Here is a 113,881-nt window from a genome sequence, read left to right on the forward strand (position 1 = left end):
GGCACGCCGCCGCCACGCTGGTATTCGCTGCGCACGGTGTGGCCTGGGCCTTTTGGCGCGATCATAATGACGTCGATGTCTTCTTGCGCCTCGATCAGGCCAAAGTGAACATTAAGACCGTGGGCAAAGGCAAGCGCGCTGCCCGGCTTCATGCGCCCGTGAATGTCGTCGGCGTAGATCGCGGCCTGATGCTCGTCAGGTGCGAGGATCATCAGGATATCCGCCCACTCGGCCGCTTCCTTGTTGGAAAGCACCTTGAAGCCTGCATCTTCCGCCTTCTTTGCGGTCGCGGAACCTTCGCGAAGGGCAATCGCCACCTCGGCAACACCGCTGTCGCGCAGGTTCTGCGCGTGGGCATGGCCTTGCGAGCCATAGCCAAGCACGGCGACTTTCTTCGATTTGACGAGGCCAAGATCCGCGTCGGCGTCGTAATAGACTTTCATGGGTGTTCCCTTTGATTGTTCGCTTGAATGGTGAATTTCTGTGTTGGGTTAGCTGTCGTCAGCGCCGCGCATCATGCCGACCACGCCAGAGCGCCCGACTGATACAAGGCCGAGCCCGCGCATCAGCGCGATGAAGCTGTCGATTTTATCGGGCGCGCCGGTTAGCTCGAAAGCGAAGCTTTCGGTGGTCGTGTCCACCACATTGGCGCGGAAAATTTCGGCAACGCGAAGGGCCTCGACCCGTTTTTCGCCAGTGCCCGCCACTTTAATAAGAGCAAGTTCGCGCTCCACATGCGGGCCTGCCTGCGTGAGGTCGGTGACCTTGTGGACCGGAACCAAACGCTCCAACTGCGCCTCGATCTGGTCAATCACCTCCGGCGGGCCATTGGTGACAACGGTGATGCGGCTGATCGCGTGATCATCCGAAATATCAGCCACCGTGAGGCTATCGATGTTGTAGCCGCGCGCGGTGAAGAGGCCGGTGATCTTGGCAAGAATACCCGGCTCATTGTCGACCGTGATGGTCAGAACATGGCGTTCGCTCTGTGCGTTCTTGATTTTCATGAGAGCGTTTTCCTACACCAGAGCCTTGGCTTCGTCGTCCATCGTGCCTTCGACCTGATCGCCGTAAAGCAGCATATCGGTGTGTGCCGCGCCCGACGGGATCATCGGGAAGCAGTTGGCGTCTTTGGCAACGCAGCAATCGACGATCACCGGACCATCGTGGTCGATCATCGCCTGGATGCCGGCATCAAGGTCCGCGCCGTCAGTGATGCGGATACCCTTCCAGCCATAGGCTTCGGCGAGCGCGACAAAGTCGGGCAGGCTGTCGGAATAGCTGTTTGAATAACGGCTCTCATAGGTCAGTTCCTGCCACTGGCGGACCATGCCCATATATTCATTGTTCAGGATGAAAATCTTGACCGGGAGACGGTATTGGGATGCCGTTCCAAGCTCCTGAATATTCATCTGAATGGACGCTTCACCAGCGATGTCGATGACGAGGTCGTCAGGGTTGCCCAATTGCGCTCCGATGGCAGCGGGAAGGCCGTAACCCATTGTCCCAAGCCCGCCCGAGGTGAGCCATTTGTTGGGCTTGTCAAAACCGAAATATTGCGCCGCCCACATCTGGTGCTGTCCCACTTCGGTGGTGATGATCGGCGATTTTTCGTGGGTGAGGGCATAAAGCCGCTCGACCGCCTTTTGCGGCATGATCGCTTCGGGGTTCTTGCGCGATGTTTCCGGATAGGCGAGACATTCACGCGCGCGCCATCCGGCAATGCGCGCCTTCCATTCGCCAAGATCACGCGCAGATCGGTCACCCCAGGCGGTGATGAGTTGTTCCAGCACAGTCGCGCAGTCGCCGACAATGCCAAGATCAACGGGAACCGTCTTGTTGATTGAAGAGCGATCGATATCGATGTGAATCTTCGTCGATCCCGGACTGAACGCATCGAGGCGACCCGTAACACGGTCATCAAAGCGCGCGCCGATGCAAATCATCACATCGCATTTGTTCATTGCCATATTGGCTTCATAAGTGCCGTGCATCCCCAGCATCCCCAACCAATCGGGATGGGTGTTGGGAAAGCAGCCGAGGCCCATAAGCGTCGAAGTCGTTGGCGCGCCGGTCATATCCTGAAACTGGCGCAAAAGTTCGCTTGCGCGCGGACCTGAATTGATGACGCCGCCACCGGTGTAGAAAATCGGCGCATCGGCGTTTGCTATCAACTCGATCGCTTCGGCGATCTGTTCGGCCGGGGCGACCATTTGCGGGGCGTAGCGGTGCGAGCCGTGATGCGCGACATAGGCGCGGCTTTCAGAAGGCACAGCGATCTGCACGTCTTTGGGGATATCGACGACAACGGGGCCGGGGCGTCCGGTGGTGGCAATGCGGAAAGCCTCTTCAAGAGTTGCCACCAGCTCGGCCGGGTCCTTCACAAGGTAATTGTGCTTGGTACAGTGGCGGGTAATGCCAACGGTGTCCGCCTCCTGAAAGGCGTCAGTGCCGATCAGGGTGGAGGGGACCTGCCCGGTGATGACCACCATGGGGATCGAATCCATCCACGCATCGGCAATGCCGGTAACGGCGTTGGTCGCACCCGGACCAGAGGTGACCAGAACCACGCCCGGCTTGCCCGTTGCGCGCGCATATCCTTCGGCAGCGTGCGCGGCGCCTGCTTCGTGCCGGACAAGAACGTGGCGAATGCGTTCATCGCCAAAGAGTTCGTCATAGATGGGCAGCACCGCGCCTCCGGGATAGCCGAAGACATATTCGACCCCTTGGTCGACCAGGCATTCCATCAAAAGGGCCGCTCCAGAGCGCTGTCCCACGTGTCTTACTCCCAAGTGTCGGTGACCTTTTATAAAAAGGCCCCCAAAGAAAAACGGCCCAGTGCGTATTCGCAGCGGGCCGGTCAGGTCATCCTCGATTAGATCCCGATCAGCCCGATTGTCCCACGATTAGTACAACTGCCATGATCGATAATCCTGTCTCAAACTTTCCGGTCAAACCATCTCGACGCTGCCCGTGTTCTAACGGGAATTGCCATGAGAACCAACCCTTGCGTGGCCTCATGCTGCGCGTCGCTAAGCGATAGAATGTAATTGGTCAACCCTTATTATTGTAATAAAGAAACAAAAGCCGACGCAATATCGATACTTTTGGACTCATCTCTGGTCCAATCTTCCGGGCTCTGATTACGCAACCAGGTAAACTGGCGTTTGGCATATTGGCGCGTCGCGGTGGAGCCTACGGCAATCGCTTCTTCTTTGGAGATTTCCCCCCGAACCAGCGCCGCAATCTCACGCACACCAATGGCCCGCATGGCCGGAAGGTCGGGGTCCAAATCGCGCGCAAGAAGCGCTTTCACTTCTTCAATCGCCCCGTCTTCGAGCATCTGTCCAAAGCGCGCATCGCAGCGTTCGTAAACCCATTGGCGTGGCGGCATCATAACAAGAGGGTGGAGCGTGATTTCCTCACCGATCCCGCCGGTCTTTGCCTGCTGCCAATCGCCTAGCGTGACGCCGGTAGAACGTTTCACCTCAAGCGCTCGGGCGATGCGTTGGCTGTCGGTAGGCTCCAGTTCGCTGGCACGGACCGGGTCCTCGATCTCAAGTGCTCTGTAGGCATCGCCTGTCTCCATCGCGCGCACGACCTCGCGCACTTCGGGCTCAATCGCCGGGATGGGGGCGATCCCTTCGATCAGGACTTTAAGATACATGCCCGTGCCGCCAACAAGGATCGGCACCCCGCCATCCGCATGCACCGAGGCAATCTCATCGCGCGCCCGTGCAGCCCAGTCGGCGGCAGAACACACCTGGCCCGCGTCCCATGCACCATAGAGCCTGTGGTCGGCTTGTTCGCGTTCTTCTTTACTTGGCGAAGCGGCGAGCACCGGAATGTCGCGATAAACCTGCATGCTGTCGGCGTTGATGATAACGCCCTTGCGGCCTTCCTTTTCCAGAGCCTCGACCAGCTTGAGCGCAACTGCGCTCTTGCCGCTTGCGGTCGGCCCTGCAATGAGCGCCACTGGCGGCGCTTCGCTTGTACTTTCAGGAGATATTTTTGTGCTCATCGCCCGTCTGATAGCAGACCAGCCGGATTGGGAAACACGTCTTCGCACGTTAAGCGAGGCTTTGGTTGCGGCAGGTATGGAACTTCAGTCCATCGGCGCGCTGCCCGAATTGGGGGCAGTGTGGGAATTGCGCCTTATGGGCGGGACAGCGGCGCAGCTTCTTGATGCGATCGATGCGCACATTGGCCCGTGTGACTGTCTGGTCAGCGAGGCCGAGATCGAGGTTCCCCGACTTTTCGTCTCCGACATGGATTCGACCATGATCGGTCAGGAATGTATCGACGAGTTGGCCGATTTTGCAGGACTTAAGGAGCAAATCTCCGAGATCACCGAACGCGCCATGCAAGGTGAGCTCGATTTTGAGAGGGCGCTTTTGGAGCGAGTAGGGCTGCTCGAAGGGCTGGAAGAAGGCGCGATTGACCGCTGTCTTTCTGAACGAATTAGCCCGACGCCAGGAGCCAGAGTGTTGACGCAAACGCTCAAAGCCAAAGGCGCGCGAACGGTCCTTGTTACTGGCGGTTTTCACCATTTCGCCGACGAAGTTGCCGACTGGCTCGGGTTCGACCGTGTGGTGGGCAACCGTCTGGGCGTTGCGCAGGGCAAGCTGACCGGGCGTCTCGATGGGCCGATTTCGGATGCCAGCACCAAGCTGGCCACGTTACGCGAGGAAGCGGCCAAATTGGGAGAGGGCGCTCGCATTCTGGGGAGCGGGGATGGGGCCAATGACATTCCCATGCTTGAAGCGGCGGACTACGGCTTTGCGTATAGGGCCAAGCCCAAGGCGCGCGAAATGGCAAACGGGCGCGTGGATCGGGGTGATCTCACGGTTATTCTTTCGTTGCTGGGTATTCCGAAGGAGGAATGGATCGGTAGCTAACGCTTGTTGCGCAGGAAGGGAAAACCACTATTTACACGTATGTAAGTAAGTGCTATTAGGTTTTGCATAACAACCCATCCTGTAAGGTTTGCCGATCATGACTGACACAGCCAAATACGCCCAGATGTTTGCCAGCGACGGAACCGTGGTGCGTCATCCGGACCGCCCGGCGCCGCGCTATTCTCTCCCGCGTGCGATCAAGAACTTCCGTCTTTTGATGAAGGACAAGGAAGATACGAGCCTGGTCTTCAAGATTTACGAATCGCTTCCTTCGAGCCAGTTTTTGCCGCGCGTCAAACAGCTTGCACTTTCAGAGCATGGCGAGTTTTTGCGCCGGACAGAACCGAGCCTTCCCGAAATCCTCGACGATCACGCCGAACTTCGCAAAACGCCCAAGGGCAGCCTCGCGCATGCTTATTGCGACTTCATGGAAAGCGAAGGGCTAAGCGCAGCGGGCCTGGTGGCTGAAAGCGACCGTCTTGGTCGCCCGAAATACGATGATCTCGTTCAATGGTATGGCGACCGTTCGCGTGATACACACGACCTGTTTCACGTCCTGACCGGCTATGGCCGCGATGCTTTGGGCGAGCAATGCGTGCTTCTTTTCACCCACGGTCAATCGCCAACACAAGGCCACTTGCTGATCGGCTATGCCGGTTCTGCCAATATCAAGAAGATGGTCTGGGGATCGAAGGCACCGGTCATGGGCGCAGTGCGTCAGGCCAAAGCAACAGGTCGCGGAGCGCCAGTGCTGCTTGAACAGCCAATCCGCGAGCTTTTGAAACAACCGGTTGATGAAGTGCGCCGCGCGCTCAATATCCCTGAGCCAACGATGTACAACGAATGTCACCGCATTTGGGCAGAAGAAGGGATCGACCCTTACAATCTGCTCGCATCAGAGAATACAGGCGAGGCGCTCGCCGCCTAAAGCCAGCTCGCAATCTGGCTGAGCGGCTTTTTCGAAACCGCTTTGGCAGGGACGGTCGCGTCATCGCTTGGCCGTCCCACCACCACAATCATAAGCGGTTTTTCCCATTCCGGGCGCTCACACGCCTCCCGCAGGAAACCCATGGGTGAGGGCGTGTGTGTGAGCGTAGCGAGTCCTGCTTCGTGCAGTGTCGCAATCAGCATCCCGCAGGCAATCCCGACGCTTTCATTGACGTAATAGTTCTGCGTTTTCCCGTCTTCTTCGATCCCGCCTTTGCGCTGTGCAAAGACAACGATGAGAAAAGGCGCGGTTTCTAGAAACGGTTTGTCCGCATCGGTGCCCAGGTCTTTGAGCGCGCCAAGCCATTCATTGCTCGCCTTGGGTTCATCCCCGTCATCGCCGTAAAAGCGACGCTCTTCAGCTTCTGCCGCTTCGCGAATGGCGCGCTTCTTCTCTGGCGACGACACAACGGCGAAATGCCACGGTTGATGGTTGGCGCCATTGGGGGCCGTGCCTGCTGCCTCGATTGCTGCCTCGATCACTTCGCGCGGCACGTCGGCGTCGGAAAAGTAGCGGCAGGTCCGGCGTTTTTTCAAACGGTCGCGCATCTCACGCGCGCGGCCAACGCTTTCGTCATCAGGCAGACGCTCCAGCGAATACGGAATTTGATCATGATCTCGCATTGGCCCGTCTATCCGTGGTTTCGCTCATGTTGGCTAGTGGACTTTTAACTGACAAAGATGTAAATAATGTCCTGAGAGGAAAGCTGAATGTCCCTGCTTGATCGCCCGCTGGTAGCGCCCGACCGCATCGTGTCGGGCTTCCGTCCGCTCAAGGTGCTGCATCACTATCGCAAGCTGGTCGCGGATAAGGAAGACACGGAACAGGTCTTTCACATCATCGAGGCGACCAAGGGTAAAACCTCTCACCGACAAGCCTGGGACTTTATCCAATCGGAGGAAGGCCAGCGTTTCCTTCGCGATGGTATCAGCATCCCTGCAATGCTTGACGACCATGCGCGCTGGGCAGACCTGCCAGAAAACAGCGTTGGGAAGCATTACATTCGCTTCATGCAGCGCGAGGGGCTGAGCGCGCAAGGGCTGGTCGATGAAAGCCACAAATGGGCCCCGCCTGAACAATTGCCGCAGGATTTGACGCAGTGGTATTTTGACCGCCTGCGAGATACGCACGACCTGTTTCATGTTCTCACCACCTATGGCCGCGATGCGCTTGGTGAGACGTCGCTGCTTGGCTTCAGCTATTCGCAAAACCACAACAATGGCATCTTGTTTATTGCTTATGCAGGCGCGCATCAGATCAAGAAGGTGACCGGCACCAAGGCACCGCTTTTTGCCTCGGTGCGCGAGGGTCAACGCAACGGCAAGGCCGCGGCGAAGCTGGCCCATCTCGATGTCGAGGCGCTGATGCGTGAGGATATTGACGAAGCGCGTTCGCGATTGGGGATCAAGCCCCCGGTGATTTACCGCGAATGCCTCGATATCCTACATTCCGAAGGCTATTCGACCGAAGAGCTTGGCCTTTCAGCCGAAGACAATCCAAAGGCTCAGGCCGCCTGACCGGTGAGGGCTCAAAGCCCGCCCATCGCCGCGCAATCGCCGGTATCGACCATAAGGTGCCACAGCGCGCCTGCACCAAGTGCGCGCGCCCACCAGCGCGGGACAAACAGCAGCGCGAGATAGACGATCGCCGCTTCCCACCCGTGAAATGTATGAAAGCCGATCGAGCAGCGGTCCGGATCGAACATCGGAACGGCCCAAAGGTGGTCGATGTCGATGGCATTGCTTGCGACCATCACACTGCCAAAGCGTTTCCACTGCGTTCGCTGGATCATCCACGCGATCAGGAACGGCGCAATGAAATGGCCGCTATAGTGGAGGAGGGGCTGGAGCAGTTCCACTTAGATGTGTCCCCGCCTTAGCAGAGGCCCCCATTCCTCAACCGCCCATCCAATCGGCGAAAAAGCTCTTGTGCGCGGCGCGCATTTCTTCGAGCGAAACGCCAAGCAGCGTGTCCCCGCCGACGGTGCCAATGCGCGTAAAGCCGACCATTTCCGCCTCGGAAATTTCCGGACCTGCGGCAAGTTCCTTGTTGAAATCATCGAGCTTGTCGGCGCTGACCGTCACGACATAGCGCGCCTGATCTTCCCCGAACCACCATTGTGCAGCGGTGTAAGCGTCATTTACTGTGACCTCAGCGCCAAGCCCGCCGCTCATCGCCATCTCGGCAAGGGCCACGGCGAGGCCACCGTCGGAGATATCGTGGACCGCTGAAAGCAGACCCATTTCGATAAGACGCCGCACGATATGTCCCGCGCCGCGCTCTGCCAGCAGGTCCACCGGTGGCGCGCGGCCTTCGTCGCGGCCATGCACGACATCAAGCCATAGCGATTTGCCAAGGTGCGAGCGGGTCGGATCGGGCTTGGCCCAGAACTCGGGCGCGATGAGGTAAATGGCGTCTCCGTCAGCCTTGAAAGCGGGAGTCATCATTTTCGAGGCGTCTTCAAGGATACCCACGCCGCCAATCGCAGGGGTGGGCAGGATCGCCGAGCCGCCGCCTGTTGCCTTGCTTTCATTATAGAGCGAGACGTTGCCCGACACGATCGGGAAATCCAGTGTACGACACGCATCGCCCATCCCTTCGAGGGCATGGACGAACTGGCTCATGATCTCGGGGCGCTGTGGATTTGCAAAGTTGAGGCAATTTGTGACCGCCAAAGGCCGCGCACCAACTGCGCAAATGTTGCGATAAGCCTCTGCGATTGCCTGTTTGCCGCCTTCAAAAGGGTCGGCATAGACATAGCGCGGCGTGCAATCGGTGCTCATCGCGAGGGCCTTGTCCGTGCCATGCACGCGTACAACGCTTGCATCGCCTCCGGTTTGAAGCGTGTCGGCCATGACCTGGCTGTCATATTGCTCGGTAATCCAGCCGCGCGAGGCGAGGTTGGGGGAGGCGAGCATTTTCAGAAGGTCAGCACCCGGATCGCTGGTATCGGGCGCGTCTTTCATCGGCGTGATGCCCGCCCACTGTGCGTATTCTTCTTTAGAAATATAGGGGCGCTCGTATTCTGGCGCGTCGGCAGCGAGAGGCCCGAGCGGAATGTCGCACACGACCTCGCCGTCAAATTCGAGCACCATGTGCTGCGTATCGGTCACTTCGCCGATCACGGCAAAGTCCAGTTCCCACTTTTCAAAGATTGCCGCAGCCATCTCTTCCTTGCCGGGCTTGAGAACCATGAGCATGCGCTCCTGGCTCTCTGACAGCATCATTTCATACGGCGTCATGCCTTCTTCGCGGCAAGGAACCTTGTTCATGTCGAGACGGATGCCCGCCTTGCCATTGGTCGCCATCTCGACGCTGGAGGAAGTAAGGCCGGCCGCGCCCATATCCTGAATTGCGACAATCGCATCGGTCGCCATCAGTTCAAGGCAAGCCTCGATCAGTAGCTTTTCAGTGAAGGGGTCGCCCACCTGGACGGTTGGGCGCTTGGCTTCTGCATCTTCCTCAAAGTCCGCCGACGCCATTGTCGCGCCGTGGATGCCGTCGCGTCCGGTTTTGGAGCCGACATAGACGATGGGGTTTCCAACGCCCGTGGCCGCTGAATAAAAGATCTTGTCCGCATCCGCGATACCGACCGTCATTGCGTTGACCAGTATATTGCCATCGTAGGCCGGGTGGAAATTGGTTTCGCCGCCCACAGTAGGCACGCCGACGCAATTGCCATAGCCGCCGATGCCGGCGACCACGCCTTGCACAAGATGCTTCATCTTGGGGTGGTCTGGGCGGCCAAAGCGCAGCGCGTTCATATTCGCCACAGGCCGCGCGCCCATGGTGAAGACATCGCGAAGGATACCGCCAACGCCCGTCGCCGCGCCTTGGTAAGGTTCGATATAAGAGGGGTGGTTGTGGCTCTCCATCTTGAAGATCGCCGCCTGACCATCGCCAATGTCGATGACGCCCGCATTCTCACCCGGTCCGCAAATAACCCAAGGCGCCTCGGTTGGCAGCTTCTTCAGATGGAAACGCGATGATTTGTAAGAGCAATGCTCGGACCACATGACCGAGAAGATGCCCAGTTCGACCAAATTAGGCTCACGCCCAAGGCCTGAAAGCACGCGCTCGTATTCTTCAGGAGACAGCCCGTGCTGTTCGACGATTTCCGGTGTGATTTCGCTCATGCGCGCTCCCTTAAGCCAGTGGTTCGCCGTCGCCAACCCGCCAGTGCACCTTAAAGCGCAGTTTCTCCCCAAACAGGCGTATTAGCGCGTGAATTTAAGTGCAATCCAGCTGGCAAGGGCGCTTGTGGTGCCCGTCGCAAAAGCACCCCACATAATGTCCAGTACGCTCACCTTGGTCGCCCAGACCTTGAACACGGCCTGGCTGGTGAGGTCGAATGTCGCGTAGCACAGACCTCCAAGAAGAACGCCGTTCAAAAGCGCGATTCTGGCATCGCCCGCAATCAGCCCTGGCCTGATTGCAAACCATGTCATCCCGCAAAGATAGATAACATAGAAGGCCGCCGCAGCGCCTACATTGAACTCATCAGCCATGATCTCGCCGATCGTGGGTTCGTATAAATTGGTCGAGGCCCAGCCAAGCCACATGGCATCGAGCCCGCCGAAAATCACAGCCGCGCTAACAAAAGCGATCAAATATCGGGTCATAGTCAAATCCTTGCCGTTACCAGCCTTGAACGGGGCCTTGACCGGGAGGTTCCTGAACGTCATTGCATGGCCGCATGGATGAGGCAAACGTATCCGGGTCAAATCCGGCAATCGAAGAAATGAGCTTTGAACAGGCGCTTACCGCGCTTGAGGAGATCGTCACGCAATTGGAGCGCGGCGATGTGCCCCTTGATCAATCAATCAACCTCTATGAGCGCGGCGAGCGACTGCGCGCGGCGTGCCAGAAACGCCTCGATAGCGCGCAAGCACGGATCGAAAAAATCGTGGCAGGCAGCGACGGTTCGCCAAATGGCTCCACCCCCTTGGACGGTGGAGCGTAAAGAGCGCATGGGAGCGGACATTCTGAAAGAGGGGTTGGCCCGCGTTCAAGGCGAGATCGATTCGGTCTTTGACGCTTTCTTGCCTGTGCCTTCGGACACCCGCGCAAGGCTGGTCGAAGCGATGCGCTATGCCGCGATTGGCGGTGGCAAGCGTGTGCGCCCGCTTTTGCTTGTGAGCACGGCGGAACTGTTCGGCGTCGACCGGACCTCGGCGCTGCGTGCTGGCGCGGCGGTCGAGGCGATCCATTGCTATTCGCTCATTCATGATGATCTGCCATGTATGGACGATGATGACTTGCGACATGGCAAACCCACCTTGCACCACGTCTATGACGAGGCGACCGCAGTTCTTGCAGGCGACGCGCTTCACGCTTTAGCTTTTGAAATCCTTGCCGATACCGGGACGAGCAGCGACCCGTTCGTGCGCAGCGAACTAATCGCAACGCTTGGCATGGCGAGCGGAATGAACGGCATGGCGGGTGGACAGATGATGGACATGGTCGCCGATGAGGAGGGCGTTACATACGACCTTCAGGCGGTGACCCGCCTCCAGCAATTGAAAACCGGTGCGCTTCTTTCCTGTTCGGTTGAAATGGGCGCGATCCTTGGCCGTATTCCGGTCGAAGGCCGCGTGCATCTTCGCGCCTATTCGCGCGATATCGGCCTTGCGTTCCAGATAGCAGACGACCTCCTCGACGTAGAAGGTGACGCCGAATTGGCGGGCAAGGCGCTGCGCAAGGACGAGGAACAGGGTAAACAGACGTTTGTGACCTTGATGGGCGTGGAAAAGGCGCGTGAACAGGCGCGGATGCTGGTCGATCAGGCGGTGGGGCACCTTAGCTCGCATGGCAGCGAAGCCGATTTGCTGCGTGCGCTTGCCCGCTTCATCGTCGAGCGGGACCGCTAAGTCGGCAATAAACGGGCGCTCAGACCCGGACAGTGTGAAGGAACACCCAAATGAGCAAAAGCATAGGAATCTATCCTGGGACCTTTGACCCGATAACATTGGGTCACGCCGATATTATTCGGCGCGGGGCCAAGCTTGTGGATGAGCTCATCATTGGCGTTACCACCAACCCGTCAAAAAACCCCATGTTTTCAAACGAAGAACGATTTTCCATGGTCGAGCGCGAGGTTGAGAACCTAGGGCTGGACAACGTGACGGTGGTCGGGTTCAACGCGCTGCTCGTCAAGTTTGCGCAAAGGCAAGGCGCATCGGTCATCATCCGCGGCCTGCGCGCGGTTGCCGATTTCGAGTATGAATATCAAATGGCTGGCATGAACCAGCAGTTGGATAAAGATATCGAAACCGTCTTCTTGATGGCGGACGTCTCGCTTCAACCGATTGCCTCCAAACTCGTGAAAGAAATCGCACTTTACGGCGGTGACATCACGCCGTTTGTCAGTAAGGAAGTTTGCGAAGAAGTCGTTGCGCGGGTCGATGAGATCGGGCGCAAGGGCGATTATTGAACGCCAAAGCCGGGCCGGGCACAAGCCTGTGCGCGAAGTGTCACTCATTCATTGAAGTGTCAGGCACCCGCAGCTAGACGGGTGCAAACGATATTTGACGGATCTGAAGAAACCCCATGCTCAAGACTGTAACCTCATCTTTTGCGGCCCTTGCCCTTGCTGCGACCCCTTTTGCGGCTTTTGCACAGGATGAAGAGACCTCGCAAACCGAGGCTGAAGCCGAAACAGCGGTCGACAATCGCACCTATCCTACTGTTGAGTTTGACCAGAGCGTTGAGCCTGAAGATATCTGGGTTCTCGACCTGTCGAACGGCGAGCGGGTAAAAATTCGCCTTATGGAAGAGTGGGCGCCGAACCATGTGGAGCGTATCAAGACGCTGACCGCTGATGGATTTTATAACGGCGTTGTCTTTCACCGCGTGATCGAAGGCTTCATGGCACAATCGGGCGATCCAACCGGCACGGGCCAAGGGTCATCGCAACTTCCCGATCTCAATGAAGAATTTAATCCGATGCCCCATGTGCGTGGCACGGTTTCGATGGCGCGTGCGAACGAGGAAAACAGCGCCAACAGCCAGTTCTTCATCGTTTTCTATCCGCGCTTTGCCCTTGATAAGCGCTACACCAACTTTGGCCGCGTGATTGAAAACATGGGCGCAGTGGATGCGATTGTGCGCGGGGAACCGCCCGCAAACCCGACCCGCATTTTGCAAGCCTCGATGCTGAGCGACAACCTCCCGGTTCCAAGCGTGGCTCCGCCGCAGATGGAAGCAGAGGTGACCGCCGATATGTTGAGCGCGCCGCTCGACACGCAGTAAGTGCGAAAGCCAGTAAAGCGCTGTCCTTTTCGATAAAACCGGTTTTCGTAGCGTGCACAAAGTCCTAAGCGTGCGCGCATCATGCGTGTTGACCTGTTTGACTTCGAGCTTCCCCAGGACCGTATAGCCCTGCGCCCCGTGCGCCCGCGCGATGCTGCGCGGATGCTCGTTGTGCGCGGGCAAGATGCCCCGTTTGAGGATGCCTGCGTGCTCGATCTACCCGACTTGCTTGAACCGGGCGACGTGCTGGTATTCAACGACACCCGCGTGCTCCCGGCTCAGCTTGAAGGCAGACGCGCTGGCGGCGAGGCCAAGGTCGGCGCAACTCTTCACAAACGCCTCGACCTTCGACGATGGGACGCGTTCGTGCGCAATGCCAAGCGAGTGAAGGAAGGTGATCAGATCATCTTCGGCGGCGGCATCACCGCAATTGCCGAAAGCCGAAATGCGGACGGCTCAATCACGCTGTTTTTCGAGGGCGAGGAACCCGTCGAAGTTCTTCTCGACCGGGCGGGCACCATGCCTCTCCCTCCCTATATTGCCGCGCGCCGGGGCGTGGATGAGCAAGACCTTGCCGACTATCAAACCATGTTTGCAAGTGAGGACGGCGCGGTGGCGGCTCCGACGGCTAGCTTGCATTTTACCGACCGCCTGATCGAGGCGTTGGAAGCGCGCGGGATCGGGCGTGAAATGCTAACCTTGCACGTGGGGGCAGGGACTTTCCTGCCGGTCAAGGCAGATGACACCGACGACCACCAGATGCACTCCGAATTTGGCCGGATCAGCGCCGAGGCCGCCAAGCGATTGAACGCAGCCAAAAAAGCAGGCGGGCGCATTATCGCGGTTGGCACTACGAGCCTTCGCACGCTTGAAAGCGCGGCGTCACAGGACGGTCAAATCCACGAGTTCGCCGCAGATACCGATATTTTCATCACGCCCGGCTATCGTTTCAAAGCGGTGGATGGACTGATGACCAATTTTCACCTGCCGAAAAGCACCTTGATGATGCTGGTGAGCGCGCTGATGGGACGCGAACGGATGATGGCGGCCTATGCTCACGCAATCGAAAATGAGTACCGTTTCTATTCCTATGGTGACTCCTCGTTGCTCCTGCCTTAGTCCGCTTGGTGATGTCTGATCCCATCCTCTCCATCGAAGGCCTGTCGAAGGTTTACGCCGGCGGAACCAAGGCTCTCGACAATGTCGATCTCGACATTCGCAAGGGCGAGATTTTCGCGCTGCTCGGTCCCAACGGGGCTGGCAAGACCACGCTGATCGGGGCGGTGTGTGGCCTTGTCCGGCCAACTTCTGGTACAATCACAGCCTTTGGTCATAACCTTGCAAGCGATTGGCGAGCGGCGAGGGCGCGCATCGGGCTCGTCCCGCAAGAGCTTTCGACCGATATGTTCGAAACAGTGTGGCGCGCGGTATCCTATTCGCGCGGGTTGTTCGGCCTTTCTCCCGACAAGGCGCGCATCGAGGAAATCCTGCGCAGTTTGAGCCTGTGGGAAAAGAAGGACGCCCAGATTCGCGAGCTTTCGGGCGGCATGAAACGCCGTGTGCTGATCGCGAAGGCGCTGGCACACGAACCGGACCTTCTCTTTCTGGATGAACCCACCGCTGGCGTCGATGTCGAACTTCGCAAGGGTATGTGGGAGCAGATCGGTGCGCTTCGCGAACGTGGCACGACGGTCATTCTTACCACGCACTATATCGAGGAGGCCGAATTGATGGCCGACCGGGTCGGGATCATCCGCAAGGGTCAAATCCTGATGGTCGATGACAAGGCCTCAATGATGCAGCACATGGGCTCGACCGAAGCGGTCTTTACTCTGGCACAGCCGCTGGGTGCAGTGCCTGATGCGCTTGATCGGTTTTGCCTGACGATAGGCGAGGGCGGGACTTCGCTGATCTATCGAGGCGGCACGGGCGCTCAGGATGTTGAAGGCGATGGCAATGCCGAAGTCGCCGCGCTGACCAAGGCGCTGATTGCGTCAGGTGTCGATTTTATCGGCATCGACATTCACGACAGCTCGCTTGAGGACATTTTCGTTGGCCTTGTCGCCGAAACTCAGGGTGATGACGCATGATGCAGGGCTTTAATGCGCGCGGTGCCTGGTCGATCTATGTGCGCGAGTTGATGCGGGCGCTGCGCACGGCGTTTCAGTCGATCCTCTCGCCTGTGCTCACGACCTCGCTCTATTTCGTCGTGTTCGGAACCGTGATCGGCGGGCGGATGGAGCCGGTGGACGGGGTTGCATACGGCGCCTTTATCATCCCCGGCCTGCTCATGCTCACGCTGTTGGGCGAAACGACGAGCAATTCCTCTTTCGGCATCTATATGCCGCGCTTCACCGGTACCATTTACGAGCTTTTGTCCGCGCCCGTCGGCGTTGCCGAGACACTGATCGGTTTTGTCGGTGCAGCAGCCACGAAGGGCCTGATCCTCGCTGCCATCATCCTTGGAACGGCGACATTCTTTGTCGATTACGAGATTGCGCATCCGCTCGCAGCCGCAGGCTACATCATGCTGGTCGCTGCAAGCTTTTCGCTGTTCGGCTTCATCCTCGGAATATGGGCGGACAGCTTTGAAAAGCTTGGAATTATACCGCTCCTGTTTCTGACCCCGCTGACCTTTCTCGGGGGGACGTTCTATTCAATCGAAGAGCTTCCCGGCGTGTGGTCGACAATTGCCTATGCCAACCCGATCGCCTTTTTGGTGAGCGGGCTGCGCTGGACGTTTTACGGCACATCGGATGTCTCGATCTGGGTTTCGCTGGGGATGACGTTGGGCTTTCTTGCCCTGTGCGTTGGCATCATCACCTTCATTTTTAAGACCGGGTGGAGATTACGAGAGTGACCCGCTTCTCATTTGAACTTCACGCCACTGATGGTCGCGCGCGCACCGGTAAAATCACCATGCAGCGCGGCGAAATTCGCACACCTGCATTCATGCCTGTTGGAACCGCCGCGACGGTCAAGGCGATGAAACCCGAAAGCGTGCGAGCCATCGGCGCGGACATTATCCTTGGCAACACCTACCACCTGATGCTGCGCCCGGGCGCTGAACGCATGGCGCGTCTGGGTGGCTTGCACAATTTCATGAAGTGGGACCGCCCGATCCTGACCGATAGCGGCGGTTATCAGGTGATGAGCCTTTCGGACTTGCGCAAACTCACCGAAAAGGGCGTCGAATTCCGCAGTCATATCGACGGCTCCAAGCATATGCTCACCCCGGAACGCTCAATGGAAATTCAGCGGCTTTTGGGCTCAGATATCGTGATGTGCTTCGACGAATGCCCCCGCGCCGACCGTCCGCGTGAGGAAATCGCCGCCTCGATGGAGCTCTCAATGCGGTGGGCAAAGCGCAGTCGCGACGGTTTTGACAGCGGCGAGGAACACGCCGCGCGCTCGGCACTTTTTGGTATCCAGCAGGGCGCATTGGACGAAGGTTTGCGCAAGGTCAGCGCGGAAAAACTGATCGACATTGGCTTTGATGGTTATGCGGTTGGCGGCCTTGCCGTGGGCGAGGGGCAGGAGGCGATGTTCGGCGTGCTCGACTATGCGCCTGAACAGCTGCCCAAGGACAAGCCGCGCTATCTTATGGGGGTTGGCAAGCCGGATGACCTGGTCGGCGCGGTCGAGCGGGGGATCGACATGTTCGATTGCGTCCTTCCGACAAGATCAGGCCGCAATGGCCAGGCCTTCACCTGGAACGGGCCGATCAACATTCGCAACGCCAAGTTTGCCGAGGACTTGTCACCATTGGACGAAACCTCTGATTGCTCCGCCTCTCGGGATTATTCTAAGGCCTATCTCCACCATCTGCACAAGAGCCACGAGATCCTTGGCGCGATGCTTGTGACCGAGCATAACCTCGCTTTCTATCAGGCCTTGATGCAGAAGATGCGCGATGCCATTGGAGCGGGGCAATTTGCCGAGTTCGCGGCTGACTTTCGCCGCAACTACCTTCGAAAGTAGGACTGAATGCCCAAACTGCCTGAAGCCAAAATGCCAGATGATTGCCGGTCAATGATCGAGGTGCGCGAAGGTGTCGATGCGACCGATCGCGAGCTGGTCGCCCTGCTTGAGCGGCGGTTTGGTTACATGCGGGCAGCGGCGCGTATTAAGCCGAACCGCGAGGCCGTTCGCGATGAAGAACGCAAGGCGAGCGTTATTGCGGCGGCCAGAGCAGAGGCGGAGGCGCGCGGTATCCCGGGCGCTCTTATCGCACAGCTTTGGGATGATCTGGTCGAAGGCTCGATCGCCTACGAAATGCAAGAATGGGATAACACTCGCAGCTGACGAAATACTTGTCCCGCATTTCACAATTTCAACCCACAAAAACAAAGGGCGGCCCAATCGGACCGCCCTTAATTCGTTTCGCAAAGCGTTCAGGCTTTAGCGCGAGTAGAACTCGACAACGAGGTTCGGTTCCATCGTCACCGGATAAGGCACTTCGTCGAGCTTTGGCACGCGGGTGAATTGAACCTTGTCGTTGCCTTCTGGAGCAACATAGTCAGGGATTTCACGCTCTGGCAGGCTTTGCGCTTCGATCACGAGAGCCATTTCCTTGGCCTTGGTGCCGAGGCTGATGACGTCGCCAACATCGCAGCGACGCGATGGGATGTTGCACTTCACGCCGTTCACATAAATGTGGCCGTGGTTCACGATTTGACGCGCGGCAAAGATCGTTGGCGCGAATTTCGCACGGTAAACGATCATGTCGAGGCGGCGCTCAAGCAGGCCGATAAGGTTTTGGCCGGTGTCACCCTTCATGCGGGTTGCAGCTTTGTAGGTCGAGCGGAACTGCTTCTCGGTCACGTCGCCGTAGTAGCCTTTGAGCTTCTGCTTCGCGCGAAGCTGAAGACCGAAGTCGCTCATTTTGCTCTTGCGACGCTGACCATGCTGGCCAGGACCGTAAGAACGCTTGTTCACCGGAGAATTTGGACGGCCCCAGATGTTTTCACCCATCCGGCGGTCGAGTTTGTACTTGGCGCTCTTGCGCTTAGACATATGTCTTTCCTTCAAATTTGCTGACCTGCCCCAGTGGCAGGCATCTAACCCGGCATCGCACCATTGAGCCGACTTGCTCAATGCGGTCGCCGCTTCACCGGGGTGCGGGACCAATCTTGCGTGGGCGCGCGTATAACGGGCTGCGCGCTGAAATCAAGCTTATTCGCTTGGGTCCTTCTCGACAGGATCCTTGTCGGGACGGCCAAGGGTGGAGAGGACCCCCCTCAAGGTGCGCACCTCAAGATGGTTCCACCCCGGCTTGGTAAGAACCGTGCGGAGCGTACGGCGCGTCGCCTCGGCCCGCGATTCGGGGAAGAAATACCCTTTGGGCGCGAGCATTTTTTCCAAGTGGGAAATCAGCCCTTCAAGCTCTTCTTGCGGAGCAGGGGGCAGGATGTCCTCTTCTGCCGTGGGCTGCACGAGGCCGCTCACTTCAACCTCGCGCCCGATGCGCGACCACTCGTAAGCGGTGAGGATCACGGCTTGCGCAAGGTTGAGCGAACCGAATTCAGGATTGATTGGCACGGTAAGGATATGACGGGCAAGCGCGACATCCTCTGTCTCGAGCCCTGACGCCTCGCGGCCGAACAGCACTGCGTGGCGCCCCTCGGCCGAGTGCATCAGTCGCGCCGCTTCATCCGGACCCACAACCGGTTTCGTCACCCCGCGTTTGCGCACAGTGGTCGCGTAAACGTGCTCGCAATCAGCGACTGCCTCGGCGGTCGTCTCGTATATCTTTGCTTCGTCAAGCACGATGTCTGCCCCCGCCGCCGCAGGGCCAGCACTTGGGTTTGGCCAACCATCGCGGGGATTGACGATACGCATTTCGGTGAGGCCAAAGTTGAGCATCGCGCGTGCCGCTTTGCCGATATTTTCGCCCAGTTGCGGGCGAACCAGAACGATGACGGGCTTATTGGACACAATCAGTCCTTGGCCGCGTCAACAACGGTGCTGGCGAATTCTTCGAAGTCCTTGGCCTCCGAGAAATCGCGATACACGCTGGCAAAGCGAATATAGGCAACCGAATCCAGTTGCTTGAGCCCGTCCATCACCATCTCGCCAATGCGTGACGAGGGCACTTCGGCATCGCCTGCGGTTTCGACCTGACGCTGAATGCCGGAGACGAGTTGATCGATCCGTTCCTGGTTCACATCACGTTTGCGACAGGCAAGGGCGACCGATTTTTCCAACTTGGAGCGGTCGAAGGGTTCGCGGCGCGGTTCGGACCCGTCCGAGCGCGTCTTGACGATCACCACCTCGCGCAATTGTACGCGCTCAAAGGTGGTAAAGCGCGCGCCGCAGGAATTGCACTGGCGCCGACGCCTGATCGAGGTGTTGTCCTCGGTCGGGCGACTGTCTTTGACCTGCGTGTCTTCGTGGGCGCAAAACGGGCAGCGCATGGGTTGGGTTTAGCTTTCTGGATAGACCGGGAAGTCAGCGCAAAGCTTGGCAACGCGATTGCGAACGCTCTCTTCGACTTGCGCGTCTCCTTCTGGGCCGTTCTTGGACAAGCCATCGACGACTTCCGCGATGAGCTTACCCACTTCGCGGAATTCCACCGGACCAAAGCCGCGCGTGGTGCCAGCGGGAGTGCCAAGGCGGACACCCGAGGTCACGAAGGGAGAGCGGGTGTCGAACGGAATGCCGTTCTTGTTGCAGGTGAGCCATGCACGGTCGAGGCCCGCCTCAGCCGCTTTGCCGGTCACGTCTTTCGCGGTAAGGTCAACCAGCATCGAGTGATTGTCCGTGCCGCCCGAAACAATACGAAGCCCGTTTTCCTCAAGGCTCGCCGCGAGCGCGCGGGCGTTCTCGACGATGCGGTGAGCGTAGGTTTTGAATTCGGGCGCAAGGGCCTCTTTGAACGCCACCGCTTTCGCAGCCACCACGTGCATCAGCGGACCGCCCTGAAGGCCGGGGAAGACCGCCATATTCAATGGTTTGGTGTATTTCTCGTCGTTCCACAGGATGATCCCTGAACGTGGGCCGCGAAGCGACTTGTGCGTCGTAGAGGTCACGATGTCGCAGTGAGGGAAGGGCGAGGGGTGTGCGCCGCCAGCAACGAGGCCGGAGATATGGCTCATATCGCAAAGCAGGATCGCTTCCACTTCATCGGCGATTTTGCGGAAAGCTTCGAAATCCCAGACCCGCGAGTAGGCCGTCCCACCGCAGATGATGAGCTTCGGCTTGTGCTCACGCGCGAGCGCCGCCACCGCTTCCATGTCGATCCGCTCTTCGCCCTCGGTCACACCATAGCTGACGGGGTTGAACCACTTGCCGCTCATGTTGACCGGCGAGCCGTGGGTGAGGTGACCGCCAGAATTAAGGTCGAGCCCCATGAAGGTGTCGCCCGGCTGCAAAAGTGCCAGGAACACCGCCTGGTTCATCTGGCTGCCCGAATTGGGCTGCACATTGGCAAAGTTGCATCCGAACAGCTGCTTGGCGCGCTCAATCGCTAAAGTTTCCACGACGTCGGCGTAATCGCAGCCGCCATAATAACGTTTGCCCGGATAGCCTTCTGCATATTTGTTGGTGAAGACACTGCCCGTCGCTTCAAGCACCGCTTTCGATGCGATATTCTCGGAAGCGATCAGTTCGATCTTGTCTTGCTGACGCGCCAGTTCCTTACCGATCGCTGCGGCGATTTCGGGGTCCGCACTGGCCAGATCGTCGTGCCAAAAGCCGTGCCCAGAAGCGTTTTGGGCGTCGGTCACTGAAGATGGATTGGTGCTCATTGGTGCGTCTCGATGTGGTCAGGGTCGATGGGTGGATTGCCAAGCTTGGCAACGCGGCGATGATGGCGTCCGTTGGGGTCACCTTCATCGGCAAATACGGTGCTCAAGAAAGTTGCGATGCAGCTTTTCGCCATTTCGATACCGATAAGGCGCGCACCCAAGGCAATGCAGTTGGCATTGTTGTGCTCACGCGCGAGCGCGGCTGACAAGGGCTCCGATACCAAAGCACAGCGAACGCCCGGGTGGCGATTGACGCTGATCGAGATCCCGATACCCGAACCGCACAATGCGATACCAAATTCAGCGGTGCCATCGGCAACCACATCGGCAAGCTTGTATCCGTAATCGGGATAATCGACGCTTTCCCCGGGCTCTGGTCCAAGGTCGGCAACTTCGTGGCCTTCTTCCATCAACCATTCGGCCAATTCGGCTTTGAGGTCGGTGGCGGCGTGATCTGATGCGATGGCTAGTCTCATGGCCACGCTCCTTAATGCGCTAGGCCTCGTGAAACCACCCCGATTAACCGGCTTTTCGACGTTTCTGCCTCTCCGATAAGGCGCACCCTTGCGAGGCGCGGCTACATAAGCCATTCCTAACCCCTCCAAATCCTCAAAAGTTCGAGTGCTTATCGATGCGTTTTGTGTTTTTCCTTTGGGCAAGCTTCGCCCTCGCTTTATCGGGCTTGAGTGCCCAAGGGGCGGACCATTTGGGCACCGAGGTGGAGCGCCTCAAACGCGCTTCCTCACTCGAACCGGGCCATGGAGCCCTTGTCATCTCGATTCGCAGCGAGATTTATCTCGATGAGCCGCTGGATGTTTTCTTCCTTCGTGAAGGCGGCGATGTGGCCAACGAGGCAGATGTGATCCGCCTGACCCGCAAGCAAAACCAGCTAGCTTTCACCAACTCGACTACGAAATTCAAGGTGCGCGCCTATCAGCTGGCGGCGGGGACCTATCGCCTGATCGCGCATGGGATGGATTGTCCCAAGATCCCAGCGAAGGATGAACGGTGCCTGTCGGATGTCAGTGCATTGCTTTTCGGAAAGATCGTACTTGGACGACCATCACGCGGTTATGGCGATGAGGCGCCGCGCTTTGAAATCCGTGCAGGAGAGGTGACCAATGCGGGTGACTTTGCGCTTACCTCGCGCAACACGATCGAATGGTCCCAAATCCCGCAGGACGAGCTGGACCGGTCACGCCGCCTCGTAAATGGATTGGCGCGCGGACCAGAGCCAGTGGTGCCGGAAGAGTTCGAACTCAAATATGGTCTGTTTCCGCGCAGTTTTGAAACGGATGCCAATCGGCGATATTGAAGTGGTTGTTTCTAGGCTTTTTTGAGCGTTTTATTCAGCCATTTCCATAGCTGATCGATTTCTTCTGCGGCCTTGCCACCAGGAGCAAGCTCGCTGGCGGTTTCGCCCTTTGCGCTCGAGCGATGGAAGTCTGCGCGTTCGCCCAGTTCGACCGGACATATGACAAGACCCATGTCTGTCGCCGCATCACGCGCGCTTTTTGCAAGCTGCGTTGCGCCCGAGGGCACGCCATTGAGGACGACAAATGCGGGCGTCTTGGCGTATTTTACCAGATCCGCAATGGGTTCCAGCGCGGCCAGATCAAACGCGCGCGGCTTGGTCGGGATAAGGACAAGATCGGCTGCCTTGATCGCTTCGCGCGCGGCAGCATCGGCGTGGGGAGGGGTGTCGATCACCACGAAGTCCACACCGTTTTTCTTCGCGCTTTCGATCGTGCGGCCAAGCCGGGCCGGGGGAGCAGTCACCACAACGGGCAGGAAATCTCCGCGCCAATCGCTCCATGCCGCAGCGGTTGCCTGCGGATCGGTGTCGACCACGCAGCTTTCATGCTTTGCCGCAGCAGCGCGGGTGGCGAGATTGACCGCGAGCGTGGTTTTGCCCGAGCCGCCCTTTTGGCTGACGATTGCGATGGTTCTAAGGTCGGCATTGGGCACGAGAGCGATCCTTGCTGAAAATACGGGTTGTCCTCTCCTCGCGCATGGCCTGCCACACGAGTTAAGCGGAGTCTATCGGGGACGCGCGGGTGAATTGGTAGCAGGGGTGGGTATCCCGCCCGCCTCACACCATTGCCCTGGTTGCAAATCATTGATCGACCACTCACCAATGCTCCAGCGCACAAGGCGCAAAGTCGGATGCCCAACCGCCGCTGTCATGCGTCGAACTTGCCGGTTTTTTCCCTCGCGGATGGTGAGGCGCAGCCAGCTATCAGGCACGGTCTTGCGAAATCGCACCGGCGGGTCGCGCGGCCAAAGCTGCGGATCGGCGATCTTTTCAGCCTTCGCAGGACGGGTCTTGCCGTCCTTCAGCGTAACGCCTTGCGCCAGTTGCCGGATTGCTTCGGCATCAGGCTCGCCTTCCACCTGCACGAGATAAGTTTTGGGCATCTTGAATTTTGGATCGGCAATGCGCGCCTGCAGTTGCCCGTCATCGGTGAGCAGCATTAACCCCTCGCTGTCGCGGTCCAGCCTGCCGGCCGGATAGACACCGGGCACATCGAGAAAATCGGAAAGCGTGGCGCGCTTGGTCGGGCTGCCACGGTCGGTAAACTGCGACAGCACATTCATCGGCTTGTTGAAGAGGATCAGGCGGGACATCTGGAATTCAGCCGCCGGCGATCAATTGCGAGGAGACCAGACACCCTGCATTGATCCAACAAAACCAACAGGTTGGAGGGGAGGACCTATTTGCCAACACCGGCTGCTTCAAGACGTTGAACGACCTCCGGATTGTTCTGCAAATATTCGATCACCTGCGCCTGAAGCGCCTTCACCTCGACCTCCTGCGCCGCGTTGACATCGGCAAAGAACGCTTCATTCGCAGCCGCAACTGCCGGGTCCGAGAGGAGTTTTTGGGTCTGGGAGAAGTAACGCTGACCGCTTGTCGTGGATGCAAAGGCGCGAATATCTTTCAACTCGGCGAGCGTGAATTCGCGTGTGTAGGCAATCGCAGTCGATTTAATCATGTTTGGCAGATGTTTGTTGATCATCGGGCGCATCACTTCCGGGAGCGAGGCGAGAAAACCATCCATAATCGCGCGGATGCCGGGCTCTTCGAAAACCGGCCCTGTCATCGCCGACGCTGCCATTTGATTGCCCATCGTGGTCGCAATCTCGACCATTTCCTGTTCGCGCGTGTTGATCGGAAACATAATGTCCATGATGGCCATAGCCTCAACCATCTCATCGGCGGGCGGGGTATAGCCATCGCTTTGCGCGAGCGCGGGCGATGCGTTGGCGACGCAGAGCAGCGCGCCTCCACCAAGGGCGAGACGTTTGAAATGTTTCGTCATGCTTGTCGGCCTTACTGGTCGAGGAACGAGCGCATTTTGCGGCTGCGGCTCGGGTGCTTCAGCTTGCGCAGCGCCTTTGCCTCGATCTGACGGATACGTTCGCGGGTCACGGAGAACTGCTGGCCGACCTCTTCCAAGGTGTGGTCGGTGTTCATGCCGATACCAAAGCGCATCCGCAGAACACGTTCTTCACGAGGTGTCAGCGATGCCAGAACCCTCGTGACGGTTTCCTTGAGGTTTGCCTGAATAGCGGCATCCACAGGGATGATCGCATTCTTGTCCTCGATGAAATCGCCGAGGTGCGAATCTTCTTCATCACCGATCGGTGTTTCGAGCGAAATCGGCTCTTTGGCGATTTTCATCACCTTGCGAACCTTTTCCAACGGCATGGACAGACGCGCTGCCATTTCTTCAGGTGTCGGCTCGCGGCCTTCTTCGTGAAGGAACTGTCGGCTTGTGCGGACCAGCTTGTTGATCGTCTCGATCATGTGGACCGGAATACGGATGGTGCGCGCCTGATCAGCGATCGAGCGGGTGATCGCCTGACGGATCCACCATGTTGCGTAAGTGCTGAACTTGTAGCCGCGGCGGTATTCGAACTTGTCGACCGCCTTCATCAGACCGATGTTGCCTTCCTGAATAAGATCAAGGAATTGCAGGCCACGATTGGTGTATTTCTTGGCGATAGAAATCACTAGGCGAAGGTTGGCTTCCACCATTTCCTTCTTGGCGATGCGCGCCTCGCGCTCACCTTTTTGCACCATGTTCACAATGCGGCGGAACTCTTCGAGAGCCATACCGGTGTTCGCGGCAATGTCGGTGATCTCAGTGCGAATGCGGTCAACCGCATCACCTTCCTTCTCAAGGAAAGCGGCCCATTTTTTGTCCTTGGCAGCGCGCTCTTTAATCCAAGCATCGTCGAGTTCATTGCCGACGTAGGATTTGAGAAAGTCGATCCGCTTGATCTTGTGACGCTCGGCCAAGCGCAGCATTTGACCGCCAAGGGCAGTCAGGCGGCGGTTGAAAGCGTAGAGATTGTCGACGAGGAATTCGATCTTCGCTGCGTGAAATTGCACGCTTTCGACTTCAGCGGTGAGCTCTTCGGAAAGCTTTTCGTACTTGTTCTCTTTCGCCTTGGGAAAGACGCCGCCGTCGGCCAGCGTGTCGACGCGCTCGATCTGCAACTTCTCGAAGCTTTTGAAAAGCTTGGTGATACGGGCAAAACGCTCGATCGCGTCAGGCTTAAGCGCGGCTTCCATCTGAGCAAGCGAAAGAGTGTTGTCCTCCTCTTCTTCCTCGTCTTTCTTGCCGTCTTCACCGTCCTCGCCGTCTTCGCCGTCTTCCTTGTGATCTTCGACGTCGTCATCGTCGTCGCGGATCGTAGGGCCAGCGGTTTCTTCGGAGATCTCGCCGTTCTCGGCTTCTTCGTTTTCCTCCTCCATCTTGTCAGGTGGAGGCTCTTTGGAAAGCATCGCGTCAAGGTCGAGGATTTCACGAAGCTGCATGTCTTCGGAGTTGAGCGCTTCTGACCACTGGATAATCGCATGGAAAGTGATCGGGCTTTGACAAAGGCCCATGATCATCATGTCGCGGCCCGCTTCGATACGCTTGGCAATCGCGATTTCACCCTCACGGCTGAGCAGTTCCACCGCGCCCATTTCGCGAAGATACATGCGAACAGGGTCATCGGTGCGCCCATCAGCGGCGGCCTTCTTCGCGGCGGGTTTGGCAGGAGTGGCAGCGGCCTTTTTCTTGTCGTCGTCGACTTCCATCGCTTCGACTTCGGCTTCCTGTTCAGCCTCGGCCTCAGCATCTTCGTCGTTCTCGACGATCTGCACGCCCATTTCAGAAAGCGCAGTCTGGATATCTTCGATCTGATCGGGGCTCATCTCTCCCGAAGGCAAAGCAGCGTTGAGCTCATCATAAGTGATGTAGCCCTTCTTCTTTGCCTTGGTCATCAGCTTCTTCACAGAAGCTTCATTGAGGTCGATCAGCGGTGCGTCTTCTTTGTCGCTTTTTGCACTCGAAGCCATAAAACTTGTCAGTCCGTATCAATGTTGGCCGATTGCTTTTGGGTCCCCATCGTGAGCCCCCGCACCTCGGTCACCTAAACTTCATCGCGATCCGGATCAGGAAACCCCGGATCAATTCTGCTCAGCTGATGCGCCGGCTTTCCTGCGCCCAAAGGCTTTCAAGCGTTCATCAACTGTATGGAGCCGTTCTCGCAATCTGACCTGCTCTGCCAATGCCCCTTCAGGATCATCGTCAAACCGCGCAATCGTCGCCGCCATAGCGGTTTCGAGCGCTGGTTTTAAAGCCAGCAGCGATACAGCTTCAGCCAATTCCTCGCGCGCTTCACCGGGGTCTGTGCCTTCTTTGAGAAAGGCGAGTTTGTTGTTTTCCGGTGGGGCAGGAATGCCTTGAAGCTCCGATATGGCGTTTGCCCCGTGCGAATCAAGTGTTTCTGCAAGCTCCATCAACGATTCTATCGCAGGCGCGGCATTCGGGTCATTCTGAGCGAGCCTTGAAAGCGCTTCCGAATGAGAGGAGATTTCTTCCGGATACCGCACAAGTCCTGCAATAACAGAAGACAAAAGCGAAGCGCGTTGCCCGCCGGACATTGCCTTGCCAAGCGTCGCCTTGGCCTCTTGCGAGAGGCCGCGTGGGGCGCTTTTGCGATTTTGCCAGCCTGCGTTGCCAGACTGCGCTCGAAATTCTCGTCTCGGGAATGCGAATGCCGAGAACCGGTCGAGCAACTCACGGCGATAGAGCGCCTGAATATCCTTGTTCTCGATTGTGTCGACATGCGCCATCAACCGCGCCTTGAGACCAGCTTTTGCCTCGGGGCTGCCAAGGGGCTGCGCATCGCGCTCACCCTCCCACAAGGCATCGAGCAGGCTCTTTGGCTCGGCAAGGAGTTTTGTCATCGCCCCTGCGCCTTGTTCCTTGATGAGATCGTCAGGGTCCATCCCGCCGGGCAGGCGCACGATGGATAAAGAGCGCATGGGGGCAAGCAGGGGAAGGGCGCGGCCAATCGCTCGCATGGCAGCGCGTTCGCCTGCCTTATCGCCATCAAAGCACAGCACAGGCACCTCGACCATGCGCCATAACATCTCAAGCTGTGTTTCTGTGAGCGCGGTTCCAAGCGGAGCAACCGCATCGTGAAAGCCCGCCTGAGCGAGCGCGACCACGTCCATGTAGCCCTCGACCACGACCACACGACCAGACTGGCGCGAGGCGGGCGAAGCGCGGTGGAGGTTGTAAAGCGTGCGCCCCTTGTCGAACAGCGGCGTGTCGGGGGAGTTGAGATACTTCGCAACACCATCACGGTTTTCCATGATCCGCCCGCCAAAGGCGATTACCCGGCCGCGCGCATCCTGAATCGGGAGCATGACACGGCTACGAAACCGGTCATAGGTCGTGCCATCGTCGGTCCTGATCCGCATGCCGGTTTCGACCAGCATCTGGTCTTCATAACGGGAGAGCGCCTTGTTCAGCGCTTGCTTGCTTTCGGGCGCGTAGCCAAAGCCGAACTCCTGCAAGGTCTCCGGCTTAAGGCCGCGCGCCGTCAGATATTGCATTGCCTCGCGCCCGTCGGGCTTTCGCAAATTGTCGTAAAACCACGCTTGCGCGTCTGTCGTCACGTCGATCAGCTCGGCGCGCTTCTCCGCCTTTTTCGCGGCTACAGGGTCGGGGGCAGGGACCTCCATCCCGGCTTCCGCCGCCAATTCCTTGCACGCATCAATAAAGGATAGCCCGCGCTGTTCTGTCATCCAGCTGATGACATCGCCATGCGCCCCGCAGCCAAAGCAGTGATAAAAGCTCTTCTGATCATTCACATAGAAGCTGGGCGTCGCCTCATTGTGAAAGGGACAGCACGCCTTGAACTCGCGCCCCGCACGGGTGAGCTTGGTCGTGCGATTGATCACGGTTGAAAGCGTGATCCTCGCGCGCAGCTCGTCCTTCCATTGCGGGGTGATGCTCATATGCGAATAGTGCGCCCGAACGCTGGACGGTTCAAGCGCACTTGTGCCCTCTTGTGGGTATGTCTGTGGCTTAGGAAAGCGCGGCTTTGACCAGTCCGCTCGCCATCTTCCCGTCGAGCACCGCACCGTGCCTGGCTTTAAGAGCGCCCATGACCTGGCCCATGTCCTTCATCGACGATGCGCCGGTTTCCGCCTTGATCGCCTCAATCGCAGCCTTCGTTTCTTCCTCGCTCATCATCTGCGGCAGGAATTCTTCGATCACCGCCAGTTCGGCTTTTTCGGCATCGGCCAGTTCCTGGCGACCGCCATTTTCATACATCTCGATGGATTCGCGGCGCTGCTTGGCCATCTTTTGAAGCACGGATGTCACCAGAGCATCGTCATCGATTTCTTTTCCCGATGTCCGCTCTTCAATATCGCGATCCTTGATCTTGGCGCTCATCTGGCGAAGGGCAGCAGTGCGTTCTTTTTCCTTGGCTTTCATCGCGGTGATGGTGGCAGCTTTGATATCGTCGCGGATCATCGATTTCGGCTCTTTCTGTGGATGGTTTCGTATTCCGGGCGGCTTAACCCATAAAGGACTGCTTAGATAGGTTGACGTAGACCCCAAGCAAGCTTAGCGGGTGGGTCTTAGCGACATTGCTGGAAAACCCTTGCTTGGAGAGCCCCAAATGGCTTCTGCTGCCAATCGTCCTGCGCAACCTGAAGGTGCGACAGGAGTCCTTGTTCTGGCCGATGGAACGGTAATCTGGGGTAGGGGCTTTGGCGCCAAGGGAGAAGCCGTTGGCGAGGTGTGTTTCAACACCAGCATGACGGGGTATCAGGAGGTGATGACCGATCCTTCTTATGCGGCGCAGATCGTCACCTTTACCTTCCCCCACATTGGCAACGTCGGCGCGAATGCCGAAGATGTGGAGAGCGCGGTCGAGGGCGCGGTCGGCTGCGTTGTGCGCGAAGATGTCACAGAGCCATCCAATTTCCGCAGCCTTGAGCGGTTTCAGGAGTGGATGGAGCGGAACGGCAAGATCGGCCTTTCGGGCGTTGATACCCGCGCGCTGACCCGCCGCATCCGCCTGTCTGGCGCCCCCAACGCGGTGATCGCCCATTCGCCGGAAGGGAATTTCGACATTCCCGCTCTGATCCAGCGTGCACAGGAATGGGCAGGGCTGGAAGGCATGGACCTTGCCATCCGCGTCAGCCGTGAACATCAGGAAAGCTGGGAGGGCGGCTATTGGCGCTTGGGCCACGGCTATGGCCGGGCAAGCCGCGATGCGACCCCGCATGTAGTGGCAATCGACTATGGCTCGAAAGACAACATCTTCCGCAACCTCGTGCGCGCCGGTGCCAAGGTGACGGTTGTGCCTGCCAAGACAAGCTTCGACGACGTCATGGCGCTAAAGCCTGACGGCGTGTTCCTCTCCAACGGCCCCGGAGATCCTGCGGCGACGGGCGAATACGCGGTGCCGGTGATCCAGAAGCTGCTCGAGGAGGACATGCCGCTGTTCGGCATTTGCCTCGGCCACCAAATGCTGGCTCTCGCAGCGGGCGCGAAAACGATCAAAATGCACCAGGGCCACCGCGGCGCAAACCACCCGGTTCAGCGGGTTGGTGAGGGCTGGGGCGAGACCACCGGCCTCGTTGAGATCACCAGCATGAACCACGGCTTTGCGGTGGATGCAGACACTCTGCCCGATAGCCTCGAGCAGACCCATGTGAGCCTCTTCGACGGCTCCAACTGCGGGATTGCGGTGAAGGGCAAGAATGCGTTCGGGGTGCAGTATCACCCAGAGGCAAGCCCGGGGCCGCAGGATAGCTTCTACCTCTTCGAGAAGTTCGTGGGGGGGCTGGGGTGATCCGTATCGGCATTGCCATCCTCGCGACTGCCAGCCTCTCCGGCTGCCACATTCTCTTTCCCGAGGACCCGCGCGATGGCACCGAACTCAGCGCGGAATGCCCGACCCGTGTCGCCAGCCTTCTCGGCCCGACGACGCAATTCGCCAACTACACCGAAGAAATGGGTGTCCCCACCTTCACCTTCGACATCACCAAGATGGCGTTTGAGGACATGCAGCGCCTGATGGTGGAGGGGAGCGATGACACCGCTGGCAGGCGCGCGATGGACGCGACCAATGTGGACTCCACCGCCGTTGATCTCTTTATGGAAACACCCGTCGATGAAAAGGGCGCCTTCTTCACCGGCCGTGACCCTGCGCTTTACCGCGTTCGCGGCGGGCTCCAGCCCAAGTCGACCATGATCGCGACCGGATGTGCCCGGCAACAAGAGGGTATGCGTCTGATCATGATCGACGTTGACCCCGTGCGCGCCGAACCAGAACCCGAAACCGACCCCGAAAACACCGAAACAACTCCCGAAAACGCCCCTACTCAAAACGAGAGCCAATAATGCCCAAGCGTAATGACATTTCCTCGATCCTTGTGATTGGTGCTGGACCCATCATCATCGGGCAGGCGTGCGAGTTCGATTATTCGGGCACGCAGGCGATCAAGGCTCTGAAAGAAGAGGGATACCGGGTCATTCTGGTGAACTCGAACCCGGCAACGATCATGACCGATCCCGAGTTCGCCGATGCGACCTATGTCGAGCCCATTACGCCCGAAATCGTCGCCAAGATTATCGCCAAGGAAAAACCCGACGCGCTGCTTCCCACAATGGGCGGGCAGACCGCGCTTAACTGTGCATTGGCGCTTGAGGATATGGGCGTGCTGGCGGAGCACGGTGTCGAGATGATCGGCGCAAAAGCCGACGCCATCGACAAGGCCGAGAACCGCCAGCGGTTCCGCGAGGCGATGGACAAGATCGGTCTTGAAAGCGCGCGCTCGGGCGTTGCGAATACCCTAGAAGAAGCGCGCGAGGTGCTCAAACGCACTGGCCTTCCTTCGATTATCCGCCCAAGCTTCACCCTTGGCGGCACGGGCGGCGGTATCGCCTATAACACGCAGGAATTTGACCGGATCGTGCGCGAAGGGCTCGACGCCTCGCCCACCACCGAGGTGTTGATCGAAGAATCGCTGCTCGGGTGGAAAGAGTATGAGATGGAGGTCGTGCGCGATCGTGCCGACAACGCCATCATCATCTGCTCGATCGAGAACGTTGACCCGATGGGTGTGCACACGGGCGATTCCATCACGGTCGCCCCCGCGCTGACGCTCACCGACAAAGAATACCAGATCATGCGTACAGCCAGCATTGAAGTGCTGCGCGAGATCGGCGTGGAAACGGGCGGATCGAACGTCCAGTTCGCGGTCAACCCCGAGGATGGCCGCCTCATCGTGATCGAGATGAACCCGCGCGTGTCGCGCTCCTCGGCGCTTGCGTCAAAGGCCACCGGCTTCCCCATCGCGCGCGTCGCGGCGAAATTGGCAGTGGGCTACACTCTCGACGAGATTACCAACGAAATCACCGGCGCAACTCCTGCGAGCTTTGAGCCGACCATCGACTATGTCGTGACCAAAATCCCGCGCTTCGCCTTTGAGAAATTCAAGGGCGCCGAGCCGCTTCTGGCTACCGCGATGAAATCGGTGGGCGAGGTTATGGCCATCGGCCGCAACTTCCAGGAGAGCGTGCAGAAGGCATTGCGCGGGCTCGAAACCGGGCTCGACGGGTTCAACCGCGTGACCGAACTCGAAGGGGTTCACAAGGACGTTGTGACCGCATCGCTTTCCAAGCGCACGCCGGATCGCCTGCTCAAGGTGGGCCAAGCCTTCCGCGAAGGGCTGAGCCTTGCGGATATTCAGAACGTCACCGGCTACGACCCGTGGTTCCTGCGCCAGATCGAGGACATCATCGCGGCAGAGAAGCAGGTGCAGGCCGACGGACTTCCCCGCGATGCAGCGACCTTGCGCAAGCTCAAATCCATGGGCTTTTCCGACAGGCGCCTCGCGACGCTCGCCGTGCGCTCTGTTGGAGTGAAGGGCGGCCTTGCCGAAACGCAAGCAAAGCGTTCGGGCCTTCTGCACGATGCGCTGCAAGCTATGGCAGGCGCAACCAGCGAAGAGGAAGTGCGCGCCCTTCGCCAGAAACTTGGCGTTACCCCCGTGTTCAAACGCATCGATTCCTGCGCCGCCGAGTTTGAGGCAATCACGCCTTATATGTACTCGACCTATGAGGCGCCGACCTTCGGTGAGCCCGAGTGCGAGGCAGATGTTTCAGACCGCAAGAAAATCGTCATCCTGGGCGGCGGGCCGAACCGCATCGGGCAGGGGATCGAGTTCGACTATTGCTGCGTCCATGCCTGTTTTGCTCTGGCAGAGCAGGGCTTTGAGACGATCATGGTCAACTGCAATCCGGAGACGGTTTCGACCGATTACGACACATCCGACCGTCTTTATTTCGAGCCCTTGACCGCCGAAGACGTGCTCGAAATCCTTCGGGTAGAACAGCAATCCGGCGAGCTGGTCGGGGTGATCGTGCAATTTGGCGGGCAAACTCCGCTGAAACTTGCGCAGGCCTTGGAGGATGCCGGGATCCCCATCCTTGGCACATCGCCCGACGCCATCGATCATGCCGAAGACCGCGAGCGGTTTGCCAAGCTCGTCAACAAGCTGAAGCTGAAACAGCCCGACAACGGCATCGCCTTCACCCGCGACGAAGCGGCGGCGGCTGCTGCGCGCATCGGTTATCCTGTCCTGCTGCGGCCTAGCTTCGTGCTGGGTGGGCGCGCCATGGAGATTGTCGATTCCGAGGCGCAGCTTGATGATTACATCAAGACCGCAGTCACCGTGTCAGGCGAAAGCCCTGTCCTGGTGGACCAATATTTGCGCGATGCAATCGAGTGTGATGTCGATGCGCTTTGCGATGGGGACGAAGTGCGCATTGCAGGGGTGATGCAGCATATCGAGGAGGCCGGCGTCCATTCAGGCGACAGCGCCTGCACCTTGCCGCCATACTCGCTTTCTCCCGACATCATCGCCGAGATGGAGCGTCAGGCCGAACTGCTCGCTTTTGCACTCAAGGTGCGGGGCCTTATGAATGTCCAGTTCGCTGTGAAAGACGGCGAGGTTTATCTTATCGAGGTGAACCCGCGCGCAAGCCGCACCGTGCCATTCGTTGCTAAAGCTCTCGGCCAACCCGTGGCCAAGATCGCCGCCCGCGTTATGGCAGGTGAAAAGCTCGCGGATTTCGAGCCATTCCGCCGTGACCTGCCTTATATGGCGATCAAAGAGGCGGTGTTCCCCTTTGCCCGATTCCCGGGCGCTGACCCTGTGTTGTCGCCGGAAATGAAATCGACAGGCGAGGTGATGGGCATCGACTGCGCATTCGAGCCCGCCTTCTTCAAATCGCAATTGGGTGCAGGCATGGCCCTGCCGCAAGAAGGGACCGCCTTTGTCTCGGTCAAAAACTCCGACAAGGCGACCATCGTGCCGGCCGTCAGGGACCTGCTCGATGCCGGTTTTACCGTCATCGCCACAGCAGGCACGCAAAATTACCTTTCTGAACAAGGGCTTTTGGTGGAGCGCGTCAACAAGGTGGCCGAAGGTCAACCGCACATCGTCGACAAGATCATCGATGGCGAGGTGGCGTTGATTTTCAACACCACCGAAGGTTGGCAATCGCTGCTCGATTCCAAATCGATCCGCGCCAGCGCCCTTGAAAAGAAGGTTCCATATTACACGACCGCCGCCGCTTCTTGCGCAGTAGCAGCCTCAATTAAGGCGCTTGAACCGTCACAGCTTGAAGTTCGGTCGTTGCAAGACTATTATAGTTGAGAATTTTACACGTCCTCCCCTTCATTTCGTGAGACTGAGGCCGCCTCGATTGAGGCGGTCATGGGCGAAATTTCCCGGATGAAAAGCGGGGCGGGCGTCGAAACAGAAAGAAACAGGAATGGCTACGATGGATAAGGTCCCGATGCTGGCTGAAGGCTATGAGCGTCTGACAGCAGACCTTAAGGCACTTCGCGAAGAACGCCCCCGGGTTGTGGATGCAATCGAAGAGGCGCGCGCACACGGCGACCTTTCAGAGAACGCCGAATACCACGCCGCGAAAGAGCGTCAGGGTCAGATTGAGGCGCAAATCGGCGACCTTGAAGGCAAGATTGGCCGCGCCCAGATCATCGATCCAAGCACTCTTTCAGGCGACAAGGTGGTTTTCGGGGCAACGGTCACGCTTCTCGATGAAGACGACAAGCCTGTAAAATATCAGATCGTCGGCGAGACAGAGGCGGACGCGGGCAAAGGTCGCATTTCCTATTCCTCGCCAATCGCCCGGGCGCTCATTGGCAAGCAGGTTGACGACGAGATCGAGGTGACGGTCCCATCCGGCGACAAGTTCTACCTGATCCAAAAGATCGAATTCATTTAAGGATTGCTGCGTTAGCCCCTAAATCGGCGGCTTTCAGGTTAAATCCTTGTCCATCGCGTAATTGTGAATGGCGACGCCGTGAAGTTTGAAGTCGCGGCGCCCCTTTAGCGTGTATCCTGCGCGCTCGAACGCAGTTCGGGCGAACTCGCTTGCCTCGGTGTAAACCCGGGGCAAGCCCAATTTGCGCGCTTCCTCCTCCGCATGAGCAAGTAGCCTTGCCGCGAGCCCGTGCCCGGAATGGGCAGGTGAGCAGTAAAGCATATCCAGATGGCCATCAGGTTCGAGCAGAGCGTAGGCCACTGGTGAGCCTTCCTCATCTGCCATCACATAAATGCAATGCCCGACCTTCGCGCGCGCCACAAATCGCGCAGGATCGCTATGGCCCGAGGACCAAACACTCACCTGCTGCGCGGAATAGGCCTTTGCGCCAGTTTTTATAATGGCGTCGCGAGTAAGCCCACATAGGGCCGGGGCATCGTCAGAAGTGAAATTGCGAAGCGTATAGGCCACGCGTGCGCAGCTTACGTTTCCGGCGTCAACAGCTTGTGAATATGCACGACGACATATTTCATCTCGGCATCATCAACCGTGCGCTGCGCCTGAGCGCGCCAGGCATCGACTGCTGCTTCGTAAGTGCTGAAAACACCAACAACATGTAGGCTTTCGGGGTCTGCAAATTCATGACCGCGCGGATCGGTAACGCGCCCACCCATGACGAGGTGAAGGCGCTGGTTCGTGGTTGCTTCTTCCATTGTGTGCTTCCTTGGGGAGGATGGGGTGGGACAGGACGTCCCAATCAATTCCCGCAACTAGTAGAAGCGCCAATCAAGCACAAGATGCGCGCTTGGCCACACATCAAAATTTGCGCCTTTGCCCCGCTCAGCGACGCGTGCGCTGGGTCAAATCGCGCACAGCACGGGTGGCCCGGCGCTTTGTGCGCTGTGTGGCGGCACGTCCCTTGTCGGCTGCCGCGCCAGCAACATAGCCTGCTTCGCGCCTAACGGATCGAGCCGTGGCAGCGGCGCTATCGCCTATATCTTCAAGTGCGTCTTTGCCCGCAGTCGCGCCGCCCAAAATGTCATCGATGATGTCCATAGCGCGATCAGCGATCGTATCAGCGATCAGCACCCACAGGGCGCTCGTGCGTTTGTGCGCAGCCGTGGTCACGCTCCCTTTTGCAGCGTTCGCGGCGCTCTCTGCTGCACCGCCAACTTTGCTGGCGGCAAGCGTTGCAGCGCCTGCCGCACTTGAAGCAGCTTTCCCGGCGACACGCCGTCCGGGTTGGGTCATCAACCCTATGGCGACACCGACTACAACCGCTCCTGCGATCACCTTGAGAGGATTTTTCCGGGTGTAATCCACCGCTGTATCGACTGCTTCTTTCGCCTGCTCGCCTAGGGTGCGCTCGGCAATGCGGCGCTCGCTGGCCTCAATTTTCTGGCGCAGCGCATCGCGTTTGTTCTCGTCGCTGTTCACGGGTTCGTTATCTGTCATTTTCGTCTCCGGGGGAAAGGGCGGTGTCGCTCATCTCGGGAGATGCGTGAGCGAAGTCTGGATCGTCCCTGTCATTGTCAATTTCTTCTGCCATTGCGGCCAACAAAGGCTCGCGGCCAAACCAAAGTGCGAGTGCGCCAAGAACGATGGCGATGATGCCACGATTGTCGATCGTGTGAACCTTGGCCACTTCGTAAACGTCTTTGCCGCCTTCGATCACTCCGCCAAGATAGCGGTTGGTGAGCCCTTTGGCGGAATAGGCGGTTCGCGCGTGCTCGATTTCTTCAAGCAACACCTTTTTGGAGGCATCGCGTAAAGCGCGGTAGTCGGCGAAGCGTTGTTCGAGATCGCTCACGCCGCCTCCCCTTCGTCACCGTCGTTGTCATCCGATGATGAGAACAAACCTGTCATCTTCTGGATCTTTACAAATGCACGCCAGCCAAGGAGCGCCACAATCAGCAAAAGCCCGCCAAAGACGATTGCGATCGCACCCCAAATGCCCACGAGCGGTTCGAACGCAAGCACCAGGCCGACTGCAAGCGCAAGAAATGCGATGTGCAGGAGGATGACCGCAAGAACGCCAAGACCGGCTGCGACACCAAGATAGCGTCCGGCCAACGCGGCCCGCGTTTTCTGAAAGCCAAGCTCGGACTCGGCATATGTCCGCGCATTGTCAATCAACGCGCTTGCCTCGTCCATCAGGGAGGGGTCGACGCGGGGCGAGGGCGCACCTTGATCGATATCCTCTGAGGTGGAGGCGCCAGTGTCCGCTGTATCGCTCACTTGCATGTCGGCAGCGGTGAGATCGGGAGCGGCAGGGTCAGCGCGCGATACGCCGACCCGCCCATGTGTCTCCGTCATTCGGTCCCCCTTTGGGTCTTGGCTCACTGGCGCGGTTTACTTGCCGCTGCGGAAAAGGCGCGCCACAAGGAAGCCGACGACGGCAGCAATGCCCACAGCCGCAGCGGGGCTTTTGCGGATTGCGTCGCGGGTATCTTCGCCAAGTTCCTCAAGGCTCTTTGCCTCAAGCTTGGCCGATGTTTCAGCCAGCGAACGCGAAGCCGAACGCGCATAGTCGCCATACTGCTCGCCGAAACGCTCATCGATCTGGCCGGCGGTGTCGCCAACCGCTTTACCGATGCTGGCAATTGCATCTGATGCTGCCGCTTTACCTTCGACGGCGAGCTCACCGGCGCGCGCTTTTGCCTTATCGCCATATTCCTTGGCATCTGACATTACGTCGTCTCCCCGAGATTTTGCCTGTTCGCGGTAAGCCCCTGCACGGTTGCCGGCCTCGTCACGCAGGGCAGCGGCACCCGCTTTTGCTTCTGCAAGAGCAGCGTTGAAACGGCTCTTCGCCTCGGTCGTTCCGGTTGCGGTGGTTTCAGCCTCAGCCTTTTTCGCGGTGGCACCGGTTTTCTTGGGAGCCGATTTCTTCGCGGTTGTTTTCTTCGCTGCGGGTTTGCGCGTGGTTTTCGTTGTGTTTGCTTCTGCCATGTTGATCTCTTACCCTCGGTTTTGCGCGATGCAACATAATGCAATCGCGACTTTATGTAATGAAAATCTATGTCACTTGCACCGAACTTTTCTTGCCCATATGGGGTCCGGGAAACATTTGGTGCATTTGTCCAACCCGGACAGTCCGAGCCAGTTCCTACCTTATATATATTCTTCTCACGCCGGAGTTCCAATAATGACAGCGATAATCGATATTCATGGCCGCGAAATTCTCGACAGCCGGGGGAATCCGACAGTCGAAGTGGATGTCTTGCTCGACGACGGTAGTTTCGGCCGCGCCGCAGTTCCGTCAGGCGCCTCGACCGGTGCGCATGAGGCGGTGGAACTGCGCGACGGCGACAAGGCACGCTACATGGGGAAGGGCGTTTTGAAGGCGGTAGACGCGGTCAACACCGAGATCCGTGACCTGCTCGTCGATGCTTTTGATGCCGAAGACCAGCGCGATATCGACCTTTCGCTGATCGATCTGGACGGGACGGAGAACAAAGGGCGCCTTGGCGCAAATGCCATTTTGGGAACCAGCCTTGCCGTCGCCAAAGCGGCCGCCAATGCGCGCGGTCTTCCGCTTTATTCTTACCTCGGCGGAGTTTCGGCCCATGTGTTGCCGGTGCCGATGATGAATATCATCAACGGCGGCGAACACGCTGATAATCCAATCGATATCCAGGAATTCATGATCATGCCTGTCGGCGCCGACAGCATTGCGGAAGCTGTGCGTTGGGGCTCCGAAGTGTTCCACACACTGAAGAAGGGGCTGCACGACAAAGGCCTTGCCACCAGCGTCGGCGACGAAGGCGGATTCGCGCCAGATCTGGCAAGCACACGTGCTGCGCTTGATTTCATCATGGCCTCGATCGAGCAGGCTGGTTTCAAACCCGGCGACGACATCGTGCTCGCCCTGGATTGCGCCGCGACCGAATTTTACCGTGATGGCAAATATGAAATCTCGGGCGAAGGGCTCAGCCTCGATGGTCAAGGCATGGCCGATTATCTCGCCAAACTGTGCGATGACTATCCCATCCTCTCGATTGAAGACGGCATGAGCGAAGATGATTTTGAGGGCTGGGCCGCTGTTACCAACGCTATTGGTGACAGGGTGCAACTTGTAGGCGATGATCTTTTCGTGACAAATCCGGCGCGCCTGGGTCAAGGGATTGCTGATGGGCTCGCCAACTCGCTGCTCGTCAAAGTCAACCAGATCGGAACGCTCACCGAAACGCTTGCAGCGGTCGATATGGCAACCCGCGCGCGATACACCTCGGTGATGAGCCACCGTTCGGGCGAAACCGAAGATGCCACTATCGCTGATCTTGCGGTGGCCACCAACTGCGGCCAGATCAAGACAGGCAGCCTCGCGCGTTCAGACAGGCTTGCGAAATATAATCAGCTCATCCGTATCGAGGAAGAGCTTGGCGTCAGCGCCGTATATGCAGGGCGCGGCTGCTTTGGGGCCTTGTCCGCTTGAGGCAAACGCGCCTCTAAATCGGGCGATTGCCCGGAAGCTTCGTGTCAGAGGGTGCAGGAAGAAGCTTCCGGGCGGGGCCAGCCAGGGACGACTAGGGGGTCAGTCCAAGGCTAGCGAAATATTCATCCATCGCGGCAAGCCCTTTGTCGGTCAGATGCACAAGGACGCGGCGCTGATCCTCGGGGTCATGCTCACGGGCGATCAGACCTTGCTCCGACAAGACCCCGAGCCAGCGAAGCCCGGTGGTTGGCGGGGCAGCAGAGCCAATGCACGCGCTCGATACGGACACCGGCTTGTTCTCGACATTGGCGATGTAGAGATCGAGCAGTATGTCCCAAGCGGGCTCACCAAACAGCTCGTCGTTTTCGAATATCGCGGAACGACGACGACGCACGGCGTAAGCTTCACGAGCCATATCGCCAAACACCTTGCGCCGCATACGCGCGTCGGCATGAATGGCACTTAGACCACTCAGACCGCGCGGCAATTTCATTTCCGCAGAGCCGCTCCGTTCTGATGTGGCCGAAGGATCGCTAAAGCTCGCCTTTCCGGTTGATTTGCGCAGCGCATCGGCGATGCCAGCCAAATGCTCGGCCAATGCCCCAAGGTCGGTTTCCAAAGGCGCAGCGTTGTTGGGTTCAGTAGCTTTCGTTTCCGAAGTTTTCAGAGACGGCTGATCCCTGCGCAGCCCATCAGAGGTGCCGGCCTCCTTGCGTGAAAACTCGGACTGTTCTGCCTCTCGTGGTGATTGAACAAATTTCGTGACCATCGGATCATTCTTGAATTGGTTCATGCACGGACCCCTCCGATTCTGAGGAAAATCAGGAGTGACGCGGCACAAGAGCGCACAGAACCACCGTCAAGCGCTATCGCACCGTTCGAAAGGGCACGAGGTGAGGGTGCACCTGCGCCATTGAATTTCTTGAATGAAAAGATGCCGAGCATTGCCTAGCCCCTTCCCGGTAGGGCCCGCGCCAAGCCGGGTTGGCCTGAAACAGTGGATCGCTTGCCCCAACAAAACCGTAGGCAAAGTCCCCCAGTTGTGCATTACGCATGACCCCGTAATTCACCCTTCAAAATGGACTAATACTCCGGAAGAGGAGCAATATTTGATCCATTTTCGAGGTATTACTCGTTCTGCTCTGGGAAGGTGATCTGTGTTTGTTTTAAAATGTCGGTATCCGCGGCGATGACGGCCATGTTTCTCTTAAGCTGTTCGATTGCAGCATTAACGTGAATGGCCGCAATGCCGGCCCCGGCAGTGTCGAGGGAAACCAAAACCCGCTCGAGCGCGTGCTGGCATTGCTTGAGGTCAACGACCTCGTTCGTTGTCATATGAATCATCGCAGAGGTTCCTGCTCTTTAAGTGTGCACCAAGGTCCCGCGACGAAGCGGGCCTACACCAGAGCGAGTAAGCGATAATCCTTGAGCCCGATATACGTGTTAACCCCTAGACCTGCCGTAAGTCAGTGCTTTGCAACATCTTTTGTGCGCAGCGGGTCAGGGTTACGCGCAAGTCCTCATGCGTCGAAGCGTTCCGCAAGGCTCAACAGCGAAAGCGCTGCCTGCGCGGCTTCGCCGCCTTTGTTCTTTTGCGCCGGATCTGCACGCACAAGCGCCTGTGCCTCATTCTCGACAGTCAGAATGCCGTTGCCGATCGCGATCCCGTCCATCGTGAGAGCCATGATAGCCCGCGCGCTTTCGCCTGCTACGATTTCGAAGTGATAGGTTTCGCCCCGGATCACCACACCGATTGCGACGAAGGCATCATATTCGCCCGTCTCGGCCGCTAACGCGATTGCTCCCGGAATCTCCAGCGCGCCTGGTACGGTGAGAACTTCGGCCTCATGCCCTGCCGCGGTGATTGCAGCCTTTGCTCCGTCGATGAGCATGTCGTTGAAGTTTTCGTAGAACCGCGCTTCGACGATGAGGATTTTGGCCATGTTTGGGCTCCTGTGGTCTCGATAAATAGGGTCACCACACTGCCTCGGCTTTAAGCCTGGAGCAGGGTGCGTCTGTTAAGAAGGCTATGGTCACAAGGCTCGGTGCAACGCAAGCGCTCTCAGCCATTTGCGCACTGCGCTTATTCAGGGATTTCCTGATGCCCGGTGAGCGTGATGCCATAGCCCTCCAGTGCGACGAAATCTGGGCGTGAGTTCGACAAGAGAACCATCTCGTGCACGCCAAGATCGGCAAGAATCTGCGAGCCGATACCGATGTTGCGGTGTTCCTCGTCAGCGGTCCACTGGCCGCTTGTCCCAACGCGTTGAGTGAGGATAACGATCACGCCTGTGCCCTTCTCGCCAATTGCGCTCATTGCGCGCTGGAGAGTGCGTTTGCGCGGGCCGGGCGCGCCGAGGACGTCATCGAACACCGAAATCGGGTGCACACGGGCGAGGGTAGGCTCATCAGGGCTGATATGCCCCTTTTGCAGCACATAGGCCTCGTTGTCGGAAATGGTGTTGCGATAAGTGATCATGCGCCACTGGCCGCCATAGTCACTCTCGAACGTGCTCTCTCCGATGCGTTCGACCAGATGATCGTTGCGCATGCGATAGGCGATGAGATCGCGGATCGTGCCGATCTTCATGTCGTGCTTGCGGGCAAATTCGATAAGATCGTCAAGACGCGCCATACTGCCGTCTTCGTTCATGATCTCGCAGATGACCCCGGACGGGTTGAGCCCTGCAAGACGCGAAATATCGACGGCCGCTTCGGTATGGCCAGCACGCACCAGAGTGCCCCCTTCGCGCGCGACCAGCGGAAAGACATGGCCCGGCGTCACGATGTCATCGGGACCCTTCGTCGCATCAATGGCCACGGCGATGGTGCGCGCCCTATCGGCTGCCGAAATGCCGGTTGTGACACCCTCTTTCGCCTCGATCGAGACCGTGAAGGCGGTTTGCATGCTTTCGCGATTGTTGCGGCTCATCGGATCAAGGTCGAGCGCGTCTACGCGTGCCTTGTCGAGCGCCAAACAGATAAGCCCGCGCCCGTGCGTCGCCATGAAGTTCACAGCGGCAGGCGTCGCCATCTGCGCAGGGATAATCAGATCACCTTCGTTCTCGCGATCTTCGTCATCGACGAGGATGTACATTCGCCCGTTGCGCGCTTCATCGATGATCTCTTCTGCGCCCACCAGCACGGGCGTATCATCGTTTGCATCCAGAAAACGCTGCAATTTCGCCAGTGTTTCGGTGGTGGGGTTCCAGTCCGCGTCGCTTGCATCGCGCAAAGTATTGGCGTGAAGGCCAGCGGCGCGTGCGATCCCTGCTTTGGTGTATGCCCCAGACTCGATCAGGTCGCGGACCTGTGTGATGGTTGATGTGCTCATAGTATCGCGATAGCACATTGTAATGTGACTGCAAGCATTGCTTGCACCGATTGATTGTATGTCTGGCGTCATGGCACCGCCGGTCCTACCAGTCGAAAAAACGCCCATATTCATGCCGAAAAGAAGCTTTTCCGGCGCAAGGCTGACAGTTGATGGTTCGACTGAGGTTGGTTCTCTAATGGCCTGTTTAAACGAGCTAAACTGGTCTTCAGATGTTTCAATTCCGAGCCGGGATAGCGCCCGGTTTATTTTCTGTTCGAAATGACCCAGCACTTGTTCAAGGCTGCGCGCTTGCCCTTCGCGGGTATAGAATATGCTGCGATTGGCCCGGGCTGCTCGTGGAAACAGGGATGCCGCAGCCGTCTCTGGTGCGGTTTGCCACGTTTGCATAAAGCGGCTCGCCCCGCCGCTGCCGAGAAAATGCGCAAGGTAAAGCTCGGTCCGTGACGCCTCTCTACCCAATATTCGCTCGAGTTTCTCTGCGTTGTCCCGCGCGTAAGCGGCCGCAACAAGGGAGGCAAGATCGGCATCGTGACGCCATCGAAGCTTCTGCTTGCGTGAATTACCTGAATTCTGGAGCGAAAATCCTTCGATCTGCGACTGATACCGCTCAAGGCTGGAAAGCCAGGTGGTCTCTATGAATTGATAAAGCCCCGCCGCGCTTGATGTGCGTGCTTTGGCTTGCGGGTTCAGACCCGATTCTAGGTGGGCCTGCGCCACGAGGTAATTGTAGTCGACGCCGGTGTGGTCAGCGGCTCTCCCAATCGCATCCATGACCGCCTGCCTCGAAGGTGGGACAGCTTGCGCGTGCGCGGTCTGCTTTGCGTAAGCCGCTGGCAATTGGAGCGTTTGCTCATGCGGGCCGAGCCTCTCATAGGACGCCCGGTCAGGGCTAAATCCTTCGGAAACTTGCGCAGCGGCCGGAAGCGCGGCGCCTAGCAGCCACCCGCACAAAACCCCCTTCAAGAACGACCGAGCCCTCACCATCAGATGAGTAGTCGCAGCCGGGGGTTAAGCGGTCGGTGTTTGAAAATAGTGAATTTTGAGCAAACGCGGCGCTTTGCCGGGCAGATTGCTGCAAATGGTGGACGCACTTGGGTTCGAACCAAGGACCCGCTGATTAAGAGTCAGCTGCTCTACCAACTGAGCTATGCGTCCATACCGAAATGCTTTCGGAGCGGTCTAAATGGTGAGGCCTTTTCGGATTAAAAGGGCGTGCCCGCGATTTTTATCCGGAAAGACCGGTGCGAGGTGCCTCACGGTTCCAGCGATTGACCATCATCAGCGCGCCGATGCAGATCATGTTGGTCATCATGGATGACCCACCATGGCTCATAAAGGGCAGGGGGATACCCACCACAGGAGCCATGCCCATCACCATCATCAAATTGACCGCCACGTAGAAGAAAATTGTTGCAACCATGCCGGCGGCGACAAGGCTTGCAAAACGGTCACGCGATTGGCGCGCAACCTTGAGGCCCCAACTCAAGATGATGGTGAAGACGCCAAGGACAAATAGCCCTCCGACAAGGCCCCACTCTTCTGCCATCGTGGCGAAGACAAAATCGGTCTGCGGCTCGGGCAGATATTCAAGGTGGCTTTGCGATCCGTTGTTGAAGCCTTTTCCAAAGATGCCACCTGAACCAATTGCAATCTTTGACTGATTGATGTGATAACCAGCGCCCAGCGCGTCCGCTTCCGGATTGAACATCGTCATCACGCGGCGCTGCTGATAATCCTGAAGGCCAAAGAAAAAGACGAGCGGAGCCGCAGCGAGCGCGGCAACGCCGCCACCGATGAACCACTTGAGCGGCAAGCCTGCAAGAAGCATCACCACTGCGCCGCCAAACGCAATAGCGAGCGATGTACCGAGGTCAGGTTGAAGCAACACAAACGAAACCGGTACGGCGATGAGTGCGCCCGGGACGAGCAGCGCGCGCCAACTGACGAGCATGCTGAGCGGGAGGCTCGCATAAAACTGGGCGAGGGTGACCACAATCACCGGCTTCATCAATTCAGATGGCTGGAGCACCATGAACCCCAGATCGAGCCAGCGCTGGCTTCCTCCGCGCACATTCCCGACGATCTCGACGCCGATAAGTAGCAAAAGAACAACGATATAGGCAGGATAGGTCATAAACCGCACGAAAACGCGCGGAAGCGAAGCAATGACCGCAGCCATCCCCAGAAAGACACCGAAACGGATGAGGTGCGAGGAGGCGAAAGGATCCATCCGCCCACCGGCAGCCGAAAACAGGACAGCCGCGCCGAAAGCGACCAGCAGGAATAGCGGGATGAGCATCCCCCATGGCTGGCGCGCGATTGGTTCAGGGATGATGCCGGAATGGACGCTCATGGCTGATCCTGCGGCGCGACAGCGGGAGTGAGCGCATCGGGAGGCGGGGAACCGGATGCGGTCTGGTTCTCACGCGGGACCACGAATTCCTCACCGATTTCCTGCAGTTGCTCGGCCTCGATGCGAGCCTCGGCCTCGACCCGGTCGAAGATTTCCTCGTCTCGGCGGGGCGGCGGCGTGACTGTTGCGCCGCGTTCTGCGGCATAGGCGGCGTAGCGTTTCTCAAGTCGTTCCTGCGCCGTGCCGCCCCATTGCTTCTCAAGGCTTTTGAGCGCGTCGATACCCTTCGCCGGGTCAAACAGGAAGGTCACCACGTCGCGCGCAATCGGATAGGCGGAGCCCGAACCACCCCCGTGCTCGATCACTACGGCGCCGGCGTAACGCGGATTGTCGAAAGGGGCAAAGAAGGTGAAAAGGCCGTGATCGCGGTATTTCCACGGGCCGCTGCGGCCATCGGAAACGCTGAGCGACACAACCTGCGCGGTGCCGGTTTTTCCTGAGATTGTGACGTCTTCGAGCGGAAGCCTCGCCCGCCGTGCGGTGCCCGCGCCGTTGACCACGTTGCTCATCCCTTGGCGCACATAGGCAAGATGCTCTGGATTATAGCCAAAGCTTTCGGCTTTCACCGGGGTGTCATCAAGCACAAGTCGCGGCTGAACCCGATTGCCGGTGGTAAGCCGCGCGGTCATCACGGCGAGCTGCAGGGGGCTTGCCAGGTAATAGCCTTGGCCAATTGAAGCATTGACGGTGTCAAACGTCTGCCATTCGCGCCCGAACTTGTTGAATTTCCAGTCAGAGGTGGGAACAGTGCCGTAGAATTGACTGGTAACGGGCAGGTCGAATTCCTGCCCCATGCCAAGCTCCTTGGCGAGCGCGGCAACCTTGTCGAAGCCGACTTGCTGGGCGAAATGGTAGAAATAGCTGTCGCAGCTTTGTGCAATCGCCTTGTCCATATCGACCACACCGTGGTTGGAGTGGCAATTGAAGAAGCGGCTTCCGATCCGGCGGCCACCGCCGCATACGATGGTATCCTGCGGCGATACACCAGCTTGCAGAAAAGCCAGACAGTGCATCGGCTTAACCGTTGAACCGGGCGGATAAAGGCCCTTCAAGACCTTGTTGCGTAGCGGCACCCGCTGGTCATCGCGCAGCATCGAATATTCGACCGAGCCGATTCCAGCTGAAAAGCTGTTGGGATCAAAGCTCGGCATGGAAGCCATGCACAAAAGGTCGCCGGTCTGACAGTCCATCACCACGACGGAGCCGCTTTCAAGCCCGATACGACGAGCGGCGTAGTCCTGCAAAGGGCCGTCGATCGTCAGGCGAACCGGGTCGCCTTGAATGTCCTCGCGGGTCTCAAGATCACGCACGATCCGTCCGCCCGCAGTCACTTCGACCCGGCGCGCACCCGGCGTCCCGCGAAGGCCCTTTTCAAATTGTTTTTCAAGACCATCCTTGCCGATCTTGTGACCGGGTGTAATCAGGATAGGGTTGCGGTCCTGCTCATATTCCTCGGCATTTGCCGGCCCCACATAGCCGATCAGATGGCCAACCGAGGAAGCAGTGGGATAATAGCGGGAAAACCCGCGTTGGGGTACTACGCCCTGCATATCGGGAAGCCGCACGCTGAGTGCTGCGAACTCGTCGTAATTCAGACCGCTAGCGATTTCGACAGGCGCAAACCCGCGCGCGTTTGCGATCTTGGTTTTGAGATCGTTGATCCGGTCGGCTTCCAGCTTGAGGATGCCGCCGATCTCCTCAACCATTTCATCGGGGTCAGAGAGGCGTTCGGGAATTACATCCACCCGAAAGTCGGCTCTGTTGGAAGCTAAAGGTGCACCGTTGCGGTCCAGTATCCAGCCCCGACGCGGCGGAATAAGCGTCAGGTTTACCCGGTTACTCTCTGATTCGAGGCGATATTTTTCGTTCTCTGCTATAGACAGATAGCCCATGCGCGCAGCCAGAAGAACCGCGACGGAGCCTTGAATGCCGCCAATTACGGCGACCCGCCGGTTAAAGGTGTTGCGCACCGTCGACGCATTGACGACGGGCGTGGCGCGCCTGCTCGCGTTTCTCAGTTTGAAAAACCGTTTCACCCAATCCTCCGCGCCCGTGACAGACGGAAGGCGTCAGCCCGGGCAATCAGGCGAGCCACTATCGGATAAAGCAGGATCGAGAACAATATCTGAGGCGCGATCATGGCGAACAGCGATAAAGAGATGGTTGCCCCGGAAATGAACATGCAAGCCACGATATAGAGCGCAATTCCAAGACCTGCGGTGAACCAGTCGAGCCAAAACCCGCGCCAGGGGAAGCGGGTCTCGATCACTTCCAATGCGATCATGGTCAGCGACCAAAGAAAGATCGCGCTGCCGAACGGTTGACCACTGAAGAGGTCGTCAAACGCGCCCAGGGGAACTCCGGCCCACAGCGGCATAAGCCCGGGGCGCATCAGTCTCCAGCCAAGGAAGAACATAAAGCCAAGCGGCGGTGCGATTGGCATCACGTCGGCAATTATGAACCACGGAAGGATCGAGCCGAGGACGATAGTGATATAGTGAACCGAATTAGTGCGCCACGGGTCGGGTACCCGGTTGATCTTGTCTCCGCCGTAAGCCCGGCGCCGTACGGGTGGGTCAATGCGATCGATCAATTGGCAAGTTCCTCTTGCGTCAATTCATCGCGATCACGCACGCCCGAAGCTTGCACCGCAAGCGGTTGGTAGATCGGCTCGACACTCACATAATTGGTCCCCGATGGTTCAGCGATCAGTTGCGCGATGCCTCCATCAGGGGTCAGCTCGGAAAGGACTGCCACTGCGACGCCCGGCCGGTAATATCCGCCAGCACCGCTTGTCACGAACACATCCCCAACCTCCAGCGGGTTGAGCCCCAGGTTGATAAGGCGAATGCGCAAAAGCCCATCGCCGCGTCCTTCTGCAAAGGCCACCGTCTGATCGGCGGCGCGGCGCACGGGAAGCACGCTTTCGGTGTCGGTCAGCAGCAACACCCGCGACGAGCCAAGCGATGTTTCCAGCACCCGGCCAATGACCCCGCGCTCGGAATGGACCGGCATGCCGATTTCGACCCCGTCAGTGGTGCCGACACCGATATAGGCGAAACGGCGCACCGAAGAGGGGCTGGAGGCGACCAGACGGGTGGTGGCAATCGGCCTGCTCTCACCGCCGTAAAGACCAAGCAACGCCTTTAGCCGCTTGTTCTCCGCGGCAATTGCCTCTGCCTCGGCCAGGCGAACGCGGCTTTCCTCGATCTCTTCGCGAAGCCTCGCATTTTGCGAACCCGCCCGCCAAAAACCGGTAAGCGTAGCCCACAAGCCTTGTCGCTCGGTACGCACAGCAGCGGTGACTTCTCCCACGGGGCTGACAACGGTGGTGGCACCTCCACGCAATGGCTGCATAAGAGAGGGGTAAGCTAGGGAAACAGCCAGAAGGGCAAGTCCCAGCAAGGCACCAAGCGTCGCCAGCAAATACCCGGTAAATACCGAATATTGCTGCTTTTTCGAAAAGCCCGATCGACGCGATTTGGGCGACGCCATGGCCTAGGTCTACCCCTCGTAAATGTTGCCCTTAGGCGGTCATCAGGACGCCGCGGTAAATCGGATCTTCCATCGCGCGACCGGTTCCAATCGCGACGCAGGTGAGCGGGTCTTCGGCGATAGAGACAGGCAAACCCGTTTCCTCGCGAAGATGCTCGTCCAAACGGCGGATAAGCGCGCCGCCGCCGGTGAGCACGATGCCCTGATCAACGATGTCTGCTGCAAGCTCTGGTGCGGTGTTTTCAAGTGCAATCCGCACGCCTTCAACGATTGCACCGATAGGCTCGGACAGCGCTTCTGCCACGTGGGACTGGTTGATGGTGATCTCTTTGGGAACGCCGTTCACCAGGTCGCGGCCCTTCAAGGTGATGGTTTCGCCTACGCCATCTTCAGGGATGACTGCGATGCCGTAATCCTTCTTGATCCGCTCAGCCGTGCTGTCACCGATGAGAAGATTGTGGTGTCGTCGAACGTAAGAGACGATGGCTTCATCCATCTTGTCGCCCCCGGTGCGCACCGATGTGGTATAGGCTAGGCCGCGAAGCGACAGGACAGCCACCTCGGTTGTGCCGCCGCCGATGTCGACCACCATCGAGCCCACAGGCTCGGTCACTGGCATGTCGGCGCCAATCGCCGCTGCCATCGGCTCAAGGATAAGGTGAACTTCCGATGCGCCAGCGTTGGAGGCTGCATCGCGGATCGCGCGCTTTTCAACCGAAGTCGAACCCGATGGCACACAGATCACAATTTCAGGATAGCGGAACAGATTGCGCTTACCGTGCACCTTGCGGATGAAGTGCTTGATCATTTCCTCAGCGACTTCGATGTCCGCGATCACGCCGTCACGTAGCGGGCGGATTGCCTCAATCGTGTCGGGCGTCTTGCCCATCATCATCTTCGCATCATCGCCCACCGCTTTGACGCGCTTATGCCCGTTGATCGTCTCAATCGCGACGACAGACGGTTCGTTCAGGATGATCCCTTCGTCCTGAACATAGACCAGTGTGTTCGCGGTTCCGAGGTCGATCGCCATGTTCGGCGATCCAAATTTGAAAAGGTTGGCAAAGAAGCTCATTGTGCGTTTATCCGTAGGTCCCAATTGTGCTTACCGGCATTGGATAAGCCCCGCACGTCGTAATGACGTGCCCGTGTTTCACCGGTTAGCGAATGCCACGCAAAAATGGAAAATTTTTGTTGAGAGAACGGGCGATTTTCCCCCGTAACACTCGAATTTTCGGCCTGTCGGCGCTAGGCTGCGATGAATGGCCCAAATTCGACGCCTTCCAGAGACGCTTGTCAACCGAATTGCCGCTGGTGAAGTGGTCGAACGGCCCGCTGCGGCCCTCAAAGAACTGGTTGAAAACGCAATTGATGCAGGTTCGACGCGAATCGTTGTTACTTTGGTCGATGGTGGACTGACCCGATTGGAAGTCACTGACGATGGCTGTGGGATGTCCGCAGATGACATGTCGCTCGCTCTTGAACGGCACGCGACCTCGAAGCTTCCCGATGAAGCAATCGAAATGGTTGCCACTCTGGGCTTCAGGGGCGAGGCCCTCCCTTCGATTGCGAGTGTTGCACGGCTGACCCTTGAAAGCCGGGTGCGTGGCGCGGAAGATGGCTGGCGCCGCGTGGTGGATCACGGCGAGGTGGTGGAAGAGGGGCCAGCAGCGCTTCCCTTTGGCACCAGGGTGCGCGTCGAACAGATCTTTGCCCGTGTACCAGCACGCCGCAAGTTCCTGCGCACCGCACGCAGCGAATATATGGCGAGCCTCGACATCGTGCGCCGCCTCGCCATGGCGCGGCCTGATATCGCTTTTACACTTACGAACACGGTGGATGGCAAGGTGCGCAAGGGCCTCACCACACAAGGGGAAGAGGCGCTTGCAACCCGCGTGTCCCAGATCATCGCGCGCGAGCTTAAGGATAATGCGGTCGAGATTGACCTTGCCCGCGATACTCCAAATGGTGCGATGCGGCTGAGCGGGCTTGCCGGATTGCCTACCTACAATCGGGGTGTGGCGGACCACCAGTATCTGTTTGTGAACGGTCGCCCGGTGAAGGACAAACTGCTCACAGGAGCCGTGCGAGGGGCATATTCGGATATGCTCGCGCGCGACCGTCATGCGGTGCTTGCGCTGTTTCTCGATATTCCGCCGCAAGAGGTTGATGTAAATGTGCATCCGGCCAAGACCGAGGTGCGCTTCCGGGATAGCGCCGGGGTCCGCGGCTTTATCGTCTCAGGGCTGCGTCAGGCTTTGGGAACCGGCGACCGGCGCAGCGCGCAGGGACCGGACCGCGCGGCGATGGGGCGATGGGTTGCAGAACCCGTGCATCCCGATCCGCATGAGCCAGCGCCTGCACTTCGTTCGATGTTCGAGAGCCGCGACTGGTCGGCGCCGGCACAAAGAGTTGCAGAAAGCAGGCCGGAGTTTGCCACGCCTTATGCGCCAGTGCAGGGGGATGGCGCTCTGCCTCAAGGACGCGCCGAAGAAGCACAGCCTCTTCCCGAAAATGTCGAGCACTACCCCCTTGGTATCGCGCGCGGGCAGGTGGCCAACACTTATATCGTTGCCGAGAGCAAGGATGGCCTGATCCTTGTCGATCAACACGCGGCGCACGAACGGCTCGTTCTGGAACGCCTGAAACGCGCAGGCGCAGAAGAAGCGGTGCAGCGCAGCCAGGCATTGCTCGTCCCCGATGTTGTCGAGATGGACGAGGCGGACTGTGACCGGCTGGAAGACGCAGCAGAAGGGCTCGCTCGCTATGGCCTGAGTGTGGAACGCTTTGGTCCGGCCGCCATGTTGGTGCGCGCAGTTCCGTCTGCGATTGCGAAAGCCGACACGGGAAAACTGCTGCGCGATCTTGCCGACGATATTGCCAAGCACGGCAAGCAGGAGGACAGCGGTTCGCTGCTCTTGGCCGAGCGCCTCGAATATGTGCTCGCCACCATGGCGTGCCACGGGTCGGTGAGGGCAGGGCGGGTGCTCAATGTTGCGGAGATGAACGCTCTGCTGCGCGAAATGGAAGCCACCCCGCGATCAGGCCAATGCAATCACGGAAGGCCAACCTGGGTAAAGCTCGATATGGAAGACGTCGAAAAACTGTTTGGCCGCCACTGATGCGGGCTGCTTTACCTTTTTTGCTATTCTGTGCCGTGTCATGCGGACCGCAAGAACCGAATGACGCCGAGAACAACGCGGCAATCGATTACGATGCGATCAACGCAAAGGCGCTTGGACCTCCTGCGCCGATCGATTTGCAATCGTTCGATGTAAAGGAAGTTGAGGCGCCCGAAGCATCGCCCTATTGCTTGCTGGTCGATCCAGAGACACGACGACTGCTGTTCTTTGCTACGACATCAGACGCGATGGTAAAATATGATGGAGCGTTACGCCGTCTGGCCCCTGTGCCTTCGCTTCAGCGGCTTCCCTACGACATCAATACAAATTTTGACGGGTTGGAGCACTCGGTAAAGTTGATACTTCCGGACAACAATTCGACGATTACCGATGCTGGAACGTCAATCCGGGCTACCCTATCAATTCGCGACCCGCATGATCGTATCGTCATGAACAGGGAGTTGGCGATCCAATGCAGTGACAACGGTCGCCCGGTTATCCGGCCCTGAATTCCGGAACGCCTGCATCGCTGTCGAGGTCGGGAATTATGCGATAGTTTGCAAGAATAAGGCTGAACACGCCAAAGATAACAAGGCCTGCTGCGGTCGCGGTGAACAACGCGCCCTCTCCAGCAAGCGAGGCAAGAGCACCACCAAGGGTTTTCACATTCTGCGCGCCTTGGGACATGAACCCGGATTGGACAAGTGACCAACCGATCATGGCATAGACGACACCGCGCGCACTGTAACCGACAGCGCCCATCCAGCGTGAGGCATCTGGTGCGGATGCAGACAGGCGGTTCATAAACTCGCCGGTCAAGCCTTTCTTGATCTGGAAAATAGCGACCACGAAAAAGATGATGCCAAGAATGCCGAGCAAGGTTCCGCCAAACGGCACGCCAAGCACGCCGGATGCGGCTTCCTCAGCGCCGCCGCCGCCTGAACCACCGCCCGAATTCATCGCAAATTGAAAAGCGGTATAGGCGAGCGCCAGGTGGCCGACACCCGATCCAGCGTGACCGATCCGTTTGCCCCATCCCTTTGCATCAGAGCCTTCGTTCTCAATATCGAACAAAGGCGAAGCAAAGCGGAACAAGGCGTAGAAAAACAGACCGATCGCCATGATCCACAAGATCGCCGTTGCAGCAGGAAAGCCCTGAATCGCCTCGAAGATTCCGTCGGTGCCTTTGCTGATCTGTCCCGCTGTTGTCAGGGCGATAAGCCCGAGAACGCCATAGAGGATCGCGCGAGCCAAATATCCAACGCGCACGAGCCAATTGAACTTCTCTGATTTGTCGACCATCTTCTCACCCTGCTTTCTGCGATTTCAATTTTAGAACAGCGCAGCAGGCCTCGAGTTCCATTATTCGCAGATTAGAAGCGGGAACCCTCTCGCGCTGTATCAAAGCGCGCGGGCCAGCATCCAGATTGCCATCCCCACCATTGCCAGGTTTTCGGAAAGGGAGATGAAGCCGAGCGGCACATCGCCGCTTGCGCCGACACACGCGCATTTGATATCGCGCTTCTGGATATACACCGCGTAGATCACACTGGCCGCGCCAATCGTGCCGATCGTGAAGGCGACCGGAATTGAAACCCACGGCAACAAACGACCCGCCATCAGGACTGCCGCGAGCGCCTCAAGAAAAGGGTAGGCATAAGCGTAGGGCACGAACCGTTGCCCCAGCAGATCATAGCCCACGAACATGGTCGAGAATTGCTCGACATCCTGAAGCTTGAGCATGGCAAGCATGGCCATGGAGAAGGCAACAAACCATTCAATCGTGCGCACGCCAACTGTGCCGAACATTGCAAGAGACAGCGAAACCGCAAGCGCTAGACCCACCGCGAACACCGCGACAACCGGACGATAGCTCTTGCCGCCTCTATCCTTCATCGCGCCGAAATGTTCGCGCAATGCCTCGTAGCCGCCGATCCGCTCCCCATCGATGAAGGTCTGCGGGGTCGTCGCGACGCCGTGCTTTTCCTTGAAAGCGTCGGTTTCTTCGCGGGTGGTAAGGTGATGGTCCTCAACCGAAAACCCGCGTCGTTCGAGCAAAAATTTCGATTTCGTGCCGTAAGGACAAACGTGTTTGTCCATCACCATGCGGTAGAGTTTCGCTGTCTTCGCCATACCTTATGAATGGCCCGCAAGGCCGAGAGTTCCGAAAGCGGCGTTACACGTTGAACTTGAACAGCATGATGTCGCCGTCCTGGACCACGTATTCCTTGCCTTCCTGACGCATCTTGCCCGCTTCCTTCGCGCCCGCTTCGCCGCCAAGCGCGATGTAGTCCTCGTAGGCAATCGTTTCTGCGCGGATGAACCCTTTTTCGAAGTCGGTGTGGATCTCGCCAGCCGCTTGAGGAGCCTTTGAACCATCAGGGAAAGTCCATGCACGCGATTCCTTGGGACCAGCGGTAAAGAAGGTCTTGAGGCCGAGCAGGGTGTAACCAGCACGGATAACGCGGGCGAGGCCGCTTTCTTCAAGGCCCAGTTCGGCGAGGTATTCGGCGCGATCTTCCTGCGGCATCGCAACCAGTTCCGCCTCAATCGCCGCTGAAACCACGACCGCCTGCGCGCCTTCGCTCTCTGCCTTGGCAAATACCTTGGCTGAAAGCTCATTGCCCTGTGCCGCCTCGTCTTCTGCGACATTACAGACGTAGAGCACAGGCTTTGCTGTCAGGAGCTGCGCCTGTTTGAGCACTCGCGCTTCTTCTTCGTCATTGGGTTCAACCAGCCGTGCGGGCTTCCCGTCTTTCAGGAGTTCCAGGGCCTGACCCAGAACAGACGCCATGATCTTGGCTTCTTTATCGCCAGCGGTTGCACGCTTGGCCGCGTTGGCAACCCGCTTTTCAAGGCTTTCAAGGTCAGCGAGCATCAACTCGGTTTCGACCACTTCGGCATCGGCGATTGGATCGACCTTGTTGGACACGTGCTGAATATCATCGTCTTCAAAGCACCGCAGAACGTGCACGATTGCATCGACTTCGCGGATATTGCCGAGGAACTGGTTGCCCAGACCCTCACCTTGCGCAGCGCCTTTCACAAGGCCGGCAATGTCAACAAAGGAAAGCTGGGTCGCGATCACCTTCGCAGACGAGGCAATCGCCGCGATCTTGTTGAGGCGCTCATCCGGCACAGCGACTTGGCCGACGTTGGGCTCAATCGTGCAGAACGGATAGTTTGCCGCCTGCGCGGCTTGCGTCTCGGTGAGAGCATTGAACAGGGTGGACTTGCCCACATTGGGAAGCCCCACGATCCCGCATTTGAAACCCATGGGTGATTACTTTCTGTGCCTGAAGATTGCCCGCGGGGCCTTAGCTTGCAGGTCGTTTCAAATCAAACGTTATGAACTGCCTTGATCCACGGACCATAACCGCTTTCACCAAGCCAGCCGACTTGCACCTCGGCGCTGACTTTGTTGATCGCGATCTGCGGCTTGGGCCCGGGGTGCACTTCGCGGCGCAGCGGCCTTGTGCCGGGAACCATGGAAATGACTTCGGCCATGGCGTTTGGCACATCCATCGGATCGGTCGAGCCGCCGCCGGAGCGCTGGCCAAGCCCTTCGATAAGTGCGGTGTAGCCAGAGGTGTGTTTCTCCTCCGCACGCTCAAGAAGTTTCAGGGTGTTGTCGTTCGAGTTTTTCCAGATCTTGGTCGGATAGCCGCCGGGCTCGATGATGGTTACGTCAATGCCGTGGGGCACCAACTCGTAAGCCAGTTGCTCGCTCATTGCCTCAAGCGCGAATTTGGTGGGTGAATATTGGCCGTAAGCAGGCACGATCACGCGGCCCAATTGCGAGGTAACGTTGATGATAAGGCCGCTTTTGGCCTTGCGCATGGCAGGAAGGACCGCGCGCGCCATGCGATGCGGGCCAAAGACGTTGACGTCGAACAGGCCTTGCGTTGCTTCGATATCCTGAATTTCAAGCGGGCCGGCGTATGAGGTGCCTGCATTGTTGATGAGCACATCGAGAGAACCGCCCGTCAATTCCAGCGCTTTTGCCACACCGCTTTCAACCTGCTCGTCGGAGGTTACATCAATTTCCATGACCTGAAGATCGAGATTTTCTTCGGCAGCCAAAGCCGTAAGCTCATCGGCTTCGCTGCGTGGCAAGTTGCGCATGGTGGCAAAAACCTTCGCGCCTTTGCGGGCAAAATCTACCGCAGCAAGGCGCCCGAACCCGCTCGAACAACCGGTGATGAGGACCGATTTGCCCGTCATATCTATGGTCGCGGGGATCATATCCTCGGCGGTCACGGTGGCGGTGGCGGCGAGGGCTCCGGTGGCGGCAGCTCCTGCAAGCAAGGTGCGGCGGTTGATAGTGGTCATGTTGGCTTCCTCGTCAGTCTCAAATGTCACTCGGGTGCGCCGAGCGTTTCTTTACGCTCCAGCCTAGTCAGTTCGCGCAAGAGATACCACAGCGCAAAGATGTCATAGAGAAAATGCGCAAGCATGACGCCGAGCAGGCTACCCGTTTGCCAATAGATGACGCCGAACAGGCATCCGATCAGAAACTGGACAAAACCAATCACAGGCTTGCTGAAATGGACAAGAGCAAAAATGGCCGAGGCGATCAGGATTGCAAGAGGCGCGCCAAGGTGGTCCGTCAACCAGACCTGCGCGCCGCCTCTGAATAACGCTTCTTCCCAGACGCCCGCGAAAAACGAGATGATGATGATGACGCGCCACGAGTTGAATTTGGTGAGCCAGCCGTAAGTCTCGCGCTGCATGGTTATGAGGTATGCAGAGATGCGCGGGAAAAAATAACCGCATAAGCCAAGCAAGATTAGCCCTGCGGTGCTCAGAAGTCCGATCTTGATGTCATAAAGGCCAAAGCTGAGCCAGTCTGGCGCAGCTCGGCCCGTTGCGACCCAAATCCCAAGGCCGAGAGCCGTAAAGACAGTGCCCTGAAACGCGGTGATGCGCAGCAGCGCGCCTTCAGTCATGTCATGCTTGGGAGAGGGAGGAGCGTCGCTCATCCTTGCTGTCGCAGGGCCACATCACTCATGAAACGCGGGCCGTCGCCATCGGCCAACCACTGCGCCTCAGCGGAGAGCGCGCCAAGCATGGTCGCCAGATCGTCCTGTTCTGCCTTGGCGTAATTGCCCAGAACATAGGAGCTTACCCGGTCCTTGTGCCCAGGATGCCCGATGCCAAGGCGCACGCGGCGAAAGTCAGCGCCCAAATGCTTGTCGATAGAACGAAGCCCGTTGTGGCCCGCCGTGCCGCCGCCTTGTTTGACCTTCACCTTGAACGGCGCCAGATCAAGCTCATCGTGAAAGACCGTAAGGGCCTCAAGGTCGAGCTTGTAGAAGCGCATTGCCTCTCCCACTGCGCGGCCGCTTTCGTTCATGAAGGTTGCAGGCTTCAGCAACAGGATTTTCTGCGTCCCGATGCGGCCTTCCTGAGCCCAACCCTGAAACTTTTTCTGCACCGGGCCGAAACCGTGCATGTCGGCTATTACGTCGAGCGCCATAAAGCCGACGTTGTGCCGGTGAAGCGCGTATTTCGGTCCGGGATTTCCAAGGCCTGTCCAGATTTGCATCGTTTGTCTTTAGCAGGCTTCGCCTGCCCCTCAAGCGGCGCCAGAAAACTTAAAGCGCGGCCTATCCGGTGCGCTTGGCTATCCTGGCATTAACTCGGGCGGGCAGTCGCCCTTGCGACGCCTTCAGCGTCGAACAGCTTAGCGTCGAACAGCTTAGCGTCCAACAGGCGCTTCCCGGCGTGTTAGCATAAAACAAAACACCGAGCCCCAAAGGGACCCGGTGTCTTGGTGATTTCGTTCTGGTGAAAGCGATTATTCGCCGTCAGCGTCCGGATCAGCTTTCTGCTCGGTGGCTTCAACCTCATCGGCTGCCGGTGCATCGCCCTCTTCACCTTCTGCGGTGCTGTCGCCTTCAGACTGCTTGAGAGCAGACGGTGCAACAAGAGTTGCGATGGTGAAATCGCGGTCGGTGATCGCGCTTTCGGAACCTTCGGGAAGGCTCACTTCGCTGATATGGATCGAATCGCCAACGTCCTTGCCAGCGACCGATACTTCGATCTCGCCAGGGATCTTGTCGGCTTCACAAACCAGTTCAAGTTCGTGACGAACCACGTTGAGAACGCCGCCTTTAACAAGGCCAGGTGCGTCCGCTTCGTTAACAAAGACGACAGGGATCGACACGTCGACCTTCGCGTCTTTCGACAGACGATAGAAGTCAGCGTGCGTCGGGCGGTCATTGACCGGATGCAGAGCAACGTCTTTTGGAAGGGTGCGTACCGTTTTCCCGTCCACTTCGACCTGCACGATCGAGTTCATGAAGTGACCGGTCATCAGCTGACGGACCAGTTCCTTTTCCTCGACGTGGATCATTAGGGGTTCTTCCTTGCCGCCATAAATGACAGCGGGGACCCGACCTTCGCGGCGAAGTGCTCGGGAGGCTCCCTTGCCAGCCCGTTCGCGGCGTTCGGCGGGCAGATTCAGAGCGTCGCTCATAACATTAGCCTTTCGAATGCATATTTAGATTGCGCTGTCCCGCGTCCCGCCTCCAGGGATGACCAGAACGCATCAGCGAGCGCGCAAATAGCGGGACAGGGGGAAAAGGCAAGCGAATTGTGGGGAGGGGGCCGCCGATCTATTGCACCCGCGTGACGGTGAACCCGCGCTGCTTCAACTGTTCTGCAAGACCATCCGGCCCGACGAGATGCGCAGCACCAACCGCAACCAGCGGCTTTGGCCCATCGTCAAGAATTGGCTCTAACTGCTTGAGCCAGTCACGATTGCGATCGTCGAGCAGGGCTTCGCGTATCTGCGGATCGGCCATGATCCCTTCGCTGGTGGCAGCCTCAAGCGTCTGGACATCGCCCGCGATCCAGGCCCGCACAAGCTTGTCACGATTATCGGTTGAAGATGCCCAGTCTTCGACGGTCCCTTCCAACAGTGCGCGTTGATCCTGTGAAGCCAGTTGGTCGAAAATGCCCAATTGCTCTCTTGCGGTTTCAAACCCTGAAATCTTGCGCCCCTTGAACCCTGTTATCAGGGCGCGATCGACGCCGTACCTTGGGTCACCGGGTGCATCGAGCCGGGCGAGCATGATCGCGGCCGCCCAATCTTCCGAGGAGCGAAGAATTGCGCGTGACGTGCCAAGCTCATCAATCATCGCGTCCAAATCCTCGCGAAATTGCGGCGCCACGCGTTCGATAAGAGGAGGGAGGCCGGGACTTTGCGATAGCTCGAGAAAAACCTCGGCCACCTCATCATTTTGCCCAAGGCTTGCAACTTCAACGATAAGCAGGTCAGCCTCGGCCATGACCTCTTCAACTGCGGGAGTGCGCCAGGCAACATCTGCAGGCAGGGCGTGGATAGTGCCGAACAGCCATCCCTCAACCTCTCCTTGCGCGTTTGCAACTTCGTAAAGCAGCGGATTGGCAGCAGGGTAGGGGGCGGTTTCATTCGTTTGGGTTTCACTATCGCAAGCACCCAGGCCAAGCATCAGCAAAGCCGCAAGCCCAAAAGCAACCGCTCTCACCAGCCAGTCGTATCCGCGGTTAAATGCGGCGTAAGAGAAGCTGGCGGCGTGGGCTGACACTATTGAACCCGTTCGCTTTGTATGCCGCGTTCCACAAGATAGTCCTGCACGCTTTGTTTGCCTGCCAGATGCCCTGCGCCCACCGCCATGAAGACCGTACCGGGCGTGCTCTCCAACCGATCTTCAATCCATTCAGCCCAATTTTCATTGCGCGAATAAAGCAGTGTGTCAGCGAGGACGGGATCGGTCAGATCGTCATTCATCAAGACCGCAAGCCCATCCGCATCACCTTCGGCCCAGCGTTCAACCATGCCATCAAGCGTCGCCTTCACCTCGGGCATGGCCTCGACCGCCTCCATCATGAAAGTCACCTGCTTTTCCATCGGCATGGAATCGAACATGTCGAGTTGGAATTCGATCGTCTCCAACGCAGCCAGCGATTGCTCGCCCGCCTTGGACAAGATCACCTTTTCGACGCCCGAGGCCGGGTCATAACCCTGTTGCATGAGCGGCAGAAAGGTAAGGGTAAGGGTGGTCAGCCAAGGTTCCAGAGGATCGAATGAATTCGCAGGAACGCCCAGTCTGGCAAGCGCGCTTTCATAAGCTGCCCTTTGCTCATCGTTGAGAAGCGAGCGGAGCGTGGTTCCGTTTGTGAAGACGCCCTTTTGCTGGGCGATCATTTGCTGTTTTGCCTCGGTCGCCGGGTCCATCGCGATTTCGGTTACAATGGTGTCCGATGCGCTCAACGCCTGGTCTATTTCGGCATCATACCAGACAAGATCGGACGGCAGCACGTGCACTGTGCCAAACAGGTAGATCGTCGTATCTGCGTCGGATACCTTCCAAAGCGCAGGGCCTTCGGGACCGCTTGGAAGTTCTTCCACCGTATCCAAAAGGTGATCATCAGCAAGCACCGGCGATGCAGACAAAAGCGCAGTAGCAGAGACGCAAGCCGCGAACACAGATTTGATTTTCATACAGGCATCCTTCGATCTTGCGGTCTTAAATGGCTCAGGAATGATGACAAGAGTGTGAACGCCCACCACTGTTTTCCAGGGGCAATTATGCCTGTCCTTTCTGTGAGCAGTGGGCCATTTCGCCGCAGCGCAGCATTGACGCATAGGGGGCCTTGCGTCATGGGCCTTTGCTCTATGGAACAAGAGCTTTCGAACCCAGCGATTCCGACCCGCGATCCGGCCAAGAGCTTCCAGGACATGATCCTGACGCTCCACGATTTCTGGGCCGCGAATGGATGCGTGATCCTGCAACCGTATGACATGCGGATGGGAGCAGGGACCTTTCACACAGCAACTACCTTGAGAGCGCTCGGGCCGGAACCCTGGAATGCCGCCTTCGTGCAACCGTGCCGCCGCCCGACCGATGGGCGCTATGGCGAGAACCCGAACCGGCTTCAGCATTATTATCAGTATCAGGTGATCCTGAAACCTTCGCCATCAGACATTCAGGACCTCTATCTGGAAAGCCTTCGCGCAATTGGCATCGACCCGTTGGCGCATGACATCCGTTTTGTCGAAGACGATTGGGAAAGCCCGACTCTGGGCGCGTGGGGGCTGGGCTGGGAGGTCTGGTGCGACGGGATGGAAGTCACCCAGTTCACCTATTTTCAGCAGATGGGCGGCTTTGACTGCAAACCTGTCGCAGGCGAGCTTACCTACGGGCTCGAACGCCTGGCCATGTATATCCAAGGCGTTGATAATGTGTATGATCTTGCCTTCAATTCACATGGCGTAAGCTATGGCGACGTGTTCCTTGAGAACGAACGCCAGATGTCCAAGTGGAACTTTGAAGTTGCCGAAACAGGCGCTTTGTTCGACCTTTTCGCCAAGGCGGAGGCGGAGTGCAAAAACGCCCTCGCCAATGACGTGCCCATCGCAGCCTACGAACAGGCGGTAGAGGCAAGCCACCTGTTCAACCTTCTTCAGGCGCGCGGCGTGATCAGCGTGCAGGAGCGCGCTTCCTATATGGGCCGCGTGCGCGACCTCGCTCGCTCATCGTGTGAGAAATACGCGGAGAAGATGGCGCCCGAATGGGCCGAGAAATACCCGGAATGGAGCCTTCAAGGTCAGGGGGCGTCTAATGGCTGATTTCCTCCTCGAACTTCTCACCGAAGAGATCCCTGCGCGTATGCAAAAGGGCGCGCGCGGCGAGCTTGAGAAGCTGTTTGCGCGCGAGCTGTCCGCAAGCGGCATTGAAGCGGGCAATGTGACCGTATGGTCGACGCCGCGCCGTTTGACGCTTATCGCACGAGGCCTTCCCACAGAGACACAGGCTGTGCGCGAAGAGGCCAAGGGGCCTCCCGTGGGCGCTCCCGATCAGGCAGTCGATGGCTTCTGCCGCAAGAACGGCGTCACCCGCGAACAGTTGGAAGAGCGCGATGTCAAAGGCCGCGCGACCTATTTTGCTGTCATCGAAAAGCCGGGGCAGCAGGTCAGCGATCTGCTCGCCGCTGCCATCCCTGCGATCATTCGCGATTTCAGCTGGCCAAAGTCCATGCGTTGGGGCGAGGCATCAATCAGCAGCGAAAGCACGCGCTGGGTCCGCCCCTTGTCGGGCATCGTCGCGCTGCTTGGTGGTGAAGTGGTGCCGGTCGTCATGGACGGCATTTCCAGCGGGCGCGAGACGATGGGCCACCGCTTCCATTCGACGGGGTCGATCTCCATCGACGGCGCGGACGATTATGCCGAGAAACTGCGCAGCGCCCATGTGATCGTCGATCACGAAGAGCGCGCTGCGATCATTCGTGATGGGGCGAAGAAGGCGGCTGAAGACGCAGGGCTCGTTCTGGTCGAGGACGAAGGGCTGGTGATCGAGAATGCTGGCCTCACCGAATGGCCCGTGCCGCTGCTCGGGCGCTTTGATGAAGAGTTCCTCGATGTGCCGCCGGAAGTCATCCAACTCACCGCGCGGGTGAACCAGAAGTATTTCGTGTGCGAGGAAGCGGCGAACGACGGCGTGAACCGCCTCGCCAACGCCTTTGTCTGCACCGCCAATATCGACGCAAATGACCCGGCAGTGGTGGTCGATGGCAATCGCAAGGTTCTGGCCGCGCGGCTCGCCGATGCGCGCTTTTTCTGGGAGCTTGATCAGAAGAAGACTTTGGCCGAGCACGCCAAGGGTCTTGAGCGGATCACCTTCCACGAGAAATTGGGAACGGTTGCTAACAAGGTCGACCGTGTGGCGAAGCTTGCCGAATGGCTCGCGACCGAAGGCATCGTTCCAGACAGCGACCTGAACGCCGCGCGCCAAGCAGCAGAGCTTTGCAAGGCCGATTTGGTCACCGAAATGGTCGGCGAATTCCCCGAACTTCAAGGCCTGATGGGTGGCTATTACGCGGAGAAAGAGGGCCTTTCGCCCGAAATCGCTCACGCTATCCGCGATCACTACAAGCCTGTTGGGCAATCCGACGAAGTGCCGACCGCGCCGACAACGGTTGCGGTCAGTCTGGCAGACAAGCTCGACAACCTTTTAAGCTTCTTCAAGATCGACATTCTGCCGACCGGCTCGAAAGACCCATTTGCGCTTCGACGTGCAGCGCTAGGCTATATTCGCTTGATTCAGGCAAACGACCTTAAGCTGTCGCTTGAGCAGGTGGTTCACGCTTGGGATAGCAAACCCGATGCGGCGTTGGCTGAGAAACTCGCTGTGTTCCTGCTGGACCGTCTCGCGGTGCAATTGCGCGATGAGGGCGTACGCCATGACTACATTCTTGCCTCCCGTGATTGGGCGGGATCAGTCGACACACGTATCGACCGCGTCGAGGCACGTGCGCGCGCTCTTTCAGGGTTCCTAGCAACCGACAACGGCGCAAACCTGCTCGCTGGCTACAAGCGCGCGGCCAACATCCTCAAGAAAGAGGAATGGGAAGAGGGCGCAACCAACCCCGCTCCCGAACCCGCCGAAGCCGCGCTTATCGCAGCCCTCGACGAAGCCGAGCCGAAAGCCGCCGCTGCGGTTGAGGCCGAAGACTTCGCCGCCGCAATGGAAGCGCTGTCTTCCCTTCGCGGCGCGGTCGATCGCTTCTTTGAAGATGTGATTGTCAACGCAGAAGATAAGAATGTGCGCGCGAGCCGACTTTCCCTGCTAGCGCGTCTTCGCGATGCCGTTCACAAGGTCGCTGATTTCTCAAGGATTGAAGGTTGATGGTCCAGACAGTCTACCCCTTTGGCGGCGATGCCGCCCACTCCGATCCCCGCCAAGCGGACAAGACAATCACCGGGGGCAAGGGTGCAAACCTTGCCGAAATGGCGAGCATCGGACTGCCGGTGCCTCCCGGTTTTACCATCACCACCGAAGAGTGCGTCTCCTATCTCCAGCACGGCGCTGAATTTTCCGATTCCCTGCGCGAAGCGGTCTCGGAGGCAGTCGGGCACATCGAAAAATCTGTCGGCAAGACGTTCGGCGATGCAAGCGATCCGATGCTTGTATCGGTGCGCTCAGGCGCGCGCGTTTCAATGCCGGGAATGATGGACACTGTTCTCAACCTTGGCCTCAATGATGAAACAGTCGAAGGGCTGGCCAAGACAAGCGGCGATGAACGGTTCGCCTGGGACAGTTACCGTCGTTTTATCCAGATGTACTCGGATGTGGTGCTTGGAATTGACCATGGCCTGTTCGAGGAAGCTCTCGAAATCTGTAAGGAAGACAATGGCTTCTACGCTGATACGGAGCTTTCGGCCGATGATTGGAAGACGCTTGTAGGAGAGTTCAAGGGCATCGTTTCAAGCGAATTGAACGAACCCTTCCCGCAAGACGTGTTTCATCAACTTTGGGGCGCGATCAGAGCCGTTTTCGACAGCTGGGACAGCGACCGCGCCAAGGTCTATCGTCGACTGAATGACATTCCGGGCGACTGGGGTACGGCGGTCAATGTGCAGGCGATGGTGTTCGGCAATATGGGCGACACATCGGCCACTGGCGTTGCCTTTACCCGCGACCCGGCCACCGGCGAGCGCGCCTATTACGGTGAGTATCTGATCAACGCGCAAGGCGAAGACGTGGTGGCCGGTATCCGCACCCCGCAATATCTCACCAAAGCCGCACGCGAGGCCGCTGGCGCAAAGCCGCTCTCGATGGAAGAAGCGATGCCCGAGGCTTATACCGAGCTGGCGCATGTCTTCGACCTTCTCGAAGCGCACTATAAGGATATGCAGGACATCGAGTTCACCGTCGAGCGCGGGAAACTCTGGATGCTGCAAACCCGCTCGGGCAAGCGCACCGCGAAAGCTGCGCTCAAAATGGCGGTCGATATGGAAGGCGAGGGGCTGATCACCCGCGAAGAGGCGGTGCGCCGCGTCGACCCGATGGCGCTCGACCAATTGCTTCACCCGACGCTCGACCCTGATGCAGAACGCAATATCCTTGGCGCAGGGCTGCCGGCATCGCCGGGCGCGGCTGCGGGTAAGATTGTGCTCGACGCCGATACGGCCGAGCAGTGGGTCGAGCGCGGTGACAAGGTCATTCTTGTTCGCGTCGAAACCTCGCCAGAAGACATCCACGGCATGCACGCTGCACAAGGCATCCTGACTGCACGCGGCGGGATGACCAGCCACGCAGCCGTCGTTGCACGCGGCATGGGCCGCCCCTGTGTGTCAGGTGCGAGCGCGGTGTCGATCAATCTTTCCTCACGCACTCTCAAAATCGGACGTCAGGACCTCAAGGAAGGTGACGAGATCACCCTTGATGGCGCCAATGGTCAAATTATGCTCGGCATTGTCCCGACAGTTGAGCCTGAGCTCGCCGGTGATTTCGGCACCTTGATGGTCTGGGCAGACGCACTTCGTCGCATGAAAGTGCGCACCAATGCCGAAACGCCTGCGGACTGTAAGATGGCACGCCAATTCGGCGCGGAGGGCATCGGTCTTTGCCGCACAGAGCACATGTTCTTCGATGCAAGCCGCATCAAGGCTGTTCGCCAGATGATCCTCGCCGAAGAGGACGCAGGACGCCGCGCGGCTTTGGACATTCTTCTGCCGGAACAACGCGCCGACTTTACGGCTATTTTCGAAGTGATGGCGGGGCTTCCCTGTACGATCCGTCTTCTTGATCCGCCTTTGCACGAGTTTCTTCCCACGCAGGATGCTGAGTTCGAAGAGCTGGCCGATGTGACGGGACTGGGCGTTGACCACTTGAAGCGGCGTGCGGATGAATTGCACGAATTCAACCCGATGCTGGGTCACCGGGGTTGCCGTTTGGGGATCACATTCCCTGAAATCTACGAGATGCAGGCGCGCGCTATTTTCGAGGCCGTGTGCGATGTGAAAGCGTCCTCTGGCGAAGCTCCGTTGCCCGAGATCATGATCCCTCTTGTGGCAACACAAAAAGAGCTCGCTATTCTTAAGGCTCTTGTCGACCGCGTGGCTGAAGAAGTGTTCACCGAAAAGGGGACAAGGCTCGATTACCTCGTCGGAACCATGATCGAACTGCCGCGCGCGGCGCTCATGGCGGATAAGATTGCCGAAGAAGGCGAGTTTTTCAGCTTTGGCACAAACGATCTTACGCAAACCACCCTCGGGGTGAGCCGCGATGACTCGGCCAAGTTCCTTGCCCCCTATGTCGAGAAAGGCATCTTCGCGCGCGATCCGTTTGTCAGCCTTGATGTCGAAGGCGTTGGCCAGCTGGTCGAACTTGCCGCCGAGCGGGGCAGGGCGACGCGCCCTGACATCAAGCTTGGCATTTGCGGCGAACATGGCGGAGACCCGGCCTCGATCGCTTTCTGCGAGAAAGTCGGCCTCGATTATGTGAGCGCCTCGCCTTACCGTGTGCCGATTGCCCGGCTCGCGGCGGCTCAGGCGGCTCTCAAATAGGTCCTAGCGCCAACCGGTCAGAACGAGAATTTCAAAGGTCTCGGTCACCTTGCCATCGTCATCGCGCATAGTGTCGAAGACGTCTTCGGCGCGGGCAAGCCATTCCCGCGATAGTGGCGGAACAGGGCTGGTAAGCGAGCGCGTGAGGCCGTGGTCGCGAAGGTCACTGATAAGTTGACCAAACGACGAGAAGCGCACCTTGAGCGGGTAGCTGTCGACCACCTGCCGGGAAAACCCTGCGCGTTCGAGAAGCGCGGTGCCAGCGCGATTATCAACCAGCGGGTGCATTCGCGCAGCAGGACGCTCGCCATCAGCCTCAAGAGCAATCTGACGCAACGCAGGAAGCGAACCTGCGCCGGGTAAGCCCGCCATGAAAAGGCCGCCTTCGCGTACAGAGTTGCGCGCATGGATAAGCGCGCCGGGCAAATCATTTACAACGCCAAGCCCGAGGATGTGAGCGATAAGATCGTACGCCTCGAACTGGCCGGGCACTTCTTCGTCAAAAGATCCCAATAGTGCTTGCTTGCCAGGCGGTAACATCCCGCCGACATCACCGATCACGAGCGGACTTTCCGCTTCGAAGCGCATGAAATCGAGCCTGTCGGCCATGTCCTCTGCAATCGAAACGCTAAGATAGGATGCGGCACCCTCGCGGGCTTGCCTGACTCTTGCGCGCGCCCATTTTGCAGCGGCAGCTTGGCGGTCGAATATCTGAGGGACTTGCGTGGAGGCCATGGCGCTTCACTTGGCGTGCTTGCGTGGGATGTGCAAGTGCGGCAAACTCGCGCACGCAATGGCATCGCGTGGCTCCTTTGGGAAAGAGATTATCGAAGGGCTGAAGCCTGCGTTCAATCTCGTCTATCCTCCCCGTTGTGCATCGTGCGGCTGCTCTATCGCAGAACATGGCGCCTTGTGTTCGGATTGTTGGGGAGAGCTTGAATTTCCCGGCACCGTTGAAAAGTCTGATGCGAGCACCGGCGAGCGCCACGCAGGGATCATCGCAGCAACGCTTTATAATGATATGTCGCGCTCGCTGTTGCTCAAGTTCAAGCATGGCGGAAAGCTTTCGCTTGCACCGATCCTTGGCCGAATGATCGCTTCGCGCATTCATGATGAGGAGGATGAGCTGCCGCTCATTATTCCGGTGCCACTCCACCGGACAAGAATATGGCAACGGGGTTTCAACCAGTCTGCGATGTTGGCGCGCGAAGTAGTCAAGGCGGGAAGGGGCGAACTTCTCGTCGATGGACTTGTCCGCATCAAACGCACACGAAGCCTTGGCGACCTGCCTTCGGCCACCCGCCATGAAATCCTGATGGGGGCCATCGCTGTGCGCAAAGGTGCACATGATGTGGTGAAAGAACGATCGGTCATTCTGATTGATGACGTGCTAACTAGCGGCGCGACCAGCACCGCGTGTGTCGATGCCTTGCTGTATGCTGGAGCTGACAATGTGAGGATCGCTTGCTTCGCGCGGGCAGCGCGCGCGTCGACGCGAATTTGAAGTGCATATTAACGGCTGAAACCGAAACGCCCGAGGCCGCAAAGCCCCGGGCGCCACGTGACGAAACGGTTTAGATCCGCTCTAAAGAGCTCAGATAGCGACCCCCTAACTTCGCTATCAGGACCATATCCCTTATTCGTTCAATCGGTCATCCAACACCCCGCTGTTGGTCCTGACCGACACCCCCTGAACCCGGCGTTTGACAACACCGATTGTTAGGTGGAAGGGCACCGCTAAGCGCCCTGTGACACAAGTTGTCCCATTTGCCTTACCGAACGGAAAGGCGATTCATGTATTTTTGCGTATTTTGCTGCGGGGATGTTGTAGCTTTGCAACAATCTGTCGCTTAGGATGAACCATTGACCGTCCAGCGGCCCGCATTGTTACGTTTAAGGAGACATTTCTTGTCCAGCGATTGCTCCCCGACCACTCACGAGATCGAAGAAGGGAGCGTTTTTGCACCCAAGTTTGATGACAACGGTTTGCTGAGCGCAGTTGTGCTCGATTCCGAAACCAAACAGGTTTTGGTGGTTGCATTCATGAACGCAGAGAGCCTGGCGCAAACCCGCGAGAGTGGGAAGGTCACCTTCTGGTCGCGCTCGCGCAAGAAGCTTTGGATGAAGGGTGAGACATCCGGCCACGTGTTGCAGGTGAAAGAAATCCTCGTCGATTGCGACCAGGATGCGCTTGTTATTTATGCAAAGCCGGCCGGTCCGACCTGTCACACCGGTCGGACTTCCTGTTTCTACCGGAAGCTCGACCCGTCGGCAGATGACAGCGCAGCTCTCGTTAAGGTCAAGACTTGACGCTCACGTAAGGGTAAGGTAATTCCTTGCCCATGGACACGCATTCTGAATCGCTCGCTGACAATCGCTCACAGGCTGAGGGCACACGCAGAGAAGATTCCCGTCGGCAGGGGGCACACCTTGACCGCCCGGATGACCTGGCACGCGAACAGTTTTCGATTTCTGATCTCACATCGGAATTCGGCTGCACAGCACGTGCGCTTCGTTTCTATGAAGACGAAGGGCTGATTAGCCCGGCCCGCGTTGGCCTTACCCGGGTTTATTCAAAGCGCGACCGGGCTCGACTTGCCTGGATCATGCGCGCCAAGAATGTCGGGTTCAGCCTTACTGAAATTCGCGAGATGATCGACCTTTACGATCTCGATGATGGCCGGGTGGAACAGCGCCGGGTCACCATCGAACGATGCCGCGCCCATATCTCCAAGCTGAAAGAGCAGCGTGCCGATATCGATTCGTCGATCAAAGAGCTCAGCGAATTTGTGAAAGAGATCGAGAAGCTCGACCTCTAGCCGCTCGCATTTCACCCCCGTTACTAACCTATAACGCTTCGATAAAAGGGATCACCCGATGCCAACCTATACCGCTCCGACGCGCGACACGCGCTTTGTCCTCAACGAGATGCTTGATCTCGCAAGCTACGGCAACCTGCCGGGATTCGAGAACGCATCACAGGATCTGATCGACACGATCGTGAACGAGGCGGGCAAGTTTTGTTCCGAAGTCCTCGCACCGATTAACCAATCGGGCGACGAAGAGGGATGCACCCGCCATGAAGACGGGTCGGTGACCACCCCGAAAGGCTTTAAAGAAGCTTATGATGCCTATGTTGAGGGGGGGTGGGGCACTTTGGCAAAGCCGGAGGAGTTTGGCGGCCAAGGTCTCCCGCACACGCTTGCCATGGTGGTAGAGGAGTTCACCGCTGCTGCCAATCAGGCGTTTGGCATGTATCCCGGCCTCACCAATGGCGCCTCTGCCGCTCTCGAAGCGGCGGGCACTCAGGAACAGAAAGAAGCTTACCTCCCGAAAATGATCTCGGGCGAGTGGTCGGGCACAATGAACCTGACAGAACCGCATTGCGGCACTGACTTGGGCCTCATCCGCACGAAGGCTGAACCGCAGGCCGATGGCTCTTACAAGATCACCGGCACCAAGATCTTTATCTCGGCAGGCGAGCATGACCTGACCAGCAACATCATTCACCTTGTGCTTGCGAAAACGCCCGGTGCACCGGACAGTTCGAAGGGCATTTCGCTCTTTATCGTACCCAAGTTCATTCTTGATGAGAACGGCGAACCGGGCGAGCGCAATGGCGTCACGTGTGGTTCGATTGAGAAGAAGATGGGCATCCACGGCAATGCAACCTGCGTCCTCAACTACGACGAGGCGACAGGCTATATGCTGGGCGAAGAGAACAAGGGTCTTGCCGCCATGTTCGTGATGATGAACGCGGCGCGTCTGGGTGTGGGCCTTCAGGGGCTTGCTCAGGCAGAAGTTTCTTATCAGAACGCCGTCAGCTATGCGGTGGACCGCCGCCAGGGCCGCGCGCTTTCCGGTTCTGCCGAACCGGAAGCAAAGGCCGATCCGATCTTCGTGCACCCCGATGTGCGCCGGATGTTGATGGACGCGAAAGTCTTCAACGAAGGCATGCGCGCGCTGTGCCTTTGGGGCGCTCTTCAAGTAGACCTCACGCACAAGGCGCAAACCGAAGAAGAGCGTCAGCTTGCCGACGATCTTATCGGTCTCATGACCCCGGTCATCAAGGGCTACGGCACCGACAAGGGCTATGACATCGCCAACAATATGCAGCAGGTTTATGGCGGCCACGGCTATGTGCGCGAGTGGGGCATGGAACAGTTCGTGCGCGATGCCCGCATCGCAATGATCTATGAAGGCACCAACGGCGTTCAGGCGATGGATCTTTGCGGGCGCAAACTTGCAAGCAAGGGCGGCCGCGCGATCCAGGCGTTCTTCAAGATGATTGACGATGAGATTGCAGACGCCAAAGAAAACGAAGCGCTCGCGGACTTCGCTGGCAAGCTTGAAAAAGCACTTGGCGAGCAGAAGCAAGCGACCATGTGGTTCATGCAAAATGCAATGTCGAACCCCAATCACCTTGGCGCAGGCGCGCACCACTACATGCACATCATGGGCATCGTGACGCTTGGCTTCTTCTGGTTGAAGCAAGTCAAAACTGCTTCGGCAGCGCTTGCTGGCAATCCGGACGATAAAGCGTTCTACGAAGCAAAGATGACCTCGGCTGCTTACTATGCAGAGCGTTTTCTGCCAGACGCAGGCGCGCTTCGTCGCAAGCTTGAGGCGGGCAGCGAAAACATGATGGCGCTTCCAGAAGAGGCGTTCTCAACCGCCGCCTAAGCATTCACTTGATCGGAAGATCACAAGGCCCTCGTTAGCTTCGTGCTGGCGGGGGCTTTTCCTCGTGCATCGCGCTTGCCAGATGATGGCTCTCCCAATAGCCTGCGACGCAAGCAATTTTGGGAGAGAGATTATGCGCGTATTGGCTCAGGGATTTGGGGCGCTTCTGGCATCAACCGCTTTGGCCGGCGCTGCGCTCGCTGACGATCACAGCCCGTACAGCGCCGAGATCACTCGTACCACGCACAATATCGCGCATATCGATGCCGGAACATGGGAAGGGGTGGGCTACGGCGTCGCCTATGCTTATGCCGAGGATAATATCTGCATGCTGGCCGAAGAATTCGTCAGCGTGCGGGGGGAGCGATCGCTCTTTTTCGGGCCAGAAGGCAAAAACGAGCTCGGCTTAAGGGGCGCAGACAACCTCACCTCCGACATCTTTTTCCGCAGTCAGATTGACTTGCCCGCCCTGCGCGAAGGGGCGCAACAAACGAGCACTGAGACACAGGCGCTGATGGCGGGATATGTGGCGGGCTATAACCGCTTCTTGTACGACAACCCTGTTTCGACCCTGCCAGAGCGATGCCGCGATGCCGATTGGGTGCGCCCGATTACGTCGGACGATATGCTGCGCCTGACTGAAAAAACCATGCTGCTCGCGAGTTCGCTCGCGCTTGCAGGCGGGATTGCAAATGCACAGCCGCCGAGCGGCGGGCAGGCCTCGGCGAAGATCAAAACCCTCACATTCCCTGCGCCGCCCGAGCCTAGCTATGGCAGCAATGGCTGGGCCTTTGGCTCGGATGTGACTGCGGATGGCAAGGGCCTTCTTATCGGCAACCCCCACTTCCCGTGGGAGGGACCAGCGCGCTTCTGGCAGATGCATGTGCGCGGGCCCGATGGCTATGACGTGATGGGAGTGGGGCTTGCCGGTACGCCGTTGCCAACGCTTGGCTTTAACAAGGATGTCGCCTGGACCCATACGGTTACGAAGGCGCGCCATTTCACCGTCTATATGCTGGCGCTCGATCCTTCGGACCCGACGTACTACATGGTCGATGGTGAGAGCGTGCCGATGGAAGAGATCACGGTCAGCGTCCCCATGCCAGAAGGCGAGGAGCCGGTTGAACGCACGCTCTACTCCACGCAATTCGGGCGGATCGTCACAGTCGAAGGCACGCCGATGCAATGGCAGCCGAGCATGGCCTTCGCTCTGAAAGACGCAAACTCCGGCAACCAGCGCGGCATGGATACATGGCTGCAAATGGGCAGGGCGAGCAATGTCGGCGAAGTCGAGGCCGCGGTCAGCGAAACGCTCGGTATTCCGTGGGTGAACACCATCGCAGCCGATCGCGAGGGCAACGCGCTTCACGCGGACATCACCGCGGTCCCGAACGTGAGCCCAGAGTTCGCTCAGACCTGCGGGACGCCGTTTTCCGGAATGGTCGCCGACCAGGTGACACTGCTGGACGGCACCCGCTCGGCCTGTGACTGGAGCGCGGTGGCAAGCGAAGGCGCGGTCCCCTGGCTCCTGCCCGCAAGCGATCAGGCATCGCGAACCCGCACCGATTACGTGACCAATTCCAATGACAGCTATTGGTTGAGCCACGCGGGCGAGCCATACCGCGAACTCTCGCCGATCCTCGGCGCGTATAAGACCCAGCTCTCCTTGCGCTCCCGCTCGAACTACACCGAGACAGAGGCGACCCTTGCCGAAGCACCAATGGATCACGCCCGCGCCAAGGAACTCGTTTTCGGCAATAAGGTGCTTGCCGCCGACATGACGCTCGATGCGTTGCTCGCAGAATGCGAGGGTAGCAATTCGCTTTCCGAGGCCTGCGGCGTGCTCGCCAATTGGGATCGCCGCGTAAATATCGACAGCAACGGCGCACACCTATTCCTTGCCTTCTGGGACAAGGTTCGCCGGTCCAATGACTTGTGGGAGGTGCCCTTCGACAAGGACGCGCCCATAGCAACGCCATCCGGATTTAAGGCGGGCGCCCCCATGCTCGAAAAGCTTGGCGAGGCCGCCGAAGAGCTCACCGCCAAAGGCATCGCTCTCGACGCGCCATGGGGCATGGTGCAGACTCGTATGGATGGCGAAGAGTCAATTCCCATCCACGGCGCAACGGGCCTTGCGGGTATTCTCAACATGCAGGAATCAATTGAGATCGAAGGCGGCCTGACCCCGCGCCATGGCTCAAGCTATATCCAGATTATCGGTTTTGATGACGATGGCCCCGTCGCCGATGCAATCCTGAGCTATTCGCAAAGCGCCAATCCAGCATCGCCCTTCTACGCTGATCAAACGCGGCTTTACTCGGCCAAGGAATGGCACCGCCTGCCGTTCTCCGACGAGGAGATCGAGGCGGCGCGTATCGGGGAAACCGTTTCGATTAGCGAATAGGGTTCAGTCGAGGCATTCGTTGAACAACGCAAGCATCGCGTTCCAGCTTTGTTGTTCAGCGCTCTTGTCGAAGGCGGGATTTGCGGCGCCGTCGAAGCGGACCGGCATTGTAAATCCATGATCGACGCCTGCGTAGGAATGGAAATGCCAATCCGCATCGGCAGCATCCATTTCTTCCCAGAAGGCCAGGACTTGTGCGCGCGGGACCATCGCGTCGGCGTCACCATGGCAGACGAGGATACGCTGCTTGATCTTGTCGCTCGCGGGCAAGGGCGTGTCGAGCAGCCCGTGAAAGCTGGCAACAGCGACCAAATCCTGTCCCTCGCGCGCCATTTCGAGGACCGCCTTACCGCCAAGGCAATATCCAATCGCAAGCTGTGGGATTGCGTTGGTAAGCTTTCGCATTGTGTCAAGTGAGGCGCGAAGTCGCGTGCGCATCGCAGCGGGATCGCTTGTCAGGGTTTCCATGGCGGTGAAAGCCTCGTCAAATGTCGACGGCGCAGCTGGTCCGTAGAAGTCGCCGATAAAAACCGCATAACCTTCTTCCACCAGTCGCAACGCTTTCTCTTCGACACCCGGCGTTGTGTTCATAAAGGTCGGGTAAATCGTGATCGCCGCGCGTGCAGTTCCGCGGGGATTTGCGAACAATCCCCGCAGCGCCGTATCGCCATCGGCGTAATCGACAGTTTCCAGTTTGGTCATCACACTTCCTCGTTCGCCTCTGCAATTGCGAAGGCCTCTTCCCATTTGTCGAAGTTCTTGCGCGCGTCTTGTACGAAAGGCGACTTACGAATGGCCCAAAGCCATGCGTCGTGGACGAGCTTGCCGGGAAAGCGCATCGGGCGCTTCACCTGAACGAGCAGAATGACGCGCGTCTCGTCCGTTTCATTGGCGACCTGATGCACGAAGCAATCGTCGAAAATGAGCCATTCGCCGTTCTTCCAATGGGCGCGTTGACCTTCGACTTCGATCCAGCAGTTGGAAGTGTCTTTCGGGACTTTCACTCCGAGATGACAGGTAATGAGCCCCCGCGTAACTCCGCGGTGAGGAGGGATGGTTGCCCCCGGATCGAGGATGGAGAAAAAGGCAGAGTTCAAATCCGGCACTTTCTCCATCAGCGCAGCGGTCTTGGGAGCGCGGCCGCAGTTTTCGGGGACCTTGTAGCCGTAGCCGATGAGGAAAAACGAGCGCCATTTCCCATCGCGCCCGGTGTTGCGGTGGTCAGGCGAAAGCTCGCGTAAAGGCGGGATCGCATCGCGGTGTTTGACGACCGCCTCCGCTTCCGCGGCGACTTCCTCCCAATGATCAGCGATATGCCTGGTCCAGTCGAAGTGTTTTTCGCTCAGGATTGGCTTGACCGGGATCTTCGAACTGGCGGTGCTGATCTGGTCGATGCGCGAGCGCAGCTTAGAGCCTACCCAGATGATCCACGGTCTCGTCTCGGGGCCTTTCTCCTGCTCTTGCATTGCTCGTCCGCCACCGGGCTCTATTCAACCGGCAGGAAATCCGGCACGGATAGATAACGCTCACCCGTATCGTAATTGAAGCCCATGACCCGCGCACCTGCGTTCAGTTCAGGCAGTTTCTGCGCGATGGCGGCAAGCGTTGCACCTGAAGAGATGCCGACCAACATGCCCTCTTCGCGGGCGGCCCTCCGAGCCATTTCCTTGGCCTCGTCGGCATCCACCTTGATCGCGCCGTCGATGGCGTCGGTATGAAGGTTTCCGGGGATGAAGCCAGCGCCAATCCCTTGAATCGGGTGAGGGCCGGGTTCGCCGCCATTGATGACGGGGGAAAGTACAGGCTCAACACCGTAAGCCTTGAAACCGCTCCAGTGCTTCTTCAGCTCTTCCGCGCAACCCGTAAGGTGACCGCCAGTGCCGACGCCGGTAATCATCACATCGATAGGCGCATCAGCGAAATCGCTGAGAATTTCTTTGGCCGTTGTGCGCGCATGCACTTCGGGGTTCGCGCCATTGTCAAACTGGCTCGGCATCCAGGCGCCGTCGGTCGTTTCAACGATCTCAGTCGCGCGCGCGATCGCACCCTTCATTCCCTTTTCCTTGGGCGTAAGGTCGAAGGTCGCTCCATAGGCAAGCATCAGGCGGCGCCGCTCTATCGACATACTTTCCGGCATGACGAGAACGAGGGTATATCCTTTGACTGCGGCGACCATGGCAAGGCCGATACCGGTATTGCCGCTGGTTGGTTCAACGATGGTTCCGCCAGGCTCCAAAAGCCCTTTCGCCTCCGCATCTTCGACCATGGCAAGCGCAATGCGGTCCTTGATCGAGCCGCCGGGATTGGCGCGCTCTGATTTCAGCCAGACCTCGTGATCGGGGAACAGTTTGGACAACCGGATGTGCGGTGTGTTGCCGATGGTTTCGAGAATATTGGCGGCTTTCATGGGTTAAGCTCCCTGTGAATTCTGGGCCTGAGTCTGTGGCTGTTGGCCTTCTTCTAGCAAATGATCGGGCGGATCGAAGGACTTTGTTGTTCTTAGCACCGGGAATACGCGGCTCCACAAAAGAACGGTTACAATAGCGCCCATGCCACCTGCGACCAGAGCGGCAACCGGGCCAATTGCGTAAGCAAGGGCGCCCGAGAAAGCGTCGCCCCCCTCGTTGGACGCGCTGATCGTCATCATGCTGACCGAAGAAACGCGCCCGCGCTTGTCATCGGGTGTGTGCAGCTGGATCAAGGATTGGCGCACATAGACGCTGAACATGTCAGCAGAACCGATGATGAAAAGCATCGCGAGGCTGAGCGCCATGTTGCGTGAAAATGCAAAGACGATGGTCGCAAGGCCAAAGACAAACACCGCCCAAAGCATCTTTGGACCAACTTGGGTCCTTAATGGGCGGAAAGAGAAATAGGCCGCAGTGAGCGCAGCGCCAATTCCCGGTGCCATTGCCAATTGCGCCAGACCGTCTGCGCCCACCGCCAGGATGTCTCGCGCGAACACCGGAAGAAGCGCATTGGCTCCTGCGAGAAACACGGCAAAGAGGTCGAGAGTGATTGCCCCCAGAACCATCTTGTTGCGGCCCACGTATTGAAGACCGTCAAGGATTGCGCCGATCGGCCGCTGGTCTTTCTTCATCGCAGGTTGGGGAACCTTGCCCACAAGGCTCAATCCCACAAATCCAAGCAGGAACAATCCGCCGGCAACAATATAGGGGAGGGAGGGCAGTATCGCGTAAAGATAGCCGCCCATCGCTGCACCCAGGATCGAGCCCATTTGCCACGCTACGGTCGAAACCGCGATGGCGGTGGGCAAAATCTCTTTTGGCACAAGGTTGGGAGCAAGCGCGGAAAGGGCAGGGCCGGCAAATCCCCGCGCAATGCCGAGCAAGACGGCCACACTAAAAAGAACAGGGAGGGTTAAAGTCCCTGCATGGGTGAACCATCCAAGGATGCCTGCACAAACCAGCTGCAAGAGGATCGTCAGAAGCCCCAACAACCGCCGGTCGAACCTGTCTGCGGCAAGCCCGGTAAAGGGTGTGAGCACAAACAGCGGGAGAAACTGCAGCAGGCCAATGAGCGCCAATTGCCCCGAGGCCGCTGGAATGCTCATGCCCCCGTCGCGTGCCAGATTATACGTTTGCCATCCGATGATGAGGATCATCGCATACTGCCCAAGCGTCATCGCAAAGCGCGAGGTCAAATAGGCGCGAAAATTATGGACCTGAAGCGGGTGAGTGGCGGCTTTTGTAATCACCAACACGCCATGACAGCGCCGCGCAGCAATGCCAAGCGCAGCGTTTCGGTGACTATATAAAGCTTGAGTTTAGTCGCTCTGCGACGAGGGGGACGACGCGCCTAGCGGTTGCGGCGAAGGCGGGGGTTTGGCTGAAGCGTGTCAATCATCGCAACAAAGTCATCGAGACGGATGATACGCTCGAATTGAAAGCCTGCGCGCTCTTCTCTGGTCCAGATGACATAAGCCTCAATGCGACCAACAACGGGCAAGCGGATGATCACACGGTCTCCGCGAGAAAGCTGCGCCGCGTCATCAACCATGAAACCATGTGCAGAAAGATTACACACGTGCAAATTAAGGTCGCCTGAGGAAAAATGCTCGACGATCACTGGAAAGTCCACGGGGTGGCGCGCAGCGCGCCGCATATCGGTTACACTCAGATTCGCTCCGGATGCCACAGGCCAAGCCCTCCATTCATACCTGCCCCGGACCATCCGGGATAAGAAGTAAATGCAGGGGAAAGGCTGATAATTGGTAAAGCGGCTGGGACACTTTGAGCTGCCCCGCCACTTTAGAGCGTCTTTCGGCCGCGCATGATGCGCCAAACCACTGGCAAAACGCGCTAGGGTCAGGGAGTGATGAGGCCGTGCTTCTTTTTGCCGAGGCTGAGTTTTAGCGCCTGCCCTTCGTGCACATGCACAACAAAGCCTGCGTCCAGAATGACATCCCCGTCGATCTTGACCGCGCCTTCGGCAATCTTGCGCTTAGCTTCGCCATTTGACGCGGTAAATCCAATGCCGGTGAGGATATTGAGCAAACGCTCACCGCCTGTGCCTGCGGCATAGCTCGGCAAATCTTCGCCCGCCCCGCCGCCAGCAAATGTTTCGCGCGCGGTCGCTTCCGCTGCTTTCGCGGCACCGGCTCCGCGCACCATTGCGGTAACCTCATTGGCAAGGATGGTCTTCGCCTCGTTGATTTCCGCACCTTCTAGCGCCTCCAACCGGGCGATTTCGTCCAGTGGCACATCCGTGAATAGCCGCAGGAACTTACCAACGTCGCGGTCGTCGGTGTTGCGCCAGTATTGCCAGAAATCATAGGCCGGAAGCGCATCCTCGTTAAGCCAGATCGCGCCATCGACCGACTTGCCCATCTTTGCGCCATCGGCTCGCGTGATCAGAGGGGCGGTCACGCCGTAAACCTCTCGCGCATCGATGCGGCGGTTAAGCTCGATCCCGTTAACGATATTGCCCCATTGATCAGACCCGCCAAGCTGCAGCAAACAGCCGTAATCGCGCGCGAGCACGAGGTAATCATACGCTTGCATGATCATGTAATTGAATTCGAGAAAGCTTAATGGCTGTTCCCGGTCGAGGCGCGTCTTCACCGAATCAAAGGTCAGCATCCGGTTGATCGTGAAATGCGGCCCCACATCGCGCAGCAATTCGATATAACCGAGCTCACTCAGCCAATCGTCATTGTTGATAATCAGCGCGCCGGTTTCGGTATCGCTGAAATCAAGCATTCGCTCAAAACTGCCTTTAATGCCGGCAATGTTGTTGGCCAGCCTTTCATCGGTCATAAATTGGCGTGTTTCATCCTTGCCCGAAGGATCGCCCACCTTGGCAGTGCCGCCCCCGAGGATGACAATCGGGCGGTGGCCTGCCTGCTGCAAACGCTTGAGCAGCATGATGGAGGCAAGGTTGCCGATATGAAGCGACGCGGCCGTGGGATCAAATCCCACATAACCGGTAATGATCTGCTTTTTGGCGCGCGCGTCCAATGCGCCCGGATCGGTGATTTGGTGCAGGTGGCCGCGGCTCTCGAGCAAGCGCAACAGATCGGATTCGTATGTCATAGCGCCAAGCGCTTAACAGTGTGGGCGGCTGCGGGAAAGCCACTTGCGCGCCTTGTCCAGCTTGGCGATACGGAGCCGATGAAACCCTTGATGCTCCATCACCCGTGCGACCTTGGCCCGATCAAGGCTGTGACCGCCAATATTGAGGCGAGCGAGGTAGGATTGGAGGCGAATTTCCATTTGGATGGCGCGATTGATCGCATCCGTTTGCCCGAGACAGGTCCAAGTGAACGCACCGACGGGCTTTGGAAGTCGACCTGTCTCGAAATTTTCTGGCAACCGCTTGGTCAGCCCGCCTACACCGAATTCAACCTGTCCCCGTGCGGACGATGGGCTGCCTATGGGTTCGACCACTGGCGCGAGGGCATGCACGAAGCGGCAGTTGAGGCCATCACGATCAGCACGTTGCAGTCGGACAGGGGGCTGACGCTCAAAGCGTGCATCGCAGCGCCGCTTACGGCGCCTGCCCAAGTGGGCCTATCTGCCGTGATCGAAAACGCGGATGGTGCCATACAATATTGGGCTCTGGCGTTTCCTCCGGGTAAACCGGATTTCCATTCCGAAGCCTGCCGCCAGTGGGTGCTAGACCGCGAATAAGGTCGAACCTTTGACGATATCGTCGGGTTACGCGATTCCAAACGGCTTGTTCAGTTGCACCACTTTCCAGTTCAGCGCGAAGGCGAAAGTAACCCAGAGAAGATATGGCACATTCAACCAGGGAACTATTCCAGAATACCCTGACAACCAGTAGCACAGAGCCGCGACGGAGAGCCACAAGAACACATTCTCGATAAGCGCCCAATCAGGACGCTTCGCCTTGAAAAACAGCGGTGACCACGCGAGGTGAAGGACGAAATTCGTCCCGAACAAAGTCGCCAACGCAATGTGTTCAAACTCCAGATCGGTTTGCGACCAAGCGAGATATAGGCTCCAACCCGAAAGACCCAGAATGATTGTCCAGGCTGGCCCAAAAAGCCAATCAGGTGGTTGCCAACTGGGTTTTTCAAGATTGTGATACCACTCACCGATCTCGGTCAGCGCGCCGCCAGCCCCGCCAAGTATGATGGCCCACGCCGCGGCAACACCTGCTAAAGTCCAGTCGATTTCCATATGCGCTGCCCTACACGCATCCTGCGGGATTCGGAAACAGAAGCTTCGCATCCGGGATTGCGTTTGTTGCGAGGGTGCGCCAATTCGATGGCCATGACTTCACAAGTAAAATTTGGAATCGACCGCCTTCTCACCAGCCCCGAACTTCTGGAAGAGCTGAAGGGTAAGCGCGTTGCTTTGGTCGCTCACCCGGCAAGCGTGACCGAGGATTTGACGCACAGCCTCGATGCTTTGATCGCGGCAGGCGTCAATGTGACCGCCGCCTTTGGCCCCCAGCACGGGCTCAAGGGCGATAAACAGGACAACATGGTCGAAACCGAGGATGAGGTGGATGCAGGTTATGGCATCCCCGTGTTCTCACTCTACGGCGAAGTGCGCAGACCCACGGGTCAGATGATGAGCGCAGCCGATGTGTTTCTTTATGATCTTCAGGATCTTGGCTGCCGCATCTACACCTTTGTCACAACGCTGCTCTATCTGCTCGAAGAGGCAGAGAAGCTTGGCAAAGAGGTATGGGTCCTCGACCGCCCAAATCCAGCGGGCCGGCCGGTTGAAGGCACGATGCTGGTGCCGGGACACGAAAGCTTTGTTGGTGCAGCGCCCATGCCGATGCGCCACGGCCTTACCATGGGTGAGATGGGCCACTGGTTCATCCAACACTTCGCTCTGGATGTGGCTTATAGAGTGGTCGCGATGAAAGGCTGGGACCCGAATAAGGGCGGCAACGCGGTTGCCAGCGGCTATGGCTGGCCCGCGGATCGCATCTGGGTGAATCCATCACCCAACGCTGCGAGCCTCAATATGGCGCGATGCTATGCCGGAACGGTGATGATCGAAGGCGCAACGGTGAGCGAGGGCAGGGGGACAACCCGGCCACTAGAGGTGCTGTTCGGCGCGCCCGACATCGATGCAAAAGCCGTGATGGAGGAGATGCTGAGCCTGGCGCCCGATTGGTGCGAAGGCGTCACTATGCGCGACTGCTGGTTCGAGCCGACCTTTCACAAGCACGCCGGTAAACTGTGCAATTCAATCATGCTCCATGCCGAAGGACCGGGGTACGATCACGAGGCGTTCAAGCCATGGCGAATTCAGGCTCTCGCGTTCAAGGCAATCCGGCGGCTTTACCCGGACTACGACCTATGGCGCGGTACAGACTTCAAATACGAATACACGAACGACGTGCTTGCCATCGACGTGATCAACGGCGGGCCGAGCCTGCGGGAATGGGTCGATAATCCGGCGGCAACGCCGGACGATCTCGATGCGCTGGCGTCAGCCGACGAAGCCGCATGGGTGCAAGCGGTAAAGCCGCACCTTCTCTACTGATTTTCTGGCTCCGGCACCAACACGGGTGACGGGCGGAGGGTCAGTGTCCCTGTTTCCTGCTCAGCTCGCGCATGGCATCGTCCAGACCTTCGAGCGTGAGCCCATACATGCGGTCGTTCACCAGCTCTTTGAGCATCTTGGTCGACTGTGAATAGCCCCACTGTTTTTCGGGCACGGGGTTGAGCCACACAGTTGCAGGATAGGTGTCGGTCACGCGCTTCATCCAGACTGCGCCCGCTTCTTCGTTCATATGCTCGACCGAGCCGCCCGCATGGGTAATCTCATAGGGGCTCATCGCAGCGTCACCCACGAAGATCACTTTGTAATCGTGACCGTATTTGTGCAGGATATCCCAGGTTTTTTCCCGCTCCTGCCAGCGGCGCTTGTTGTCCTTCCAAACCCCTTCGTAAAGGCAGTTGTGGAAGTAGAAAAATTCCAGATTTTTAAACTCAGTAGTGGCCGCACTGAAGAGTTCTTCGCAGAGTTTAATGAAGGGGTCCATCGACCCGCCAACATCAAGAAACAACAGCAATTTCACCGCATTGCGGCGTTCTGCCCGCATGTGAATATCCAGAAAACCCTGCTTCGCCGTGCCATCAATCGTCGCATCAAGGTCCAGTTGATCCTGCGCACCTTCGCGTGCGAAACGACGCAGGCGCCGAAGCGCCATCTTGATGTTCCTCGTTCCCAATTCCTTGGTGTTGTCGAGGTTCTTGAACTCGCGTTTTTCCCAGACTTTGACCGCGCGCTTGTGCTTGCTTTCGCCGCCAATTCGCACCCCTTCGGGATTGTAGCCTGAATTGCCGAACGGGGATGTGCCGCCTGTGCCAATCCACTTGTTCCCGCCCTCGTGGCGTTTTTCCTGCTCGGCAAGGCGTTCTTTGAGCTTTTCCATAAGCTCATCCCAATCGCCGATCTTCTCGATCTCTGCCATTTCCTCCTCGGTGAGGAATTTCTCGGCGACGGCCTTGAGCCAATCTTCCGGCACATCGACCGGATTTTGCCCGTAATCGGACATGATACCTTTGAAGACCTTGTGGAACACCTGGTCAAACCGGTCGAGCATTCCTTCGTCTTTCACGAAGGTCGCGCGGCTGAGGTAATAAAACGCCTCAGGTGTCTGCTCGATCACGTCCTTATCGAGCGCCTCAAGCAGCGTCAGATGCTCTTTGAAACTTGCGCCAATACCAGCGTCGCGCAGCTCATCCATGAAATTGAAAAACATGGGCGGTTGTTTAGCCGCCGATCCAGGCAATTGCCAGTGGGAATGGCGCAAGATTGTTCCAAATCTTCTGCCCCCCAAATCCTCATCGCTTTGTGACCGGCTTAAGGGTTCGATAACCAAGATTGCTTACCTCGGAGTTGTAAGCACACGATGGGTAGCCATCGCTTGGCAAAAGGCATGACTGAATGAAACCGATCATAATTGAAAACACCAATGCGGCAGCACTCGAGGCTATCCCTGAAAGCTGCGGCGCGGTGACGGTTGGATGCAGTCAGGTTGCAGGCGTGGTCGAGGCGGTGATCGCATCGTCGGAAGCTCTACGGGCCGAACACAAGGCGCTACAAGGCACCGTCGCCGATCTGGAGGCCGATCAGGCCAAGGTATCCGATGCAAGTGATGAAGCGCGGCTCCTTTCGGAACGCGCGATTGAGCGGCTCAACGAAGGAACCGCGCATATCCATTCATCGCTGAGCCAAATCAACGACTTGCTGGAGATGGTTGATACCCTTGGCCAGCACGTTACCTCGTTTGCTGCGGCGATGGAACAAGTGCGCCGAAGCGCTCAGGATATTGATGACATCGCTGAAACCACCAATATTCTCGCGCTTAACGCAACGATCGAAGCGATGCGCGCAGGTGATGCCGGACGCACCTTTGCTGTGGTCGCGGATGAGGTGAAGGGCCTTGCCAATGACACCAGAAAGGCGACCGAGCAGATCACCCAGACGATCAACTCGCTCGATGAGGAAGCGAATACATTCATCGGAAAAATCGAGGCCGGCAGTCAGGCCAGCGGCAAGGCAAAAGCATCTGTGGCGCAGATCGAAAAGACAATGGAAGGCGTCAGCGAACTCGTCGAAGAAGTCGATAAGCAGAACGACGTAATCGCACGGTCAACCGGAACGATCAGCACCCATGTGAAATCGGTTCAGGATGTCCTTGTCCGTTATGATGAAGTCACCCGCGACAACGAACAACAGCTTGCCGATGCACAAAGCGAAGCGGTTGGGCTTGAAAGCATCGCCAACGACATGTTCGATGGCCTTGTGCAGGCCGGTCTTTCACCCCAAGACGAGGCGATGGCGGCCCACGCGATGGAAGTCGCGCGCGAACTTGTCGCTGCAACCGAGGCGGGGATTAACAAAGGCGAGGTGAGTATCGCGCAAGTCTTTGATCAGGACTACCAGCTGATCGAAGGTTCAGCCCCCGAACGCTTTACCACCGGCATAAGCGACTTTGCCGCGCAGGTGTGGAAACCGATCCTTGACCGGTCCACTGACACTGTCGGCGAGGCGATCGCAACCGTGTGCGCCGACTTTAACGGGTTCATGCCAACGCATAACGAACGCTTTGCGCAAAAGCCGACAGGCGATCTCGATCACGACACGAGGTTCTGCCGCAATGGCCTTATCATAATCGATGAAGCCGACAGAGCTGCCCAAAAGAGCGAAGCGCCCTACCGCCTGTCCGTTTTCCGCCAGCCCACTGAGGCAGGCGACTACACAGTGGTGCGCAGCGCCTATGTACCTCTGCGGATCAATGGCAAGCGTTGGGGCGATCTGAAATTCGCCTACACTCTTGATGGTTCGGGGATTTAGCTCGGGTTACGGCGCGCCATAAAGGCGAGGCGTTCAAACAGCATCACGTCCTGCTCGTTTTTGAGCAGAGCGCCGTGAAGCGGCGGGATGGCGCTGTTCGGGTTGGAATCCTGAAGGATTTCCAAAGGCATATCTTCGTTGAGAAGAAGCTTCAGCCAGTCGAGAAGTTCGCTGGTGGACGGCTTTTTCTTGAGACCCGGCACTTCGCGAAGTTCGTAGAAGACATCCATCGCCTTTTTGACCAGCGCCTTCTGGATACCGGGGAAGTGAACGTCGATGATCGATGACATCGTGTCGCGGTCGGGAAACTTGATATAGTGGAAGAAGCAGCGACGAAGGAACGCATCCGGCAGTTCTTTTTCGTTGTTCGAGGTGATCACTACGATTGGGCGCTCTTTCGCCTCGATCCGCTCCTGCGTTTCGTAAACATCGAAGCTCATCCGGTCGAGTTCTTGCAGAAGGTCGTTCGGGAACTCGATGTCGGCCTTGTCGATTTCGTCGATAAGAAGGACGGGAAGTTTTTCAGAAGTGAAGGCTTCCCAAAGCTTGCCCTTCTTGATGTAGTTCTTGATGTCGTGAACGCGCTCATCGCCAAGTTGGCCATCGCGAAGACGCGCCACCGCATCATATTCGTAAAGGCCCTGCTGCGCCTTGGTGGTCGATTTGATGTTCCACTCGATCATCGGCGCGCCGAGCGCCTTGGAAATCTCATGTGCGAGGACAGTCTTACCCGTGCCTGGCTCACCTTTGACCAGCAGCGGACGACGAAGCGTTACAGCAGCATCCACAGCGACCTTGAGGTCGTCGGTGGCGATGTAATTGCTGGTGCCTTCAAAGCGTTGGCCGGTGTTGTCGCTCATGAGTTGTCCTTCAAAACGTATGTTGCTTTTGCGTGGCGATAGGGATGTGCGGGCGAGGGCGCAAGAGTTTGGTCGAGCGACATTTCCGCTGCAGTCGTGTCGAGCATCAGTTCACAGACGAGGTATTGCCGCGAGCGCAAACAGACCAAACCAGAATGCAAGCATGATCACCGTCGCCAATCGCCAGCCTAAGCCAGCGTGTCCCATTCCGCGGTGCCAGGTCCATGCCCCGATGGCCCCGCTGGAAAGGGCGGTGAGGAAAATCGAAAGCCACCCGCTTGCGCCGCTCAAAACAACGAACAACAGCCCTGTCAGGAAAATCTGAGCGAAAAGGGCTCCGGTGAACCAGACTATTGGAACCGGGCGATAGGCGCCGTCGGGAATATCCCAATCTGGCAGTTGGACATCCGGTCGCGAGATACGACGATCGCCGTAGACTATGTCCTCTTTGCGCGGGTCCTTGTAATCAGTCATTTCGATCACGCATCAATCATATCGCGGTCCATCTCGCCTGCGCGGTTCTGGATGAAGTTGAAGCGATGTTCTGGATTGCGGCCCATGAGTTGATCGACAAGTTCCTTGACGCCTGCGCGCTGCTCGAATTCCTGGGGCAGGGTAATGCGCACCAAGCTGCGCGTCTCGGTATTCATCGTGGTTTCGCGCAATTGCTGCGGGTTCATTTCGCCAAGGCCTTTAAAACGAGCGACCTCGACCTTTTTGCCTTTGAAAACCGTCTCTTCAAGTTCGGCGCGATGCGCGTCATCGTGGGCGTACCGGCTTTCTTTGCCGGCTGTCAGGCGGTAAAGTGGTGGCTGGGCCAGGAACAAATGACCCTTGCGCACGATCTCTGGCATTTCCTGAAAGAAAAAGGTCATCAGCAATGTTGCGATATGCGCGCCGTCGACATCTGCGTCGGTCATAATGATGATCCTGTCGTATCGCAGGTTCTCCGGGTCGCAGTCCTTGCGCGTTCCGCAACCCATCGCGAGGACTAGGTCGGCGATTTCTGAGTTTGCACGGATCTTGTCGGCGCTGGCACTGGCAACATTGAGGATTTTGCCGCGAATTGGGAGGATCGCCTGCGTCTTGCGGTCGCGCGCCTGCTTTGCAGAGCCGCCTGCAGAATCGCCTTCGACGATGAAAAGCTCGGTTTCCTTGTCGCCTTCGCCAGAGCAGTCGGTGAGCTTACCCGGAAGACGCAGCTTTTTTGCATTTGTCGCGGTTTTACGTTTGATCTCGCGCTCTTGCTTGCGCTTCAAACGCTCATCCATACGCTCCATCACCTCGCCCAGAAGCGCCTTGCCGCGATCCATATTGTCGGTGAGGAAGTGATCGAAGTGGTCGCGCACGGCGTTCTCGACCAAACGCACGGCCTCTGGTGAGGTGAGACGATCCTTGGTCTGGGACTGGAATTGCGGATCGCGGATAAAGACGCTGAGCATCACTTCCGCTCCTGTCATCACGTCGTCGGCGGTGATGTCTTTGGCTTTCTTGACGCCGGTAAGCTCGCCAAAAGCGCGAAGGCCCTTGGTCAAGGCGCCGCGCAAGCCCTGTTCGTGCGTCCCGCCGTCAGGGGTGGGGACGGTGTTACAATACCAGCTGGTCGAGCCATCCGAATAGAGGGGCCATGCAATCGCCCATTCGACGCTGCCTGCTTCATCAGGGAACTCTTGGCGCCCGGTGAAGGGTTGTGCCGTGACACACTCACGCGCGCCCACCTGCTCTGCAAGGTGATCAGCAAGACCGCCGGGGAATTTGAAAACAGCCTCAGCTGGCACGTCATCTGAAGTCAGGCTTTCAGCGCACTTCCAACGGATTTCAACACCGGCAAACAGGTACGCTTTCGAGCGGGCCAGTTTGAACAGACGATGCGGTTTGAACTTGCGGTCGCCGAAGATTTCGCTGTCGGGCGTGAAGCTTACGGTCGTACCCCGGCGGTTAGGAGCCGCGCCTACGACCTCAATCGGCCCGAGGGTCTGACCCTTGGAAAACTCCTGTGCGTAAAGTTGTTTCTCGCGCGCAACTTCAACCCGTGTCGCAGAGGACAGGGCGTTTACAACGCTGACACCGACACCGTGAAGGCCACCGCTGGTCGCGTAAGCCTTGCCAGAGAACTTGCCGCCCGAGTGGAGCGTCGAAAGGATCACTTCAAGCGTGGACTTGCCCGGAAACTTGGGGTGTTCGTCGACCGGAATGCCGCGCCCATTGTCCGAAATGCTCAGCCGATTGCCTTCCTCCAGGCGCACTTCGATCCGGTTGGCGTGACCCGCAACCGCTTCGTCCATCGAGTTGTCCAGCACTTCGGCCGCCAGATGGTGCAGCGCGCGATCGTCGGTGCCGCCGATATACATGCCTGGCCGGCGGCGCACCGGTTCGAGGCCTTCAAGAACTTCAATCGAGGAAGAATCGTAGTCGCCGCCCGAAGCTGGCGCGTTTTCAAAAAGGTCGTCGGACATAAGATTGATATAGGCACAGCCGGTCGAGGGTCACAAGAAGGCCCCGTGGCGTTTTGCGCCGTTATCGCGGTAAAAGTTACTGGCTAAAGCTTCCGGGCGCAGCCTCGATGGCAACCACTTGATTGCCGCGCACCTGACGCACCTCGAGTGCGCGTTCGGCGACACCGCTTCTCCCAAAGCGGAACGCACCATCGACACCGACGAAACCGCCGCGATCATAAAGTCGCGATTTGGGGAAATCGTCGCCCACGCGCCAATCCTGCGCAATGCGAAGGGTGAGGAGAACCGCGTCATAACCAAGCGTCGCAATGCGGAACGGTTTAGTACCAAAACGCGCTTCATAACTGTCCGAAAAGCGGCGGAAGCGTCCATCTGAAACGGCCGAGAACAAAGCGCCATCGACATCTCTGGTACGAGTGATTGCGCTGCCACCGCTCCAAAGCTCTGTTCCGAGCAAACGCGTTCCCTGTGCGCCATCGCTGCGAAGATAGGGCGCTGCCATGATTGAAAGCCGCGCGCCTTCCGCAATCAGCACAGTGTCATAGCCGCCGCGGGTGCGAAGGCGTTGCGCAGCGCTCACGATCGAGGTGTTGCCACGCGCATAGCTTTCCGCGCCCACCAGACTACCGCCAAAATCGCTCAGCGAATTTTGCAGGGCGCTGAAGGCTTTTCGACCATAATCGCCCTCGGGAAAGAGCGCCGCAAAATTGGAAGACCCGTTTTTGCGCGCATATTGCACAGAGCGCGCCACCGATTGCTCGGGTGTGTGCCCCATGATGAAGGTAGTGCTGCTTGCGACACTCGCATCGTTGGAAAAGGCAATCGCAGGCACATTGGCTGGCCCGGCGACCGCTTCGACCGCTGCGACGTTATCCGCAAGAAGCGGTCCGAGAATCAACTTGTTACCATCCGCAATCGCCTGGCGTGCAGCCGCACTGGCGCCGCTCGAGGTGTCATAGGTGGTGATGCGAAGGTTATCGGTACTGCTGTCGCGTGACGCGGTATCGAGCAGCGCCATCGTGGTCGCGTTGGCCAGAGATTGCCCCACCTGAGCAGCACTGCCGCCCATTGGCACAAGCAAGGCGACACGGTGGCGCGTTGCATCGGAAGGAAGTGCCGTCGCGCTTGGTTCCGGTGTCGGGGCAGGGGGCGGGGCTGTCACGACCGTTTCGGTGCGCGGCACAACCTGGCACCCGGCGAGCAATGCGGCCGATCCGGCAAGCGCCAGATTGCGGCGATTGATCCCGCGCGCCGCTGCAACAACACCTGCTCGAACACCACCGGTGCCGAAAACCGACAAAACCATCCGCTTCATTCTTGAAGACCCTCTAAGCTTTCTTCAAAGGTAGCACTTGTGAACGTGCCAACATCTGAATCTATGAATCCCAAACCCCTTGATCCCGGCTTGTATATCGTCGCAACGCCGATTGGCAATCTTGGCGATGTAACGTTGCGAGCTATCGACGTTCTGCGCGGCGCTAGCGTCATCGCGTGCGAAGATACAAGGGTGACTGGCAAATTGCTCAAAGCGTGCGATGTAGATACCCGCATGCAACGCTATGACGACCATGCGTCGCCTGCGGTCCGTGCCAAGCTGGTCGAGGCGGCCTTGGCTCAGCCGGTTGCTTTGGTGAGCGATGCAGGGACGCCTCTCGTATCCGATCCGGGCTATCGCCTCGTTCGCGAAGCGCGTGCGGCGGGCGTTTCGATCACCACCATTCCCGGGGCGTGCGCGGCGGTGGCGGGTCTCACCTTGAGTGGCCTTCCCAACGATCGCTTCCTTTTTGCTGGTTTCTTGCCGGTCAAGGACAAGGCCCGCCGCGATGTCCTGAACGATGTTGGCGAGATCGAGGCCACCCTTATCTTCTACGAAACTGGTCCGCGACTGGAACGCTCTTTGAAGGCGATTGGAGAGATATGGCCCGACAGAGAGATTGCCGTGGCGCGCGAGCTCACCAAGCTGCACGAGGAATGTCGCACAGGAACATCGGGCGAGTTGGCACAGCACTACGCGGCCCATCCACCCAAGGGCGAGATCGTTTTACTGGTCGGGCCTCCGGTTGAGCAGAGCTTGAAGGCTGATCCTGACGAACTTCTCAAGTCCGCGCTTGAGGGTATGAGCGCCAGTAAAGCGGCAGGCACAGTCGCCAAGGCGACCGGGCTTGATCGCCAGACCCTGTATGCCCGCGCAGTTGAGCTCAAACAGCAATGAGCGAAAAGCGACCCGTCAGCGAGAAAAGACAGCGAGCCGATCGGAAGGGTCGCGAAGCCGAGGCGCAAGCGGCGCAATATCTTATGCTACAAGGCTTCGAGATTATTGGAGAGCGGCGCAAGACCAGGCTGGGTGAAATCGACCTTATCGCGCGCAAGACCGGGCTCGTGGTGTTTGCGGAGGTCAAATGGCGTGCACGCAAAGCTGATCTTGCGACCGCGATAGACGAACATCGTTTGGCCCGCGTCGCAGCCGCTGTAGAGGCGGTGGCACACGATTATGCAGCGCCAACAGATGATATACGGATTGACGTTATCCTGCTGTCACTCGGTACACGCCCGGACCATATCGAAAACGCCTGGATGCCCTGAAGCTGAGGAACTGATCACATGACACTCAAGATCGCGGTCCAGATGGACCCCATCGAAAACATCAACATCAAAGGCGACAGCTCTTTTGCGCTCATGCTCGGAGCGCAGGAACGCGGTTACGAAGTGTTCGAGTATCACGTGGAGAGTCTCACTCTTGACGCCGACGACCGGCTCTTTGCGCAAGCCCATCCGATCAAGGTCCAGCGCGTTGAGGGCGACCATTTTGAGAAAGGCGCGGCTCAGCGTCTCGACCTTGGCAAAGACATCGACGTAATCCTTATGCGCCAGGACCCGCCTTTTGACATGGGATATATCACCGCCACCCATTTGCTGGAACGGATCAAGGATGAGACGCTGGTGGTCAATGACCCGGCGAGCGTTCGCAATGCGCCTGAAAAGGTTATGGTGCTCGACTACCGCGAATTTATGCCGCCCACTTTGGTGACCCGCTCGGTCGACGAGGTCCGCCGCTTTATGGCTGAGCATGGCGCGGTTGTGGTAAAACCTATTCACGGCAATGGCGGCAAAGCGATCTTCCGCGTGCCCGCCGATGGAGACAATCTGACCGCGCTGTTCGAGGTGTTCAACCAAACCTGGCCCGAGCCGCATATGGTCCAACCCTTCCTCCCCGAAGTGGCAGAAGGCGACAAACGCATCGTTTTGATCGACGGTGAGGTGGCCGGCGCCATCAACCGCATTCCGGGCGAGGGCGAGTTCCGCTCAAACCTTGCGATGGGGGGGAGTGCTGAGAAGACTGATCTGACGCAGCGCGAACAAGAGATTTGCGCCGCGATGGGGCCGGAACTGAAGCGTTTGGGTCTGACATTTGTGGGAATAGACGTAATCGGGGGCAAGTATCTCACTGAGATCAATGTCACCTCGCCTACGGGTATTGTGGCGATTTCCGAGTTTGACGGGACTGATTTAGCCGCGATGATCTGGGATGCGATCGAGGGGCGATTGGCTTAGCTGCGAACCTGTAACGTTCGTCAGGCGAGGTGTGAAGCGACACGGCAAGTCAGCTTTTGACGTTTCATCAAGTGGATAGCCTTGGATGCGGATCCCGTCGCCTTTGGTTCGCGATGACCGATTAGGGGTTGGGCTAGCCCTTCTTCGCTCTCGGATGCGCGCCGCGATAAGTCTCAAGCAAGCTTGCCGCATCGACCTTCGTATAAATCTGCGTCGATCCCAGCGACGCATGACCGAGCAGTTCCTGCAAAGACCGCAAATCCGCACCTGCTCCCAGCAAATGCGTTGCGAAGGAGTGCCTCATCGCATGCGGTGTTGCGGTGTCGGGCAGGCCTAGCGCCACTCGCGCTCTTGCCATTGCCTTTTGCACCATCCCTTGCGAGAGCGGCCCGCCTTTGGCGCCTCGAAACAAAGCTTCATCGCGCTCCAAAGGGTAGGGGCAGGCATCGACATAGGTCGCAACCGCTTCGCGGGTAACGGGGAGGATCGGCACAAGCCTTTGCTTGCCGCCTTTGCCAGTCACTTGAAGCGTCTCTCCCAAGGACGCATCGGTCCCTTGGAGCGACAACGCCTCCGCTATGCGCAAACCAGAGCCATACATCAAAAGAAGCACCGCACGGTCTCTTGCGCCGATCCAGTCATCGCTTGCCATACCATCCATGAGGTCAGCGATATTCACCGCGTCATCGGGCGTGACGGGGCGGGGGAGGCCCTTCTTGAGGCGCGGCCCGCGAAGGCGAGGGGCGGCAGGGTCCGGATCTCCCGTCTCGCTCCGAGCAAAGGCGATAAGGGCTTTCAACGCAGACAGCTCTCGCGCGGCGCTGGAATTGGCAAGGCCGTCTGCGCGACGACTTGCGAGGTGCGCGCGAAGATCGCCCGCTTCCACCTGCGCCAAATCCTCCCACGATTTCGCTCCGCGAGCATGAATAAGCCGCTGCGCAGCTGAAACATAGGCGCGAACGGTATGGGGAGAGCGGCGACGTGCATTGGTCAGATGCGCGTGCCAACTTGCGATAAGATCGCTCGCGCTCATGCGAGGACCAGAGCCTCGTCCACAAGTTCGGCCAGAATTGCATCGAGCACAGGCAAACCCTTCGCGGTCACACCAATGCGCGTGCCTTCGGTCCAGATAAGTTCGAGTTGCTTCAAATGCTCGCGTTTTTGTTCGTGGATGAGCCTTTCGACCGGCACATTATAACGTGTTGCAAGTGCACCAAGGTCAAGCCCCTCAACCAGTCGCAGCCCCATCAAAAGTGCTTCGGACAACTGCTCATTGGCGGGTAACAAACGTTGTTCCTGAATCCCGTGTCCGCGCGCTTTCACCGCTTCCAGATAATTTTCGGGTTTCCTGTGCCGCGTCGTCGAAAACCCGCCGCGCCGACCGTGGGCTCCGGGGCCGATGCCAGCATAGTCCTGGTAGCGCCAATAGGTGAGGTTATGACGGCTTTCTTGGCCCGACCTCGCGTGATTGCTGATTTCGTACGCCGGCACTCCGGCTGCCGCAGTCATCTCCTGCGTCAGCGTGTAAAGCTCGGCGGCCTCATCATCGTCGAGCGGTGCAAAAACCCCGCGTCGCACATCGGTCTCAAACCGTGTGGCCGGTTCTATCGTCAATTGATAAAGCGAAAGATGCGACGTGCCCAATGCAAGGGCGCTTGCCAGTTGCCGCTCCCATTGGTCCGGCGTTTGATCGGGCAGGGCATAGATCAAATCGAAGCTGACCCGCGCAAAATGACGCTGCGCCACCTCCAGTGCCGCCAATCCTTCGTGAGCACCGTGAAGTCGGCCAAGCCATTGCAGCGTCTTATTCTCAAGCGACTGTACGCCAAGGGAGACGCGATTGACGCCAGCGCCTGCAAGCCCGGCAAAGTTTGCCGCCTCTACTGAAGAAGGATTAGCCTCAAGAGTAATTTCAATATCGGGATCAAAGCCCCAAAGCACCTCCGCTTCGCCAATCAAACGTTCCACCAGTGCAGGTGGCATAAGCGAAGGCGTACCCCCGCCAAAGAAGATTGACGTCAAACCTTCTCCGCCCGCCACCTGAGCCTCGGCGCGCATGTCCGCGAGCAATGCAGCTTCCCATGCAGCAACGTCCACATCCGCGCGGACGTGGCTGTTAAAGTCACAATAAGGGCATTTTTTCTCGCAGAAAGGCCAATGAATGTAGAGCGCGCGGGCCAAATGGGGGGTGCCTTCAGTCTTTCATTAAGGGTTGCCCGTCATGCTTTAGAGCATGGAGTATCGCGCGACAATTCTAAGCGTCATGGCCATTTGCGCTGCCGGATTGCTCGGAGCGGGATCTGCGGTGGCAAAGGAAACCCGAACAGCTGATGAAGAAGCATGGCTTGAAGCCCATAATGAGGCGCGTCATGCCTTCGGGACCGCACCGCTTTCATGGTCCTTGCAGTTGACACGTGAGGCACAGGCTTGGGCTGATGTGCTTGCCCACACCAATACCATGCGCCACTCCTCTCGCGACGAGCGCGCAAAGACCGGTGAAAACCTCTGGATGGGCACGGCAGGCTATTTCTCGCCTCAGCGCATGATCGGCTACTTCGTCGATGAGCAGCGCTATTTTCGCTCTGGTTACTTTCCGGACATCTCGACAACCGGCAATTGGTCAGACGTCGGTCACTACACGCAGATTGTGTGGGCCGAAACGCGCGAAGTTGGCTGTGCAAAAGCGAGCAATGGCCACAATGATTTTCTCGTGTGTCGATATTATCCAGCAGGCAACGTGCTTGGCGAGCGCATCGAGCCGCGCCGCCAGATGGCAAAACGCTAAACCCCGAACTGTTCTGCGACCAGTTTGGCAAAGGCATCGGCGCGGTGGCTGATGGCGTGTTTTTCAGCTGGATCTATCTCGGCAAAGGTCTCGGCCCCTTCTCGCAATGTCGGTACGAATACCGGATCATAGCCGAAGCCCATTTCCCCCCGCGGTGGCCAAGTTAACTTGCCCGGGCATTGCCCCTCGTAGACCGAATGCTGCCCATCGGGCCACGCAATCGCGAGCACACAATGGAACGCTGCAGAGCGATCAGTCTCTAGTCCAAGCTCTTGCAGCATCCCTTCGACCTTGCCCATTGCCATATACCAGTCGCGGCCTGGTTCGCCTTCGAACCATTGCCGCTCCGCCCAGTCAGCGGTGTAAACTCCCGGACGCCCGCCAAGCGCATCCACGCTGAGCCCGCTGTCGTCTGCAAGGGCAGGGAGCCCAGAGGCCTCAGCCGCGGCGCGCGCTTTGATGAGGGCGTTTTCGACGAAGGTCTTTCCCGTCTCCGGCGGCTCAGGCAAGCCCAAGGACCCTGCAGAAATGCACTTCAATCCATGCGGATCGAGCAGCGCAGAAATCTCTTTGAGTTTGCCCGCGTTGTGGGTCGCGATAACAAGCGATCCGCCGCCGAGTTTTCGGGTCATTTCACTGCGTCCGCCTGGGCCTTGAAGATCGCATCGCAGCCAATGTTGGCGAGGCGAAGGAGGCGCAGGAGACCTTCTTTGTCATAAGTTTCGCCCTCTGCTGTTGCCTGCACCTCGGCGATTTGCCCGCCGCTGATGAGGACAAAGTTTGCATCTGCATCCGCGTCGCTGTCCTCGGGGTAGTCGAGGTCGAGCACCGGTGTGCCCTTGTAGATACCGCAGGAAATCGCAGCGACTTGCGCTGTGATGGGGTCTTCCTTCAGGTCGCCCGATGCGATCAGACTGTTCACGGCAAGACGAAGCGCCACCCATGCACCAGAAATGGACGCAGTGCGCGTGCCGCCGTCGGCCTGAATGACGTCGCAATCGAGGGTAATTTGACGCTCACCGAGTTTTTTGAGGTCTACGACAGCGCGCAAGGAACGACCGATAAGGCGCTGAATTTCCTGAGTGCGTCCCGATTGCTTGCCGCGAGCTGCCTCGCGCGAACCACGGGTATGCGTGGCGCGGGGAAGCATCGAATATTCGCCGGTCACCCAACCTTCGCCTTTGCCGCGAAGCCATGGTGGAATACGTTCTTCTACCGAGGCTGTGCACAGCACACGGGTGTCTCCAAAGCTGATGAGGCACGAGCCTTCTGCATGCTTGGTATAACCGGTTTCGATAGTGATCGCGCGCATTTCATCAGCGCTACGTCCTGAAGGGCGCATTGAATTCTCCAAAATGTTTCGCCGCCCAACTGACAGCCAAGACTTGTCGCCGCAAGCGCAAACACTAAGATTATGCGCATGAGCGGTCCAACGATCACCGAACTTACGACAAGAGCGCGCGATATTTTTCAGCGTGTGGTCGAGGAATACCTTGAGAACGGTCTGCCGGTGGGCTCGAAAACGCTCGCTGCGGATGGTGCGATAAACTTGTCGCCTGCCTCAATAAGGTCGGTTCTGGCCGAGCTTGAGAGCCAGGGTTTTCTTGCAGCCCCCCACACGAGCGCAGGGCGTATGCCGACCGAGGCGGGCTTGCGCATTTTTGTCGATGGCATGATGCGCGTTGCCGAACCGAGCCGCGAGGAGCAAGCGCAGATCGAGGCGCGTATTGCGGAAAGCGGGCCGGTCGAACAGGCTTTGCAAGCTACGAGTGCACTTCTATCCGAACTGACAGGTGCTGCTGGCATGGTGATGGTTCCGCCGCGCGAACAACGCCTCTCACAATTCAGCCTTGTGAGCCTTGGGCAGGGCCGCGCTCTTGCGGTTCTGGTGGGGGAGGATGGCGGTGTCGAAAACCGCGTCCTCGACATTGATCCCGGCGATACAGGATCGCTTGAAGCGGCGAGTAATTACATCACGTCACGGCTCACTGGGCGCACATTGGCCGAAGCCGCCCAGGCAATGCGCGCCGAGATCAAGGCAGGGAAAAGCCAGCTTGATGCCGCAAGCAGCGATTTGGTCGAGCGAGGCCTTGCGGTGTGGAGCGAGGATGCAAACGCGCGGCCTGTGCTGATCGTGCGCGGTGCGTCCAACCTGATTGACGAAGCGGCGTTGGACGACATTGAGCGGGTGCGCTCACTTCTAGATGACCTGGAAGACAAGCAGTCGGTCGCCTCGCTTCTGGAAAGCGCGCGCGAGGCCGATGCCACGCGCATCTTCATTGGAAGCGAGAACCGCCTGTTCGGTCTATCAGGCTCTTCGGTGATCGCTTCGCCCTATCGCGACATGGAGGGCAGGGTGGTCGGCGTTCTGGGGGTGATCGGTCCCACACGCTTGAATTACGCGCGCGTGGTCCCCATGGTTGACTTAACCGCCCGATCGCTTAGCCGCTCGCTAAGCGCCTCATCGGGCAAATTGATCGCGTAAGACGCAGGAACAATAGACACATGAATAACGACAAAAAGCCGCAGAACGATGCGGCGGCTGAAGCTGAACTCAAAGGTGTGCCAGAAGAATTTCTGGATGGTGGCGATTGTGAGGCCGCAGGAGGCGAAGCGGGCGACAGTGCGGTAGCCGAGGCGCTTGAAGGATTGCGCAATGACTTGGAAGCGGCCAAGCAAGACGTGCTCTATGCTCAGGCCGAGACGCAAAATGTGCGCCGCCGGATGGAAAAAGACGTAACTGATGCGCGCAATTATGCCGCAACCGGCTTTGCCCGCGATATTTTGAGCGTGTGGGATAACCTCTCCCGCGCTGTTGATGCGATCCCCGACAGTTTGCGTGAAGACGACAAGATGAAGGGGCTCGTAGTTGGCCTTGAAGCGACCCAGCGCGAGCTTGAGAAGGTCTTCAAACAACACGGCGTTGAGCGCATTGCTGCCGTTGGCCTGCCGCTCGATCCCAACCAGCATCAGGCGATGATGGAAGTGCCGAGCGCAGACCACGAAGCGGGCACTGTCATTCAGGAGATGCAATCCGGCTGGATGATCAAGGACCGCCTGCTGCGTCCTGCAATGGTGGGTGTGGCGAAGAAGCCGGATTGACCGGCTTTACGCCATAGTCGCACCGGCAAAAGCAACCAGCCTGTCATAGGCGGCCTTGTCGCCAACACCGGGAATCGTCGCACCATGCCTTAACAAGAAGGCGTGTTTGACGATCTCGGCCTGCTGCTCGATGCCATAGTCTTCGAGCAGCGCGCCGGGCCTCAAGGAATAGCTGTAGCTGCTAAAGGGGTGCCGTTTGAGCACCAGATACCATCGCCCCCTTGTCTGTGTCTGCCAAACGTGGGTCATCTCATGGATGAAAAACCCTTGCACATGTAGCGGCTGAAAGGCGTAGTCGTCGCAATACGCGCGGCCTTCGGGGTGAAAGTAAATGTGGCCGTTGGGCGCCATGGTGATGCGCTTGGGTTGAAACGGCCACCACTTGCGACGTTTCAGCAGCACGGTCTTGTAATCGATTGCGTTTCCAAAGACCGTACGTGCGAGAGAAATCTCGCCAGGGGTCAACGGCCGCTCACCGCCAACCGGGCAAGCGGCTGGCGGTGATTGGTTTAGCGAGGCAAGCGCATCCTTCAGCGCTCATCCCCCGCAGCGCGCACGTCTGCGGTGAACTTATGCGTTCCGCCGCCCGAGAGCTTGAGCGTGACTTCGGCGGTGCCGCCGGCTGCGAGATCGGATGAAGGCTGCATCGCCATCACGTGATAATCCCCTGGCTTGAACTCGATCGTCGTGCCAGCGGTGAGAGGGATAGGAACCGATTCCACCATGCGGTTCTGTCCGGGCTCAACCACGGTCTGGTGAATCATGGCATCGCCAGCGCCGGCCACTTCTGCATCGTATAGCGAAAGCGCGCGCTCACCATCGTAGGACAGATCGAAATAGACCGCCGCAGGATTGCCGGAAACCGGGGCCAGCACGACGCGGCCATTCTCAACCGTCATACCCGGGACAACGCCTTCTACGGGTGCGGGTTCTGCCGCCTGCTCCTCAGCGCAAGCACTCAGCACCAAAGCGCCCGCCAGCGCGAAACCAATTTTTTTCATACCCACTCCCTGTTAGTTCGCGAGACGCAGCCTTTATGGGCGTCCCTATTGTGGATTGCTCAAAAACTAGGGCCTCGGGGTTCTTGTGCCAAGCAAAACCGCACCTATATCCGCCTCATATTCGAGCCGCCGAGCTGTCTCGCCGCTTTACGGGAGGCGCAAGGCGCGGTGTCCAACAATGAATTAGGATCGAGAAATCATGGGTAAAGTAATCGGTATCGACCTTGGCACGACCAACAGCTGTGTCTCTGTTATGGATGGTGGCAAACCAAAGGTCATCGAAAACTCTGAAGGCGCGCGCACGACGCCTTCGATCGTGGCTTTCACCAAGGATGGCGAGCGTCTTATCGGCCAGCCCGCCAAGCGTCAGGCAGTCACCAACCCCGACAACACACTTTTTGCAATCAAGCGCCTTATCGGCCGCCGTTTTGACGACCCACTGACCAAGAAGGACATGGAGATCGTCCCTTATGACATCGTCAAAGGCAAAAACGGCGATGCATGGGTTGAGGCAAGCGGCGAAGAGTATTCGCCTTCGCAGGTTTCCGCTTTTATCCTGCAGAAGATGAAAGAAACCGCCGAGAGCTATCTTGGCGAAACCGTGACCCAGGCGGTCATCACTGTCCCCGCATACTTCAACGATGCACAGCGTCAGGCGACGAAGGACGCAGGCCAGATCGCAGGACTCGAAGTTCTTCGCATCATCAACGAGCCGACAGCCGCAGCCCTTGCCTACGGTATGGACAAGGAAGACGGCAAAACCATTGCCGTTTATGACCTTGGCGGTGGTACGTTCGACGTCTCGATCCTTGAGATTGGCGACGGTGTGTTCGAAGTGAAATCGACCAATGGCGATACTTTCCTTGGCGGTGAAGACTTTGACAACGCGATTGTCGAGCACCTTGCTGATGCCTTCAAGAAGAAGGAAAACATGGACCTGAAGACCGACAAACTCGCTCTTCAGCGTCTGAAGGAAGCAGCGGAAAAGGCAAAGATCGAGCTTTCATCGTCCGCAACGACCGAAGTGAACCTGCCGTTCATTACCGCACGCATGGAAGGCGGCGCATCGACCCCGCTTCACCTGGTTGAGACGATCACCCGCTCTGACCTTGAAAAGCTTGTCGGTGGTCTGATCGACCGCACGCTTGAGCCGTGCAAGAAGGCTCTCAAAGACGCTGGCGTTACCAAGGACGAGATCGACGAAGTGATCCTCGTTGGCGGTATGACCCGCATGCCGCGCGTTCGTGAAGTGGTTGAGAAGTTCTTCGAAGCCAAGCCTCACACTGGCGTAAACCCCGACGAAGTTGTCGCAATGGGTGCCGCTATTCAGGCAGGTGTTCTTCAGGGGGACGTCAAAGACGTTCTTTTGCTCGATGTGACGCCGTTGTCACTCGGCATCGAAACCCTCGGTGGTGTTTTCACCCGTATGATCGACCGCAATACGACGATCCCGACAAAGAAGACGCAAACCTATTCGACCGCAGAAGACAATCAGAACGCTGTGACGATTAAAGTCTTCCAGGGCGAACGCGAAATGGCCGCAGACAACAAGCTGCTCGGCAACTTCGACCTTGTCGGTATTCCACCGGCGCCTCGCGGTGTGCCTCAGATTGAAGTGACCTTTGATATTGATGCCAACGGCATCGTGTCGGTTGCTGCAAAAGACAAGGGCACTGGCAAAGAGCAAACGATCAAGATCCAGGCATCGGGTGGTCTGTCCGACAGCGACATCGACCAGATGGTTCAGGACGCTGAGAAGTTTGCCGAAGAGGACAAGAAGCGCAAGGAGCAGGCCGAAGCCCGCAACCAGGCGGATAGCCTTGTCCATGCGACCGAAAAGCAGCTTGAAGAGAACGGTGACAAGGTAGACGCCGAAACCAAGACGGCTATTGAGGAAGCGATTGCCGCGACCAAGACTGCTCTCGAAGGCGACGATGCCGAAGAGATCAATGCGAAAGCTCAAGAGCTGACGCAGGCGGCCATGAAAATGGGCGAGCAGATCTACAAGCAAGAGCAGGAAAATCAGGCCTCAGAGAGCGCCGGCGAAGATACCAGCGCAGCTGAAGAAGCTGATGAAGACGTTGTCGATGCCGAGTTCTCGGAAGTCGATGACGAGAAAAAGGACTAATCCATTAACGCTCTAACCCTCCCTCTCCTCGCTGCCAAAAGCGGTGAGGGGAGGGTCGGCTTAAAGGCATAACGATGGCTACATCCGATTATTATCAAACACTTGGTGTCTCGCGCGATTGCGATGCGGGAACGCTGAAATCTGCCTATCGCAAAGCTGCGATGAAGTGGCACCCGGACCGCAATCCGGGCGACGCGGAGGCCGAAGCAAAGTTCAAAGCCTTGGGTGAGGCTTACGAGGTTCTCAAAGACCCGCAAAAACGCGCCGCTTACGACCGTTTCGGCCATGAGGCCTTCACGCAAGGCATGGGCGCAGGCGGCGGTGGCTTTGGCGGCGGCGGACCTGAAGGCTTTGGCGACATCGGCGACATTTTCGAAACGATCTTCGGCAGTGCCTTTGGTGGTGGCGGAGGCATGGGCGGTGCCCGTCAACGTCAGCGCCGGGGGGCTGATCTACGCTATGACATGGAGATCACCCTCGAAGAGGCGTTCCATGGCAAGACCACCGAGATCGAAATCGAAGTCAGCACTGAATGCGACGCTTGCGACGGCTCGGGCGCAACACCCGGCACGGGCGAGCGCACCTGCACGACCTGCCACGGCGCAGGGGCGGTGCGCGCCAAGCAAGGGCTGTTTGTAGTCGAACGCCCATGCCCAACCTGCGGCGGACGCGGTGTCATGATCGAGGATCCGTGCAAAATCTGCCGCGGCGAAGGCCGGGTCGACCAGGTCCAGACCCTAGAGGTCGAGATTCCACCGGGCGTCGACACGGGCACCCGCATCCGCCTTTCAGGAAAAGGCGAGGCCGGACAGCGCGGCGCACCTGCGGGCGACCTCTACATCTTCATTCACGTGAAGCAGCACTCGTTCTTCGAGCGTGAGGGCACGACACTTGCAACGCGTGTTCCGGTGACCTTCACCACAGCGGCCTTGGGCGGTTCAGTCAATATTCCCGACCTTGATGGTTCCACCAATACCATCGAAATCCCCGCGGGCATCCAATCGGGCAAGCAATTGCGCGTACGCGGTGCCGGGATGCCGGTGCTCCAAGGGCGCGGGCGAGGGGACCTTGTGGTTGAAATCAAGGTGGAAACTCCAACCAAGCTCTCACGCAAGCAGAAAGAGCTGCTTGAAGAGTTTCGCGAAACCGAAACGGGCGACGAATGTCCTGAAAGCCGCAGCTTTTTCGGCAAGCTGAAAGAGGCATTCAAAGGCTAATTTGATGACAGGCGAGCCCCGAGATCAAAGGCGCGCCTTGTCCCCGAAGTCGGCGGCTTTATCGGCTTTTGAAAAAGGCGATGAGGCCGCGGTGACGCTATTGGCATCGGCTTTGAAAGAGGAGCCTTATGACGGTGGGTTGCTGATCGCTTATGCTGCCTCGCTTCTTCGCTCCGGTCATCCAGACCCCTTCGATCATATCGAACGCGTACTCAGCCAATCGCCGGATTGGGTTGAGGGACACAAGGCCCTTGCGCGATTGAAAGCTGAAGCGCAGGCGGACAATCCGCTGGCTATGATCGAGGCAGCTTTGCAAAAATTGCCAAATCATCCGGCCCTGTGGATGGCATATCTTACGCTTCTGGGCTCTTCTGGTCGACACTCGGAAGCGGCCGAGCACACCGCGCAGTTGCGCCGGAGGATTGCAGATCTTCCCGAGCTTCGGTTGGCTGAAGCTCGTTATAGAGGGTTCGCAGGCGAGCTTGAAGCAGCGCGGGATCTGCTCGCTGGCCTTCCTTCACACCTGCCAGAACTCGGCGTTGAACGCGCACGGTGCGCTTTGCGGCTGGGGCAACTTGATGAGGCCAGCGACCTAATCCAACCCGTTTTGGATAACACCCCTGAAGATATAGGCGCGTGGGCCCTTGCAGAATTGTGTTGGCGAGCAAGCGGAAACCCGCGCCATCAATGGCTTGTCCCGGATGATGAGCTGTTTTCCCAGCGCAATCTGGGCCTGTCGCAAACTGACCTGGAGCAGCTTGCCAAAAGCCTGCGCGCACTTCACGTCACCCGCTCCGCGCCGCTTGGTCAAAGCGTTGAGGGCGGCACTCAAACGCATGGAAATCTAAGACTTCGCGACGATGCAGCTATCATGCATCTGTTTGATCGCATCCACGATGTCGTGGCTGAATACACGCAAAATCTTCCCACGCTGGACCCAGTTCATCCGCTCGCAAAGCTGACAACGAAAGCACCCCAAATCTCTGCAAGCTGGTCTGTCCTGCTGCGAAGCGGGGGGCGTCACGTGCCCCATCTGCACGATGGAGGGCGCATCAGTTCCGCTGTGCATATCGCCGTTCCCGGCGATCTCAAGCCGGAGGAAGGCGCGTTAGAACTGGGCCTACCGCCTGACGACATCCCTCTGAACCTGAAACCGATCGCTTGGTTCGCACCGAAGCCCGGACAGCTCGTTCTTTTTCCAAGCTTTGTCTATCATTCCACATCGCGCTTTGGCGATGGCGAGCGGCTAACCGTTGCCTTTGATGCTGGTTAAACGCGCCGCGGTCAGCGTGCATTTCATCATTCCCCATGGCCGGGAAGACCGCGAAGTGGAAGTTGTTCTCAGGGCCTGGAGCTGGCGCTTGGCATCGGTGTACAGCTACTAAAGACCCAGCTTCCTCATCATCTCATCGGCGGCTTCTTCTTTCGCGCGATTTTCGGCAGCTTTCGCCTTGTAACTCAGTCCAAGCATACCGCTGCGCTCACCGCCGCGTCCGTTGCCATACCAATCGGACAGGAATTCCGCTGCCTTGCTGGACCCGCGATCTGACGCAAGTTTGAATCGCTCGATTGCAAGGTCTTGGTCTTCCGGCACACCTCGCCCTTCGAGTGCCATGAAAGCGAGGTCCAGCGTTGCCTTGGCCATTCCCGCCTCGTGCGCCTGCGTCAGATATTTGACGGCGATGGGAAAGTCGGTACCGAATGGATTGCCGCTGGCCATTGTATGACCGAGTTTATAGGCCGAAACGCTCGATCCAAGATCAGCCGACTGTTGAGCGTATTTGATAAAGAGGTCGCGGTTTTGCGGGAATACGTCGGTTTTTCCGACAAGATACAGGTCGCGAAGCATGGCAAGGGCGCGCTGTGTCCCTGTTGCGGCAAACCTTTCCAGAATTTCCTTGGTTTTTTCGGGTTGTGGGCGGACCAGAAATGTCTGATCCCCGTTCTCGATGTGACCAAACAGAAGGCGGTCTCTCGAAGCTCCGGTAAATCCGTGGAGGTAGATTCGTGCAGCGATGCTCTGCATATCGTAGTCATCGGCCAGCTTTTCCTGCGTCAAATATTGCAGGGCGTTTTCCATCATGGCCTGCTTTTCGGCATAATACACCGCAGCAGCCTCAGCGCGGAATTGCCTGCTTAGAGGGACGCGCTCCATGATGTCCTTGGCCTGATCAAGCTGAGCCTGTTGCTCTCCGGAAAATACCGGCTTGAAGTAAGTTTTTTTCGTGTAATCATCATACTCACATTGGCTACATATCTTCACATCGGCAGCCATCTTGTAAAATTCGTAAGCCGAAGCCGCATCACCGGCCTTTGCGCCGCCTTCGTAGAAATTCATCGCATCCATCGGCCCGCCTTCCGGCGTCCGGCCATACCGCACGAGGTCGCCCATACGCTTGAAAGCAGGGCCATACCCCTCTTCCACAGCAGCCATCAGATACCTTACCTGAAAGGGTAGGATCGCCTTCTTCTCAATAAAGTTCTTGCCCAACTCCTGCTCGATTTTATCCGAAAGCCAGACCATTGAGTAAGGATCGCCATTATCGGCACTGACCATACGCCGCCTGATGTCGGGCCGAGACATAAAGGCCTCCAGATCGGCCTGGAATTCGCTTTGCGCAGGTTGATCTTGTGCAGTTGCTGCAAAAGAGGTCGTTGCGACCAAAGCGCACGCCAGTGCCAGACTTCTAAGCATTATGAACCTCTCGTCTAATGGGCCTCCATTATGAACGCTCGCTTTTGTGAAGTCTCATGACAAACGCTGTTCACTTTTCGCTTTGTTCGATCGCTCAACCGAGCTTTGCCTCAATTTCTTCGCGCAATCGGACCAATGGCTCAGCCTCACACCTGCCTGCGGCCATTTCCTCGTCCAGAATGGCGAGGAAGGCGGCTTTCTTGGTTTCTTTGACGCTGTCGTGCGGCATCGGGTGATCCAGGGTCGAGACCACCAGATCAATCATCCGTTCAGCGCCGTGCAGGCGTCCCCACAGGTAATCATTTTCGCGGTAAGCACGGCTGAAGAATGCGCCGAAGTTATAGAACTCGGTTCCGCGCAAAGTCGCCGCAGTGCCGCCCTCCCTGATCGAGAGGGCGTCATCGGGTGAAATGCGGTCAATTTTTACCGGATCATACTCGTACAGCCTATCGCTTTGCAGGACCGGAAGAGTTGCCGCATCGTAGAAAGGAAAACCGACATAGGTGAGCAGCATACGCCGCTTAAGATTGCGGGGCATTTCTGCCAGAGCCTCCGCCAGAAGTCGTTCGGCCTCTGCGTCGGTTTCGGGCATCAACCGTTTTCGCGCAAGGTAGTCGAGGACCGCGCCTGGGTTCTCCAGCACAAGGGGTGCGATCGCTGCGAAACCCTCGCCCAGAGCGGTAAAGTCGTCGGCACCTTTGTAGAGTTTCATGATCTCATAGATCCGCGTGCGAGCCAGATCGAGTGCATCGTCCGGGATCTCCGGGTCAACCTCCCAATCGCGCGAAAGCCTGCGCGACAAAAGCTGGAGTCGGCGGATGCGAAATCCGACGTCGTGTGTCTGGAAAAAGGCAATCGCAGCGGGCGTGGCACCCCCCGTTTCCCCGCACAATGCCGTCAGACCACGAGCCTTGAGCTCCCGCCGAAACACGCTCGCAATGGTTGTTTCATCGATCATTTTAAGGTCAGGCGCAGCCTGAAGGGTTAACCTCGCGAGGCGTTCGACGATGAAACTGTATTTGGTCTGCGCGTATGCGCCGAAAGTGTAGCCCGCCTGTTCGGCAGCGGCGTGCTGCGCCTTGTGGCGCCACCCGGCGAGCCGTTTGACCGTCGGGCTGTTGAGGAAAAATGTGCGGCCAAACAGCTTCTCAACCGCTCGGTCGATCTCTGGCCGCAGCCCAAGCACAATGCGCCGCAGGCGCTGCGCATCCTTGGATTGCTGTTCGATACGCTCAAGATCGTCGCGGATGGGCTGTTCGCGGGGGATCGTGGACAGCGATCCGAATATCGAGGTGAACCACCCGATCGGTTCCGACGGTTCGCCCGCAACGCGCGATGGGCTACGATCCGGGCGCGGTTCGATATAGACAAATCGCCGGTCGACCTCGCGCTGCGAAGTGCGGCCCGAAATGGCCTTGAGGGCGGCTCCGAATGGCGCATTGACCAGAACTGCACCGTCGATGAGTGCGACATCCTTGATCGAGCCATCGCGCATATGGGTGGGCATTATGCGGGACAAAAAGGCCCCTCGCGAAGCCCAGTGGTGGTCGTTGCTTGCGCCCACGCGGTCGATTTCATCGAGCACCAGCGGCGGAAAGGCTCCGGGAAAGCTGGCTGTTGCCCGCGCTGCGAGAACGAGTTCGAGGCGATCTGCTATTTCCCCGCCAGCCTCAAGCGGGACCGCTTTGCGAAAAGCTATTGGCAGGCGATGCTCGGTCTCTTCAACCATTGGCGGCGAATTAAGCCGCAGCATTTCCGCGTGACCGCGAAAATCGGTGGCGGTCACCAGAAGGTCAATCGGAAAACCGGGTGGTAGGAGCGGCGGGCCTGCACTTGTTGCCGCCATGTTGTGGAGCGCTTCGTATAGCATTTCGGAGAACCGCTCGCCCGAGAACGGAGGGCCAAACCAGCGCCCGCGAACCATCTGCGACACCTTGCCACGCACCTCTTTGCGCGTCTCTGGTGAAACGCTTTCGTCAACCGCGTTGCCGCTGCGCTTCAGGAACCAATCGGCCAGGGGTTGGGCCCAGAACTTGGCAAAACGCCACCCGGGCTGGGCTTCTTCGGCAGTGAGTTCGCTCACGTCGGCGTTCTTAAGCCATAAATCCGTCAAAGGCTCCAACGAGCCGCCGGAATAGAGCGCCTGCGACAGGAACACTGCATTGATCCCGCCCGCGCTTGCCCCCGTCAAAATGTCGGGTAACACCCTCAAACGCAGCGAATGTTCTGTCTCGATCCTGTCAAGAAGTTCGCGATAGACACCGGCGACCCCGTCAATCTCTTCGCCGTCCTGATGCGCGCGGCTAGCTCTGGCGATGTGCCAGATTTCTTTGGTGACACCGTGCATGTAAACAGCAAGGCTGACACCGCCGTAGCAGACGAGAGCGAGACGCAGTTCCTTTTTACGCATTACAAGATGCGTCTTGCAGGGGATTGTTGGGTTTCGCAATTGCGTTCTGCAAATGTTCTGGTAACAACTTCAGGCATGGCGAAAGCAAAAAAACGATATGTTTGCGCAAATTGTGGCGCGGTTTCTCCACGCTGGCAGGGTCAATGCGGTGATTGCGGCGAATGGAATACGCTGACCGAAGACGTGCCCGCGACAGTGTTTTCGCAAAAGCATGATTTATCGAGCGGCGGGCGCGGCATCGAATTTGTGCCACTTAATCAACCCGCAGAATTGCCGGTGCGCAAGTCCACCGGGCTTGCCGAGTTCGACCGCGCGCTTGGCGGTGGGATCGTGCCGGGGTCTGCCATCCTGATGGGCGGCGATCCCGGGATCGGGAAATCCACACTTCTGCTACAAACAGCGGCAACGATTGCGCGCGGCGGCAATGATGTCGTGTATGTCAGCGGTGAGGAAGCTGCGGGGCAAGTGCGGCTTCGGGCGCAACGCCTGGGCGTGGCGGACGCGCCTATTCGCCTCGCCTCGGAAACATCGGTGCGCGATATTCTGACAACATTGGGGCAGGGGGTGCCGCCCGCGCTCCTCGTCATCGATTCGATCCAGACAATGCACTCAGACACCATCGAAGGCGCGCCGGGCACGGTGAGCCAGGTGCGCGGCTGTGCGCTTGAGCTTATCCGATTTGCCAAGGCGACGGGGACAGCGCTCGTGCTGGTCGGTCATGTCACCAAGGATGGCAGTATCGCGGGGCCTCGTGTGCTTGAACACATGGTCGATGTGGTGATGAGTTTCGAAGGCGAGCGTAGCCACCAATACCGGATCCTTCGTGCACTTAAGAACCGCTTTGGCGCGGTCGATGAAATTGGTGTCTTCTCTATGGAAGGGGCAGGGCTGGAGGAGGTTTCGAACCCTTCCATGCTCTTTCTATCGGGTCGCGATCAGCCCTTGGCAGGAAGCGCGGTGTTTCCTGCTCTTGAAGGCACGCGGCCAGTGCTGGTGGAAATTCAGGCTCTCATCGTCCGCCTGCAGTCGGGAGCAACACCAAGGCGTGCGGTCGTGGGATGGGACAACGGGCGGCTCGCAATGCTACTCGCGGTTCTGGAATCGCGTTGCGGGCTCAATTTCTCGAGTGCGGAAGTTTATCTCAATATTGCCGGGGGATATCGATTGTCCGATCCGGCCGCCGATCTGGCAGTGGCCGCTGCGCTTGTCTCGGCGCTTGCCGACAGGCCCTTACCGCAGAAATCCGCATGGTTCGGCGAGGTCTCTCTCGCAGGCGAAATTCGCCCTGTTTCGCACAGCGATCTACGCATGCGCGAAACCGCAAAACTTGGCTTTGTGAAAGGCTACGGCCCATCGGGCGCAAAGACCGGCTCGTCGAAGCTTGAGTATAAAGGCATAAGTCAACTTTCCAATCTCGTTGACCAAGTGATGGCAACCGCATAGTCCGCAAAAGCGTTATGACCGGTTTTGATATAATCGTTCTGATCATCGTCGCAGTGGCGGCCGTTGGCGGGTTCCTTCGCGGGCTTGTGCAAGAGGTGTTGAGCCTCGCTGCATGGATTCTGGCGGCGTGTTCGGTGCACTATCTGCACGGCGATCTCACAAAGTTCCTGCTAGGGTTCTATAATCTGGACCCCGGCGCAGCTATCCTCGCCTTCGCGCTTCTTCTCATCATCCCTTATGCCGCGATGAAGCTGATCGCCAGCAACGTCGGAGAGGCGTCGCGCGGTTCGATACTGGGGCCGATTGACAGGGTTCTCGGATTTGGATTTGGCGCGGTGAAAGGCGCGATTATCGTTGTCTTTGCGTTTTCGGTGCTGGTGCTCGGCTTTGACACGGTGTGGGGATACAAGGGGCGTCCTGACTGGATTTCGCAGGCACGCACCTATCCTGCCGCCGACGCTTTCTCGCGAGAGTTGGTGCGAATGATCGCATCGCGCCGTGCGCGCCTGTCGGACGAGGAACGCGGTAGCGATGGCGATACGGAGTAAGCACGGCTAGTGGCTGAGGCGAGCGTTACCAAGCTCTACACCCCAGACCTTCTCGGGCTGGCCACGAGGCTTGCGGAATTTCCGCTAATCGGAGACTTCGACTACCGTGCTGAAGCGCGCTCGAGGGCTTGTGGCAGCACGATTGAGGTTGGCGTGGATCTCGGTGCCGATGGCGCAATTACCCGGCTCGGACTTCAGGTAAGCGCCTGCGCCATCGGGCAAAGTTCCGCTGCAATCCTCGCGCTAGATGCCAAAGGACACAGCGCAGCTGACTTCAAGCGCGTTCTTGCCGAAATCGAAACATGGCTGGCGAGCGACGAGACAACCCGAACGCCTGTTCCTGATTGGCCCGGCTTTGAGGCGCTCGTGCCAGCGCGCCAGCATCAAGGACGGCACGGTGCGCTCTTATTGGCGTGGACTGCGATCAATCAGGCGCTTTCCACTGCGCCATCCCCGCGTTAAGGCTTCTTGAGAGAAGAAAAAATCGCACGAAACAGGCGAGTGGGGACCTATGTCAGCAACATCTGCAACCAACGAGGCGAGCGCGCTGGGTGAGCGCGAGCCCACGAAGAAGGAAATCCGCCTGGTCGTGGGCGCGTCGAGCGCCGGCACAATCTTTGAGTGGTATGATTTCTTCATCTACGGAACGCTCGCCTACATTCTGAAAGACGCCTTTTACGATGTGGATGACCCGACGCTCGGGCTTTTGCTGGTGTGGTCGACCTTCGCGGTCGGATTTGCGTTTCGCCCAATCGGCGCGATCCTTTTCGGGTTTCTTGGTGACAAGTTGGGGCGCAAATACACTTTCCTTGTGACCGTTACGCTGATGGGTATCGCTACTGCCGGAGTTGGATTTATCCCCACGATCGATACCATAGGCGTGGCAGCGCCCATCATCGTTATCGTCTTGCGGGTTCTCCAGGGCCTGGCGCTGGGCGGTGAATACGGCGGCGCGGCGATCTATGTCGCCGAACACTCTCCCCCCGATCAGCGCGGATATTTTACTAGCTATATCCAGGCCTCGGTTGCCGGCGGTTTCGTCCTTTCAATCATCGTGGTGCTCGGATGCCGTTTCCTGATACCTGAGGCGGATTTTGAAGCATGGGGCTGGCGCGTTCCATTCCTCCTTTCAATTCTCCTTCTCGCAATCTCGCTCTGGATGCGGCTCATGCTGTCGGAAAGCCCGGTTTTCCAAGCAATGAAAGAGGCGGGCGAGACAAGCGGCAACCCCTTTATCGAAAGCTTCACCTACCCCGGCAACAAGAAACGCATCTTTGCCGCTCTGTTCGGCGTGACAGGCATCCTCACAACCATCTGGTATACTGCGTTCTTCTCAGGAATGAGCTTTCTGAGGGGGCCTATGCACGTTGACCCGTTCACCGTTGAAGTCATCCTTCTTATTGCTGGTGCCATTGCGATGAGCTTCTATATCTTTGTCGGCAAATGGTCGGACAAGGTCGGGCGAAAGAAGCCGATCATAATCGGCGCGCTCGCAACCTTGGCGTTGCTTTTCCCGACATTCTGGGGGCTGGGGAGTCTTGCGAACCCCGGCCTTGCAGAAGCGTCCGAGCGCGCGCCTATCGTGGTGAGTGGGCCAGAATGTGTGACCGATCCTTTTGCCGAACTGTTCGACCGTGAACAAACCGATTGCGGCAAGATTCTTGGCACTCTCACAGCTTCGGGTGTTGCCTATACACTCATGCCGGGCGACACGCTTTCGATCACAGTTGACGGCAATGAAATCGCCGCTGAGCCCGAATGGTACGAAAGCGGGCAAGCACGCACCGAGGGCCTGCAGAATGCTCTTGGCGAATTCGGCTTCGACTTTTCCAAGCAGCAGCCCGAGTTCATCAATATCGTCGGGATCATCGGGCTTTTGCTTATGCTCGGGATGCTCTCGGCGCTCACTTACGGATCAGTCGCGGCGCTCCTTTCCGAGATGTTTCCGCCGAAAATCCGCTATTCCTCCATGTCGATCCCTTATCACATCGGCGCAGGCTATCTTGGCGGGTTCCTGCCTCTGATCGCCGGCGTGATTGTGGCGAGCACAGGCGATATTTACGCGGGGCTGTGGTACACATGGGCGGTTGTAGCGTTCGGCGTGGTCGTCGCATGGTGGGGCATCCCCGGCGGGCCTCCTAAAGATTTTGAAGACGATGCAACTGCCTGACGCTCTGGCGCCTGAACCCACGGTTAGACTTCGCCTCGACAAGCAGGCCCTCGCACACAATTGGCGCGCGCTCGATCAATTGTCAGGCAACGCATCGGCAGGCGCTGCGGTGAAGGCCAATTGCTACGGTCTTGGCGTGGGCGCTTGCGTACCGGTCCTTCGCGATGCGGGCTGCGACGCGTTTTTCGTCGCCCATTGGACTGAGGTCGAGGCGCTGTTGCCGCACGTCGACGCAGCGCAAATCGCCGTGCTGCACGGTCCGGTTCGCGATGACGATGTCGCATTTGCCAAGGCAACCGGGGTGGTGCCGGTCCTGAACTCGCTCTCCCAAGTTCGCCGTTGGAATGCGGCGGGGGGAGGGCGGTGTCATTTGATGGTGGACACAGGGATCAACCGTCTGGGTATCGCCCCAAGTGAGCTTGGCGATCCGGAAATTGCGAAACTTGATGTCGATGTCTTGATGAGCCATCTGGCCAGTGCGGATGAAGACAGCGCGACAAACGAGAGGCAACTCAAAGCGTTCCGCGAGTGCCTGCCTGCTGTGGAACACAACCGTGCCAGCCTTGCCAACAGCGCTGGCATAGCGCTTGGCACTGAATTTGGCTTTGATCTAACCCGTCCGGGCCTCGCGCTTTATGGTGGTATCCCAAGGCCTGAACTCGCGAACAGCATCCGTCAGGTCGCTTTTGTTGATGCGGTCATCATGCAAATCCGGACCATCTGCGAAGGTGACGCCGTTGGTTACAATGGCGAATTTATCGCGCCATCTCCCATGCGTGTTGCCACGGTTTCCCTGGGGTATGCCGATGGGTTTCTGCGCAGCAGGGGACCGGGTGCAGCTTTGCAACACGGGGAGGCGTTGCTGCCCGTCCTCGGCAAGGTGTCGATGGATATGATTGTCGTCGATATGGCCAAGACGCCTGAGCTCGGCGAGGGGGATTGGCTCCACGTGCCTATGCACCTGCCCGATGCAGCAGAGCATAGCGGTTTATCCCAATATGAATTGCTGACGGTTATCGGCTCCCGCCTTCGCTGAGAACGGCGCAATCGCACCATGATCAATACGCTTGTTGCACCGCACTATGTGCAGGTGCTAAGATACAATCATTAACAGGCTTTCCGGGAAATATTATGGCTCGCAAATCTGCCGAAGCGGCAAACAATGTCGATGAGAACACCATCGTCATCAAGAAGTACGCCAATCGGCGGCTCTATAACACGGCCTCATCAAGCTATATCACTCTGGAAGATCTCGCGAAAATGGTGCGGGATAATGTCGAGTTTGCGGTGTTCGATGCAAAGACTGGTGAAGACATCACCCGCTCGATCCTGACGCAGATCATCATGGATGAAGAGGCCAATGGAGGCCAAATGCTGCCTGTCGGATTCCTGCGACAACTGATCTCTATGTACGGCAACTCGATGCAAAATCTGATGCCTTCCTACCTTGATGCTACGATGACCAATTTTCGTGAGCGCCAAAGCGAAATTCGCGAAGCCTTTGACAAAGGCATGCAGAATAATCCGCTAACCGCCATTCACGAAACCAATATGGCCATGATGCGCGCTGCGGCCGAAACCTTTATTCCCGGTGTTACCAAGAAGAAGGCAGATCCGGCCGACAGCGGCGAGGCAACTGACGAAATCGCGGCGCTTCGTGAGCAGATGGCCGCCATGCAAAAGAAGCTGGACGAACTGGGCAAATAGGGGCAGGGCTCCAGCTCAAAACAAAGCAAAGATCGAGCAGGAAATTCCAAGTGTCTGACAGTCGCCCAGCGATCAAACACGCGCTGAACATGAAGCGCGAAAACGATTTCGCCAAATGGTATCAAGAGGTCATCACCGCAGCTGATCTTGCTGAAGAATCTGGCGTTCGTGGCTGCATGGTGATCAAGCCTTGGGGCTATGGCATTTGGGAGCGCGTTCAGCGCCTTATGGACGACCGGATAAAGGATGCCGGCATCGACAATGCCTACTTCCCGCTCTTTATTCCGCTTGCCAATTTCGAGCGTGAGGCCGACCACGTTGATGGTTTCGCCAAAGAAATGGCGGTGGTCACTCATCACCGGCTGATTGCGGACGGCAAGGGTGGATTGATCCCTGATCCGGAAGCAAAACTCGAAGAACCGCTGGTCGTGCGCCCAACGTCCGAGACGATCATTGGCGATGCGATGGCACGCTGGGTTCAGTCATGGCGTGATCTTCCACTGAAGCTCAACCAATGGGCCAATGTTGTGCGCTGGGAAATGCGCACCCGCATGTTCCTGCGAACGAGCGAGTTTCTCTGGCAAGAGGGTCACACCGCTCATGCCACACGCGAAGAGGCGCTGGAGGAAACCCACCGCGCCCTCGAGATGTACCGCGCGTGCCTTGAGGAAGACCTGGCGATGCCAGTTATCGCTGGCGAAAAACCTGAAAACGAGCGTTTCCCGGGCGCAGACGAAACCTGGTCGGTCGAGGCGATGATGCAGGATGGCAAGGCGCTTCAAGCTGGTACTTCGCATTATCTTGGCACGTCTTTCGCCGAGGCGGCTAACATTCAATATCAGGACAACGACGGCGAGCATCAACTGTGCCACACCACCAGCTGGGGCACATCCACGCGCATGATCGGCGGGGTCGTGATGACGCATGGCGATGACGACGGTTTGCGTGTGCCGCCGCGCATTGCGCCGCATCAGGTTATTATCCTGCCCATGTTGCGCGACAAACCTGAAGACGAGGCGGTTCTCGCCTATTGCGAGGAAGTGCGCGCATCCCTGAAAGGTCTCACCGCGCTGGGCGAACCGATCCGCGTGTTGCTTGACAAATCGCCGGGCAAAGCGGCGACCAAGCGTTGGAACTGGGTCAAAAAAGGCGCGCCTGTAATCGTCGAAGTGGGCCCGCGCGATATGGAAAACGGCAAGGTGGCCGTTCTTCGTCGCGATGCGCTCTGGAACACGGATAATGGCAAGCCTGCGATGGCGTTCACCCCGCGTGACGAATTCGCAGGCGGCGTGGCCCGGCTTCTTGAAGATATTCAATCGGGCCTTTTCAACGAAGCAGCAGAGCGCCGCGATACAAACATCACCCGCGGCCTCACCGACTGGCACGATGTAGTCAATTCGTTCCGTAAGGGCGGCAAATATCCGGGCTGGGTCGAGGTTCAATGGGCGCGGCCTACGGGCGCTGAACTTGAGGCAGTGGTTGAAAAGTTGAAGGCGGAAAAACTCACCTTCCGCAATGTGCCGCGTGACAGCGAGCCAGCGGACGGGACCTGCATCTTTTCGGGCAAGCCGGCGGTCGAGCGTATCCTTGTGGCGCGCGCCTACTAAATGGCGGGTCGCAAACCCAAGCAATCCGGGGGAATGCCTTCCAAGAAGCAGATCCTTGAGTTTATCCAGACCTCGGATACGCCTGCTGGGAAGAGAGAGATCGCGCGCGCTTTTGGTCTCAAGGGGCAGGAGAAAATCACCCTCAAACGCATTCTGAAGGATATGGCTGAAGAAGGGCTGATAGACGGCAAGAAAGCCGCCTATCACCGCATGGGCGGCGTTCCAAAGGTGACGGTCTTGCGCGTCGTCGAGATCGAAGATGGCGAAGCCATTGCAATCCCCGACAATTGGTCACCCGAAGCGCCCGAAAAGCCGCCTCGTCTAACCCTTCGCGAACTGAAAGGGCGCGGCGGCAAACGTCCGCCTGCCTTGAAGCGCGGAGATCGTGTGCTGTCGCGCACCGAGGAGACCGAGGCAGGCTGGATCGCCTTCCCGATGAAGAAGCTTCCGCCGCGCACCGAAGGCTTAATGGGCGTTGTCGAGATGGACGGTGGCGGCAAGCCGTGGCTTGCGCCTGTCGACAAACGCGTGCGCGATTCGGCCAGGATTGTTGACCTTGGCGAAGCCGAGGAAGGGCAGCTGGTGATCGCAGAGCGCGCAG

Annotated in this window: 112 protein-coding genes, 1 tRNA gene and 1 pseudogene (2 of these 114 only partly in view); 48 read left to right on the plus strand and 66 right to left on the minus strand. The window is 58.1% G+C overall.

Annotated features, from left to right (window positions below):
- The 4 genes from ilvC to miaA form a co-directional block, all read right to left on the minus strand.
- Positions 1 to 443 carry the start of a ketol-acid reductoisomerase gene (ilvC, locus tag MWU38_RS14310; protein WP_247272463.1) on the minus strand. It extends 577 nt beyond the left edge of the window, so the window shows 443 of its 1,020 coding nt (coding positions 1-443); the start codon lies at positions 441 to 443; its stop codon lies beyond the left edge, outside the window.
- A 48-nt stretch (positions 444 to 491) separates the two neighbouring features.
- Positions 492 to 1,007 (minus strand): acetolactate synthase small subunit, encoded by a 516-nt coding sequence (ilvN, locus tag MWU38_RS14315; RefSeq protein WP_247272464.1) that lies wholly within the window; start codon positions 1,005 to 1,007, stop codon positions 492 to 494.
- A gap of 12 nt (positions 1,008 to 1,019) precedes the next feature.
- Entirely contained in the window at positions 1,020 to 2,777 is a 1,758-nt protein-coding gene (gene ilvB, locus MWU38_RS14320) for a biosynthetic-type acetolactate synthase large subunit (protein WP_348646912.1), read from the minus strand.
- 287 nt (positions 2,778 to 3,064) lie between these two features.
- On the minus strand, positions 3,065 to 4,021 hold the full coding sequence (gene miaA / locus MWU38_RS14325; RefSeq protein ID WP_247272465.1) for a tRNA (adenosine(37)-N6)-dimethylallyltransferase MiaA: 957 nt from the start codon (positions 4,019 to 4,021) through the stop codon (positions 3,065 to 3,067).
- Here miaA and serB point away from each other — a divergent pair.
- Both serB and MWU38_RS14335 read left to right on the plus strand, forming a co-directional pair.
- Positions 4,014 to 4,898: a phosphoserine phosphatase SerB gene (gene serB, locus MWU38_RS14330; protein ID WP_247272466.1), complete on the plus strand. Its 885-nt coding sequence runs from the start codon at positions 4,014 to 4,016 to the stop codon at positions 4,896 to 4,898. The two genes, miaA and serB, sit on opposite strands and share 8 nt — an antisense overlap.
- A 97-nt stretch (positions 4,899 to 4,995) precedes the next feature.
- Positions 4,996 to 5,826, plus strand: a complete 831-nt coding sequence (locus tag MWU38_RS14335) for a ubiquinone biosynthesis protein COQ4 (protein ID WP_247272467.1) — start codon at positions 4,996 to 4,998, stop codon at positions 5,824 to 5,826.
- Here MWU38_RS14335 and MWU38_RS14340 read toward each other — a convergent pair.
- On the minus strand, positions 5,823 to 6,509 hold the full coding sequence (locus MWU38_RS14340; RefSeq protein ID WP_247272468.1) for a nitroreductase family protein: 687 nt from the start codon (positions 6,507 to 6,509) through the stop codon (positions 5,823 to 5,825). The genes MWU38_RS14335 and MWU38_RS14340 overlap by 4 nt on opposite strands.
- Before the next feature lie 87 nt (positions 6,510 to 6,596).
- Between MWU38_RS14340 and MWU38_RS14345 the strand changes: the two genes are divergently transcribed.
- A complete protein-coding gene (locus MWU38_RS14345) occupies positions 6,597 to 7,403 on the plus strand; it encodes a ubiquinone biosynthesis protein COQ4 (RefSeq protein WP_247272469.1) in 807 nt (268 codons plus the stop codon).
- An 11-nt stretch (positions 7,404 to 7,414) separates the two neighbouring features.
- On the opposite strand, the gene MWU38_RS14350 is transcribed toward MWU38_RS14345, so the two are convergent.
- The 3 genes from MWU38_RS14350 to MWU38_RS14360 all read right to left on the minus strand — a co-directional run bounded on the left by MWU38_RS14350 (position 7,415) and on the right by MWU38_RS14360 (position 10,508).
- A complete protein-coding gene (locus MWU38_RS14350) occupies positions 7,415 to 7,744 on the minus strand; it encodes a DUF6122 family protein (RefSeq protein WP_247272470.1) in 330 nt (109 codons plus the stop codon).
- A gap of 37 nt (positions 7,745 to 7,781) precedes the next feature.
- Complete coding sequence (purL, locus tag MWU38_RS14355; protein WP_247272471.1) at positions 7,782 to 10,022, minus strand: phosphoribosylformylglycinamidine synthase subunit PurL; 2,241 nt, start codon at positions 10,020 to 10,022, stop codon at positions 7,782 to 7,784.
- Between the two features lie 81 nt (positions 10,023 to 10,103).
- Entirely contained in the window at positions 10,104 to 10,508 is a 405-nt protein-coding gene (locus tag MWU38_RS14360) for a DUF2177 family protein (protein ID WP_247272472.1), read from the minus strand.
- A 74-nt stretch (positions 10,509 to 10,582) separates the two neighbouring features.
- Here MWU38_RS14360 and MWU38_RS14365 point away from each other — a divergent pair, with 74 nt between their 5' ends.
- From MWU38_RS14365 to MWU38_RS14405, 9 genes are all read left to right on the plus strand, one after another.
- Positions 10,583 to 10,849 (plus strand): exodeoxyribonuclease VII small subunit, encoded by a 267-nt coding sequence (locus tag MWU38_RS14365; protein WP_247272473.1) that lies wholly within the window; start codon positions 10,583 to 10,585, stop codon positions 10,847 to 10,849.
- Positions 10,818 to 11,756 (plus strand): polyprenyl synthetase family protein, encoded by a 939-nt coding sequence (locus MWU38_RS14370; protein ID WP_247272474.1) that lies wholly within the window; start codon positions 10,818 to 10,820, stop codon positions 11,754 to 11,756. The genes MWU38_RS14365 and MWU38_RS14370 overlap by 32 nt, the downstream gene beginning before the upstream one ends.
- Positions 11,757 to 11,806: 50 nt before the next feature.
- Positions 11,807 to 12,319, plus strand: coding sequence for a pantetheine-phosphate adenylyltransferase (gene coaD, locus MWU38_RS14375; protein ID WP_247272475.1), 513 nt, complete (start codon positions 11,807 to 11,809; stop codon positions 12,317 to 12,319).
- Positions 12,320 to 12,435: 116 nt separating this feature from the next.
- Positions 12,436 to 13,137, plus strand: coding sequence for a peptidylprolyl isomerase (locus tag MWU38_RS14380; protein WP_247272476.1), 702 nt, complete (start codon positions 12,436 to 12,438; stop codon positions 13,135 to 13,137).
- Between the two features lie 81 nt (positions 13,138 to 13,218).
- On the plus strand, positions 13,219 to 14,256 hold the full coding sequence (queA, locus tag MWU38_RS14385) for a tRNA preQ1(34) S-adenosylmethionine ribosyltransferase-isomerase QueA (RefSeq protein ID WP_247272477.1): 1,038 nt from the start codon (positions 13,219 to 13,221) through the stop codon (positions 14,254 to 14,256).
- Positions 14,257 to 14,267: 11 nt separating this feature from the next.
- Positions 14,268 to 15,227, plus strand: a complete 960-nt coding sequence (locus tag MWU38_RS14390; RefSeq protein WP_247272478.1) for an ABC transporter ATP-binding protein — start codon at positions 14,268 to 14,270, stop codon at positions 15,225 to 15,227.
- Positions 15,227 to 15,997 (plus strand): ABC transporter permease, encoded by a 771-nt coding sequence (locus MWU38_RS14395; RefSeq protein WP_247272616.1) that lies wholly within the window; start codon positions 15,227 to 15,229, stop codon positions 15,995 to 15,997. The genes MWU38_RS14390 and MWU38_RS14395 overlap by 1 nt, the downstream gene beginning before the upstream one ends.
- Positions 15,994 to 17,118, plus strand: a complete 1,125-nt coding sequence (tgt, locus tag MWU38_RS14400) for a tRNA guanosine(34) transglycosylase Tgt (protein ID WP_247272479.1) — start codon at positions 15,994 to 15,996, stop codon at positions 17,116 to 17,118. The genes MWU38_RS14395 and tgt overlap by 4 nt, the downstream gene beginning before the upstream one ends.
- Positions 17,119 to 17,124: 6 nt before the next feature.
- Positions 17,125 to 17,442 carry a chorismate mutase gene (locus MWU38_RS14405; protein ID WP_247272480.1) on the plus strand — a complete coding sequence of 106 codons (318 nt, stop codon included), beginning with the start codon at positions 17,125 to 17,127 and terminating at the stop codon, positions 17,440 to 17,442.
- 96 nt (positions 17,443 to 17,538) lie between these two features.
- Here the strand turns inward: MWU38_RS14405 and rpsD are convergent, their stop codons facing one another.
- The 5 genes from rpsD to MWU38_RS14430 all read right to left on the minus strand — a co-directional run bounded on the left by rpsD (position 17,539) and on the right by MWU38_RS14430 (position 21,361).
- Positions 17,539 to 18,153, minus strand: a complete 615-nt coding sequence (gene rpsD / locus MWU38_RS14410; RefSeq protein ID WP_247272481.1) for a 30S ribosomal protein S4 — start codon at positions 18,151 to 18,153, stop codon at positions 17,539 to 17,541.
- Positions 18,154 to 18,312: 159 nt separating this feature from the next.
- Positions 18,313 to 19,077 carry an RNA methyltransferase gene (locus MWU38_RS14415; protein WP_247272617.1) on the minus strand — a complete coding sequence of 255 codons (765 nt, stop codon included), beginning with the start codon at positions 19,075 to 19,077 and terminating at the stop codon, positions 18,313 to 18,315.
- On the minus strand, positions 19,077 to 19,553 hold the full coding sequence (gene nrdR, locus MWU38_RS14420) for a transcriptional regulator NrdR (RefSeq protein WP_247272482.1): 477 nt from the start codon (positions 19,551 to 19,553) through the stop codon (positions 19,077 to 19,079). Before nrdR ends, MWU38_RS14415 begins: the two co-directional genes overlap by 1 nt.
- Positions 19,554 to 19,562: 9 nt before the next feature.
- On the minus strand, positions 19,563 to 20,885 hold the full coding sequence (gene glyA, locus MWU38_RS14425) for a serine hydroxymethyltransferase (RefSeq protein ID WP_247272483.1): 1,323 nt from the start codon (positions 20,883 to 20,885) through the stop codon (positions 19,563 to 19,565).
- Positions 20,882 to 21,361 (minus strand): RpiB/LacA/LacB family sugar-phosphate isomerase, encoded by a 480-nt coding sequence (locus MWU38_RS14430; protein ID WP_247272484.1) that lies wholly within the window; start codon positions 21,359 to 21,361, stop codon positions 20,882 to 20,884. Before MWU38_RS14430 ends, glyA begins: the two co-directional genes overlap by 4 nt.
- A gap of 230 nt (positions 21,362 to 21,591) precedes the next feature.
- On the opposite strand from MWU38_RS14430, the gene MWU38_RS14435 reads away from it, so the two are divergent.
- On the plus strand, positions 21,592 to 22,200 hold the full coding sequence (locus tag MWU38_RS14435) for a hypothetical protein (RefSeq protein WP_247272485.1): 609 nt from the start codon (positions 21,592 to 21,594) through the stop codon (positions 22,198 to 22,200).
- An 11-nt stretch (positions 22,201 to 22,211) separates the two neighbouring features.
- Here the strand turns inward: MWU38_RS14435 and parA are convergent, their stop codons facing one another.
- From parA to MWU38_RS14465, 6 genes are all read right to left on the minus strand, one after another.
- Positions 22,212 to 22,853: a ParA family partition ATPase gene (gene parA, locus MWU38_RS14440; protein WP_247272486.1), complete on the minus strand. Its 642-nt coding sequence runs from the start codon at positions 22,851 to 22,853 to the stop codon at positions 22,212 to 22,214.
- A gap of 72 nt (positions 22,854 to 22,925) precedes the next feature.
- A complete protein-coding gene (locus tag MWU38_RS14445) occupies positions 22,926 to 23,513 on the minus strand; it encodes a pseudouridine synthase (protein ID WP_247272487.1) in 588 nt (195 codons plus the stop codon).
- A gap of 86 nt (positions 23,514 to 23,599) precedes the next feature.
- Positions 23,600 to 24,208 carry a hypothetical protein gene (locus MWU38_RS14450; protein WP_247272488.1) on the minus strand — a complete coding sequence of 203 codons (609 nt, stop codon included), beginning with the start codon at positions 24,206 to 24,208 and terminating at the stop codon, positions 23,600 to 23,602.
- A gap of 11 nt (positions 24,209 to 24,219) precedes the next feature.
- Positions 24,220 to 26,241: an RNA polymerase sigma factor RpoD gene (rpoD, locus tag MWU38_RS14455; protein WP_247272489.1), complete on the minus strand. Its 2,022-nt coding sequence runs from the start codon at positions 26,239 to 26,241 to the stop codon at positions 24,220 to 24,222.
- A gap of 111 nt (positions 26,242 to 26,352) precedes the next feature.
- Positions 26,353 to 28,194 (minus strand): DNA primase, encoded by a 1,842-nt coding sequence (gene dnaG / locus MWU38_RS14460; protein ID WP_247272490.1) that lies wholly within the window; start codon positions 28,192 to 28,194, stop codon positions 26,353 to 26,355.
- A 70-nt stretch (positions 28,195 to 28,264) separates the two neighbouring features.
- Positions 28,265 to 28,717 (minus strand): GatB/YqeY domain-containing protein, encoded by a 453-nt coding sequence (locus MWU38_RS14465; RefSeq protein WP_247272491.1) that lies wholly within the window; start codon positions 28,715 to 28,717, stop codon positions 28,265 to 28,267.
- Between the two features lie 148 nt (positions 28,718 to 28,865).
- Here MWU38_RS14465 and carA point away from each other — a divergent pair, with 148 nt between their 5' ends.
- The 4 genes from carA (at position 28,866) to greA (ending at position 34,516) form a co-directional block, all read left to right on the plus strand.
- Positions 28,866 to 30,047: a glutamine-hydrolyzing carbamoyl-phosphate synthase small subunit gene (gene carA / locus MWU38_RS14470; RefSeq protein ID WP_247272492.1), complete on the plus strand. Its 1,182-nt coding sequence runs from the start codon at positions 28,866 to 28,868 to the stop codon at positions 30,045 to 30,047.
- Positions 30,044 to 30,598 carry a hypothetical protein gene (locus tag MWU38_RS14475; RefSeq protein WP_247272493.1) on the plus strand — a complete coding sequence of 185 codons (555 nt, stop codon included), beginning with the start codon at positions 30,044 to 30,046 and terminating at the stop codon, positions 30,596 to 30,598. Before carA ends, MWU38_RS14475 begins: the two co-directional genes overlap by 4 nt.
- Positions 30,598 to 33,921, plus strand: coding sequence for a carbamoyl-phosphate synthase large subunit (gene carB / locus MWU38_RS14480; protein ID WP_247272494.1), 3,324 nt, complete (start codon positions 30,598 to 30,600; stop codon positions 33,919 to 33,921). Before MWU38_RS14475 ends, carB begins: the two co-directional genes overlap by 1 nt.
- 118 nt (positions 33,922 to 34,039) lie before the next feature.
- Entirely contained in the window at positions 34,040 to 34,516 is a 477-nt protein-coding gene (greA, locus tag MWU38_RS14485; protein WP_247272495.1) for a transcription elongation factor GreA, read from the plus strand.
- Positions 34,517 to 34,549: 33 nt separating this feature from the next.
- Here the strand turns inward: greA and MWU38_RS14490 are convergent, their stop codons facing one another.
- The 6 genes from MWU38_RS14490 to MWU38_RS14515 form a co-directional block, all read right to left on the minus strand.
- Positions 34,550 to 35,026 (minus strand): GNAT family N-acetyltransferase, encoded by a 477-nt coding sequence (locus MWU38_RS14490; RefSeq protein WP_348646915.1) that lies wholly within the window; start codon positions 35,024 to 35,026, stop codon positions 34,550 to 34,552.
- An 11-nt stretch (positions 35,027 to 35,037) separates the two neighbouring features.
- Complete coding sequence (locus MWU38_RS14495; RefSeq protein ID WP_247272497.1) at positions 35,038 to 35,268, minus strand: DUF4170 domain-containing protein; 231 nt, start codon at positions 35,266 to 35,268, stop codon at positions 35,038 to 35,040.
- A 127-nt stretch (positions 35,269 to 35,395) separates the two neighbouring features.
- Complete coding sequence (locus tag MWU38_RS14500; RefSeq protein ID WP_247272498.1) at positions 35,396 to 36,010, minus strand: hypothetical protein; 615 nt, start codon at positions 36,008 to 36,010, stop codon at positions 35,396 to 35,398.
- Positions 36,000 to 36,365 (minus strand): hypothetical protein, encoded by a 366-nt coding sequence (locus MWU38_RS14505; protein WP_247272499.1) that lies wholly within the window; start codon positions 36,363 to 36,365, stop codon positions 36,000 to 36,002. The genes MWU38_RS14500 and MWU38_RS14505 overlap by 11 nt, the downstream gene beginning before the upstream one ends.
- Entirely contained in the window at positions 36,362 to 36,871 is a 510-nt protein-coding gene (locus MWU38_RS14510) for a phage holin family protein (protein ID WP_247272500.1), read from the minus strand. The genes MWU38_RS14505 and MWU38_RS14510 overlap by 4 nt, the downstream gene beginning before the upstream one ends.
- 36 nt (positions 36,872 to 36,907) lie before the next feature.
- A complete protein-coding gene (locus MWU38_RS14515; protein WP_247272501.1) occupies positions 36,908 to 37,507 on the minus strand; it encodes a hypothetical protein in 600 nt (199 codons plus the stop codon).
- Between the two features lie 196 nt (positions 37,508 to 37,703).
- Between MWU38_RS14515 and eno the strand changes: the two genes are divergently transcribed.
- Entirely contained in the window at positions 37,704 to 38,993 is a 1,290-nt protein-coding gene (gene eno, locus MWU38_RS14520) for a phosphopyruvate hydratase (protein WP_247272502.1), read from the plus strand.
- Positions 38,994 to 39,084: 91 nt separating this feature from the next.
- Here eno and MWU38_RS14525 read toward each other — a convergent pair whose 3' ends face one another.
- The 11 genes and pseudogenes from MWU38_RS14525 to MWU38_RS14570 form a co-directional block, all read right to left on the minus strand.
- Complete coding sequence (locus MWU38_RS14525) at positions 39,085 to 39,786, minus strand: winged helix DNA-binding protein (protein ID WP_247272503.1); 702 nt, start codon at positions 39,784 to 39,786, stop codon at positions 39,085 to 39,087.
- A gap of 335 nt (positions 39,787 to 40,121) precedes the next feature.
- Positions 40,122 to 40,337 carry a hypothetical protein gene (locus MWU38_RS14530; RefSeq protein WP_247272504.1) on the minus strand — a complete coding sequence of 72 codons (216 nt, stop codon included), beginning with the start codon at positions 40,335 to 40,337 and terminating at the stop codon, positions 40,122 to 40,124.
- A gap of 176 nt (positions 40,338 to 40,513) precedes the next feature.
- Positions 40,514 to 40,936, minus strand: a complete 423-nt coding sequence (gene ribH, locus MWU38_RS14535; RefSeq protein WP_247272505.1) for a 6,7-dimethyl-8-ribityllumazine synthase — start codon at positions 40,934 to 40,936, stop codon at positions 40,514 to 40,516.
- 140 nt (positions 40,937 to 41,076) lie between these two features.
- Entirely contained in the window at positions 41,077 to 42,327 is a 1,251-nt protein-coding gene (gene ribB / locus MWU38_RS14540) for a 3,4-dihydroxy-2-butanone-4-phosphate synthase (protein ID WP_247272618.1), read from the minus strand.
- A 612-nt stretch (positions 42,328 to 42,939) separates the two neighbouring features.
- Positions 42,940 to 43,314 (minus strand): annotated as a pseudogene (locus MWU38_RS15000) (transglycosylase SLT domain-containing protein); the annotation flags it as partial.
- 95 nt (positions 43,315 to 43,409) lie between these two features.
- A tRNA-Lys gene (locus tag MWU38_RS14545) sits at positions 43,410 to 43,485 on the minus strand.
- 70 nt (positions 43,486 to 43,555) lie between these two features.
- Entirely contained in the window at positions 43,556 to 44,683 is a 1,128-nt protein-coding gene (gene rodA / locus MWU38_RS14550; RefSeq protein ID WP_247272506.1) for a rod shape-determining protein RodA, read from the minus strand.
- Positions 44,680 to 46,779 (minus strand): penicillin-binding protein 2, encoded by a 2,100-nt coding sequence (mrdA, locus tag MWU38_RS14555; protein WP_247272507.1) that lies wholly within the window; start codon positions 46,777 to 46,779, stop codon positions 44,680 to 44,682. The genes rodA and mrdA overlap by 4 nt, the downstream gene beginning before the upstream one ends.
- On the minus strand, positions 46,776 to 47,336 hold the full coding sequence (gene mreD, locus MWU38_RS14560; RefSeq protein WP_247272508.1) for a rod shape-determining protein MreD: 561 nt from the start codon (positions 47,334 to 47,336) through the stop codon (positions 46,776 to 46,778). The genes mrdA and mreD overlap by 4 nt, the downstream gene beginning before the upstream one ends.
- A complete protein-coding gene (gene mreC / locus MWU38_RS14565; protein ID WP_247272509.1) occupies positions 47,333 to 48,238 on the minus strand; it encodes a rod shape-determining protein MreC in 906 nt (301 codons plus the stop codon). Before mreC ends, mreD begins: the two co-directional genes overlap by 4 nt.
- Before the next feature lie 31 nt (positions 48,239 to 48,269).
- Positions 48,270 to 49,313 carry a rod shape-determining protein gene (locus MWU38_RS14570; protein WP_247272510.1) on the minus strand — a complete coding sequence of 348 codons (1,044 nt, stop codon included), beginning with the start codon at positions 49,311 to 49,313 and terminating at the stop codon, positions 48,270 to 48,272.
- A 187-nt stretch (positions 49,314 to 49,500) separates the two neighbouring features.
- Between MWU38_RS14570 and mutL the strand changes: the two genes are divergently transcribed.
- Positions 49,501 to 51,360 (plus strand): DNA mismatch repair endonuclease MutL, encoded by a 1,860-nt coding sequence (gene mutL / locus MWU38_RS14575; RefSeq protein ID WP_247272511.1) that lies wholly within the window; start codon positions 49,501 to 49,503, stop codon positions 51,358 to 51,360.
- 35 nt (positions 51,361 to 51,395) lie between these two features.
- Positions 51,396 to 51,869, plus strand: coding sequence for a hypothetical protein (locus MWU38_RS14580; RefSeq protein ID WP_247272512.1), 474 nt, complete (start codon positions 51,396 to 51,398; stop codon positions 51,867 to 51,869).
- Here MWU38_RS14580 and MWU38_RS14585 read toward each other — a convergent pair.
- From MWU38_RS14585 to MWU38_RS14625, 9 genes are all read right to left on the minus strand, one after another.
- Positions 51,856 to 52,662: a DUF1206 domain-containing protein gene (locus MWU38_RS14585; protein WP_247272513.1), complete on the minus strand. Its 807-nt coding sequence runs from the start codon at positions 52,660 to 52,662 to the stop codon at positions 51,856 to 51,858. The two genes, MWU38_RS14580 and MWU38_RS14585, sit on opposite strands and share 14 nt — an antisense overlap.
- Positions 52,663 to 52,761: 99 nt before the next feature.
- Positions 52,762 to 53,493 carry a glutaredoxin gene (locus MWU38_RS14590; protein ID WP_247272514.1) on the minus strand — a complete coding sequence of 244 codons (732 nt, stop codon included), beginning with the start codon at positions 53,491 to 53,493 and terminating at the stop codon, positions 52,762 to 52,764.
- A 43-nt stretch (positions 53,494 to 53,536) separates the two neighbouring features.
- The gene (gene ychF / locus MWU38_RS14595) at positions 53,537 to 54,637 is read right to left on the minus strand and encodes a redox-regulated ATPase YchF (RefSeq protein WP_247272515.1); all 1,101 of its coding nucleotides are present in this window, start codon (positions 54,635 to 54,637) and stop codon (positions 53,537 to 53,539) included.
- A gap of 62 nt (positions 54,638 to 54,699) precedes the next feature.
- Entirely contained in the window at positions 54,700 to 55,692 is a 993-nt protein-coding gene (locus MWU38_RS14600) for an SDR family oxidoreductase (RefSeq protein ID WP_247272516.1), read from the minus strand.
- A gap of 26 nt (positions 55,693 to 55,718) precedes the next feature.
- Positions 55,719 to 56,342, minus strand: a complete 624-nt coding sequence (locus MWU38_RS14605; protein ID WP_247272517.1) for a CPBP family intramembrane glutamic endopeptidase — start codon at positions 56,340 to 56,342, stop codon at positions 55,719 to 55,721.
- Positions 56,339 to 56,908, minus strand: a complete 570-nt coding sequence (gene pth, locus MWU38_RS14610; protein ID WP_247272518.1) for an aminoacyl-tRNA hydrolase — start codon at positions 56,906 to 56,908, stop codon at positions 56,339 to 56,341. The genes MWU38_RS14605 and pth overlap by 4 nt, the downstream gene beginning before the upstream one ends.
- A 252-nt stretch (positions 56,909 to 57,160) precedes the next feature.
- The gene (locus tag MWU38_RS14615) at positions 57,161 to 57,841 is read right to left on the minus strand and encodes a 50S ribosomal protein L25/general stress protein Ctc (RefSeq protein ID WP_247272519.1); all 681 of its coding nucleotides are present in this window, start codon (positions 57,839 to 57,841) and stop codon (positions 57,161 to 57,163) included.
- Between the two features lie 139 nt (positions 57,842 to 57,980).
- Complete coding sequence (locus MWU38_RS14620; protein ID WP_247272520.1) at positions 57,981 to 58,934, minus strand: TraB/GumN family protein; 954 nt, start codon at positions 58,932 to 58,934, stop codon at positions 57,981 to 57,983.
- Positions 58,934 to 59,851 (minus strand): TraB/GumN family protein, encoded by a 918-nt coding sequence (locus tag MWU38_RS14625; protein WP_247272521.1) that lies wholly within the window; start codon positions 59,849 to 59,851, stop codon positions 58,934 to 58,936. The genes MWU38_RS14620 and MWU38_RS14625 overlap by 1 nt, the downstream gene beginning before the upstream one ends.
- A gap of 237 nt (positions 59,852 to 60,088) precedes the next feature.
- On the opposite strand from MWU38_RS14625, the gene MWU38_RS14630 reads away from it, so the two are divergent.
- Genes MWU38_RS14630 through ppdK form a run of 3 tightly spaced genes read left to right on the plus strand, consistent with a single transcriptional unit; the run spans position 60,089 to position 65,698 of the window.
- Positions 60,089 to 60,979, plus strand: a complete 891-nt coding sequence (locus tag MWU38_RS14630) for a glycine--tRNA ligase subunit alpha (RefSeq protein ID WP_348646922.1) — start codon at positions 60,089 to 60,091, stop codon at positions 60,977 to 60,979.
- On the plus strand, positions 60,972 to 63,035 hold the full coding sequence (glyS, locus tag MWU38_RS14635) for a glycine--tRNA ligase subunit beta (RefSeq protein ID WP_247272523.1): 2,064 nt from the start codon (positions 60,972 to 60,974) through the stop codon (positions 63,033 to 63,035). Before MWU38_RS14630 ends, glyS begins: the two co-directional genes overlap by 8 nt.
- Entirely contained in the window at positions 63,035 to 65,698 is a 2,664-nt protein-coding gene (ppdK, locus tag MWU38_RS14640) for a pyruvate, phosphate dikinase (RefSeq protein WP_247272524.1), read from the plus strand. Before glyS ends, ppdK begins: the two co-directional genes overlap by 1 nt.
- Positions 65,699 to 65,701: 3 nt before the next feature.
- Here ppdK and MWU38_RS14645 read toward each other — a convergent pair whose 3' ends face one another.
- Complete coding sequence (locus MWU38_RS14645; protein ID WP_247272525.1) at positions 65,702 to 66,433, minus strand: methyltransferase; 732 nt, start codon at positions 66,431 to 66,433, stop codon at positions 65,702 to 65,704.
- Between the two features lie 58 nt (positions 66,434 to 66,491).
- Between MWU38_RS14645 and MWU38_RS14650 the strand changes: the two genes are divergently transcribed.
- From MWU38_RS14650 to MWU38_RS14670, 5 genes are all read left to right on the plus strand, one after another.
- Positions 66,492 to 67,202: a ComF family protein gene (locus MWU38_RS14650; protein ID WP_247272526.1), complete on the plus strand. Its 711-nt coding sequence runs from the start codon at positions 66,492 to 66,494 to the stop codon at positions 67,200 to 67,202.
- A 404-nt stretch (positions 67,203 to 67,606) separates the two neighbouring features.
- A complete protein-coding gene (hisI, locus tag MWU38_RS14655; protein ID WP_247272527.1) occupies positions 67,607 to 68,008 on the plus strand; it encodes a phosphoribosyl-AMP cyclohydrolase in 402 nt (133 codons plus the stop codon).
- A gap of 32 nt (positions 68,009 to 68,040) precedes the next feature.
- Complete coding sequence (locus MWU38_RS14660; RefSeq protein WP_247272528.1) at positions 68,041 to 68,517, plus strand: MerR family DNA-binding transcriptional regulator; 477 nt, start codon at positions 68,041 to 68,043, stop codon at positions 68,515 to 68,517.
- Between the two features lie 58 nt (positions 68,518 to 68,575).
- Positions 68,576 to 70,381 (plus strand): acyl-CoA dehydrogenase C-terminal domain-containing protein, encoded by a 1,806-nt coding sequence (locus MWU38_RS14665; protein WP_247272529.1) that lies wholly within the window; start codon positions 68,576 to 68,578, stop codon positions 70,379 to 70,381.
- A gap of 133 nt (positions 70,382 to 70,514) precedes the next feature.
- Positions 70,515 to 72,785 (plus strand): penicillin acylase family protein, encoded by a 2,271-nt coding sequence (locus tag MWU38_RS14670; protein ID WP_247272530.1) that lies wholly within the window; start codon positions 70,515 to 70,517, stop codon positions 72,783 to 72,785.
- Positions 72,786 to 72,788: 3 nt separating this feature from the next.
- Here MWU38_RS14670 and MWU38_RS14675 read toward each other — a convergent pair whose 3' ends face one another.
- The 6 genes from MWU38_RS14675 to tyrS form a co-directional block, all read right to left on the minus strand.
- Complete coding sequence (locus MWU38_RS14675) at positions 72,789 to 73,487, minus strand: dienelactone hydrolase family protein (protein WP_247272531.1); 699 nt, start codon at positions 73,485 to 73,487, stop codon at positions 72,789 to 72,791.
- The gene (locus tag MWU38_RS14680; protein ID WP_247272532.1) at positions 73,487 to 74,251 is read right to left on the minus strand and encodes an aspartyl/asparaginyl beta-hydroxylase domain-containing protein; all 765 of its coding nucleotides are present in this window, start codon (positions 74,249 to 74,251) and stop codon (positions 73,487 to 73,489) included. Before MWU38_RS14680 ends, MWU38_RS14675 begins: the two co-directional genes overlap by 1 nt.
- Positions 74,252 to 74,271: 20 nt before the next feature.
- The gene (cysK, locus tag MWU38_RS14685) at positions 74,272 to 75,192 is read right to left on the minus strand and encodes a cysteine synthase A (RefSeq protein WP_247272533.1); all 921 of its coding nucleotides are present in this window, start codon (positions 75,190 to 75,192) and stop codon (positions 74,272 to 74,274) included.
- A gap of 3 nt (positions 75,193 to 75,195) precedes the next feature.
- Positions 75,196 to 76,506 carry an MFS transporter gene (locus MWU38_RS14690; RefSeq protein ID WP_281494683.1) on the minus strand — a complete coding sequence of 437 codons (1,311 nt, stop codon included), beginning with the start codon at positions 76,504 to 76,506 and terminating at the stop codon, positions 75,196 to 75,198.
- A 98-nt stretch (positions 76,507 to 76,604) separates the two neighbouring features.
- The gene (locus tag MWU38_RS14695; protein ID WP_247272534.1) at positions 76,605 to 76,943 is read right to left on the minus strand and encodes a PilZ domain-containing protein; all 339 of its coding nucleotides are present in this window, start codon (positions 76,941 to 76,943) and stop codon (positions 76,605 to 76,607) included.
- Positions 76,944 to 77,113: 170 nt separating this feature from the next.
- The gene (gene tyrS / locus MWU38_RS14700; RefSeq protein ID WP_247272535.1) at positions 77,114 to 78,340 is read right to left on the minus strand and encodes a tyrosine--tRNA ligase; all 1,227 of its coding nucleotides are present in this window, start codon (positions 78,338 to 78,340) and stop codon (positions 77,114 to 77,116) included.
- A 78-nt stretch (positions 78,341 to 78,418) separates the two neighbouring features.
- On the opposite strand from tyrS, the gene MWU38_RS14705 reads away from it, so the two are divergent.
- A complete protein-coding gene (locus MWU38_RS14705) occupies positions 78,419 to 78,937 on the plus strand; it encodes a DOMON-like domain-containing protein (RefSeq protein WP_247272536.1) in 519 nt (172 codons plus the stop codon).
- 27 nt (positions 78,938 to 78,964) lie between these two features.
- Here MWU38_RS14705 and MWU38_RS14710 read toward each other — a convergent pair whose 3' ends face one another.
- Positions 78,965 to 79,450, minus strand: coding sequence for a TspO/MBR family protein (locus MWU38_RS14710; RefSeq protein ID WP_247272537.1), 486 nt, complete (start codon positions 79,448 to 79,450; stop codon positions 78,965 to 78,967).
- Positions 79,451 to 79,543: 93 nt separating this feature from the next.
- Here MWU38_RS14710 and MWU38_RS14715 point away from each other — a divergent pair, with 93 nt between their 5' ends.
- A complete protein-coding gene (locus MWU38_RS14715) occupies positions 79,544 to 80,776 on the plus strand; it encodes a DUF1343 domain-containing protein (protein ID WP_247272538.1) in 1,233 nt (410 codons plus the stop codon).
- A gap of 40 nt (positions 80,777 to 80,816) precedes the next feature.
- Here the strand turns inward: MWU38_RS14715 and MWU38_RS14720 are convergent, their stop codons facing one another.
- On the minus strand, positions 80,817 to 82,001 hold the full coding sequence (locus tag MWU38_RS14720; RefSeq protein ID WP_247272539.1) for a VWA domain-containing protein: 1,185 nt from the start codon (positions 81,999 to 82,001) through the stop codon (positions 80,817 to 80,819).
- A 185-nt stretch (positions 82,002 to 82,186) separates the two neighbouring features.
- Between MWU38_RS14720 and MWU38_RS14725 the strand changes: the two genes are divergently transcribed.
- Positions 82,187 to 83,599 (plus strand): methyl-accepting chemotaxis protein, encoded by a 1,413-nt coding sequence (locus tag MWU38_RS14725; RefSeq protein ID WP_247272540.1) that lies wholly within the window; start codon positions 82,187 to 82,189, stop codon positions 83,597 to 83,599.
- Here MWU38_RS14725 and MWU38_RS14730 read toward each other — a convergent pair.
- The 4 genes from MWU38_RS14730 to MWU38_RS14745 form a co-directional block, all read right to left on the minus strand.
- Positions 83,596 to 84,459: a MoxR family ATPase gene (locus MWU38_RS14730; protein WP_247272541.1), complete on the minus strand. Its 864-nt coding sequence runs from the start codon at positions 84,457 to 84,459 to the stop codon at positions 83,596 to 83,598. The genes MWU38_RS14725 and MWU38_RS14730 overlap by 4 nt on opposite strands.
- A 111-nt stretch (positions 84,460 to 84,570) precedes the next feature.
- Positions 84,571 to 84,933: a hypothetical protein gene (locus MWU38_RS14735; protein WP_247272542.1), complete on the minus strand. Its 363-nt coding sequence runs from the start codon at positions 84,931 to 84,933 to the stop codon at positions 84,571 to 84,573.
- Positions 84,934 to 84,938: 5 nt separating this feature from the next.
- Positions 84,939 to 86,915: a DNA topoisomerase IV subunit B gene (gene parE / locus MWU38_RS14740; protein ID WP_247272543.1), complete on the minus strand. Its 1,977-nt coding sequence runs from the start codon at positions 86,913 to 86,915 to the stop codon at positions 84,939 to 84,941.
- A gap of 76 nt (positions 86,916 to 86,991) precedes the next feature.
- Positions 86,992 to 88,230: a penicillin-binding protein activator gene (locus tag MWU38_RS14745; RefSeq protein WP_247272544.1), complete on the minus strand. Its 1,239-nt coding sequence runs from the start codon at positions 88,228 to 88,230 to the stop codon at positions 86,992 to 86,994.
- 63 nt (positions 88,231 to 88,293) lie between these two features.
- On the opposite strand from MWU38_RS14745, the gene rsmI reads away from it, so the two are divergent.
- The 3 genes from rsmI to gshB are packed head-to-tail and all read left to right on the plus strand — an operon-like array spanning position 88,294 to position 90,467.
- Complete coding sequence (gene rsmI, locus MWU38_RS14750; RefSeq protein ID WP_247272545.1) at positions 88,294 to 89,127, plus strand: 16S rRNA (cytidine(1402)-2'-O)-methyltransferase; 834 nt, start codon at positions 88,294 to 88,296, stop codon at positions 89,125 to 89,127.
- Entirely contained in the window at positions 89,124 to 89,498 is a 375-nt protein-coding gene (locus MWU38_RS14755; protein WP_247272546.1) for a YraN family protein, read from the plus strand. Before rsmI ends, MWU38_RS14755 begins: the two co-directional genes overlap by 4 nt.
- Positions 89,499 to 89,516: 18 nt before the next feature.
- A complete protein-coding gene (gene gshB, locus MWU38_RS14760) occupies positions 89,517 to 90,467 on the plus strand; it encodes a glutathione synthase (protein ID WP_247272547.1) in 951 nt (316 codons plus the stop codon).
- A gap of 133 nt (positions 90,468 to 90,600) precedes the next feature.
- On the opposite strand, the gene MWU38_RS14765 is transcribed toward gshB, so the two are convergent.
- Both MWU38_RS14765 and hemW read right to left on the minus strand, forming a co-directional pair.
- Entirely contained in the window at positions 90,601 to 91,500 is a 900-nt protein-coding gene (locus MWU38_RS14765) for a tyrosine recombinase XerC (protein WP_247272548.1), read from the minus strand.
- Positions 91,497 to 92,648, minus strand: a complete 1,152-nt coding sequence (gene hemW, locus MWU38_RS14770) for a radical SAM family heme chaperone HemW (protein ID WP_247272549.1) — start codon at positions 92,646 to 92,648, stop codon at positions 91,497 to 91,499. Before hemW ends, MWU38_RS14765 begins: the two co-directional genes overlap by 4 nt.
- A gap of 124 nt (positions 92,649 to 92,772) precedes the next feature.
- Here hemW and MWU38_RS14775 point away from each other — a divergent pair, with 124 nt between their 5' ends.
- Positions 92,773 to 93,252, plus strand: a complete 480-nt coding sequence (locus MWU38_RS14775; RefSeq protein WP_247272550.1) for a CAP domain-containing protein — start codon at positions 92,773 to 92,775, stop codon at positions 93,250 to 93,252.
- Here MWU38_RS14775 and rdgB read toward each other — a convergent pair.
- The gene (gene rdgB / locus MWU38_RS14780) at positions 93,249 to 93,884 is read right to left on the minus strand and encodes an RdgB/HAM1 family non-canonical purine NTP pyrophosphatase (protein WP_247272551.1); all 636 of its coding nucleotides are present in this window, start codon (positions 93,882 to 93,884) and stop codon (positions 93,249 to 93,251) included. The genes MWU38_RS14775 and rdgB overlap by 4 nt on opposite strands.
- Positions 93,881 to 94,594 carry a ribonuclease PH gene (gene rph / locus MWU38_RS14785; RefSeq protein ID WP_247272552.1) on the minus strand — a complete coding sequence of 238 codons (714 nt, stop codon included), beginning with the start codon at positions 94,592 to 94,594 and terminating at the stop codon, positions 93,881 to 93,883. The genes rdgB and rph overlap by 4 nt, the downstream gene beginning before the upstream one ends.
- Before the next feature lie 78 nt (positions 94,595 to 94,672).
- Between rph and hrcA the strand changes: the two genes are divergently transcribed.
- Both hrcA and grpE read left to right on the plus strand, forming a co-directional pair.
- Positions 94,673 to 95,737 (plus strand): heat-inducible transcriptional repressor HrcA, encoded by a 1,065-nt coding sequence (hrcA, locus tag MWU38_RS14790; protein WP_247272553.1) that lies wholly within the window; start codon positions 94,673 to 94,675, stop codon positions 95,735 to 95,737.
- A gap of 20 nt (positions 95,738 to 95,757) precedes the next feature.
- Positions 95,758 to 96,354, plus strand: coding sequence for a nucleotide exchange factor GrpE (gene grpE / locus MWU38_RS14795; protein WP_247272554.1), 597 nt, complete (start codon positions 95,758 to 95,760; stop codon positions 96,352 to 96,354).
- A gap of 6 nt (positions 96,355 to 96,360) precedes the next feature.
- On the opposite strand, the gene MWU38_RS14800 is transcribed toward grpE, so the two are convergent.
- Together MWU38_RS14800 and MWU38_RS14805 are read right to left on the minus strand one after the other, a co-directional pair.
- On the minus strand, positions 96,361 to 96,819 hold the full coding sequence (locus MWU38_RS14800) for a vgr related protein (protein ID WP_247272555.1): 459 nt from the start codon (positions 96,817 to 96,819) through the stop codon (positions 96,361 to 96,363).
- 65 nt (positions 96,820 to 96,884) lie between these two features.
- Positions 96,885 to 97,355 (minus strand): copper chaperone PCu(A)C, encoded by a 471-nt coding sequence (locus tag MWU38_RS14805; RefSeq protein ID WP_247272556.1) that lies wholly within the window; start codon positions 97,353 to 97,355, stop codon positions 96,885 to 96,887.
- Between the two features lie 199 nt (positions 97,356 to 97,554).
- Between MWU38_RS14805 and dnaK the strand changes: the two genes are divergently transcribed.
- From dnaK to MWU38_RS14820, 3 genes are all read left to right on the plus strand, one after another.
- On the plus strand, positions 97,555 to 99,483 hold the full coding sequence (dnaK, locus tag MWU38_RS14810; protein ID WP_247272557.1) for a molecular chaperone DnaK: 1,929 nt from the start codon (positions 97,555 to 97,557) through the stop codon (positions 99,481 to 99,483).
- 74 nt (positions 99,484 to 99,557) lie between these two features.
- A complete protein-coding gene (gene dnaJ / locus MWU38_RS14815) occupies positions 99,558 to 100,700 on the plus strand; it encodes a molecular chaperone DnaJ (RefSeq protein ID WP_247272558.1) in 1,143 nt (380 codons plus the stop codon).
- 37 nt (positions 100,701 to 100,737) lie between these two features.
- The gene (locus MWU38_RS14820; RefSeq protein WP_247272559.1) at positions 100,738 to 101,973 is read left to right on the plus strand and encodes a putative 2OG-Fe(II) oxygenase; all 1,236 of its coding nucleotides are present in this window, start codon (positions 100,738 to 100,740) and stop codon (positions 101,971 to 101,973) included.
- 108 nt (positions 101,974 to 102,081) lie between these two features.
- Here the strand turns inward: MWU38_RS14820 and MWU38_RS14825 are convergent, their stop codons facing one another.
- Positions 102,082 to 103,395: a hypothetical protein gene (locus tag MWU38_RS14825; protein WP_247272560.1), complete on the minus strand. Its 1,314-nt coding sequence runs from the start codon at positions 103,393 to 103,395 to the stop codon at positions 102,082 to 102,084.
- A gap of 94 nt (positions 103,396 to 103,489) precedes the next feature.
- Positions 103,490 to 105,805 (minus strand): patatin-like protein, encoded by a 2,316-nt coding sequence (locus MWU38_RS14830; protein ID WP_247272561.1) that lies wholly within the window; start codon positions 105,803 to 105,805, stop codon positions 103,490 to 103,492.
- A gap of 75 nt (positions 105,806 to 105,880) precedes the next feature.
- Here MWU38_RS14830 and radA point away from each other — a divergent pair, with 75 nt between their 5' ends.
- From radA to rnr, 8 genes are all read left to right on the plus strand, one after another.
- Positions 105,881 to 107,248: a DNA repair protein RadA gene (radA, locus tag MWU38_RS14835; protein ID WP_247272562.1), complete on the plus strand. Its 1,368-nt coding sequence runs from the start codon at positions 105,881 to 105,883 to the stop codon at positions 107,246 to 107,248.
- Positions 107,249 to 107,262: 14 nt separating this feature from the next.
- Positions 107,263 to 107,796, plus strand: coding sequence for a CvpA family protein (locus MWU38_RS14840; RefSeq protein ID WP_247272563.1), 534 nt, complete (start codon positions 107,263 to 107,265; stop codon positions 107,794 to 107,796).
- A gap of 9 nt (positions 107,797 to 107,805) precedes the next feature.
- Positions 107,806 to 108,258 carry an iron-sulfur cluster assembly scaffold protein gene (locus tag MWU38_RS14845; protein ID WP_247272564.1) on the plus strand — a complete coding sequence of 151 codons (453 nt, stop codon included), beginning with the start codon at positions 107,806 to 107,808 and terminating at the stop codon, positions 108,256 to 108,258.
- A 49-nt stretch (positions 108,259 to 108,307) separates the two neighbouring features.
- Positions 108,308 to 109,966, plus strand: coding sequence for an MFS transporter (locus MWU38_RS14850; protein WP_247272565.1), 1,659 nt, complete (start codon positions 108,308 to 108,310; stop codon positions 109,964 to 109,966).
- Positions 109,953 to 111,002: an alanine racemase gene (gene alr / locus MWU38_RS14855; RefSeq protein ID WP_247272566.1), complete on the plus strand. Its 1,050-nt coding sequence runs from the start codon at positions 109,953 to 109,955 to the stop codon at positions 111,000 to 111,002. The genes MWU38_RS14850 and alr overlap by 14 nt, the downstream gene beginning before the upstream one ends.
- Before the next feature lie 95 nt (positions 111,003 to 111,097).
- Positions 111,098 to 111,673 (plus strand): polyhydroxyalkanoate synthesis repressor PhaR, encoded by a 576-nt coding sequence (phaR, locus tag MWU38_RS14860; protein WP_247272567.1) that lies wholly within the window; start codon positions 111,098 to 111,100, stop codon positions 111,671 to 111,673.
- Between the two features lie 89 nt (positions 111,674 to 111,762).
- The gene (proS, locus tag MWU38_RS14865) at positions 111,763 to 113,280 is read left to right on the plus strand and encodes a proline--tRNA ligase (RefSeq protein WP_247272620.1); all 1,518 of its coding nucleotides are present in this window, start codon (positions 111,763 to 111,765) and stop codon (positions 113,278 to 113,280) included.
- 33 nt (positions 113,281 to 113,313) lie between these two features.
- Positions 113,314 to 113,881, plus strand: partial view of a ribonuclease R gene (gene rnr, locus MWU38_RS14870; protein ID WP_247272568.1) — the 5' end (the start) only. It continues 1,712 nt past the right edge of the window; 568 of the gene's 2,280 nt are visible here — the first part of the coding sequence; the start codon lies at positions 113,314 to 113,316; its stop codon lies beyond the right edge, outside the window.

This window comes from Qipengyuania sp. S6317L1, from assembly GCF_023015615.1.
GTDB lineage: Bacteria > Pseudomonadota > Alphaproteobacteria > Sphingomonadales > Sphingomonadaceae > Erythrobacter.

Coding starts and splice junctions, on each gene's coding strand:
- ilvN (WP_247272464.1), bottom strand. CDS start 1,007: ATGAAAATCAAGAACGCACAGAGCGAACGCCATGTTCTGACCATCACG.
- miaA (WP_247272465.1), bottom strand. CDS start 4,021: ATGAGCACAAAAATATCTCCTGAAAGTACAAGCGAAGCGCCGCCAGTG.
- MWU38_RS14335 (WP_247272467.1), top strand. CDS start 4,996: ATGACTGACACAGCCAAATACGCCCAGATGTTTGCCAGCGACGGAACC.
- MWU38_RS14340 (WP_247272468.1), bottom strand. CDS start 6,509: ATGCGAGATCATGATCAAATTCCGTATTCGCTGGAGCGTCTGCCTGAT.
- MWU38_RS14345 (WP_247272469.1), top strand. CDS start 6,597: ATGTCCCTGCTTGATCGCCCGCTGGTAGCGCCCGACCGCATCGTGTCG.
- purL (WP_247272471.1), bottom strand. CDS start 10,022: ATGAGCGAAATCACACCGGAAATCGTCGAACAGCACGGGCTGTCTCCT.
- MWU38_RS14360 (WP_247272472.1), bottom strand. CDS start 10,508: ATGACCCGATATTTGATCGCTTTTGTTAGCGCGGCTGTGATTTTCGGC.
- MWU38_RS14365 (WP_247272473.1), top strand. CDS start 10,583: ATGGATGAGGCAAACGTATCCGGGTCAAATCCGGCAATCGAAGAAATG.
- MWU38_RS14370 (WP_247272474.1), top strand. CDS start 10,818: ATGGCTCCACCCCCTTGGACGGTGGAGCGTAAAGAGCGCATGGGAGCG.
- coaD (WP_247272475.1), top strand. CDS start 11,807: ATGAGCAAAAGCATAGGAATCTATCCTGGGACCTTTGACCCGATAACA.
- MWU38_RS14380 (WP_247272476.1), top strand. CDS start 12,436: ATGCTCAAGACTGTAACCTCATCTTTTGCGGCCCTTGCCCTTGCTGCG.
- queA (WP_247272477.1), top strand. CDS start 13,219: ATGCGTGTTGACCTGTTTGACTTCGAGCTTCCCCAGGACCGTATAGCC.
- MWU38_RS14390 (WP_247272478.1), top strand. CDS start 14,268: ATGTCTGATCCCATCCTCTCCATCGAAGGCCTGTCGAAGGTTTACGCC.
- MWU38_RS14395 (WP_247272616.1), top strand. CDS start 15,227: ATGCAGGGCTTTAATGCGCGCGGTGCCTGGTCGATCTATGTGCGCGAG.
- MWU38_RS14405 (WP_247272480.1), top strand. CDS start 17,125: ATGCCCAAACTGCCTGAAGCCAAAATGCCAGATGATTGCCGGTCAATG.
- rpsD (WP_247272481.1), bottom strand. CDS start 18,153: ATGTCTAAGCGCAAGAGCGCCAAGTACAAACTCGACCGCCGGATGGGT.
- nrdR (WP_247272482.1), bottom strand. CDS start 19,553: ATGCGCTGCCCGTTTTGCGCCCACGAAGACACGCAGGTCAAAGACAGT.
- glyA (WP_247272483.1), bottom strand. CDS start 20,885: ATGAGCACCAATCCATCTTCAGTGACCGACGCCCAAAACGCTTCTGGG.
- MWU38_RS14430 (WP_247272484.1), bottom strand. CDS start 21,361: ATGAGACTAGCCATCGCATCAGATCACGCCGCCACCGACCTCAAAGCC.
- MWU38_RS14445 (WP_247272487.1), bottom strand. CDS start 23,513: ATGTCCCGCCTGATCCTCTTCAACAAGCCGATGAATGTGCTGTCGCAG.
- MWU38_RS14450 (WP_247272488.1), bottom strand. CDS start 24,208: ATGACGAAACATTTCAAACGTCTCGCCCTTGGTGGAGGCGCGCTGCTC.
- rpoD (WP_247272489.1), bottom strand. CDS start 26,241: ATGGCTTCGAGTGCAAAAAGCGACAAAGAAGACGCACCGCTGATCGAC.
- dnaG (WP_247272490.1), bottom strand. CDS start 28,194: ATGAGCATCACCCCGCAATGGAAGGACGAGCTGCGCGCGAGGATCACG.
- MWU38_RS14465 (WP_247272491.1), bottom strand. CDS start 28,717: ATGATCCGCGACGATATCAAAGCTGCCACCATCACCGCGATGAAAGCC.
- carA (WP_247272492.1), top strand. CDS start 28,866: ATGGCTTCTGCTGCCAATCGTCCTGCGCAACCTGAAGGTGCGACAGGA.
- carB (WP_247272494.1), top strand. CDS start 30,598: ATGCCCAAGCGTAATGACATTTCCTCGATCCTTGTGATTGGTGCTGGA.
- greA (WP_247272495.1), top strand. CDS start 34,040: ATGGCTACGATGGATAAGGTCCCGATGCTGGCTGAAGGCTATGAGCGT.
- MWU38_RS14495 (WP_247272497.1), bottom strand. CDS start 35,268: ATGGAAGAAGCAACCACGAACCAGCGCCTTCACCTCGTCATGGGTGGG.
- MWU38_RS14500 (WP_247272498.1), bottom strand. CDS start 36,010: ATGACAGATAACGAACCCGTGAACAGCGACGAGAACAAACGCGATGCG.
- MWU38_RS14510 (WP_247272500.1), bottom strand. CDS start 36,871: ATGACGGAGACACATGGGCGGGTCGGCGTATCGCGCGCTGACCCTGCC.
- MWU38_RS14515 (WP_247272501.1), bottom strand. CDS start 37,507: ATGGCAGAAGCAAACACAACGAAAACCACGCGCAAACCCGCAGCGAAG.
- eno (WP_247272502.1), top strand. CDS start 37,704: ATGACAGCGATAATCGATATTCATGGCCGCGAAATTCTCGACAGCCGG.
- MWU38_RS14525 (WP_247272503.1), bottom strand. CDS start 39,786: ATGAACCAATTCAAGAATGATCCGATGGTCACGAAATTTGTTCAATCA.
- MWU38_RS14530 (WP_247272504.1), bottom strand. CDS start 40,337: ATGATTCATATGACAACGAACGAGGTCGTTGACCTCAAGCAATGCCAG.
- ribH (WP_247272505.1), bottom strand. CDS start 40,936: ATGGCCAAAATCCTCATCGTCGAAGCGCGGTTCTACGAAAACTTCAAC.
- ribB (WP_247272618.1), bottom strand. CDS start 42,327: ATGAGCACATCAACCATCACACAGGTCCGCGACCTGATCGAGTCTGGG.
- rodA (WP_247272506.1), bottom strand. CDS start 44,683: ATGAGCGTCCATTCCGGCATCATCCCTGAACCAATCGCGCGCCAGCCA.
- mreC (WP_247272509.1), bottom strand. CDS start 48,238: ATGGCGTCGCCCAAATCGCGTCGATCGGGCTTTTCGAAAAAGCAGCAA.
- MWU38_RS14570 (WP_247272510.1), bottom strand. CDS start 49,313: ATGAGCTTCTTTGCCAACCTTTTCAAATTTGGATCGCCGAACATGGCG.
- mutL (WP_247272511.1), top strand. CDS start 49,501: ATGGCCCAAATTCGACGCCTTCCAGAGACGCTTGTCAACCGAATTGCC.
- MWU38_RS14585 (WP_247272513.1), bottom strand. CDS start 52,662: ATGGTCGACAAATCAGAGAAGTTCAATTGGCTCGTGCGCGTTGGATAT.
- MWU38_RS14590 (WP_247272514.1), bottom strand. CDS start 53,493: ATGGCGAAGACAGCGAAACTCTACCGCATGGTGATGGACAAACACGTT.
- ychF (WP_247272515.1), bottom strand. CDS start 54,637: ATGGGTTTCAAATGCGGGATCGTGGGGCTTCCCAATGTGGGCAAGTCC.
- MWU38_RS14600 (WP_247272516.1), bottom strand. CDS start 55,692: ATGACCACTATCAACCGCCGCACCTTGCTTGCAGGAGCTGCCGCCACC.
- MWU38_RS14605 (WP_247272517.1), bottom strand. CDS start 56,342: ATGAGCGACGCTCCTCCCTCTCCCAAGCATGACATGACTGAAGGCGCG.
- pth (WP_247272518.1), bottom strand. CDS start 56,908: ATGCAAATCTGGACAGGCCTTGGAAATCCCGGACCGAAATACGCGCTT.
- MWU38_RS14615 (WP_247272519.1), bottom strand. CDS start 57,841: ATGAGCGACGCTCTGAATCTGCCCGCCGAACGCCGCGAACGGGCTGGC.
- MWU38_RS14625 (WP_247272521.1), bottom strand. CDS start 59,851: ATGAAAATCAAATCTGTGTTCGCGGCTTGCGTCTCTGCTACTGCGCTT.
- MWU38_RS14630 (WP_348646922.1), top strand. CDS start 60,089: ATGATCCTGACGCTCCACGATTTCTGGGCCGCGAATGGATGCGTGATC.
- glyS (WP_247272523.1), top strand. CDS start 60,972: ATGGCTGATTTCCTCCTCGAACTTCTCACCGAAGAGATCCCTGCGCGT.
- ppdK (WP_247272524.1), top strand. CDS start 63,035: ATGGTCCAGACAGTCTACCCCTTTGGCGGCGATGCCGCCCACTCCGAT.
- MWU38_RS14645 (WP_247272525.1), bottom strand. CDS start 66,433: ATGGCCTCCACGCAAGTCCCTCAGATATTCGACCGCCAAGCTGCCGCT.
- MWU38_RS14650 (WP_247272526.1), top strand. CDS start 66,492: ATGGCATCGCGTGGCTCCTTTGGGAAAGAGATTATCGAAGGGCTGAAG.
- MWU38_RS14660 (WP_247272528.1), top strand. CDS start 68,041: ATGGACACGCATTCTGAATCGCTCGCTGACAATCGCTCACAGGCTGAG.
- MWU38_RS14665 (WP_247272529.1), top strand. CDS start 68,576: ATGCCAACCTATACCGCTCCGACGCGCGACACGCGCTTTGTCCTCAAC.
- MWU38_RS14670 (WP_247272530.1), top strand. CDS start 70,515: ATGCGCGTATTGGCTCAGGGATTTGGGGCGCTTCTGGCATCAACCGCT.
- MWU38_RS14675 (WP_247272531.1), bottom strand. CDS start 73,487: ATGACCAAACTGGAAACTGTCGATTACGCCGATGGCGATACGGCGCTG.
- MWU38_RS14680 (WP_247272532.1), bottom strand. CDS start 74,251: ATGCAAGAGCAGGAGAAAGGCCCCGAGACGAGACCGTGGATCATCTGG.
- cysK (WP_247272533.1), bottom strand. CDS start 75,192: ATGAAAGCCGCCAATATTCTCGAAACCATCGGCAACACACCGCACATC.
- tyrS (WP_247272535.1), bottom strand. CDS start 78,340: ATGACATACGAATCCGATCTGTTGCGCTTGCTCGAGAGCCGCGGCCAC.
- MWU38_RS14705 (WP_247272536.1), top strand. CDS start 78,419: ATGAAACCCTTGATGCTCCATCACCCGTGCGACCTTGGCCCGATCAAG.
- MWU38_RS14710 (WP_247272537.1), bottom strand. CDS start 79,450: ATGGAAATCGACTGGACTTTAGCAGGTGTTGCCGCGGCGTGGGCCATC.
- MWU38_RS14715 (WP_247272538.1), top strand. CDS start 79,544: ATGACTTCACAAGTAAAATTTGGAATCGACCGCCTTCTCACCAGCCCC.
- MWU38_RS14720 (WP_247272539.1), bottom strand. CDS start 82,001: ATGTTTTTCAATTTCATGGATGAGCTGCGCGACGCTGGTATTGGCGCA.
- MWU38_RS14725 (WP_247272540.1), top strand. CDS start 82,187: ATGAAACCGATCATAATTGAAAACACCAATGCGGCAGCACTCGAGGCT.
- MWU38_RS14730 (WP_247272541.1), bottom strand. CDS start 84,459: ATGAGCGACAACACCGGCCAACGCTTTGAAGGCACCAGCAATTACATC.
- MWU38_RS14735 (WP_247272542.1), bottom strand. CDS start 84,933: ATGACTGATTACAAGGACCCGCGCAAAGAGGACATAGTCTACGGCGAT.
- parE (WP_247272543.1), bottom strand. CDS start 86,915: ATGTCCGACGACCTTTTTGAAAACGCGCCAGCTTCGGGCGGCGACTAC.
- MWU38_RS14745 (WP_247272544.1), bottom strand. CDS start 88,230: ATGAAGCGGATGGTTTTGTCGGTTTTCGGCACCGGTGGTGTTCGAGCA.
- rsmI (WP_247272545.1), top strand. CDS start 88,294: ATGAATCCCAAACCCCTTGATCCCGGCTTGTATATCGTCGCAACGCCG.
- MWU38_RS14755 (WP_247272546.1), top strand. CDS start 89,124: ATGAGCGAAAAGCGACCCGTCAGCGAGAAAAGACAGCGAGCCGATCGG.
- gshB (WP_247272547.1), top strand. CDS start 89,517: ATGACACTCAAGATCGCGGTCCAGATGGACCCCATCGAAAACATCAAC.
- MWU38_RS14765 (WP_247272548.1), bottom strand. CDS start 91,500: ATGAGCGCGAGCGATCTTATCGCAAGTTGGCACGCGCATCTGACCAAT.
- rdgB (WP_247272551.1), bottom strand. CDS start 93,884: ATGACCCGAAAACTCGGCGGCGGATCGCTTGTTATCGCGACCCACAAC.
- rph (WP_247272552.1), bottom strand. CDS start 94,594: ATGCGCCCTTCAGGACGTAGCGCTGATGAAATGCGCGCGATCACTATC.
- hrcA (WP_247272553.1), top strand. CDS start 94,673: ATGAGCGGTCCAACGATCACCGAACTTACGACAAGAGCGCGCGATATT.
- grpE (WP_247272554.1), top strand. CDS start 95,758: ATGAATAACGACAAAAAGCCGCAGAACGATGCGGCGGCTGAAGCTGAA.
- MWU38_RS14805 (WP_247272556.1), bottom strand. CDS start 97,355: ATGAAAAAAATTGGTTTCGCGCTGGCGGGCGCTTTGGTGCTGAGTGCT.
- dnaK (WP_247272557.1), top strand. CDS start 97,555: ATGGGTAAAGTAATCGGTATCGACCTTGGCACGACCAACAGCTGTGTC.
- dnaJ (WP_247272558.1), top strand. CDS start 99,558: ATGGCTACATCCGATTATTATCAAACACTTGGTGTCTCGCGCGATTGC.
- MWU38_RS14825 (WP_247272560.1), bottom strand. CDS start 103,395: ATGCTTAGAAGTCTGGCACTGGCGTGCGCTTTGGTCGCAACGACCTCT.
- MWU38_RS14830 (WP_247272561.1), bottom strand. CDS start 105,805: ATGCGTAAAAAGGAACTGCGTCTCGCTCTCGTCTGCTACGGCGGTGTC.
- radA (WP_247272562.1), top strand. CDS start 105,881: ATGGCGAAAGCAAAAAAACGATATGTTTGCGCAAATTGTGGCGCGGTT.
- MWU38_RS14840 (WP_247272563.1), top strand. CDS start 107,263: ATGACCGGTTTTGATATAATCGTTCTGATCATCGTCGCAGTGGCGGCC.
- MWU38_RS14850 (WP_247272565.1), top strand. CDS start 108,308: ATGTCAGCAACATCTGCAACCAACGAGGCGAGCGCGCTGGGTGAGCGC.
- alr (WP_247272566.1), top strand. CDS start 109,953: ATGCAACTGCCTGACGCTCTGGCGCCTGAACCCACGGTTAGACTTCGC.
- phaR (WP_247272567.1), top strand. CDS start 111,098: ATGGCTCGCAAATCTGCCGAAGCGGCAAACAATGTCGATGAGAACACC.
- proS (WP_247272620.1), top strand. CDS start 111,763: ATGAAGCGCGAAAACGATTTCGCCAAATGGTATCAAGAGGTCATCACC.